This window comes from Halobacillus massiliensis (assembly GCF_900166625.1).
Taxonomy (GTDB): Bacteria; Bacillota; Bacilli; order Bacillales; family Halobacillaceae; genus Halobacillus_A; species Halobacillus_A massiliensis.
On record NZ_LT800499.1, the window covers coordinates 4,006,584 to 4,121,926 of the forward strand.

Annotated in this window: 108 protein-coding genes, 1 pseudogene and 1 riboswitch (2 of these 110 cut by a window edge); of the genes and pseudogenes, 55 read left to right on the forward strand and 54 right to left on the reverse strand. The window is 41.8% G+C overall.

All coding sequences use genetic code 11. The features are described from left to right. Nucleotides 1-634, forward strand: the final stretch of a protein-coding gene (locus B7E06_RS19875) for a ribonucleoside-diphosphate reductase subunit alpha (RefSeq protein WP_082235615.1). It extends 1,589 nt beyond the left edge of the window; only the last 634 of its 2,223 coding nucleotides appear in the window; its start codon lies beyond the left edge, outside the window; the stop codon is at nt 632-634. 13 nt (nt 635-647) lie between these two features. Then, nucleotides 648-1,688: a ribonucleotide-diphosphate reductase subunit beta gene (locus tag B7E06_RS19880; protein ID WP_082236079.1), complete on the forward strand. Its 1,041-nt coding sequence runs from the start codon at nt 648-650 to the stop codon at nt 1,686-1,688. A gap of 931 nt (nt 1,689-2,619) precedes the next feature. Here B7E06_RS19880 and nadA read toward each other — a convergent pair. Genes nadA through nadB form a run of 3 tightly spaced genes read right to left on the reverse strand, consistent with a single transcriptional unit; the run spans nt 2,620 to nt 6,150 of the window. After that, nucleotides 2,620-3,723, reverse strand: a complete 1,104-nt coding sequence (nadA, locus tag B7E06_RS19885; protein ID WP_082235616.1) for a quinolinate synthase NadA — start codon at nt 3,721-3,723, stop codon at nt 2,620-2,622. Then, the gene (gene nadC / locus B7E06_RS19890; protein ID WP_082235617.1) at nt 3,720-4,583 is read right to left on the reverse strand and encodes a carboxylating nicotinate-nucleotide diphosphorylase; all 864 of its coding nucleotides are present in this window, start codon (nt 4,581-4,583) and stop codon (nt 3,720-3,722) included. Before nadC ends, nadA begins: the two co-directional genes overlap by 4 nt. Beyond that, nucleotides 4,564-6,150, reverse strand: coding sequence for an L-aspartate oxidase (gene nadB, locus B7E06_RS19895; protein ID WP_179134103.1), 1,587 nt, complete (start codon nt 6,148-6,150; stop codon nt 4,564-4,566). Before nadB ends, nadC begins: the two co-directional genes overlap by 20 nt. Before the next feature lie 135 nt (nt 6,151-6,285). On the opposite strand from nadB, the gene B7E06_RS19900 reads away from it, so the two are divergent. The 3 genes from B7E06_RS19900 (at nt 6,286) to B7E06_RS19910 (ending at nt 8,749) form a co-directional block, all read left to right on the forward strand. Then, on the forward strand, nt 6,286-7,446 hold the full coding sequence (locus B7E06_RS19900) for an IscS subfamily cysteine desulfurase (protein ID WP_082236080.1): 1,161 nt from the start codon (nt 6,286-6,288) through the stop codon (nt 7,444-7,446). Between the two features lie 90 nt (nt 7,447-7,536). Next, nucleotides 7,537-8,112 carry a sigma-70 family RNA polymerase sigma factor gene (locus B7E06_RS19905; protein ID WP_179134104.1) on the forward strand — a complete coding sequence of 192 codons (576 nt, stop codon included), beginning with the start codon at nt 7,537-7,539 and terminating at the stop codon, nt 8,110-8,112. Then, nucleotides 8,105-8,749: a hypothetical protein gene (locus B7E06_RS19910; RefSeq protein ID WP_082235620.1), complete on the forward strand. Its 645-nt coding sequence runs from the start codon at nt 8,105-8,107 to the stop codon at nt 8,747-8,749. The genes B7E06_RS19905 and B7E06_RS19910 overlap by 8 nt, the downstream gene beginning before the upstream one ends. 41 nt (nt 8,750-8,790) lie before the next feature. On the opposite strand, the gene B7E06_RS19915 is transcribed toward B7E06_RS19910, so the two are convergent. The 8 genes from B7E06_RS19915 to B7E06_RS19950 all read right to left on the reverse strand — a co-directional run bounded on the left by B7E06_RS19915 (nt 8,791) and on the right by B7E06_RS19950 (nt 19,217). Next, on the reverse strand, nt 8,791-9,429 hold the full coding sequence (locus B7E06_RS19915) for a uracil-DNA glycosylase (RefSeq protein ID WP_082235621.1): 639 nt from the start codon (nt 9,427-9,429) through the stop codon (nt 8,791-8,793). Between the two features lie 54 nt (nt 9,430-9,483). After that, the gene (locus B7E06_RS19920; protein ID WP_082235622.1) at nt 9,484-10,473 is read right to left on the reverse strand and encodes a sodium:calcium antiporter; all 990 of its coding nucleotides are present in this window, start codon (nt 10,471-10,473) and stop codon (nt 9,484-9,486) included. Nucleotides 10,474-10,536: 63 nt separating this feature from the next. After that, a complete protein-coding gene (locus B7E06_RS19925; protein WP_082235623.1) occupies nt 10,537-12,042 on the reverse strand; it encodes a phytoene desaturase family protein in 1,506 nt (501 codons plus the stop codon). 366 nt (nt 12,043-12,408) lie between these two features. Continuing rightward, nucleotides 12,409-12,642: a hypothetical protein gene (locus B7E06_RS19930; protein ID WP_082236081.1), complete on the reverse strand. Its 234-nt coding sequence runs from the start codon at nt 12,640-12,642 to the stop codon at nt 12,409-12,411. A 763-nt stretch (nt 12,643-13,405) separates the two neighbouring features. Beyond that, nucleotides 13,406-15,097 carry an acetate--CoA ligase gene (gene acsA / locus B7E06_RS19935; protein ID WP_082235624.1) on the reverse strand — a complete coding sequence of 564 codons (1,692 nt, stop codon included), beginning with the start codon at nt 15,095-15,097 and terminating at the stop codon, nt 13,406-13,408. Nucleotides 15,098-15,347: 250 nt separating this feature from the next. Next, on the reverse strand, nt 15,348-17,135 hold the full coding sequence (locus B7E06_RS19940; RefSeq protein WP_082235625.1) for a PLP-dependent aspartate aminotransferase family protein: 1,788 nt from the start codon (nt 17,133-17,135) through the stop codon (nt 15,348-15,350). Nucleotides 17,136-17,232: 97 nt separating this feature from the next. Further along, nucleotides 17,233-17,341, reverse strand: a riboswitch (SAM riboswitch). A 79-nt stretch (nt 17,342-17,420) separates the two neighbouring features. Continuing rightward, nucleotides 17,421-18,560, reverse strand: coding sequence for a trans-sulfuration enzyme family protein (locus B7E06_RS19945; RefSeq protein ID WP_082235626.1), 1,140 nt, complete (start codon nt 18,558-18,560; stop codon nt 17,421-17,423). Nucleotides 18,561-18,623: 63 nt separating this feature from the next. Beyond that, nucleotides 18,624-19,217: an NUDIX hydrolase gene (locus B7E06_RS19950; RefSeq protein WP_082235627.1), complete on the reverse strand. Its 594-nt coding sequence runs from the start codon at nt 19,215-19,217 to the stop codon at nt 18,624-18,626. A gap of 118 nt (nt 19,218-19,335) precedes the next feature. On the opposite strand from B7E06_RS19950, the gene B7E06_RS19955 reads away from it, so the two are divergent. Beyond that, nucleotides 19,336-19,524, forward strand: a complete 189-nt coding sequence (locus B7E06_RS19955; protein WP_082235628.1) for a hypothetical protein — start codon at nt 19,336-19,338, stop codon at nt 19,522-19,524. 693 nt (nt 19,525-20,217) lie between these two features. Here the strand turns inward: B7E06_RS19955 and B7E06_RS19960 are convergent. Continuing rightward, nucleotides 20,218-20,982, reverse strand: coding sequence for an alpha/beta fold hydrolase (locus B7E06_RS19960; RefSeq protein ID WP_082235629.1), 765 nt, complete (start codon nt 20,980-20,982; stop codon nt 20,218-20,220). Between the two features lie 158 nt (nt 20,983-21,140). Here B7E06_RS19960 and B7E06_RS19965 point away from each other — a divergent pair, with 158 nt between their 5' ends. After that, nucleotides 21,141-21,728, forward strand: a complete 588-nt coding sequence (locus B7E06_RS19965) for an SCO family protein (protein WP_082235630.1) — start codon at nt 21,141-21,143, stop codon at nt 21,726-21,728. Nucleotides 21,729-21,761: 33 nt separating this feature from the next. Here B7E06_RS19965 and B7E06_RS19970 read toward each other — a convergent pair whose 3' ends face one another. Continuing rightward, nucleotides 21,762-22,286 (reverse strand): sigma-70 family RNA polymerase sigma factor, encoded by a 525-nt coding sequence (locus tag B7E06_RS19970; RefSeq protein WP_082235631.1) that lies wholly within the window; start codon nt 22,284-22,286, stop codon nt 21,762-21,764. 245 nt (nt 22,287-22,531) lie between these two features. Between B7E06_RS19970 and B7E06_RS19975 the strand changes: the two genes are divergently transcribed. Continuing rightward, on the forward strand, nt 22,532-23,803 hold the full coding sequence (locus B7E06_RS19975; protein ID WP_082235632.1) for a helix-turn-helix domain-containing protein: 1,272 nt from the start codon (nt 22,532-22,534) through the stop codon (nt 23,801-23,803). Nucleotides 23,804-23,922: 119 nt separating this feature from the next. Here the strand turns inward: B7E06_RS19975 and B7E06_RS19980 are convergent, their stop codons facing one another. Further along, the gene (locus tag B7E06_RS19980; protein ID WP_082235633.1) at nt 23,923-24,822 is read right to left on the reverse strand and encodes a DUF1002 domain-containing protein; all 900 of its coding nucleotides are present in this window, start codon (nt 24,820-24,822) and stop codon (nt 23,923-23,925) included. A 169-nt stretch (nt 24,823-24,991) separates the two neighbouring features. Here B7E06_RS19980 and B7E06_RS19985 point away from each other — a divergent pair, with 169 nt between their 5' ends. Together B7E06_RS19985 and B7E06_RS19990 are read left to right on the forward strand one after the other, a co-directional pair. Further along, nucleotides 24,992-25,363 (forward strand): DoxX family protein, encoded by a 372-nt coding sequence (locus tag B7E06_RS19985; RefSeq protein WP_082235634.1) that lies wholly within the window; start codon nt 24,992-24,994, stop codon nt 25,361-25,363. A 61-nt stretch (nt 25,364-25,424) separates the two neighbouring features. Next, nucleotides 25,425-25,949: a type 1 glutamine amidotransferase domain-containing protein gene (locus tag B7E06_RS19990; RefSeq protein ID WP_082235635.1), complete on the forward strand. Its 525-nt coding sequence runs from the start codon at nt 25,425-25,427 to the stop codon at nt 25,947-25,949. Nucleotides 25,950-25,991: 42 nt separating this feature from the next. Here the strand turns inward: B7E06_RS19990 and B7E06_RS19995 are convergent, their stop codons facing one another. Then, nucleotides 25,992-27,149 carry an acyl-CoA dehydrogenase family protein gene (locus B7E06_RS19995; RefSeq protein ID WP_082236082.1) on the reverse strand — a complete coding sequence of 386 codons (1,158 nt, stop codon included), beginning with the start codon at nt 27,147-27,149 and terminating at the stop codon, nt 25,992-25,994. Between the two features lie 171 nt (nt 27,150-27,320). Here B7E06_RS19995 and B7E06_RS20000 point away from each other — a divergent pair, with 171 nt between their 5' ends. Further along, nucleotides 27,321-27,698 (forward strand): VOC family protein, encoded by a 378-nt coding sequence (locus tag B7E06_RS20000; protein WP_179134105.1) that lies wholly within the window; start codon nt 27,321-27,323, stop codon nt 27,696-27,698. 920 nt (nt 27,699-28,618) lie between these two features. Here the strand turns inward: B7E06_RS20000 and ytvA are convergent. Both ytvA and B7E06_RS20015 read right to left on the reverse strand, forming a co-directional pair. Further along, a complete protein-coding gene (ytvA, locus tag B7E06_RS20010) occupies nt 28,619-29,413 on the reverse strand; it encodes a YtvA family blue-light photoreceptor (RefSeq protein ID WP_082235638.1) in 795 nt (264 codons plus the stop codon). 66 nt (nt 29,414-29,479) lie between these two features. After that, nucleotides 29,480-30,361: a LysR family transcriptional regulator gene (locus tag B7E06_RS20015; protein WP_082235639.1), complete on the reverse strand. Its 882-nt coding sequence runs from the start codon at nt 30,359-30,361 to the stop codon at nt 29,480-29,482. A gap of 114 nt (nt 30,362-30,475) precedes the next feature. Between B7E06_RS20015 and B7E06_RS20020 the strand changes: the two genes are divergently transcribed. After that, on the forward strand, nt 30,476-31,684 hold the full coding sequence (locus B7E06_RS20020) for an MFS transporter (protein ID WP_082235640.1): 1,209 nt from the start codon (nt 30,476-30,478) through the stop codon (nt 31,682-31,684). 298 nt (nt 31,685-31,982) lie between these two features. Here the strand turns inward: B7E06_RS20020 and B7E06_RS20025 are convergent, their stop codons facing one another. Further along, nucleotides 31,983-32,873 (reverse strand): LysR family transcriptional regulator, encoded by an 891-nt coding sequence (locus B7E06_RS20025; RefSeq protein ID WP_082235641.1) that lies wholly within the window; start codon nt 32,871-32,873, stop codon nt 31,983-31,985. A 113-nt stretch (nt 32,874-32,986) separates the two neighbouring features. Here B7E06_RS20025 and B7E06_RS20030 point away from each other — a divergent pair, with 113 nt between their 5' ends. Next, nucleotides 32,987-33,988, forward strand: coding sequence for a YeiH family protein (locus B7E06_RS20030; protein WP_082235642.1), 1,002 nt, complete (start codon nt 32,987-32,989; stop codon nt 33,986-33,988). Between the two features lie 88 nt (nt 33,989-34,076). On the opposite strand, the gene B7E06_RS20035 is transcribed toward B7E06_RS20030, so the two are convergent. The 4 genes from B7E06_RS20035 to B7E06_RS21960 form a co-directional block, all read right to left on the reverse strand. Next, complete coding sequence (locus B7E06_RS20035) at nt 34,077-35,231, reverse strand: AI-2E family transporter (protein ID WP_082235643.1); 1,155 nt, start codon at nt 35,229-35,231, stop codon at nt 34,077-34,079. Nucleotides 35,232-35,469: 238 nt separating this feature from the next. Beyond that, on the reverse strand, nt 35,470-36,486 hold the full coding sequence (locus tag B7E06_RS20040; RefSeq protein ID WP_082235644.1) for a thiazole biosynthesis adenylyltransferase ThiF: 1,017 nt from the start codon (nt 36,484-36,486) through the stop codon (nt 35,470-35,472). A gap of 42 nt (nt 36,487-36,528) precedes the next feature. Further along, nucleotides 36,529-37,320 (reverse strand): SDR family NAD(P)-dependent oxidoreductase, encoded by a 792-nt coding sequence (locus B7E06_RS20045; protein WP_082235645.1) that lies wholly within the window; start codon nt 37,318-37,320, stop codon nt 36,529-36,531. 196 nt (nt 37,321-37,516) lie between these two features. Beyond that, nucleotides 37,517-37,672 carry a hypothetical protein gene (locus B7E06_RS21960; RefSeq protein ID WP_179134106.1) on the reverse strand — a complete coding sequence of 52 codons (156 nt, stop codon included), beginning with the start codon at nt 37,670-37,672 and terminating at the stop codon, nt 37,517-37,519. A gap of 237 nt (nt 37,673-37,909) precedes the next feature. Here B7E06_RS21960 and B7E06_RS20050 point away from each other — a divergent pair, with 237 nt between their 5' ends. From B7E06_RS20050 to katA, 4 genes are all read left to right on the forward strand, one after another. Next, on the forward strand, nt 37,910-38,467 hold the full coding sequence (locus B7E06_RS20050; protein WP_082236083.1) for an NADPH-dependent FMN reductase: 558 nt from the start codon (nt 37,910-37,912) through the stop codon (nt 38,465-38,467). Between the two features lie 129 nt (nt 38,468-38,596). Beyond that, nucleotides 38,597-40,108, forward strand: coding sequence for a UDP-N-acetylmuramoyl-L-alanyl-D-glutamate--2,6-diaminopimelate ligase (locus B7E06_RS20055; RefSeq protein ID WP_082235646.1), 1,512 nt, complete (start codon nt 38,597-38,599; stop codon nt 40,106-40,108). Between the two features lie 239 nt (nt 40,109-40,347). Then, on the forward strand, nt 40,348-40,818 hold the full coding sequence (locus B7E06_RS20060; protein WP_082235647.1) for a DinB family protein: 471 nt from the start codon (nt 40,348-40,350) through the stop codon (nt 40,816-40,818). A 280-nt stretch (nt 40,819-41,098) separates the two neighbouring features. Continuing rightward, entirely contained in the window at nt 41,099-42,562 is a 1,464-nt protein-coding gene (gene katA / locus B7E06_RS20065) for a catalase KatA (RefSeq protein WP_082235648.1), read from the forward strand. A gap of 42 nt (nt 42,563-42,604) precedes the next feature. Here the strand turns inward: katA and B7E06_RS20070 are convergent, their stop codons facing one another. Continuing rightward, nucleotides 42,605-43,471 (reverse strand): formate/nitrite transporter family protein, encoded by an 867-nt coding sequence (locus B7E06_RS20070; protein WP_082235649.1) that lies wholly within the window; start codon nt 43,469-43,471, stop codon nt 42,605-42,607. Between the two features lie 128 nt (nt 43,472-43,599). Between B7E06_RS20070 and B7E06_RS21965 the strand changes: the two genes are divergently transcribed. After that, on the forward strand, nt 43,600-43,773 hold the full coding sequence (locus B7E06_RS21965; RefSeq protein ID WP_179134107.1) for a hypothetical protein: 174 nt from the start codon (nt 43,600-43,602) through the stop codon (nt 43,771-43,773). A 70-nt stretch (nt 43,774-43,843) separates the two neighbouring features. On the opposite strand, the gene B7E06_RS20075 is transcribed toward B7E06_RS21965, so the two are convergent. The 3 genes from B7E06_RS20075 to B7E06_RS20085 are packed head-to-tail and all read right to left on the reverse strand — an operon-like array spanning nt 43,844 to nt 46,175. After that, nucleotides 43,844-44,290 (reverse strand): DUF4064 domain-containing protein, encoded by a 447-nt coding sequence (locus tag B7E06_RS20075; protein WP_082235650.1) that lies wholly within the window; start codon nt 44,288-44,290, stop codon nt 43,844-43,846. 21 nt (nt 44,291-44,311) lie between these two features. Continuing rightward, nucleotides 44,312-45,265, reverse strand: a complete 954-nt coding sequence (locus tag B7E06_RS20080) for an ABC transporter permease (RefSeq protein ID WP_082235651.1) — start codon at nt 45,263-45,265, stop codon at nt 44,312-44,314. After that, on the reverse strand, nt 45,258-46,175 hold the full coding sequence (locus tag B7E06_RS20085) for an ABC transporter ATP-binding protein (protein ID WP_082235652.1): 918 nt from the start codon (nt 46,173-46,175) through the stop codon (nt 45,258-45,260). Before B7E06_RS20085 ends, B7E06_RS20080 begins: the two co-directional genes overlap by 8 nt. A 190-nt stretch (nt 46,176-46,365) precedes the next feature. Here B7E06_RS20085 and B7E06_RS20090 point away from each other — a divergent pair, with 190 nt between their 5' ends. From B7E06_RS20090 to B7E06_RS20115, 6 genes are all read left to right on the forward strand, one after another. Further along, on the forward strand, nt 46,366-47,496 hold the full coding sequence (locus tag B7E06_RS20090; protein ID WP_082235653.1) for a conserved virulence factor C family protein: 1,131 nt from the start codon (nt 46,366-46,368) through the stop codon (nt 47,494-47,496). A gap of 17 nt (nt 47,497-47,513) precedes the next feature. Further along, nucleotides 47,514-47,942, forward strand: a complete 429-nt coding sequence (locus B7E06_RS20095) for a BrxA/BrxB family bacilliredoxin (protein WP_082235654.1) — start codon at nt 47,514-47,516, stop codon at nt 47,940-47,942. Between the two features lie 202 nt (nt 47,943-48,144). Further along, entirely contained in the window at nt 48,145-49,494 is a 1,350-nt protein-coding gene (locus B7E06_RS20100) for a glucoamylase family protein (RefSeq protein ID WP_082235655.1), read from the forward strand. Between the two features lie 779 nt (nt 49,495-50,273). Continuing rightward, nucleotides 50,274-51,038 carry a class I SAM-dependent methyltransferase gene (locus tag B7E06_RS20105; protein WP_082235656.1) on the forward strand — a complete coding sequence of 255 codons (765 nt, stop codon included), beginning with the start codon at nt 50,274-50,276 and terminating at the stop codon, nt 51,036-51,038. 134 nt (nt 51,039-51,172) lie between these two features. Further along, the gene (locus tag B7E06_RS20110) at nt 51,173-52,504 is read left to right on the forward strand and encodes a cytochrome ubiquinol oxidase subunit I (RefSeq protein WP_082235657.1); all 1,332 of its coding nucleotides are present in this window, start codon (nt 51,173-51,175) and stop codon (nt 52,502-52,504) included. 29 nt (nt 52,505-52,533) lie between these two features. Continuing rightward, on the forward strand, nt 52,534-53,562 hold the full coding sequence (locus B7E06_RS20115; RefSeq protein WP_082235658.1) for a cytochrome d ubiquinol oxidase subunit II: 1,029 nt from the start codon (nt 52,534-52,536) through the stop codon (nt 53,560-53,562). Nucleotides 53,563-53,651: 89 nt separating this feature from the next. Here B7E06_RS20115 and rsgA read toward each other — a convergent pair whose 3' ends face one another. Further along, the gene (gene rsgA / locus B7E06_RS20120) at nt 53,652-54,662 is read right to left on the reverse strand and encodes a ribosome small subunit-dependent GTPase A (RefSeq protein ID WP_082235659.1); all 1,011 of its coding nucleotides are present in this window, start codon (nt 54,660-54,662) and stop codon (nt 53,652-53,654) included. 246 nt (nt 54,663-54,908) lie between these two features. On the opposite strand from rsgA, the pseudogene B7E06_RS20125 reads away from it, so the two are divergent. Next, nucleotides 54,909-55,682: pseudogene (locus tag B7E06_RS20125) on the forward strand (AraC family transcriptional regulator); the annotation flags it as partial. Between the two features lie 439 nt (nt 55,683-56,121). Beyond that, entirely contained in the window at nt 56,122-56,601 is a 480-nt protein-coding gene (locus B7E06_RS21985; protein ID WP_218672921.1) for a site-2 protease family protein, read from the forward strand. A 120-nt stretch (nt 56,602-56,721) separates the two neighbouring features. Here the strand turns inward: B7E06_RS21985 and B7E06_RS20135 are convergent, their stop codons facing one another. Then, nucleotides 56,722-57,162, reverse strand: coding sequence for a YybH family protein (locus B7E06_RS20135; protein ID WP_082235661.1), 441 nt, complete (start codon nt 57,160-57,162; stop codon nt 56,722-56,724). A 263-nt stretch (nt 57,163-57,425) separates the two neighbouring features. On the opposite strand from B7E06_RS20135, the gene B7E06_RS20140 reads away from it, so the two are divergent. The 3 genes from B7E06_RS20140 (at nt 57,426) to B7E06_RS20150 (ending at nt 59,558) form a co-directional block, all read left to right on the forward strand. Further along, nucleotides 57,426-58,028: a hypothetical protein gene (locus B7E06_RS20140; RefSeq protein WP_245807782.1), complete on the forward strand. Its 603-nt coding sequence runs from the start codon at nt 57,426-57,428 to the stop codon at nt 58,026-58,028. A gap of 129 nt (nt 58,029-58,157) precedes the next feature. Beyond that, nucleotides 58,158-59,111, forward strand: coding sequence for a glutaminase A (gene glsA, locus B7E06_RS20145; RefSeq protein WP_082235662.1), 954 nt, complete (start codon nt 58,158-58,160; stop codon nt 59,109-59,111). Further along, a complete protein-coding gene (locus tag B7E06_RS20150; protein ID WP_082235663.1) occupies nt 59,112-59,558 on the forward strand; it encodes a DUF4385 domain-containing protein in 447 nt (148 codons plus the stop codon). Between the two features lie 84 nt (nt 59,559-59,642). On the opposite strand, the gene B7E06_RS20155 is transcribed toward B7E06_RS20150, so the two are convergent. From B7E06_RS20155 to B7E06_RS20165, 3 genes are read right to left on the reverse strand one after another with little or no spacing between them, the layout of a single operon-like run. Next, on the reverse strand, nt 59,643-60,623 hold the full coding sequence (locus tag B7E06_RS20155; RefSeq protein ID WP_082235664.1) for an NAD(P)/FAD-dependent oxidoreductase: 981 nt from the start codon (nt 60,621-60,623) through the stop codon (nt 59,643-59,645). A gap of 13 nt (nt 60,624-60,636) precedes the next feature. Continuing rightward, nucleotides 60,637-61,644, reverse strand: a complete 1,008-nt coding sequence (locus tag B7E06_RS20160; protein WP_082235665.1) for a FecCD family ABC transporter permease — start codon at nt 61,642-61,644, stop codon at nt 60,637-60,639. Next, nucleotides 61,644-62,672, reverse strand: coding sequence for a FecCD family ABC transporter permease (locus tag B7E06_RS20165; RefSeq protein WP_179134108.1), 1,029 nt, complete (start codon nt 62,670-62,672; stop codon nt 61,644-61,646). The genes B7E06_RS20160 and B7E06_RS20165 overlap by 1 nt, the downstream gene beginning before the upstream one ends. A gap of 183 nt (nt 62,673-62,855) precedes the next feature. Between B7E06_RS20165 and B7E06_RS20170 the strand changes: the two genes are divergently transcribed. The 8 genes from B7E06_RS20170 to B7E06_RS20205 all read left to right on the forward strand — a co-directional run bounded on the left by B7E06_RS20170 (nt 62,856) and on the right by B7E06_RS20205 (nt 72,884). Beyond that, the gene (locus B7E06_RS20170) at nt 62,856-63,809 is read left to right on the forward strand and encodes an iron-hydroxamate ABC transporter substrate-binding protein (RefSeq protein ID WP_082235666.1); all 954 of its coding nucleotides are present in this window, start codon (nt 62,856-62,858) and stop codon (nt 63,807-63,809) included. A 109-nt stretch (nt 63,810-63,918) separates the two neighbouring features. Beyond that, nucleotides 63,919-64,239, forward strand: coding sequence for a PadR family transcriptional regulator (locus tag B7E06_RS20175; RefSeq protein WP_082235667.1), 321 nt, complete (start codon nt 63,919-63,921; stop codon nt 64,237-64,239). Beyond that, on the forward strand, nt 64,232-65,410 hold the full coding sequence (gene chrA, locus B7E06_RS20180) for a chromate efflux transporter (protein WP_082235668.1): 1,179 nt from the start codon (nt 64,232-64,234) through the stop codon (nt 65,408-65,410). Before B7E06_RS20175 ends, chrA begins: the two co-directional genes overlap by 8 nt. A 131-nt stretch (nt 65,411-65,541) precedes the next feature. Continuing rightward, on the forward strand, nt 65,542-68,343 hold the full coding sequence (locus tag B7E06_RS20185; protein ID WP_082235669.1) for a bifunctional diguanylate cyclase/phosphodiesterase: 2,802 nt from the start codon (nt 65,542-65,544) through the stop codon (nt 68,341-68,343). After that, on the forward strand, nt 68,340-69,974 hold the full coding sequence (locus tag B7E06_RS20190; protein WP_082235670.1) for a thiamine pyrophosphate-binding protein: 1,635 nt from the start codon (nt 68,340-68,342) through the stop codon (nt 69,972-69,974). Before B7E06_RS20185 ends, B7E06_RS20190 begins: the two co-directional genes overlap by 4 nt. A 92-nt stretch (nt 69,975-70,066) precedes the next feature. After that, on the forward strand, nt 70,067-70,570 hold the full coding sequence (locus B7E06_RS20195) for a PCYCGC motif-containing (lipo)protein (RefSeq protein ID WP_082235671.1): 504 nt from the start codon (nt 70,067-70,069) through the stop codon (nt 70,568-70,570). Between the two features lie 236 nt (nt 70,571-70,806). Next, a complete protein-coding gene (locus B7E06_RS20200) occupies nt 70,807-72,207 on the forward strand; it encodes an alanine/glycine:cation symporter family protein (protein ID WP_425432214.1) in 1,401 nt (466 codons plus the stop codon). 149 nt (nt 72,208-72,356) lie between these two features. Beyond that, nucleotides 72,357-72,884 carry a YceI family protein gene (locus B7E06_RS20205; RefSeq protein ID WP_082235673.1) on the forward strand — a complete coding sequence of 176 codons (528 nt, stop codon included), beginning with the start codon at nt 72,357-72,359 and terminating at the stop codon, nt 72,882-72,884. Between the two features lie 33 nt (nt 72,885-72,917). Here B7E06_RS20205 and uvsE read toward each other — a convergent pair whose 3' ends face one another. The 4 genes from uvsE to B7E06_RS21630 form a co-directional block, all read right to left on the reverse strand. Beyond that, nucleotides 72,918-73,874 carry a UV DNA damage repair endonuclease UvsE gene (gene uvsE, locus B7E06_RS20210; protein WP_082235674.1) on the reverse strand — a complete coding sequence of 319 codons (957 nt, stop codon included), beginning with the start codon at nt 73,872-73,874 and terminating at the stop codon, nt 72,918-72,920. A 73-nt stretch (nt 73,875-73,947) separates the two neighbouring features. After that, entirely contained in the window at nt 73,948-74,394 is a 447-nt protein-coding gene (locus tag B7E06_RS20215) for a transposase (RefSeq protein ID WP_143414530.1), read from the reverse strand. Between the two features lie 98 nt (nt 74,395-74,492). Then, complete coding sequence (locus B7E06_RS20220; protein ID WP_082235676.1) at nt 74,493-74,906, reverse strand: nuclease-related domain-containing protein; 414 nt, start codon at nt 74,904-74,906, stop codon at nt 74,493-74,495. 270 nt (nt 74,907-75,176) lie between these two features. Next, the gene (locus B7E06_RS21630) at nt 75,177-75,515 is read right to left on the reverse strand and encodes a hypothetical protein (protein WP_143414531.1); all 339 of its coding nucleotides are present in this window, start codon (nt 75,513-75,515) and stop codon (nt 75,177-75,179) included. Nucleotides 75,516-75,576: 61 nt separating this feature from the next. On the opposite strand from B7E06_RS21630, the gene B7E06_RS20230 reads away from it, so the two are divergent. Then, complete coding sequence (locus B7E06_RS20230) at nt 75,577-76,383, forward strand: DUF2935 domain-containing protein (RefSeq protein WP_082235678.1); 807 nt, start codon at nt 75,577-75,579, stop codon at nt 76,381-76,383. Nucleotides 76,384-76,417: 34 nt separating this feature from the next. Here the strand turns inward: B7E06_RS20230 and B7E06_RS20235 are convergent, their stop codons facing one another. From B7E06_RS20235 to B7E06_RS20245, 3 genes are all read right to left on the reverse strand, one after another. Next, complete coding sequence (locus B7E06_RS20235; protein WP_082235679.1) at nt 76,418-77,242, reverse strand: aldo/keto reductase; 825 nt, start codon at nt 77,240-77,242, stop codon at nt 76,418-76,420. 131 nt (nt 77,243-77,373) lie between these two features. Then, the gene (locus tag B7E06_RS20240) at nt 77,374-78,180 is read right to left on the reverse strand and encodes a DUF4362 domain-containing protein (protein WP_143414532.1); all 807 of its coding nucleotides are present in this window, start codon (nt 78,178-78,180) and stop codon (nt 77,374-77,376) included. A 22-nt stretch (nt 78,181-78,202) separates the two neighbouring features. Continuing rightward, a complete protein-coding gene (locus tag B7E06_RS20245) occupies nt 78,203-79,051 on the reverse strand; it encodes an SAM hydrolase/SAM-dependent halogenase family protein (protein ID WP_082235681.1) in 849 nt (282 codons plus the stop codon). A gap of 209 nt (nt 79,052-79,260) precedes the next feature. Between B7E06_RS20245 and B7E06_RS20250 the strand changes: the two genes are divergently transcribed. Next, on the forward strand, nt 79,261-79,692 hold the full coding sequence (locus B7E06_RS20250; RefSeq protein ID WP_179134109.1) for a MarR family winged helix-turn-helix transcriptional regulator: 432 nt from the start codon (nt 79,261-79,263) through the stop codon (nt 79,690-79,692). Nucleotides 79,693-79,709: 17 nt separating this feature from the next. Here the strand turns inward: B7E06_RS20250 and B7E06_RS20255 are convergent, their stop codons facing one another. Both B7E06_RS20255 and B7E06_RS20260 read right to left on the reverse strand, forming a co-directional pair. Further along, complete coding sequence (locus B7E06_RS20255; RefSeq protein WP_281249136.1) at nt 79,710-79,943, reverse strand: YuzB family protein; 234 nt, start codon at nt 79,941-79,943, stop codon at nt 79,710-79,712. 30 nt (nt 79,944-79,973) lie between these two features. Further along, the gene (locus B7E06_RS20260) at nt 79,974-80,921 is read right to left on the reverse strand and encodes a bifunctional riboflavin kinase/FAD synthetase (RefSeq protein WP_082235683.1); all 948 of its coding nucleotides are present in this window, start codon (nt 80,919-80,921) and stop codon (nt 79,974-79,976) included. A 96-nt stretch (nt 80,922-81,017) separates the two neighbouring features. On the opposite strand from B7E06_RS20260, the gene B7E06_RS20265 reads away from it, so the two are divergent. Then, nucleotides 81,018-81,569 (forward strand): HD domain-containing protein, encoded by a 552-nt coding sequence (locus B7E06_RS20265; protein ID WP_342743650.1) that lies wholly within the window; start codon nt 81,018-81,020, stop codon nt 81,567-81,569. A gap of 34 nt (nt 81,570-81,603) precedes the next feature. On the opposite strand, the gene B7E06_RS20270 is transcribed toward B7E06_RS20265, so the two are convergent. After that, nucleotides 81,604-83,085 carry a UDP-N-acetylmuramoyl-L-alanyl-D-glutamate--2,6-diaminopimelate ligase gene (locus B7E06_RS20270; RefSeq protein ID WP_082235684.1) on the reverse strand — a complete coding sequence of 494 codons (1,482 nt, stop codon included), beginning with the start codon at nt 83,083-83,085 and terminating at the stop codon, nt 81,604-81,606. Nucleotides 83,086-83,342: 257 nt separating this feature from the next. Between B7E06_RS20270 and B7E06_RS20275 the strand changes: the two genes are divergently transcribed. Next, nucleotides 83,343-84,809, forward strand: coding sequence for a UDP-N-acetylmuramoyl-L-alanyl-D-glutamate--2,6-diaminopimelate ligase (locus B7E06_RS20275; protein ID WP_082235685.1), 1,467 nt, complete (start codon nt 83,343-83,345; stop codon nt 84,807-84,809). 63 nt (nt 84,810-84,872) lie between these two features. Beyond that, nucleotides 84,873-85,535, forward strand: a complete 663-nt coding sequence (locus tag B7E06_RS20280; RefSeq protein ID WP_082235686.1) for a type 1 glutamine amidotransferase domain-containing protein — start codon at nt 84,873-84,875, stop codon at nt 85,533-85,535. 650 nt (nt 85,536-86,185) lie between these two features. Here the strand turns inward: B7E06_RS20280 and B7E06_RS20285 are convergent. The 3 genes from B7E06_RS20285 to trxB form a co-directional block, all read right to left on the reverse strand. Then, nucleotides 86,186-87,310, reverse strand: a complete 1,125-nt coding sequence (locus B7E06_RS20285; protein WP_082235687.1) for an NAD(P)/FAD-dependent oxidoreductase — start codon at nt 87,308-87,310, stop codon at nt 86,186-86,188. A 136-nt stretch (nt 87,311-87,446) separates the two neighbouring features. Beyond that, nucleotides 87,447-87,902 (reverse strand): LPXTG cell wall anchor domain-containing protein, encoded by a 456-nt coding sequence (locus tag B7E06_RS20290; protein ID WP_082235688.1) that lies wholly within the window; start codon nt 87,900-87,902, stop codon nt 87,447-87,449. 188 nt (nt 87,903-88,090) lie between these two features. Beyond that, complete coding sequence (gene trxB, locus B7E06_RS20295; protein ID WP_082235689.1) at nt 88,091-89,044, reverse strand: thioredoxin-disulfide reductase; 954 nt, start codon at nt 89,042-89,044, stop codon at nt 88,091-88,093. 362 nt (nt 89,045-89,406) lie between these two features. Here trxB and B7E06_RS20300 point away from each other — a divergent pair, with 362 nt between their 5' ends. Continuing rightward, nucleotides 89,407-90,618, forward strand: coding sequence for a threonine synthase (locus tag B7E06_RS20300; protein ID WP_082235690.1), 1,212 nt, complete (start codon nt 89,407-89,409; stop codon nt 90,616-90,618). A gap of 135 nt (nt 90,619-90,753) precedes the next feature. Then, nucleotides 90,754-90,924 (forward strand): hypothetical protein, encoded by a 171-nt coding sequence (locus tag B7E06_RS21970; RefSeq protein ID WP_179134110.1) that lies wholly within the window; start codon nt 90,754-90,756, stop codon nt 90,922-90,924. A 39-nt stretch (nt 90,925-90,963) separates the two neighbouring features. Here B7E06_RS21970 and B7E06_RS20305 read toward each other — a convergent pair whose 3' ends face one another. The 3 genes from B7E06_RS20305 to cydD form a co-directional block, all read right to left on the reverse strand. After that, entirely contained in the window at nt 90,964-91,593 is a 630-nt protein-coding gene (locus B7E06_RS20305; protein ID WP_082235691.1) for an SIMPL domain-containing protein, read from the reverse strand. 690 nt (nt 91,594-92,283) lie between these two features. Next, nucleotides 92,284-93,999 (reverse strand): thiol reductant ABC exporter subunit CydC, encoded by a 1,716-nt coding sequence (gene cydC / locus B7E06_RS20310; protein WP_082235692.1) that lies wholly within the window; start codon nt 93,997-93,999, stop codon nt 92,284-92,286. After that, nucleotides 93,996-95,723, reverse strand: coding sequence for a thiol reductant ABC exporter subunit CydD (cydD, locus tag B7E06_RS20315; protein ID WP_082235693.1), 1,728 nt, complete (start codon nt 95,721-95,723; stop codon nt 93,996-93,998). Before cydD ends, cydC begins: the two co-directional genes overlap by 4 nt. A 215-nt stretch (nt 95,724-95,938) precedes the next feature. Here cydD and B7E06_RS20320 point away from each other — a divergent pair, with 215 nt between their 5' ends. Further along, the gene (locus tag B7E06_RS20320; protein WP_082235694.1) at nt 95,939-97,717 is read left to right on the forward strand and encodes an LTA synthase family protein; all 1,779 of its coding nucleotides are present in this window, start codon (nt 95,939-95,941) and stop codon (nt 97,715-97,717) included. An 11-nt stretch (nt 97,718-97,728) separates the two neighbouring features. Here B7E06_RS20320 and B7E06_RS20325 read toward each other — a convergent pair whose 3' ends face one another. Beyond that, nucleotides 97,729-98,748: a Gfo/Idh/MocA family protein gene (locus tag B7E06_RS20325; protein WP_082235695.1), complete on the reverse strand. Its 1,020-nt coding sequence runs from the start codon at nt 98,746-98,748 to the stop codon at nt 97,729-97,731. A gap of 224 nt (nt 98,749-98,972) precedes the next feature. Continuing rightward, nucleotides 98,973-99,914: an MBL fold metallo-hydrolase gene (locus B7E06_RS20330; RefSeq protein ID WP_082235696.1), complete on the reverse strand. Its 942-nt coding sequence runs from the start codon at nt 99,912-99,914 to the stop codon at nt 98,973-98,975. A 119-nt stretch (nt 99,915-100,033) separates the two neighbouring features. Here B7E06_RS20330 and B7E06_RS20335 point away from each other — a divergent pair, with 119 nt between their 5' ends. The 5 genes from B7E06_RS20335 (at nt 100,034) to B7E06_RS20355 (ending at nt 104,331) form a co-directional block, all read left to right on the forward strand. After that, nucleotides 100,034-100,372, forward strand: a complete 339-nt coding sequence (locus B7E06_RS20335; protein ID WP_082235697.1) for a hypothetical protein — start codon at nt 100,034-100,036, stop codon at nt 100,370-100,372. A gap of 183 nt (nt 100,373-100,555) precedes the next feature. After that, nucleotides 100,556-101,929: an LVIVD repeat-containing protein gene (locus B7E06_RS20340; protein WP_082235698.1), complete on the forward strand. Its 1,374-nt coding sequence runs from the start codon at nt 100,556-100,558 to the stop codon at nt 101,927-101,929. 260 nt (nt 101,930-102,189) lie between these two features. Beyond that, the gene (locus B7E06_RS20345; protein WP_082235699.1) at nt 102,190-102,372 is read left to right on the forward strand and encodes a helix-turn-helix domain-containing protein; all 183 of its coding nucleotides are present in this window, start codon (nt 102,190-102,192) and stop codon (nt 102,370-102,372) included. A 55-nt stretch (nt 102,373-102,427) separates the two neighbouring features. After that, entirely contained in the window at nt 102,428-103,885 is a 1,458-nt protein-coding gene (locus B7E06_RS20350; protein ID WP_082235700.1) for a SulP family inorganic anion transporter, read from the forward strand. A 23-nt stretch (nt 103,886-103,908) separates the two neighbouring features. After that, nucleotides 103,909-104,331 carry a universal stress protein gene (locus B7E06_RS20355; RefSeq protein WP_082235701.1) on the forward strand — a complete coding sequence of 141 codons (423 nt, stop codon included), beginning with the start codon at nt 103,909-103,911 and terminating at the stop codon, nt 104,329-104,331. A gap of 209 nt (nt 104,332-104,540) precedes the next feature. On the opposite strand, the gene B7E06_RS20360 is transcribed toward B7E06_RS20355, so the two are convergent. After that, entirely contained in the window at nt 104,541-104,642 is a 102-nt protein-coding gene (locus B7E06_RS20360) for a putative holin-like toxin (protein ID WP_082235702.1), read from the reverse strand. Nucleotides 104,643-104,876: 234 nt separating this feature from the next. Between B7E06_RS20360 and B7E06_RS22355 the strand changes: the two genes are divergently transcribed. Genes B7E06_RS22355 through B7E06_RS20370 form a run of 3 tightly spaced genes read left to right on the forward strand, consistent with a single transcriptional unit; the run spans nt 104,877 to nt 106,988 of the window. Next, nucleotides 104,877-105,533: an aminotransferase class III-fold pyridoxal phosphate-dependent enzyme gene (locus B7E06_RS22355; RefSeq protein ID WP_342743651.1), complete on the forward strand. Its 657-nt coding sequence runs from the start codon at nt 104,877-104,879 to the stop codon at nt 105,531-105,533. Nucleotides 105,534-105,567: 34 nt separating this feature from the next. Further along, entirely contained in the window at nt 105,568-106,128 is a 561-nt protein-coding gene (locus B7E06_RS22360; RefSeq protein ID WP_342743657.1) for an aminotransferase class III-fold pyridoxal phosphate-dependent enzyme, read from the forward strand. An 11-nt stretch (nt 106,129-106,139) separates the two neighbouring features. After that, nucleotides 106,140-106,988, forward strand: coding sequence for a MurR/RpiR family transcriptional regulator (locus B7E06_RS20370; protein ID WP_082235703.1), 849 nt, complete (start codon nt 106,140-106,142; stop codon nt 106,986-106,988). A gap of 674 nt (nt 106,989-107,662) precedes the next feature. On the opposite strand, the gene B7E06_RS20380 is transcribed toward B7E06_RS20370, so the two are convergent. The 4 genes from B7E06_RS20380 to xylA form a co-directional block, all read right to left on the reverse strand. Next, complete coding sequence (locus tag B7E06_RS20380; protein WP_082235705.1) at nt 107,663-108,730, reverse strand: aldose epimerase family protein; 1,068 nt, start codon at nt 108,728-108,730, stop codon at nt 107,663-107,665. After that, nucleotides 108,705-109,688, reverse strand: coding sequence for an aldo/keto reductase (locus tag B7E06_RS20385; protein WP_082235706.1), 984 nt, complete (start codon nt 109,686-109,688; stop codon nt 108,705-108,707). The genes B7E06_RS20380 and B7E06_RS20385 overlap by 26 nt, the downstream gene beginning before the upstream one ends. Nucleotides 109,689-109,756: 68 nt before the next feature. Beyond that, nucleotides 109,757-111,241: a xylulokinase gene (gene xylB / locus B7E06_RS20390; protein WP_082235707.1), complete on the reverse strand. Its 1,485-nt coding sequence runs from the start codon at nt 111,239-111,241 to the stop codon at nt 109,757-109,759. Between the two features lie 4 nt (nt 111,242-111,245). Continuing rightward, on the reverse strand, nt 111,246-112,571 hold the full coding sequence (gene xylA / locus B7E06_RS20395) for a xylose isomerase (RefSeq protein ID WP_082235708.1): 1,326 nt from the start codon (nt 112,569-112,571) through the stop codon (nt 111,246-111,248). Between the two features lie 236 nt (nt 112,572-112,807). On the opposite strand from xylA, the gene B7E06_RS20400 reads away from it, so the two are divergent. Then, a complete protein-coding gene (locus B7E06_RS20400; protein WP_082235709.1) occupies nt 112,808-113,998 on the forward strand; it encodes an ROK family transcriptional regulator in 1,191 nt (396 codons plus the stop codon). 22 nt (nt 113,999-114,020) lie between these two features. Further along, on the forward strand, nt 114,021-115,343 hold the 5' portion of the coding sequence (locus tag B7E06_RS20405; RefSeq protein ID WP_082235710.1) for a glycoside hydrolase family 43 protein. Its footprint extends 282 nt past the window's final position; only the first 1,323 of its 1,605 coding nucleotides appear in the window; its start codon is at nt 114,021-114,023; its stop codon lies beyond the right edge, outside the window.

Below are 115,343 nucleotides of genomic sequence, written 5' to 3' on the forward strand. Positions count from 1 at the left end.
GAAAAAAATCGCCTGGGAAAGTGATGAAGCGGTTGATTATACTCACGAAGTATATGAAGAAATTGCCTTCCATACTATTCTTTCCAGCAGTGAGCTGGCTGCAGAAAAAGGCAGTTACCCATTATTTGAAGGTTCTGATTGGCAGACAGGGGAATTTTTTGTTAAACGGTCGTTTGATCAAGATAGCAAATTCGAATGGACCACGCTAAAGGAAAAGGTTCATAAACAAGGGATTAGAAATGGTTATCTTATGGCCGTTGCTCCGAATTCCAGTACCTCTCTGATCGCAGGAAGTACGGCGAGCATTGATCCAATCTTTAAGAAATTTTATTCCGAGGAAAAGAAAGACTTTAAAATTCCTGTGACTGCCCCAGATTTGAGCCCTGAGACGTACTGGTATTATAAATCAGCCTATGACATTGATCAGCATACGAGTATTAGGCAGAATGCAGCACGGCAAAGATATATCGATCAATCCATTTCCTTTAATTTGTATGTCAAAAACACGATAAAAGCGAAGGAGCTGCTGAATCTTCACGTAGACGCCTGGAAATCGGGGCTGAAAACAACCTATTACACCCGCTCTACTTCAAGCCAGGGTGAATTCGATGAATGTGAAAGCTGCTCATCTTAAGGAGGAAGAAATTATGGACCAAATATTAGAAAAACGAAAGCTTGTAGACCATCAAGCTCCCAATGCCTCCACCGGAATCGTAAACGGCAGAAGCTCAAACGTACTCAATTGGGACCACACGCGCTATTCCTGGGCGTATCCTATGTACAAAACGATGCTCGCTAACTTCTGGATTCCGAGTGAAATCAATATGAGCAATGACTTAAAGCAGTGGCCGGCACTTTCAGAGAAGGAACAGGATTCTTTTAAAAAAATTATCGGTCTGCTCGCGTTTCTGGATTCGATACAAACCGATTACTCTGGTAAAATCGCTGATTATTTAACAGATTCCAGTCTTTCTGCATTAATGCAGGTGCTCGCGTTTCAAGAGGTCGTCCATAATCAGTCCTACTCTTATGTATTATCAACGTTAGTCGATCAAAGCGAACAGGAGCGCATTTTTGAATATTGGAAGCACGATGAAATCCTTATCGAACGCAATAATTTTATTACAGATGGCTATGAATCGTTTGCAGAGAAACCAACATTGGATTCTTTCTTAAAATCTATCGTCTATGATGTTGTATTAGAAGGGCTTTTCTTCTATGCCGGGTTTGCGTTCTTCTACAACCTTGCACGTAATCAGAAAATGGTTTCCACGAGTACGATGATTAACTATATTAATAGAGATGAACAAGTTCATGTCAATCTATTCGCCCATATATTTAAGGAAACTCTTAATGAAAATCCTGAACTCGACCGTGGACACTATGAACAATTTGCCACACAAACCTTCAAAGAAGCTGTAGACTTGGAGATCAAATGGGCTCATCACATTATTGGCGATGATTTTCCCGGGATTCCGATAGATGAGCTTGAAGATTACATTAAGTTCATTGCCAACAAGCGATGCAAACTTCTTGGAGCTGAGAAGCCGTACCCGGGATATAACGAAAACCCTTTGAAATGGATTCGTGCCTATCAGGAAGTTGATGAAGGAAAATCTGATTTCTTTGAACAGAAATCAAGGCAGTATACTAAAGTTTCTGAAGATAACGGGTTTGATGATCTGTAATATTTATATAAGGAGGTTGTTTCTAGAGTCTATGAAAGACTTGAAGAGACAGCCTTTTTTGTTACTTTTGAGTTGCAAGATGAAAGATATACAGTTCCTGTTTATCTTGTTTGGAAAAGAGGAAAATGGCTGTTTCGTTTATTGAAAAAAGAGAAAAGAATCTGGTAAAAGACTCACTTTCCACGGGGAGCCGGTGAGCTAGCTCGTTGCACTCGCGGATCTCACCCTGGCTCTATCTCCCTGCAGGAGTCTCGCCATTCTGAAGAGAATGAGCTGTTCCGTTTACTGTATAAGAGGAACGAGGCTAGGAAATAGCTCGCTTTCCGCGGGGAGCCGGTGAGCTAGCTCGTTACACTCGCGGATCTCACCCTGGCTCTATCTCCCTGCAGGAGTCTCGCCATTTCCCAGCCTCTTTAAATTAGTTGGTGGAAATGGAACGCTGTAAGCTCAGTAACCTCTCTAATGGGATTGATCCTCTCTTCTTAAATGTTCCGTTACTGAAAAAAACGTAAAGGGCCAGGGGAAACGGCGAGACTCCTATGGGAGGATAGAACAGGGTGAGATCCCGGAGGGCTAAAAGCCCGAGGAAGCTCACCGTTCGCCCATGGAAAGCGAGTTGTTTCCCCAGGCCCGATTCCCTTTATCAATGTAAATGGAACAAGGGAATTCCCTTCAAACTTCTATCGTATTTGTCCTCACTATTTCACTGTTTCGTTACACCAAAAAACATAAAGGGCCGGGGGAAATGGCGAGACTCCTATGGGAGGATAGAACAGGGTGAGATCCCGGAGGGCTAAAAGCCCGAGGAACCTCACCGTTCGCCCATGGAAAGGGAGTTGTTTCCCCAGGTCCGATTCTCTTTATCAAGGGAAACGGAACTCTCTTCTCCTTTAAGTGATAATCAAAGAAGCCTCTTAAGACAGAACCCGACTTATATTTTCCGAGAAAACATTCGGTTCAGCGCAATCTCTGCCTTTTCCTTAGTCTTGTCATCAACCGTAATTATATGATGAGGATTCCCTTCAAGAATACTCTCAAGTGACCATAGAAGGTGGGGCAGATCAATCCGGTTCATCGTCAGGCATGCACACATATTAGGATTTAATGAAACAACCATTTTATCGTCTTCCTGTTTAGCGATGCGGTTAACGAGATTCATTTCCGTACCTACAGCCCACTTCGTCCCTGCGGGCGCTTTGTTGATTACGTCTATTATTTTTCTAGTCGATCCTGACTCATCGGCTGATTGAACGACGTCAAATGAACATTCAGGGTGGACGATAATATTCCCATCCGGATACTCTTGTCTGAACTTGCTGACATTGTCTGTTGTAAACTTTTCATGAACTGAGCAGTGTCCTTTCCAGAGAATGATTTGAATATCGTTCAGATTCCCATCATACTCCAGGTAGTCCTGGATCGGGTCCCATACAGCCATATGTTTTAAAGGAATCCCGAGATTATAAGCTGTATTTCGTCCGAGGTGCTGGTCAGGGAGAAAAAGCACAATCTCTTTTTGAGCAAATGCCCAGCTGAGCATCCTAGCAGCATTTGATGAAGTGACGGTAGCTCCTCCGTTTTCTCCGCAGAAAGCTTTTATGGCTGCCGTACTATTTACATACGTTATAGGAAGTATACGATCGCCGAGCTTGTCCTGAAGATGAGTCCACCCTCGCTCAACTTGACGGATTGTAGCCATATCAGCCATTGAACATCCTGCTCTTAAATCAGGGAGCAGGACTTTTTGGTGGCTGGCGGATAAAATATCGGCGGTTTCCGCCATGAAGTGAACACCGCAAAAAACGATATATTCAGCTTCCTTATTTTTGGCTGCTGTCTCTGCCAGCTGCAAGGAATCTCCAGTTGAATCAGCAAACTGAATGACTTCATCTTTTTGATAATAATGGCCTGGCATATAAAGCCGGCTTCCCAGCTCCTTTTTAATTGACCGCACACGGGCTTTCATTTCTCCCCGGCTCATTAACCGAATAGTCTCTGGAAGAGCGTGACCGTGGAAACTTTCCATCAGCTTCATTTTAAAACTTCCTTTCTCAGTGGGACCTTCGTTTCAATCAATAAGCTAATATCCGCTGCTTTAACAGAATGAGTAAGACTTCCTAAAGAAATATAGTCAACTCCGCTTTGTCTGTATAAAGATATATTGCTTAAAGTAATATTTCCTGACGCCTCTGTTAAAATATGAGCAGGGACAAGGGCCTTATGGGACTTAATTTCTTCAGGGGTGGAATTATCAAACATAATTACATCTGCCCCAGCCATTACAGCCTCTTCTACTTCCGCTTTATCTTTCGTCTCCACCTCAATTTTCATCATATGAGAGGCGGAATGTTTAACTTTTTGAACAGCTTTTTTTATGCTGCCGGCCGCCGCAATATGGTTATCCTTTATCATCACGGCATCATATAATCCGTATCGATGACTGCTTCCTCCACCACAGCGTACAGCATACTTATCAAATATTCTTAATCCGGGCACTGTTTTTCGTGTGTCACATATCTTTATGGAAGGGTCATCAAGATTGAATACGGCCTCGGCTGTTAAGGACGCTATGCCGCTCATACGCTGGATAAGGTTTAATACCACTCTCTCCCCATTTAAAATCGCTGATGTTCTGCCTTCAACTTCTGCAATCACTTCCCCTTTGTTCATTTTTTCTCCATCTGTTATATACATATTTACATCAGCCTCAGGATCTAAGAGTCTAAACGCTGTATGTAAAACTTCTTCACCACAGAAGATTCCGTTACTTTTAGCGACAAGACTAGCCTTTGATCTGTCGGCACTTGTGAATATAGCTTCTGTTGTCACATCACCTGATCCAATATCCTCCATAAAAAAACTATTCAATTTTTCTTTAAGTAAAAACGTATTCATTTGGTTCTCCCCTTTTCGTTGTGCGGCTTTCTTCTATCCTCATGCTGCCTTCCCAGCAAACGGTAGAATCCGACCAATATTGGGATTCTTCTGGATAATCCGTTCTGATATGTGCTCCTCTGGACTCCTCCCTCACTAATGCAGCATTTACAATCATCCATGCTGTATCCAGGCAATTTCTAGCGGCGAGTGCCTCCTTCGTTAACGATAAAGACAAAGGTCCCCTACATTCACTATGGAAGCGGGTAAGCCAGCTTCTCATTTTTAATAAATCTTTTTTAGTTTTAATAATTCCTGCCCACTGACTCATCTTCACCTTCAGTTCTGCCAGATCAGGAAGATCCTTTTCTTCTTGAAAGATCATAGGTGCTTCTGGGAGCTTCCAATTATTATGAATGGCTTTAGCTTTTATACATTGACTGAGCATTAATGCTGAAGCTGAAGCTTCAAGCAGAGAATTACTAGCCAGTCGGTTAGCACCATGAAGGCCGGTACAAGCCACTTCTCCAATAGCATAAAGATTTTCAATGTTTGTTTCTCCCCATTTGTTGACAGAGATGCCTCCCATCAGGAAATGAGCGCCTGGATGTACGGGAATCCTATCGTTCATTAAGATGCCTCTTTCTCCCTGAACATGTGCAGCGATCGTCGGAAATCTTTTATGAAAATTGTCTACATGTTTAATGGACAGAAAGACTTTTCTTCCACTTTTTATGTACTCCCAGACAACACGTGCTGTAATCGATCGAGGAGCTAAATCTCCAAGAGGATGACGTCTTTCCATAATGGGTTGATCCTTTTCATCTACCAGTCTGCCTCCTTCTCCACGTATAGCTTCTGATAACAGGCAAGCTTGTTTATCGTTAGATACAAGCATCGTTGGATGGAACTGCATAAACTCCATGTCCATTAACTTAGCTCCCGCACGATAAGCCATGGCTAATCCGTCACCTGTAGATTCTTCTGCATTAGAGGTAATATCATAAACCTGGCCGCAGCCTCCCGATGCCACAATCGTACTTTGGGCTGTAATCATGCTTGTCTGTCCCTTTTTATCTTTCCCTATGATTCCTTTACATTGGCCTTCATCCATTACGAGATCGTATACGGTAAAGGCTTCAACTACTTCCACTCTGTCTGCTATATGCTCCTTTAGCTTTTCAATAATATGGGCGCCTGTCGAGTCCCCGCCTGCGTGATATATTCTTCTTTCGCTGTGAGCCCCTTCCTGTGCCAAGTCATATTCACCTTTCCTGTTTTTATCAAAGGGAATTCCAAGAGCAAAAAGCTTATGCATCACCTCTGGTGCCTTTTCCAGGATAGACACAGCAGCTTCTTTGTCATTAAAATAGTGGCCCGCCTGCAGTGTATCTTTCAGATGCTGGTCTATACTGTCAGCTCTTGTAAGAGCAGCTGCAATTCCTCCTTGGGCTTTAATGGAGTTACCAGCACCAAGGAGAGACTTAGTAACCAAAGTAACCTTCCTCACAGAGGATAATTCTAAGGCCGCTAATAACCCTGCGAGCCCGCTGCCAATGATAATAACCTCTGTGTGCCATGTCCGCATGTTAATCCCTCCCTTAGTGTATATACACAAGTATTGACATATATATTTACATAACTTTAAACTAGTTTCAAGTAGAATTTTTTGTAATTGTGAATAATTGAACAAAAAATAATTGAAGATATAAGGAGAAATTAGATGACCATGATTTATCTGGACCATTGTGCAACTACTCCCATGAGTGAGTCGGCCATTCAAGCTTATACTGCTGCAGCACGCACTTATTTCGGTAATGAACAGAGCCTTCATGAGCAAGGGTATGGTGCCCGCCAATTAATGTGGCACTGCCAGAAAAACCTTGCCGACATACTACACGGAGACCCAGAAGGCATATTTTTTACAAGTGGAGGAACTGAGAGTAATTTATATTCCATATTAAGTCTGGTTTACGGAAATACACAGCGAGGAAGACACATTATAACCTCGCCATTTGAACATCCGTCCGTATATTACGCCCTGCAAAAGCTTGCTGATGAAGGGTACGAGATAGAAGAAATTGAAGCAGAGCCTAATGGACAGATCTCTCTTTCCTCCCTTCATAATTGCATTCGCTCTGATACCATTCTTGTCACGATTTGTCACGCAAGCAGCGAGACAGGAGTCATACAGCCGCTTGCTGAAATTGGACGAATATTAAATCGAAAAGGTATTCTTTTTCATAGTGATGCAGTCCAAACCTTTGCCAAGCTGCCGATTGACGTCAATGAATTACATTTAGCTTCACTTTCCTTTTCCGCTCATAAAATTAACGGACCTAAGAATATGGGGGGATGCTATATTAACCCTGAAGTTCTTCGAAAAAGCGTCTACAATGGAACGGTTCATCAGAATGGATTTCGCCCAGGCACAGTAGATGTACCTGGAGCAGCAGCTTTTGTAACAGCGGCTATGGAAATGCACGAGGATTCTTCCTTATTAAATTTAGAATGGAAGGAAATGCAGGATTGGGTCCTTTCACAATTAAATATGGCTTCCCTGACTTTTATTGGGGATCGCAAACATCGCATGGCCCATCATTTGGCTTTTCATTTAAAAGGCATAGAGGGGCAATGGATGATGCTGGAGTGTAACAAGAGAGGGATAGCTATTTCGGCAGGCAGTGCCTGTAAGTCTGGTCATTCTTTTCCACCAAAAGGACTGTTGGCTATGGGGTTAACCCAAGATGAAGCTCACGGTTTATTCCGTGTAAGCTTCGGCCGTACAACTTCTTATTCGGAACTTGAGCAGCTGGTAACTGTCCTGCACGATATTATATCCGAAAAAGGGTTAATTACCGTTCCTTTTCCACCTTCTTACTAATTGTTACAACACCTTAATATCATAAGAATTTTCATGTGTTATCCTAGAATTGGCGTAAAAACCTCGCCGGGAGGAGTGTCGTCTAATTCTATGAGGTGGGACAAATTATCTGGAAAGCAGCAGCCTACTAAAGACAAGGATCAGCCCCTTGAAATAAAAGTGGAGCACTGGATCAAAACCTACAGTCATGATTTAAAATGGCTGGCATTTTCTTATGTAAAAGATCACGCACTTGCAGAAGACATTACACAGGATGCTTTCATTAAAGCTTACGAAAAATATGATACTTTCAAAAAACAGTCCAGTGAGAAAACCTGGCTTTATAAAATAACGATCAATCTATGTAAGGATCATCTTAAAAGTTCTTATATACGCAGAGTTTTTAAAAAGGGCCTGGAAGCTTTTCAGCAACTTCCCTCTCAAAATGAAACACCGGAACAATATGCTATCCATAAAAGTGAAGATGAAGAACTTCTTGAGTATATTTTGATGCTTGAAGATAAATATCGGGAAGTTGTTATTCTTTTTTATTTTGAAGAGTTTGAAGTAAAAGATATGGCTCAATTATTAAGTGTGAGTCCGAATACCGTTAAGACTAGACTGCGCAGGGCCAGACAGATGCTGCAAGACCAGCTAGTTTCCGAAGGGGGGTCTACTGGTGAATGAACTGATGGATCATCGTTTAAAAAAGATGAATCACGACGTGAAATATAAGAAGGTTCCCATGGGAGAACATGAAACGCATAAAATAATTCATCATGTGAAAAATCGTCCTGTCAGGAATTATCGAACGACCCATTGGAAGAAAACTCTTCCTCTTTCAACTGTGGCAGCAGCTGCAGTCATTGCCTTTCAATTTTACAGTTATCCATCTAATACGGAGACCCAGGAGGCTACACTCGCCTCCCAGCGATCAGCAAACATTGAGTTAAAAGAACAGCAGATGGTAACCGCAGAAGAACAAGAAAGCATCGAGCTGTTAAGCGGAAATAAAGATGAGGCTTCTCCAATTGTCCGTAAAACTTATGTGATTCATAAAGATTCCCTGTACGTTCAAACCGAAAGGCAGGTCCAGCCCCAGCTGCTGGATAAGTCAATCGGGACAGCCGTCCCTCAAGAGTCGAGCAATCAACGACAAAGCTCCCTGCCCCAGCAGGAAAAAATCTATGCCGTTAAAGGGGAAGAGGAGCAGGAAGCTGTCGCCATAAAAAGCTGGCGTTATGTTGGAACGGGCGCAAGCCGTATAAACCAAAAAGGGTACTTTATTTTTGAAAGAGAAGAATCGCTTCCTCTCGCTCAATAAAAAAGCTGTAATAACTCGGCACCCGGTTATTACAGCTTTCTTTATATATTTTTCTTATTTAGATAATCCTTCAGGCGATCGAGCGAAGTATAAATATCATCCCTAATGGACGGATTGTAGAATATGGCCGCAGGGTGGTACAGCGGGAAAACGGCATATTCTTTTTTTGTCGGCTTAAATTCATCATTTTCCAGAGTCAAAACAGGTGTTTTAATCACTTCTCCAAGCCTCTGACTAATTTTATACTCCTTGCCTGCCAGCCTTTCTAAGGCCACTCCTCCTAAAGCAATAATAACTTTAGGATCCACTTTTTTAATTTGATAATCAAGGATAGGAGCATGGGCTTTTATTTCCTTTTGGTTAGGCTTTCGGTTTGCTTTTCGCCGGCCGTTTTTATGCTTCTTTGCCTTCGTATCCACCCACTTATATGGACGGCTCCTAACCGCACTTGTTATATAAATATCTTCTCTTTTCAACCCTAAATAATCGAGCTGTTTATCAAGCTCATCTCCAGCTCGTCCTATAAAAGGTGTTCCTTCAACGGCTTCTTTTTCTCCCGGTGCTTCCCCAACAAGCATGATATCTGCCTCAGGATTCCCTTCCCCAAGGACGAAACCTTCTACATCCAGGCCTTTCATATTTTCTTCTGCCTTTTCCAATAAACCTGCCGGCAATTCCATATTCCCGCCTCCTTTTTCGTTGTTTATGCCCTTATCTATTATTGTTCACACAGCTTATCTCATCGCAAAGACGAAATAAGTTGTGACAAAGTATAAACCAACAATTAGCAGAGAGGGCAGCATATAACTCCACGAAGGCTGTAATCGGCGCTTGCTCAAACTGTAAATCACTATTAATACAAACAGAATCGAAACTGACGATGTAATTAAGTTCGAGGGAGCCGCCTGCTCAAGAAGTCTTCCGTTAATAAAAAATATATCTGTGATCGCTAAAATAATTAGATTAAACGCATTACTGCCCAACAAAGAGCTGATAGCCAGATTATAATTTCTCATTTTCAAAGCTGTTCCCACGCTGACCGCATCAGGCAGGGAAGTACTTATGGCCACTAAGAAAGCACCGACAAACGAGGATCCTAATCCTGTAGTAGTCGCAATATCCTCAGCAGCTATCGTTAAAATACTGCCCATAATCATAATTAAGACAGCGGCCGTAATAAAATACCCAATCGCCTGCTTATAGGTATATTCCTTAAATCTCTTAGGCTTTCTCTTAATCTTCCTTCCTTTATATTCCGTATGTTCATTTATCCATTTCGCTGCAACGGCATAAACGAGAATAACGCCTATGGATGTATAACCAATATTGAATAAATGGGCAGGTATTGAAAAAATAAGTCCCACCATGATAATAAGGGTCAGCAGAATAACTAACCATCCGTAGAGCTTACTTTCAACGGTGGCGTGAGTCATTATCTGATGCTTCCGGTAAACGAAGTCAAATATTGCCAGAGCTAGTATATTAAACAGGTTACTCCCTAGTAAATTACCTACCGCTAAGTCTGGCGCGCCGATAACAATAGAAGTAGCACTTGATGTCAATTCAGGCAGTGAAATAGCTATACCTATCAGCATTCCAATAAATGCTGACGTAGCTTTTGTTTTTTCTTTTACGGCATCTCCAAAATAAGCAAGACGAGAAGCTGCAAAAAAGGCTCCCACCCCTGAAAGAATAAATAAAGACGCTGCTAACCATAGGTTCATTCAAAAACTCCTTAATCCTTTAGCCTTAAAGACAGGAAAGAAGGCCAGCTTGAGAGCCGGCCCTTATACTTTCACTTCCTTGTTCGAATGTTCTTTAATCAGATCTGCTGTTAACTGGCCGGAGAGGGTGACCATTGGAACACCGCCTCCAGGATGAGTGGAACCGCCTGCAAAATATAAATTTTCATAGACCTGACTCTTAGCCGGGACCTTGAAGCCGCCGTTCGCTTTCTTATCAGAAGCAATGCCATAAATAGATCCGCCATTTGGTCCGTAAAGCTGCTCCAGGTCTTCGGGAGTAAAGCGATATTCGAATTCAATAGAATCCCTCAAGCCTTCCATTCCCATTCTTTCAAGCTTATCAATAACTACTTCCCGATAATGATCCCAATTAAAGGACTTGCGGCGTTTTCCATTCTTTAATGGAGGAACATGTGTTAAGACAAATAAGTTATCTTTCCCTGCCGGAGCCTGTGAACTGTCGGAGCGCGATGAAATGCCGATATATACCGTGGGATCATCCGCCGGAACTCCTTTTTCAAAAATCTCTTTAAATTCTTTTTCCGGATCATTTGAGAAAAAGAAATTATGATGCTTCAGGTTCTTAAACTGTTTATTGACACCGAGCAGAAGTACGAGTCCGGATACAGTCGGTGTAAATTCCTTCTCAAGCGATTTTCTTTCTTTTTTAACCTTTGAATCTTGTGGAGCTAACTGTCGATAAGCAGGAATAGCTTCAAGGTTGGAGACGACAACATCGGCTGTGTGGACATTTCCGTCTTCCGTTTGTACTCCAACTACCTTTTCACCTTCTACCACTAACTGTTCCACTGGGGTATTTAAGTGGATATCCACTCTTAGCTCCTCCATCAGCTTTTTCATACCTTCCGCAATCTGGTACATGCCGCCTTTTACATAATGAATTCCAAGTCCAAGCTGGACATAAACAAGCTGATTTAAAATTGCAGGCGCTGAATAGGGATTTGATCCTACATACATAACGAAATAGTTAAACAGCTGTTCCAAATACTTATTGTCAAACTGCTTATGTGTAGCTTTAGCGACCGTGCTCATAGGATCCATCTTCAACAATTCGCTTAGGGAATGATGCTTCTTCAAATCCTTAAGATCTGCAATACTGTATTTATAAAAACTCTTCATACAAAGTTCATACATATCCTGGGAGTATGAAAGGAAATCCGTTAAGCTGCGATTCGGACGGTCTGTAACCTTGGCCATCTCTTCCAGCATCGTCGGCAGATCACTCGTGACATCGAGCTGGGTCCCATCTTCATAAAAGGTACGCCACTGAGGTTCAACCCTCTCAACTTGTATGTAGTCATCCAAACGGCGATGGACACTCTCAAACAGCTGTTCTAAAACCCAAGGCATCGTTAAAATAGAAGGACCTGTATCAAACGTAAATCCTTTTCCTTCTCTACGATTCAGTTTACCGCCTAAGTTACTGTTCTTCTCCAGAAGCTTTACATCATAGCCATCTCCGCTTAAACGGATAGCTGTAGACATTCCGCCTAATCCTCCGCCAATTACTATAGCTTTTTTATTCATCGAAACACCTCCACTTTTATCAAAACAGTTCCTTGAGAATAGAGAAAAGAGCCTGAGAGCACCGCTCGTCTCTTGCTCTTTTCTCTTCTAAGCTGCTTAACAACATATACCCTTCTAATCGCCATCGATAACCAGACCTTGCACATTATAAAACTTGTAAAACCTGAGGCCTGTCTTTAAGATAAAAATAGGAAAGGAGCTGCCTTTTGTATATGGAATTAATCTATTGGTTTTTTATCCCGAGTGTAATCATCGCAACTTTTTTTGTGATTTTCAGAAGGCTGTCTCCCTTAAGTTATTTCACGATGGCTTTCATTATATTTCTGTATATCCTTGTGTTAATTGTTTCATACGTGCTGCGATAAACTATCTAAACCTTTTTTGTTCCTGCCGCTGTTTGTTAATGGCCTCACGAATATGGTAAAGCTCTGCATACATAGCGGATGCAAATACGACTATAATACTGAGAAACACAGAGACTAGAAATGCTGTTCCATCAAGGCCAAAGCCTAGAACAGAGCTAAAGCCGATAACCGCTCCGATTGTGAGTCCTATCCCTAGAAAGATTAATATTTTTTGCAGTGTTACAGAGTATTCCACGTTGCTCACCTCTTTACAATTTACATCTAATAAAGGTATACCCAAAACTGACATTTGCCACACATAGGAAAACAAACGAATGAATTCCCTCTGAAGAAATTCTCTTTTCTTCAAATCTTAGGAGGAAATGCCCAAATTTCAAAGATCATCTCCTGTTCAATGGGCTCCAGGAGGTTTATTTGATTCTCACTTAAACGGGAAGAGAGTTCCGTTTACTTTGTATTAGAAAACCGGGTCTGGGGAAAGACTCGCTTTCCATAGGCGAACGGTGAGCTTCCTCGGGCTTTTAGCCCTCCGGGATCTCACCTTGTTCTTTTCTCCCATAGGGTCTCGCCGTTTCCCCCGCCCTTTGCGCTTATTAGAAGTAACGGAACACTGAGGTTAGAAAAGATTATTTCCTCAAGAGAGATTACTGAAACTACAGCGTTCCGTTTATACTACCAACAGTATAGAGGCTGGGAAATGGCGAGACTCCTACAGGAGATAGAGCCATGGTGAAATCCGCGAGTGTAACGAGCTAGCTCACCGGCTCCCCGCGGAAAGCGAGCTATTTCCCAGCCTCGTTCCTCCTTATAAAGTAAACGGAACCGTCTTTCCCCTCCTCAAATATGTGAATAAGATAGGGAAAATTGCTAGAATCCTACAGGAGATAGAGCCAGGGTGAGATCAGCGAGTGCAACGAGCTAGCTCACCGGCTCTCGCGTGTCATTGAAAACTTCGTATGAAAAAGCTTTCTTTAAAATAAAAAAAAACAGGCTGGTGATCAGCCTGCTTTTTCAATATCTCTTTTCTTCAATTCTCTTCTAAGCACTTTTCCGCTGATCTCCGTTTTTGGGAGTTCATCGATAACTTCAATTTCTTTTGGCGCCTCACGAGCTGCAAGTCCTTGTCTTACGAAAAGCCGAATGTCTTCAAGTAACTCTTCACTTTTTTCAAACCCGGAATTTAGTGTGATAAACGCCTTAACGATTTCACCGTGTACCCGATCAGGCTTGCCGATAACTCCTGCTTCTTTTACTGCTTTATGTTCGATTAATTTGCTTTCAGCTTCAAACGGGCCAATGCGCTCACCGGAAGAATTGATCATATCATCACTGCGGCACTGAAAAAACACATAGCCATCATCATCCATATAAGCCAAGTCTCCAGCTATATACCAATCCTTCCCGTAAGTAAAGTACGTGTTATAGTACTTTTTATTTTTCCATATTTCTTTCATAATAGAAGGCCAGGAAGGTTTAATCGCAAGGTAGCCAGTTTCATAAGGAGAGAGTTCTTCCCCTTCATCGTCCAGAACAGCAACTTCAATACCAGGAATAGGACGCCCCATCGAACCAGGCTTAATCATCCTTGTCGGAATGTTTGCAATTAGTTGTGCCCCTGTTTCCGTCATCCACCATGTGTCGTGAATGCGCAGGTTGAGAACACTCTCTCCCCAGTAAATCACTTCCGGATTAAGTGGTTCACCAACACTTGATATATGCCTTAATGAAGTGAAATCATACTTCTTAACCGTGCGGTTTCCTTGAGCCATCAACATCCGAAAACCTGCAGGCGCACTATACCATACATTAACTTTTGCCTTATGAAGAATCTGATACCAGGCATCGGCCGAAAATCTACATCCATGAATAACGGTTGTGACACCATTAAGCAAAGGAGCAAATACTCCATAAACTGTACCTGCCGCCCCACCCGGATGGGCAGTGCACCAATACACATCATCCTCTTTTAAATCGAGTACCCAGCGTCCGGTCTGGTATTGTTGGATCATATTGCGATGAGCATGAATAATTCCTTTCGGTTTCCCTGTAAATCCACTCTTATAATGAATGCTTAAACCATCTTCGAGATCGACCCATTCTGTCTCCGCATGACGAGGAGCTTCTTGTGCTTCTGCCGTCATAGAAATGTCTGCGCCTTTACTCTCTTTATCCGTCGTAAAGATGGTCTGCAAACTTGGAATTTCATCGCGTTTCACGCGGTTGAGGAATTGTGCATTAGTTATTAGATATTTGGCGTCGCAGTCATTGATTCGATCTTTTATTGCTTCTTCCTTAAAGGGTTCAAATAACGGACCGACTACGGCACCGATTTTAATAGCTGCCAGCATGGCAATATGGCAGTAAGGATGCTTTGGCAGAAAAACAAATACAAAGTCGCCTTTTACCACTCCATGACTGCGCAGGACGCTGCTCCAGCGGTTGACTTCTTCCTGAAGCTCGCTATAAGTATAAGTGATTTCTTCTTCCTCTGAAAAATAATGGAGCGCTATTTTATTTCCTTTTCCATCTTCAACATGCCGGTCCACACATTCATGGGCCATGTTCACCTTTCCAGTTTCAAACCAGGTAAACATTGGATAGACGCGTTCCCAGCTGAATGGTTCGCCTTCCATCCATTCAATCCCGACATTATAAGTTCCACTTCTTGGCGGCAAAACTTTTTGTACCATGTTTCACGATCCTCCTCACCCTTTCTTAATGTCTAGCTGTTACAAACAGCTAAATAAGAGCAGCCGCATTCACGCGGATATGGAATATCCGCGGTGATTGCGACTCATTCGGCCAGGCTACAGAACTTCCGGCCGGATCAGCAAGGAACATGCAATGGCAGCGCGCTGCATCATATCTCCAGATAAATAGTGATTTTCAAAGCCATTAAACCTTACTGTCCTCATTTATTTTTTCAGTACCTGCCTCATTTTATATCTCACATGCGTAAGTTTCTATCGTACCTCTTAAACGCTGAGCTTCTTTATACGTACAGCGATTGTGAATCACCTGCAGGCCGGCATCACTTGCGATTTTTGCTGCTTCTGGTGCAATAACACCTTCTTGCAGCCAGAAGACATCGGGTTTTACTTCTGCCGCTTCCCGGGCAATTTCTACAGCAGCTTCCGGACTTCGGAAGATTTGGGCTACTTCAATTTTAAAAGGAATGGAGCTTAAGTCCGGATAAGCTTTTTCACCAAGAACCTCATCTTCCCGAGGATTGACTGGTACAATATGGTAACCCATACGCTGCATTTTTCGTGCTAGACGATGACTTGGACGGGAAGGCTTACCGCTCAGCCCCACAACAGCGAGCCTCTTCGGTCTGGTAACCTCTTCTCCATCTACCGTTTCTTTTACATTCGGAGAGTTAAGCGCCCATTTGATGACACCTTCATCATTTTCAGTAATCGTTTCACCTGCTTCGTGTCCTGTTGCTTTTCCAATCGCACGATTTAAGTCATTGATTAAGTCTTTAGCTGATTCTAAACCTACAGATAAGCGGATTAACTCTTCCGTTACACCGCTTGCCGACAAGTCCTCTACAGAAAGCTGCTGGTGAGTCGTAGAGGCCGGGTGAATAATAAGAGACTTAGCGTCACCGACATTGGCCACGTGGGACCATAAAGCGATATTGTTGATCACCTGGCGGCCGGCTTCGCGTCCCCCTTTAATTCCGAAGTTCACAATTGATCCGTAACCCACCTCTAAGTATTTTTTCGCGAGGTCGTGAGCGGGATGTTCTTTCAATCCTGGGTAGGATACCCATTCTACATCGGGATGTGCTTTTAAATATTCAGCGATTTCCAACGCATTATCTGTATGTCGTTCCACTCTCAGCGGTAGAGTTTCTAATCCTTGCAGCAGCTGAAATGCATTCTGTGGACTTAAGCAGGCTCCAAGGTCTCTAAGCAGCTGGACACGAAGCTTCGTAATAAAAGCTAATGTGCCAAAGTCTGCCGCGTAGCGGATACCGTTATAGCTTTCATCTGGTTCCGTAAAAACAGGGAATTTGCCGTTACTCCAGTCAAAACGTCCTCCATCAACGACTACGCCGCCGATTGTTGTGCCATGGCCGCCAATCCATTTCGTTGCTGAATGAACGACAATGTCCGCGCCCCACTCAATGGGTTTGCAGGAGTATGGAGTAGCAAATGTGTTATCAACGATCAAAGGAATGTCATTATCATGAGCAACGGCCGCTACCTTTTCAAAATCAAGCACATGCAGGCTTGGATTTCCAATCGTCTCTGCAAAAACAGCTTTTGTTTTATCGTTGATGGCTTTACGGAAGTTTTCAGGATCTTCCGGATCTACAAAAACAACTTTAATGCCATATCGAGGCAAAGTATTGGCAAATAAATTATAAGTGCCGCCATACAGATTAGCTGCCGCCACAATCTCATCTCCGGCACCTGCCAGGTTTAAGATGGATAATGAAATAGCTGACATACCTGAAGCAGTCGCCACAGAAGCTACACCATTCTCAAGCAGTGCCATTCTTTTTTCAAATACATCTACAGTGGGATTACCAATACGGGAATAGATATTTCCCGGTTCACCAAGAGCAAACAAGCTTTGTGCATGGTCCGTATCATGAAAAACGTAGGATGTTGTCTGATAAATAGGTACTGCTCTTGATCCTGTTGTCGGATCAGGTGATTGGCCACCGTGTAGTGAAATCGTATCTAAATCATAGCTTTCAAAAGAATTGGTCATAGTAAAATCCTCCTTAGTTATAGTCGCATTTCAAATATAAAAGACGCAAAAAACCCCTCTTCGATAAGAAGAGGGGTTGTCATTAACAAAGTTCCTCCTCTTATCTCTCAGATCAATGATCTGTAGGATTTGGCACCTTTTCAAACCGAAGTTTGAAGGTTGCCGGGCTTCACAGGGCCTAGTCCCTCTGCCGCTCTTGATAAGAGTAATTAAATATTTAATTTGGCTATGTTAATGAATTATAAGGATTTCTTGTTTTAAAGTCAATAATTTTTTGAATTTTTATTAAATAGAGTGCTGAATAGCTTCCCTGAACTGAGCGATAATATCCTCTGCTTCCTCTATTCCGATGGAAAGGCGGATTACATAATCATTAATCCCGATGTTTTTACGCTCCTCCTCGGTAAGTGACCGGTGGGAGGTTCGGATTGGATATGAAACAGTGGTTTCGACACCAGCCAATGTAGGAGCCAATTTGATCCAGCCGAGTGATTTGAAAAATGCTTCCACATCAGCATTATGATTAAGCTCAATCGTTACGATGGCACCTTTCCCGCGTTCAGACACCTTTTCTGGATAAAAAACTCGTTCAATACCGCTGTCTTCACTCAGCGCACGAGCGACTAGCTCAGCATTTTCTGACTGCTGCTTCATTCTTAATGCCAATGTTTTTGACCCTCGCTGTGTCAGCCACGCTTCAAATGGACTTAAATTAGTGCCAAGTCCAATAACTTTTCTTTTAGCTTTAGCGATAAGATCTTCATGACCCACGACTACCCCCGAAGTCACATCACTATGGCCGCCTATATATTTAGTGGCACTATGGACGACGAGGTCAACACCCTGTTTGTAGGGTTGTAATAGATAAGGGGTGGCAAATGTATTATCAATCATCGTTCGAATTCCATGCTCCCGGCCCATCTCCACGAGCACTTCAATATTTTCCACACGCAGAAAAGGATTGGAGACTGATTCGGAGTATAAAAGCTTTGTATTCGGCTGAATGGCATCCTTGACTGCCTGTTCATCTGCAAAAGAAACCATTGTATACTCAATTCCAAAGCTGGCAAGCTCTTTAGTAATCAGCTGGTGGGTGCCTCCATACAAGTCTTCAGCTGTTACAATATGATCACCTGATTCTGCAACAGAGAGAATTCCAGCCATAATCGCTGAAATTCCAGAAGAAGATGCCACTCCTGCCGGCGCCCCTTCCAGTGCAGCGACCGAACGGCCCAGTTCATCTGTATTCGGGTTATTTTCTCTCGAATAAGAATAAGGTGTTTGACCAGCATAGTAGCTTTCCAGATGGTCTAAATCACGAAAGGCAAACGCCGATGTTTGGTAGATAGGTGTCGATTTACTATTTAAAGCTTTTTCCTGATCAATATGATTATGTACGACTTCGGTGTGAAAAGATTTAGTCATTGCTGTCTCCCCTTATATGTTTTCAAGAAAATATAATACGACAAAACTCTACTGTCAAATAATTTACCGCGTACTCATTACAGCCTGGACGATATGCTGGTAATAATTAAAATCATGAGGACAGAATTCTTCCGCATCTATAAAAAGAGAATTATCACTAAATAACGACTCAGCCATGACTGACCTTCCATTTTTAGAAATCATGCTTAAGAACTCTTCCAGGTTTATTCTTACGACATCCGTAACTTCTTCGTTCATTGTTAAAAGACTCGCTTCATCATATGCATAGAGATAGATATGGCAGATTTCCCTGTCATTTAAAGCTTTTAACTTGAGCTCTTCTTTATAAAATCCGTGGTAGGCAATATCTTCCTCCATAAGATTCAGTCCCAATTCTTCCTTGATCTCACGAAGCCCGCCTTGTATCCGGCTTTCTGTGTACTCAATGTGACCAGCCGCTGTTATATCATACAGACATGGAAAATCCTTCTTCGATTCCGATCGTTTTTGAAAATAGATGAAGGTTTTATCTGCATCATGCCTGTAAAACCAGCAGTGAAAGCTTTCATGCCAGTCACCGTCCCGGTGGACTTCATCTCGATCCTTTTCACCCGCAGGAGTCATCCAGTCACTAAAAATCTTTAATTTTTCTCCCATAAGTCCACCCTTTCTTTTTACAGTAAAAGCTTATTAGTAACATTCTATCATTTTTTCTTTGTTTAAAAAGATACTAAGGAGGAAAACTATAAAAAAAGAAGATCTTAGGAGGATTAGTATGAAGAAAGATAAAAAACATCAAAAAGAACAAACTTCAAATGAGGCTGCCGATCTATTTTCACATCCTTCCAAATTTAATAAAGCCTTCACTACAGAGCATGAAGAGCATGAGGAGGACAGTTCCTTACCTAAAGAAGGAGAAGCCCTTATCGATCACTACTCTGATAAAGACGAAGATGAAAAATAAAAGCAATAAAGCAAACGGAACCTGTAGTTTTAAAGAAACAGGTTCCGTTTGCCTTTTAATAAAGAGAATCTTGAAAGAGACTAGCAGTTTTCACTATCTTATATACACATTTGAGGAAGGCAAAGACGGTTCCGTTTACTTTATAGAGAGGAACGAGGCTGGGAAATAGCTCGCTTTCCGCGGGGAGCCGATGAGCTAGCTCGTTGCACTCGAAGATCTCACCATGGCTCTATCTCCTGTAGGATTCTAGCAATTTTCACTATCTTTCTTATTCACATTTTTGAGGAGGGGAAAGTCGGTTCCATTTACTTTATAAGGAGGAACGAGGCTGGGAAATGACTCGCTTTCCACGGGGAGCTGGTGAGCTAGCTCGTTGCACTCGCGGATCTCACCTTAGCTCTATCTCCCTTCAAGAGTCTCGCCATTTCCCAGCCTCTTTAACTTTAGCAGTGGAAACGGAATACTGTTGGTTAGTATTCTAATGAAATTAGTCTTCTCAAACTCAATGTTCCGTTATTTCTAAAAACCATAGAGGGCCGGGGGAAACGGCGAGACTCCTATGGGAGGATAGAACAGGGTGAGATTCCGGAGGGCAAAGCCCGAGGAATCTCACCGTTCGCCATGGAAAGCGAGTCCTTCCCCCGGCCCGGTTCTCTAAGTAAAAGGAGCCTTTTCGAAAGTCCTGCTCACTTTTTAAAAGGTTCTTTGGTAAAAATCCCTGACCGCCTGATTAACTACTGGCCCATGACTCGCCGGGATCTGATGATATGCACCGTCGATCATTACAAGCGAGGGAGCCCCGCACACCTGATAATACTTTAAGTGATGATTGATCCATTTCGACCGGTTCCCATATAAAAGAAGCTGCGGCACTTCAAGTGAAGGCAGACGATCTGTGCAATCATAGTGTAGAGATGCTTTATAAAATTGGTACCATATTAAAGGATCTGTCTTCGCCATATGGTCCTCCAGTTCACGTCTGATCTCAGCACTTTTAAAATGAGAAAAACTTAATAATTTCGCCAGTGTATCGGGAGAGTTTTTCACCCACCACATACCTGCTTTAAATTCTATTTCCAACATTTTAACAGCAACTTTAGGAAAAGCTCCTGATAGTATAAGTGCTTTGACTTTATCCTGAAAGGACAAAGCAAATTCCTGAGCAATCGAACCGCCAGCTGAATATCCAAACAATATAACTTCGTTGATTTTAAGTTCTTCCAGCAGTTCTCGGATCTCCTCAGCATAATCTCTAATAGATGGTGCATCCTTATCCGTATCTGAATCACCATGCCCGCAGAGATCAGGTATAATTAACCGAAATTCAGAGGATAACTGGTGTTGATTTAGGAAAACCTTTCGTCCCATTCCAGGCGGATGAACGAACAGCAGGATCTCTCCCGCACCAATGTCTTCATAAAATATCCGCTGCCCGTTCTTTTTTGTATAAAATGGCATTATATATCCCTACTTTCTCTTCAGGTATATAGTGTCCCCTCAATTAATTCTGACATGCGGAAAAAAGCCAAGGAATCCGCTTTCTAAAATTGACACTTTGAATCCCTCAATCGTAAACTATAAAGGAATTCACCTAATATTTTTGGAAGGAGCAGCTTATGTCTTTACATAATGCCTTAAAGCTTATACTTGTTATTACTTCATTCCTTTTTCTTGCTTCGTGCGGGCAAAAAGAGTTAGAAGAACCACTTGAATGGGAAATCGGAAATATAGAAGGAACGACACAGTCCAATGAGGATTTTGCTGTAGAAGACATGGAAGGTAAAGTTTGGATAGCAGACTTTATTTTTACCTCCTGCAATACCGTGTGTCCCCCAATGACACGAAACATGTCTCAGCTGCAGAAAGAATTTAAAGAGCAGGATATAGATGTAGAATTTGTTTCTTTTTCTGTCGATCCCGAAGTAGATACTCCTGAAAAACTTAACGAATTTGCAGAAGCCCATGGAGCTGATTTAGATAACTGGACGTTCGTCACAGGCTATGAGCAAAATGAGATTGAACAGTATGGACAGGAAAGCTTTCGTTCCGTTACTAGTAAGCCTGAAGGAGCCGATCAGGTTACACATGGCTCTTCCTTTTTCCTCGTCAGCCAGGATCAGCAAATTATGAAGTATTATAATGGGGATAAAGATGTCCCTTATGAGCAGATCGTTGAAGATGCTGAAATTCTCTTAAATCAATAAAGAAAAAAACAGGCCTTCCGGGGCCTGTTTTCTTTATTTAGCAGCAACAGAGAGACTTAGTTCTCCTCCTAATTGATCTCTCGCTCTCTTCATTCTTGTTTTCAAGGTGTTTTCATTCGTGTGAAGAACTCTGGAGATTTGCTTAACTGACAAATTATTGAAATAATAGAGATGGACACACACATGATAGTCTGGACGCAAATGGCCTACAGCTCGATGAATGTGGGAGTACTCTTCTTTTTCAAGCATAATTTCTAGAGGGTCTAAAGTATTGGCTTCAGTATTTTGCAGCCACTGCCCTTCCCAAGGTGTGACTTTGCGGCTTTCATATCTCCGCAAGTAATCTTTACAGTGGTTAACCATAATCGTAAAGACCCAGGCTTTTAAGTTCTGTCCTTCTTGAAACATGTGAAATTTATCATAGGCTTTCAGCAGAGCATCCTGTACCATATCTTCAGCTGTAGTCTTATTATTCACATATTGAAAAGCTGTACGCAGCAAGGAAGCGTAATACTTTTCCATGATTTCACACAATCCTTCATCCCGCTTACTGTCCATCACATCGCCCACTCCATATCATTTTTCTCCATTATTTTACGTTTTCTTACATCGTACAATATCCCCACAAAATTCAAATCTTGTATTCGACCTATTCTTCATCAGAAATTTAGCAAGTTTTATGAAAAGTGAAGGTTTTTAGCAGAATTTCCTAGATAATTTTACTATATCCTGCCTATTTTGTTACTTTAGACCTAACATTAATCCGACAAATTTTGTATGATGGAAATATGGGGTGATGATCGTTGGATATCGGACGCAGAATTAACATTTACCGAAAGAAAAATAACTTAAAGTTAAACGATATAGCAGGGGCATCTGTTTCGCCTGCCCACTTAAGCAAGATTGAGAATGGCTACCGCAGACCGGGATCTGCAACACTTTCAGCTATATCTAGTGCTCTTAAGCTTCCTATGGATTTCTTTGAAGACTATGAAACGGAAGATATCGAAGTCCAGCATGTGCTCACACAGCTGGAACAGTTTATCATCACAGATTTAAGCAAAGCAGGTCCACTAATTGAAACTTTAGAGGATAATTATTTTAATTACTTATCAAACGTAAGCCAGGAAATATACTACCTCCTCTTAAAATGCGCTTATTACTGTAAAAGCAAACAGTACCCAAAAGCCCACTACACCTATGATTCATTTGTCAAACCTTATGTAGAGGGGCAACATTTAACAGATGCTCCTGTCTACGTACATAACGCTTTTCATTACTGCCAGGGAATCCGCTTCTATCAAAGCTCAAATTTTGAAGAGAGTCTCAGCCATTATAGTCAATTTTGCTTAGAGGGGTATTCTCTGTCAGTAAAGGCTGCCATTACCTACAATATTGCTGTGCTTTCCAGTGCAGTAAAAGACTACATACAGGCGGAAAAATCCAGCCAGAAAGCAATCAATTATTATCAAACATTAAATCAGGAAAGTGAAGTTTCCATGGTTTATAACCTGATCGGGGTTCTCTATTTAAATCAGGAAAAGTTCAAGCAGGCGCTCGAAGCTTTATCCGAAGCAGAATGCCGGTTGGCTAAGTTAGGTAACAAAAGAATGCTCACACAGGTTTATCATAATAAAGGACTCATTATGCGAAAGACAGGTAATCAGGCTGCGGCGCGCGATTACTTGGAAAAGGCTTTGGAGCTTAAAGTACAGGAAGGGCTTGTGGCCCAAAAGCAGATTACTTACCATTCTCTCTGCAAAACTTACTTAGAGCTTGAGCTTCTTGATGAAGCCAATAAACTGTACAGCACTGCAAAGGAAGAAGTAACCCAGGCTCTTGACGATCATTATTTACTGGAAGCTTTTCTGGAATTCTATAATAAAACAAACGACCATAAAGCCTATCGAAAAAGTATAGAGACATGCATAGACTTCTTTGAACAAAACGCTGACAAAGAGCCTCTCGAAACGCTCTACTTAAAACTCGGAGACCATTTATATAAAACAGGAAGGTACAAAAAAGCCGCCGATGCTTACATATCTCATATAAGTCAATTAGAAAACAAATCGTAGGGTTGTGATTGGCGGCACCCTAAGCTGGGTCACTCTGGTGGTTAATAGAACGATTGACAAGGAAAACACTGAAAAACTCAAAAAAACATCCCTCGCCAAACACGAGGGATGTAAAAAAATTAATTAATTATAGAACGGAAGAAATCTGCTAATGCTTCAAAGAAGGACTTGATGGCATTTGATACTTTATTCCAAAATCCTTCATCATTAATGATATCGGTTATTTGACCCGTAATATCATCCAGTTGATTACGGACTTGATCAAAGTTAATATTTAAATCGCGCATCTTATTGAAGAGATCGGTTAACCGCTGGCGGTCTTCTTCACTTAGTTCAATATTTAGCTGATTGAGCTTTTCATCGACAATCTGCTCTACTTCTTCCCTTGTTACAGGGTTCTGTTCGGCAATTTCCTTCTTGATTTCAGTCAGCAGCTGGCTAACTTCATCCTCACTGGCTTCGCTGTCCTTTGCAATGGAAGTGGCAACATCAAGCTCTTCATTGGCCACCTTCATTCGTTCTTCATCAAGCTTCACGCCTTTGGAATCATAGGCTTTATAAATTCCCGTAAGAGCAGAGTGCCCGCTTACTTTAACGGAAGAGGCAACGAGAACATCAGCATTCTCTACTCCTGCGGTAAGTAAAGCATTTGCATACATTTCTTTTGTCACTTCTGTAATATTATCAGGTGTTACAATTTCAATATTAAGATTTTCTTCGTCTTTGTGAATGATTTTCACAGAAGAGTACATATTGGAATTCGGGTTACCGCCAATATAATTTGCAATATCCTGGCCTGTGACGGTAAACTCATCAACTTGGTCATGCTGATCTACTTCAAGCAGTTCAGCCACTTCGGCTTTTTGAGTTTCAGACAGAGCATCTCCATAAACAACGATTGGAAGGCCAAGTTTCTCATTAATGCCTTGATCTCCTGTAGAAGCCATAACCGCCTGCGGAACTAATGCAGCAAGCATTACTAATACAACAGCTGTCATAATAAGAAAACGATTTTTCATTGTATTCTACCCCTTACAATTGTTTCAATTTTAGTCAAAAAATGTGCTACACTTGTTTATTATACATATTAGTTAGTGCTGGCATCATCTCTCTTTGTGAAATTTTTCTAACAGCCTATATACGGCTTACTCTATTAAAAGTTTCAATTTTTTTAAAGGAGTTCTCTCTATGAGTTATATTAAAACATTAGCTTTATATGTATTCGCAGTGACACTTTTCTTAGCGGGGGTCACTCATTTCATCTACGATGACGGGTTCGCAGCTATGATCCCGCCGTTTATTCCAATGCGTCTTGAAATAGTATATATGTCAGCGATTACAGAATGGATGCTGTCACTGCTTCTTGTTTTCCCCCAGACGAGAAGGGTGGCAGGCATAGCTACCGCTGTCTTCTTAATCGGTGTACTGCCTGCAAATATTTACGCTGCTATTATGGGAATACCGGCCCCTTGGGATACAGATACAAGCCTGGTCGTTCTCTGGATCCGTCCCCTGCTACAGCCTTTGCTGATCTGGTGGGTGCTTGTTGTTTCAAAATAGTATCGTGAAGGCCGTCGCTTTGTTAGACTAATCTTAGATAACAATAAAGGAGGCTTTTTCGATGCGATTACAAAACAAGAAAGTCATTGCTCTTGTAAGTAAAGACTTCGAGGATCTGGAGCTATGGTATCCTCTTCTACGTCTGCAGGAGGAAGGGGCGACAATTCACCTCGTCGGTGAAAAAGCAGGCACGGAGTATCCGGGAAAATACGGCGTTCCAGCGACATCGGACTACGGATTTGATGATATTAGACCCGAAAACTATGATGGAATTCTTGTCCCTGGCGGCTGGTCTCCAGATAAGCTTCGCCGCTATGAAAGTGTACTAAATATGGTTCGCCATATGGATGAGCATAAGAAGCCGATCGGCCAAATCTGCCATGCGGGCTGGGTTCTTATCTCTGCAGGAATTTTAGAAGGCCGCCAAGTAACAAGCACTCCCGGCATTAAAGACGATATGATAAATGCAGGAGCTGAATGGCTGGATAAGCCTGTCGTGCAGGACGGTCATCTTATCTCTGCCCGCCGTCCACCAGACCTGCCTCCCTATGCAAAAGCTTTTGCAGATTTATTAGCCGAATCATAATAAAAGAGCCGGATCCCTGGTGGATTCGGCTCTTTTTATGGTCTAAAAGTTTTCATCAAGGGCGTTCCCGGCAAGCATTCTTAGTACAGCATCATCCATTGGAGGATTATGGAGGCCAGCTCTTACATCGCGATACAGCTTTTCAAATGGATATTTTCGGGACAGCCCCCGGCCGCCCGCGATCCGCATGGCTAAATCGACGACATCATTTGCTGTATTTGTAACCGCCAATTTAACTGATGCTAATTCTGCTCCCATTTTCCCTCTCATTTCCGGCTCTTCGTCCCACTTACGAGCCGTTGTATATAGAAAACTGTGAGCCTGGAGAAGCTTCCACTCCATTTCACCAATTTTGTCCTGAATATGACCAACTTCAGAAATCGGAGTATCCAAACTATTCGGTTGAAATTCCTTCGCAAACTGAATAGCCAGATTTCGGGCTGCTGTGGCAATTCCTAAGTAGCATGCTGGAATATGAAGGAGCCATCCCTTAGGTATAGGCTTACCTTTCCCTTTCACTTCCACTAAATCTTCCTCATTCACTTCTACGTCTTCCAAAACTAAATCATCACTAGCCGTGCCGCGCATCCCGAGTGTGTCCCATGTTTTTTCCACTTTTACTCCCGGCTGATGACGGTCGATGAGAAACCAGCCGACCTCATTAATATCTTCGACAAAAGCAGAAACGATATAGTAATCTAGAGACTCTGCCATGGATGTAAAAGTTTTTCGGCCTGAAACAATATATCCATCATCTTTTTTCACAGCCTTCGTTTCCGGGATGCCTCCTCTTGTTGGACTTCCCGTTGCCGCCTCTGAAGCTGCCCTGTTGACCACCGCCTGATTTTCAGCGACTTCTTTTGCCAGCTTCAAGAAGTTATCTTTACTCCACAAACGCTCCTGACTCAGCTCCATCATAATTCCTAAGTGCCAGCCAATGGATAAAGCGGCAGCCCCGTCTCCTTCCGCAATCTTCTCTTGAAGCAATAAAAATTCATATAACGATAAGCTCTCTCCCCCGTGCTGAACAGGCAAGGATAGCGATGGATATTTCTCCTCTTTCATTACTTGTAAGGTTTTATATGAAAATTCAGCATTACGATCACTTTCAACAGCATGAGAACGAGCTTCCTCTGCAATGACCGAGGCTTTCCGGTACAAACGTTCCTGCCTCTCGTTTCTTACCCATGCTTGAATCATGTCACTCACGCCAGCTCACTTCCTTAATCTTTATTTAGACTTATATTATACCCAGTCCATTCCCTATTCCCTTAAAAAATAACAAATGTAAGAAGGAATTCAAAAAGGTTTCACGAACACTTTAAATAAAATCAGCCACGGCTGAGAAAAACTAAAAAGGTTGTGGAATCTTTGAAGTCAATTGCTGTGAAACAGATAAACACTGTGTTTGTGCATGTACGTGATTTAAAAATTTCCGTTAGGTGGTATTCCGACTTGTTAGGTCAATCTGTAAAAGAAGAAGACATCATGAAGCCTGTGTATACTTTTCCTCTAAGCGAAACAACGAGTCTTACAATTGATGCAGGACCTGATGATGCACCTCGAAAAGAGTTCCATCCGCTGCCCTATCCTTTGTTTAACCTACATACTCATGATATCGATAAATCCTGGAAAGCTGCAATAGAAAAGGGCTTATCATTTGCTTCTGATCTTACTGAGTTTGACGACTTTGCCTTTTTCACTCTATATGATCCTGATGAAAATCAAGTTATGATCTGTTCGGGGTAATTCTGGACTGGGTTCAAGAAAAGAAGAATCCTGTTCCGTTTGCTTAATGTAGAGAACCGGCCGCGGGAAATGACTCGCTTTCCATGGGCGAACGGTGAGTTTGTTCAGGTAAAATCCTACTGGGGACTCACCCTTATTCGGTGTTCCTTCAGTTTATTTTCACTTAAAGGGGGAAGAGAGTTTCGTTTACTTTAATAGAAAACTGGGCCTGGGGAAAGACTCGCTTTCCATGGGCGAACGGTGAGCTTCCTCAGGCAAAGCCTTCCGGGATCTCACCCTGTTCTTTTCTCCCATAGGAGTCTCGCCGTTTCCCCTGGCCCTTTGCGTTTATTAAGAGTAACGGAACATTGGGTAAGAAGAGACTATTTCCTTAAGAGAGCTTACTGAAACTGTAGTGTTCTGTTTATCCCAACAAAGGTAAGGAGGCTGGGAAATGGCGAGACTCCTGCAGGGAGAAGAGCCAGGGTGAGATCCGCGAGTGGAGCGAGCTAGCTCACCGGCTCCCCGCGGAAAGCGAGCTATTTCCCAGCCTCGTTACTCTTCTACAGCAAACGGAACCGTCTTTTTCCTTTCTCCGAAAAAGAAGAAAGAAAGAGAAATGGCGAGACTCCTGCAGGGAGATAGAGCCAGGGTGAGATCCGCGAGTGCAACGAGCTAGCTCACCGGCTCCCCGCGGAAAGCGAGTGATTTCCCAGCCGCTTTTCTACACACATGATAAACGGAACAGCTCTTTCTCTATTCATAAAGAGCCACGGAGATTGCAGGACTCCTGCAGGGAGATAGAGCCAGGATGAGATCTGCGAGTGTAACAAGCTAGGTCACCGGCTCCCCGTGAAAACGAGTTATTTCCCAGCCGTTTTTCTCCAAACGAAATCTAAAAAAAAGAAGACCGCCCTTTTCTTGGCAGTCTGTTTCTTCTTTTACCGAATATCCTTTAATGCCTGGTTAACTGTGGTATAGGCTTTTAAATCAAGTTCATTGAAATTAACATACGGTGTACTTTGCATGGCGAAATTGGGCTTCACCCCTGTAACCAGAAGCTTTGTCCCCATTAAAGTGAGCAATTGCCCCAGACGATAAATCCCTACGTGAATATCTTCATTAAATGTATGTACAGCTGATAAATCTAAAATGATATAATCCTCTTTTGATTCCTGCACATGATGGCCGACGAAATCAAGCATCTGTTGAACACGTTCTTCATCAACAGTGCCGATTAAAGGAAGCACGGAAACATTATCTTCAACAGGAACAATCGGCGTAGAAAGCCGTTTTACTTCTGTAGTGTAGTGGCCTACCAGAAACTCAGCGTCTTTTCTCTTCGAAATATCTTTTTGGACTCCTACGAAATATGTTTGTTCCATCGGCTCTATATATACAGGGAAAATTTGCAGGTCATTCCAAAAAGGAGTACCATCTTTCTTATAATTCAATAGTTCCAGCTCAACCGGTTCCAGGTTGTTTAAATGCTCACGAATCGTCTGCACATCTTTTTCATCCGTATTTTTTCCTTGCAAAAACCGACAGTTCAAGCCAATCACTTCATCTGCTTCGTATCCCGTTAACTCCTCAAATCCTTTATTAATATAGATAATTGGATTATCAGGCTGCTCGGGATCAGAAATAACTACTCCTGCACCTACACGGTCAATTGCTGCCTTAATAAATTCATTTTGCTGAATTTCATTTAAATACTCCACCGTCTTATATTCCATAGAAAATATCCCTTCTAAAAAAATTATTGTTTTTATAATAAAATGAATGAGAAAAAACTTCCAGTCCTATTCTATTACCTTCATATCTTGGGTGGCAGAATTTTCTTTTAATATCTGGAAGAAGGCTTCTACCTGAGATAAAATCTTTTGCTCTGGCTTCACACATGCCCAGGCCACTCTCTGAACAGAGGAGCCATCTACACATACCGGAGCATAAAAGAGGTTTTTGAGATTTTTATCCTTACACATGAGACTCCAAGGAAGAACCGTCATGCCCAGGCCCTCTGCCATTAGTTTCTTCGCCACTTCAAAATGGTCTACCTTCATTGTACGGCGTATGTTTAGTTTTGAAGAATGAAACAGCCAGTTTTCTATTAACTGCTGGTATTCATTGTCTGCTTTAAATTCGATAAACGGCCGTTCTTTAGTGCCGTTTATCTCTTCGGTATCAAAAATATATAAGGGATCCTTAAATAAAGACAGACATTCCATTCCTTTTAAAGGCTCTCCCCGAACGATTATCACATGAAAATCAGCAGCCCTGTTCTTAATTTCAGCACTTACAGCAGAAACAAGATCAACTTTTACATCAGGGAACCTCTCGGCATAAGTCCTTAATATTGAAGGAAGGATATGCTGGCTTACAAGTGAAGATACACCAAGAGAAAGGGTTCCAGCAACTTTATCTTTGAGTTCAGCCAGCTTCTGTGTAAGCTGTTCTTCTTTAGAAATCAGCTCCAGAGCATGCTCTAGCACCGCTTCTCCTTCAGGTGTTAGCACAAGCTGCTTAGGTGTTCTTATAAAGATGGCCGTATTCAGGTGCTCTTCTATATATTTAAGACGTTGTGTGATCGCAGGCTGAGAGATTAGAGCTTTCTTTGCAGCTGCCCGTATGGTCTTGCAGCGGTAGAGCAAAATGATTAACTCATAGTCTTCTACCCTCAACATTTATCCCTCCCTGATAACTTTTTCTTATCACTTAATATTATAATTTAATATTATTTTTATCTCACTTCTTAACGTATGATGAATCTAGAAGAACAAGTAAGTGAGGTGCAGCAAATGAACCGTATAAATACGTTTAAGCTTATGAGCGGTTATTTCTTATACGAGTGCGGGAGAGCGATGTATTTTGTGCTCGTTACCTGGTTTTTATATCAGTGGACAGAGGATGCTATATACACCGGGTTGTTTGTAAGCTTTGGATTCGTACCAGGACTTTTTTCTAATTTGATCTTCGGTGTACTTGTCGACCGCTACAATCGAAAACGACTGGCCAGTATCTCTGGAGCAGTAAGTACAGCCATATTAGCACTGCTGCTGCTTTCATTTAAATTCAGCTGGGTTACTGCCTGGTGGGTGATTTTGACTCACATGCTCCTACAGACGTGCGGCTCATTATTCCGCCCATCTCTGCAGGCATTAGTGGCTGAAGTGTTTGATGAAAAAGAGCTGCCGAAAATCTTTTCACTTTCCGGCTCAGCCACAATTTCGGGAAGTCTCGCAGGGGCGATGCTCGGAGGGTTATTTTCTACCTTTGCTGCCATGCCACTGTCTTTAACTCTTGTCATTTTATTATATTCAGTGGCTTTCCTATCTGTCGTACTGTTGGATTATTCACCGATAAGCCGGCAGAAAAAGCAGTCAGGCTCATTCTTTAAAGAAATGGGGGAGGGCTTTTCATTTTTGAGTACAAATCGAATGCTTTACGGTCTATTTGTCATGCTTATGATCGGTCAGCTTACATTCCATACTACTTTAGGTTTTTTATCCGTCTATACGAGCGAGTTCTTACAGCGGTCCTCCGTGATTTATGGGGCATTAGATATGACTTTTTCAATCGGCGGAATTGCTGCAGGGCTGCTTGGCGCATGGTGGTGGAAACGGATGGAAAATCATCTAGCGGTATACTCTCTCGCGGCAATGGCTGCAGGGCTGCTTATTATGAGTCTCACAAAAAGTTTAACCGCTGCTTTTGCAGGGATTCTTCTTGTAGGTTTAGGAACTTCATTTGTTAGAGCCCTTCTCCAATCTGTCCAGCAAATAGCTACACCTAAAGAGCTTCAAGGACGTATGGCAAGTCTCCGCATGCTATGTAATCAAAGTTCTGTTGTTATTACAGGCCCTGTCTTTGGACTTATTGCTAGAAACTACGGGGCAGACCGTGTCTTTCTCACTCTTCTCATTCCTGTATTACTCGGCTTTGTCTGGTCACTATTGCAATCAAGACATCCCCAGTTTATTAAAATTACATCCCATAAATCTGCGTAAGGAGAAGGTATGCTGCCGGCAGCATACCTTCTCCTAAATTGTATGATAAGTAGGGCTATCTTGTTTCTTCTTTTGGTGTTTTATAAACTTTCTCGACCTCAATGCCCAGTGTCTTTAAGTAATCGACGATCTGGTCCAGGCTTTTCATAGTTTCACCTCATGTATTTTAGAATTGATTAGAAATCAAGATCTAACTTTTATACGGCTGGCTGTTTAAAAGGTTTCACTTTTTTCTCTACCTAACCTTACCCCAAATTCTTTACCTATATTCAATTAATAGCACATTTCCATAGTTTTTCTACAATTCCTTTGTAAAATTTTCAAGCAGCTGTATAAAAACTGAAACATTTTTGGAAATTTCTCTTTCATTCACTGGGAAAACGCATGAAAAAAAGCGCGATGCCGTTTTAATAAAAGGAATGGGCAGGATAAGAGATTCCACGTGGGACTGCTCTACCACCGTACGAGAGATAACCGAAAGGCCTAAGCCTTGTTTGACCCCTTCAATCACCCCATGATTGCTTCCGATCGTTATGATTTTCCCTGGGCTGATGTTGTAATTTGCAAGTATTGACTCCATTACCGCTCTCGTGCCAGATCCCTCCTCCCTGCTGACCCATGTGTGGCTCTGCAAGTCATCAAAGGTGATCTCTCCTTTATCCCGTAGCGGGTGAAATTCTGGCACCACAATTACCATTTCATCTTCTTTAAAAGGAAACGAGGATAACTCTTTTTTATCCACTTTGCCTTCTACTAATCCTATATCTAACTCATGGTGTAAAATCCCACGGTTGATCTGTTCCGTATTTTTGATCGTAACATTTAAGTCTACAGATGGGTAAGTTTCATCAAAAGCTTTTAGTAAGTAAGGAAGGATATATTCTCCTACCGTATAACTGGCGCCAATTCTAATCGTTCCTCTTATCTGATTATGGTACTCCTGGACTTCTACTCTCGCTTTCTGAAGAATACCCAGCATCTGTCTTGCCCGTTCATATACAATCTCCCCTGTCTGTGTCGGCTGAAACCGCTTAGGCGACCGGTCGATTAACGTTGTTTGGAAGTATTCTTCTAAATTTCTAATGTGAAAGCTTACGGACGGCTGGGACATGTTTAAGTGCCTGGAAGCTTTTGTAAAGCTTTTCAGCTCAATGACTTTTATATAGGTCTGCAAAGATTCAATATCCATTGTCGCACCCCATTATTAAAATTATTAATCGTTGTCATTATAAAGTTCTATTTTACTAATACAAAAGGCGTTCGTATAGTGAGAATAGATCATAAATCAAAGTGGGTTAAAGTATGAACTTATTAATATTTAGACAGAATTCCTTCCTCCCAGGTGTGTTACTTACTTTTGTGCTTGCAGGGGTCGGCTTTCTGCTCGCCAAACTTCCTATCCTCCAGCAGGTAGGTCCGCTGGCCGTTACGATAGCTATTGCAGTCTTATTTCGTCATTTTTTCGGTATTCCGGAGATTTTTAATAAAGGCGCGAAATTCTCGGCAAAACGTTTACTCCGGGCAGCTATTATACTATTTGGACTGCAGTTAAATGTTCAGCTTATTATGGCTGAAGGCTTTCCTCTCCTTCTTCGTGACTTACTCGTTATTTTATTCAGTATTGGAACGATGATGGTGTTAGCTAAATGGCTGAAAGCTGATCGAGGGCTGTCCTTGTTACTTGGAATCGGAACCGGGATCTGCGGAGCGTCTGCCATTGCAGCTGTTTCTCCTATTTTAGGGGCCAAAGAGAAAGATACGGCTCTTAGTGCAGGGATCATCTCTATAATAGGCACCTTCTTCGCAATCGCTTATACACTCCTCCGCCCCTTTCTTCCTGTAGAGGCAGAAGCCTATGGAATGTGGGCAGGCTTAAGTTTACATGAAGTCGCCCATGCGGTGCTGGCAGGTGAATCCGGCGGAGAAGAAAGTCTTTCCATGGCGTTATTAGCCAAGCTTGGACGTGTTTTCTTGTTGGTACCTTTTAGTTTACTCTTAATTGCTCTGATGAAACGCCACCAGGATAAAAACACTTCCACTCAGATTCCCTTTCCCTGGTTTTTAATTGGATTTATTTTAATGAGTATAGCTGGAAGCTTTATCGTCACACCTTATATGCCGAACGCTTCCTCCTTTTTAAATCTCTCATCATCTGTTACTTCCTTTGTGTTAACTATGGCTATGGCAGGCCTTGGTTTAAATGTGAGTCTTAAGGACCTTACCGAGCGCGCCTGGAAACCTATTCTCGCCGTTTCAGCTACTTCTATTCTCTTATCTATCATAACTGCACTGATTGTCTTTTAAGAAAATATTCTAAAAGGACTCTCTTTAAGTTTCTACCAATTCTCCAATCATAAAAATCAAAAAGAAGAACCATTCCTGGTTCTTCTTTTTAATCTGTTTCGTTGTATTGATTATCCGGCGCGGCGAATTTATTAAACCTGCGTTTAAACCATATAAACATATAAACAACGACCACTTTAATAATCGCATAGCCTGGTATAGCTACAATGATTCCCAGAATACCAAAAACGTGGCCGGCTGTAAGAAGGACAAAGATGATCGTAACCGGATGAATGTGAAGTCTTTTCCCCATAATTTGAGGAGAAATAAACTTACCCTCAAGCAGCTGGACAACCGTCCAAACTATCGCTAATTTCACTAGCATGAAAGGAGAGGTCACAATAGCGATGATCAAGGCAGGTGTTATAGCAATCACCGGCCCCAAATAAGGAACAACACTCGTAACGCTGGCAATTGCAGCAAGCAAAAGGGCATAGTCCAGTCCTATAATTAAGAAACCGATATACATCATTATTCCAATACAGAAACTTACGATGATCTGCCCTTGAATATAAGCACTCAGCTGATGATCGATACCTTTAAAAACATTGGAAAGCTCTGGACGAAGTTTTGGAGGGAAGACTTTTAAAATCATATTTGGAAACTTCTCTCCATCTTTTAATAAGTAGAAAAGAATAAAAGGAAGCGTCAACAGAGCAATAATTACATTAGTGAGAGTGGTTATAAAAGTTGTGAGACCTTCTACAGTATTTCCTACATAGGTCGAAAGGTTATTGGAAATCTGATCGAGCGTCCCTCCAAGATCTTCAAATAAGTTATAGTAATAATCAGCAAAGATAGAGTTCCTCAGCCATTGATCGATAGAGTATGCAAGTTCCATCAAATAATCCGGAAGCTCTTCAACAAGACTTATAAGCTGTCTTTCCAAAAAGGGAATAATTAAGAAAATAATTAAGGTAATCAGCCCGGCTACTATAGCCAGTGTAATTAAAATCCCCCATACTCTCTTTATTCTAACCTTTTCTAATAACCCGATAATTGGCCGCAGCAAATAATAAACCACAACAGTAAAAATAACCGATAATGCGATCGTTTCAAAAAAAGCGACGATCGGTAGGAAAATAAACGAAACTTGAGAATAAATGAACAAATTCAGCCCGATAAACAGAAGCACTCCTAATATGTACAAAAGATTCTTTCCTCCAAAGAACCTAATGAGCGGAGTGGATTCCCATTTTTCCATAATGCTTCCCTCTTTCTTTCCAAACCTTATGTCCCTATGTAAAAACGCGCCTGATAATAAGACGCGTTTTTCTTTATTTCGTGCGGCGATTTCTCATAAATTTTCTAATATACGGATAGACGATGGGACCATATTTCATTAACCGCTTAATCAGCCTTCCCATTTTTAAAACCTCCTGCTTTAAAATAAACTATAATAAGAGTTTTCCCTTAAGGTCTATTTCTAAAACTTATTTACCTTATCCTACAATTTTATAATAAAGACGACGTGCTGCCGTTATGTCCTTTGTCCCATGAATAAGGACTCGGCCATCTCTAAAAAAGACAAACCTGTAACCTTCACGTTTAAAAGAAAGTAAAAAAGGATTTTCTTCTATTTCCGTTTCCGGCAAGCTCTCCTTCAACTTATTAAAATCTCGCTCCATTTTTCTTGGCGGACGGATTTGTACAGTGTCTCTGCCGCAAAGGACTGCGGATTTCGTCTGGTTTGCCTGCTGCATAAAAGGATAGTCAGCCTTTGAACCACAGGAAGGACAATCTTCCCTCTTAGCATGCTGGACTGCTATCCCTGTATAGGAGTGTTTCCACATATCGAATATAATCAGTTTTTTATAAAGCGCCTTTACATCATCAACAAGCAGCTTTAAGGCTTCAGCCACCTGATGGGCTGCCGTCATCTGGACAGCCGGGCTGATTACTCCGACAGTATCGCAAGTCGCTCCCCCGAGTGGAACCTGGCCCATTAAACAGTGTAAACAAGGTGTTTTACCTGGAACAATAGTATAACTCATTCCGTGGCTGCCTGCGCAGCCGCCGTATATCCAGGGCACTTGATGCTTCTGGCACACATCATTAATCAGCATCCTTGTATCAAAGTTATCCGTTGCATCTATCAGAACATCAACCTCTTGTATTAGTTCCTCAAGTTCCTCACGCTGGACATCCATAATGCAGGAATGATAAAAAACATCTGTATTTACCTCTTTCAATCTTTTCTCAGCAGCTACAGCTTTAGGCATCCTTTTTTCAGCATCTGTTTCGGTAAAAAGCTGCTGACGCTGTAGATTGCTCCACTCCACGTAGTCGCGGTCAACTATAGTAAGTCTGCCGATGCCAGCGCGGGCCAGCTGCTCGGCATTACTCGTCCCGAGTGCTCCTGCTCCTATAATAAGTACATGCTTGTCCCGAATTTTTCGCTGTCCTTCTAAACCAATTGGCGAAAAAAGCTCTTGACGTGAATAACGGTCATTGGCCATGCGAATCCCCCATCAAACCTTTACTTATATTGTAGCATGTAGTTACCTCATCACGCTTCCCCCAGAGATTTTCAACGATTCGCCGACAATATTTGAGGCCGCATCAGAAAGCAGAAATACGATAGATCTGGCCACTTCTTCAGGTGTACTTAACTTGCCTGATGGAATTCCGTTTTTCGCCTTCTCCAGCTGTTCTTCATAGCTCCGTCCTTCTCTTTCACCTTTCTTCTTAATTGCCTGCCTTCCCATTTCCGTATCTACAAAACCTGGACATACGGAATTAACCCTAATATTATTTTCGACAGCTTCAACAGCCAGTGATTGAGTAAAGCCGGTAAGTGCAAATTTGGATGCACTGTAAGCAATATTGCTGTGAGTCCCTCTTAGTCCTGATAATGAGGAGATATTTACAATCGATCCTCTGCCTTTTTCTTTCATATGCTTGTAAATCTCTTGTGTTAATAATACCGCAGAAAAGTAATTAAGCTCCATGACATTACGCAGATCCTCTTCCGATAAAGTCTCTATCGATCCGCCGCCGGAAATCCCTGCAGAATTGACAAGACCAGTGATAGGGCCATATTCTTTCTGTGCCTGACTTATGAGCCGGTTACGGTCCTCCCTATCATTTAAATCAGCAGGACAAACGAAGACCTCTCCATTCTTTTCACACTCTTCTTTGAGGTTTTCCAGTTTTTCTTCATTTCTTCCCGTTACGGTTACCTTTGCTCCTGCTTTAACGGCTTCAATGGCTGTATGATAGCCAATCCCTCCTGTCGCCCCTGTAATAAGAATATGGTTATCCGCCAGTGCTTCTTTTGAAAATAAAGTCATAAAAACATTCCTCCTTTTTGTTTTATCCATTCACTCATTAAGCGGAGATGAAACTATCCAATAAAACATTTGGCTAAAAATAAAATAAACGCCTTAACTCTACAATGAGGTTAAGACGTTTACCCAAGGAACAGCCAGAGGCTTGTTCTCAAATATTTTAATTATTCTCATAGCTACCGTCACCACTTCTTAAGTCTTATTTTCGCTTGTTTTTGCGAAAAGGCGTGAGAAGTTTGCCGCTTTTCGTGCGCTTCATTTGTTTTGAAGCCACTTGTTCAGATTCCTTAGCTTCCGGGCTGTTTTTGTAATCCTGGTCAAACAGCTCTCGAGCCTTGGAATAAAGCATAGTCATCGTTAACCCTCCTTAGTGATGGTATATAGTACAATTCCCGCTGTGTGCTTCACTAAAACTAAAGAATTTAAGGAAATTTTACGACCTATAGAGGGGGTAACGCAATAGTTTTTATAACTTTTTTTTTGACAAAATTCGCCACCTTCTTCTAAGCGGGTGAGGCAGATGATTAGAAGTAAAAACGGAGTGTCATTATAATAGTAATAATGAGAAATGTATAGGAGGCTAAGATTTATGATCAAAGTCGCAGCTCTAGTCGGCAGCTTTCGGAAAGAATCGTACAATATGAAATTGGCGAAATTCATTCAAGAGCGATATAAAGATCGTTTAGATATCCAAATCATCCCCATCCATGATTTAGCGTTTTACGATCAGGATGTTGAAAACGAGGCTCCAGCTTCCGTGCAGCGCTTTAAAGCAGCTGTGGGAGAAGCCGATGCTTTCTTAATTGTAACTCCTGAATTCAACCATTCTATTCCGGGTGTATTGAAAAATGCGCTGGATTGGATGTCCCGGGGGGAACGTGAAATGGCGAATAAGGCTGTTTTCATCGCAGGAGCAACCATGGGAGCTCTTGGTACCGTGCGTGCCCAGATGCAATTGCGTCAAATATTAAACGCACCCGGCATGGGGGCTAACGTACTTCCGGGCAATGAAATTCTCATTGGCGGTGTTCAGAACAAAATGGATGAAAACGGCCAATTGACCGATAACCAAACGGCTGAATTTATTGATAAAGTTGTCGATCAATTTATTCCTTTTGCAGAAAGACAGTTAGAAAAAACATATTCGTGAAGTGAAAAGTACAGAAAATTCTATCGTTTTCTGTACTTTTTTATATGTAAAACACTTCCTATTTTGTTTATTATTATGGAAATCAGGGTACCCGCCTAAGTATATTCGGTATAAAAAAGGAATGATGAAATGAAAAAGATGGTATACAATTTTTCAGACTTATGGGAGGCTTCAGTCTATGGCCCCGAATCGCAGACCATCAGTTCAATTGTTTATGATTCAAGAGATGTGATGACCCATTCCGCCTTTGTATGTATAAAAGGAGAGCATCAAAATGGACACCGCTTTATAGATAATGCAGTAGAGCGAGGGGCCTCAGTAATTATAGGAACAGAAAATGAACTTTTACATACAAAATCCCACCTTCACTCACATATCACCTTTATTGCAGTCACTGACAGCAAGCTAGCTATGGCAGAGCTTTCCTCACTTCTTTACGATTCCCCTAGTAGAGAACTGTTTACTGTAGGGGTAACAGGAACGAATGGAAAGACCACTGTTACTTCTTTTATCTACTCCTTATTGAACGCCTTGTCTTATAAAACGGGTTCCATTGGCACTGCCGGGATATGGGACGATAAAGAAAAGAAAGATTTTAAGCAGACAGTCCCCACCACACCCGAGAGCCCTGATCTGCAGCATGCGCTTCAATATTATCGCGACAATGACCTTCAGGCAGCCATAATAGAATCCACTTCAATAGCAATTGCACAGCAGCGCCTGGCGACTATCGATTTTGACATCGCAGTACATACCAACCTTACACCTGAACATTTAGACTTTCATGGCACGATAGAAAATTACAAAAAGGCCAAGTTGCAACTATTTTCAGCCGCAAAACAAGCGGTAGTAAATCTTGATGATACCGGAATGGCCCGAGATATTCTAAAATTGAATAACGGCCCGATTATCACTTACGGCTTCCACCCGGAGGCAGACATACGGGCTGAAAAGATAGGCCATGCAGCAAACGGAACTTCACTTGCCCTCATTTTCAATAATAAGAAATATTATGTCCAAGCCCCTTTGTTTGGAGAATACAATGTCTCTAATTTATTGGCTGCAATTGCCACATGTCACCTGATTGGTTTTACCATCGATGATATCCTTTCCGTCATTTATAAAATCAAAAGTCCAGAAGGGCGTTATCAAATCATTCAAAATCACACGTCTTTTACTATTATTATGGACTATGCCCATACACCGGACGCGTTAACCCAGGTCCTTCAGTCAGTAAGAGAGAGACCTTACAATAAACTGATCGTTATGATAACGGGGATTGGACTGCGCGATCCTAATAAGCGTCCTATAATGGCCCAGTGTGTAGAAGGATTAGCGGATGAAATCATTGTCAGTGTCGACCAGCCCGGCTTTGCTGACAGGCATACAGTTGTTACAGATGTCCTAAAGGGATTCAAAAAACCAGAAGCTTCTAATATCCATACTGCTCTTTATCGTGAAGAAGGTATCCATTTAGCCTTAAGCCTTGCTTCAAAGGGAGACACTGTCTTATTAACTGGAATCGGATTCGGCGGGTACCAGATTATTGAAGACCAAAAGGTTCCATACTCTGAAGAGAAAGTCATTCAGGATTTTTTCGACATTCCTTGCTCTGATTTACCAGTTTTAAATGCAAAATGAATGAGGCAGCAAAGAATGCTGCCATACTTCTCCCCTTTCTGGAGAAATTTAATTATTAAGCTAGCAACTTTTAAAAAACCTCCTTTATAGGGGGGTTTCTGTTGGAATAAAGTAAATAAATTCATATTTCCCGGGGAATATTGACGAATTTTAAGAAATTTTATCCCGGGAAAGGGGATTAAATACTGAATGAAGAATATAGGTAATAACACAAAAAATTTCTATATGAGGTTATAACTATGAATAACTACTGTCAAATGGCATTTCATCAATTGGAAATTGTCATCGCATCAATCTCAGAAATATTAGGCCAGCTGAATGAAGAAGATCTAAAGTTTCGTCCAACAGATGGGAAATTCTCAATTGGAGAACTTCTCGAACATATTGCCATCATTCCTTCTGCTGATGGAAAAGTTGCAGAGGGATTATCGGAAAGGGAAATGAAAAGGTATTATGACTCTATTTCCTTAAAGACGACCGAAGAGATCTCTGCTGCACTGTATGAGCATTTTGCGCAGTTAAAGTTTCAATATGAGAGCTATACGGAAGAACATTTATTTACAGAAATCACTTCATGGTGGGGGGTTACGTATACGAGATATGAATGGCTTCTTGAGATGCTGGCTCATATGTATCACCATCGCGGCCAGCTCCATGCCATACTCGTTCATACATACAATAAAGATTTAGAAATTTTATTATTTGAATAATCTTCTGCCTGAGAACTCCATTTAAAATGGGGTTCTTTTTTATATCCAATTGATAAAATCCTTACACAATTGATATTAACCCATTTAATTATAATGCCCTCCTTCTTCTACCCCATTATTCATTCGTCCAACCCAGTACATCAAACAAAAAACACAGTAAAACATTCATCCATTAATTTAAAACATTAATTAATTTATAATTAATATAAATTAATATTGATTTTTACTAAACTTATATTATAATCATTATTGAAACTATTTCTACGGAGAGGTGACGATTATGTCAGAAACACAGAACAGAGAGCAGTTAACAACCAGCGGCGGTGCCCCTGTTGGAGACAATCAGAACTCCATTACCGCAGGATCCCGTGGACCAACACTGATTCAAGATGTCCATCTGTTGGAGAAGCTTGCTCACTTTAATAGAGAACGTATCCCAGAGCGCGTAGTTCACGCAAAAGGAGCAGGGGCTCACGGCTACTTTGAAGTCACAAATGATGTTTCACCATATACAAAGGCAAAATTTTTAAATAAAGTTGGAAAACGCACGCCTGTTTTTACTCGCTTCTCTACGGTTGCGGGAGAAAGAGGATCAGCGGATACTGTGCGCGACCCGCGCGGTTTTGCTGTAAAGTTTTATACAGAGGACGGAAATTATGACCTCGTCGGAAATAATACACCAGTCTTCTTTCTAAGAGATGCGATTAAGTTCCCTGACTTTATCCATACACAAAAAAGAAACCCTGCGACTAATATGAAGGACCCAAATGCTGTGTGGGATTTCTTCTCCCTCTCACCAGAGTCACTTCATCAAGTAACAATTCTACACACTGACCGCGGCATCCCTGCAACTTACCGCCACATGCACGGTTTTGGAAGCCATACCTTTAAATGGACAAATGAAGAGGGGAACTCTGTATGGGTGAAATATCACTTTAAATCCGAGCAGGGAATAAAGAACATCGATGAGGAAACTGGAAACAAAATAGCTGGAGAAAACCCTGATTACAAGACAGGAGATCTGTATGAGGCTATTGAAAAAGGATCCTACCCTTCCTGGAAAGTGTATGTGCAGATTATGCCATTGGAGGAGGCACAAACATATCGCTTCGATCCGTTTGATGTGACAAAAGTATGGTCGCAAAAAGACTATCCGTTAATTGAAGTCGGCCGTATGGTGCTGGATCAAAATCCCGAAAATTATTTTGCAGAAGTGGAACAGGCAGCTTTCTCACCCGGACGATTTGTGCCAGGTATTGAAGCATCACCTGATAAGATGCTGCAAGGTCGTCTGTTTGCTTACTCAGATGCCCACCGCTATCGACTGGGAGCAAATCATGAAGCGCTGCCGGTTAACCGCCCGCGTGTTCAAGTAAATAACTATCAGCGGGATGGCTTGATGAGATTTGATGGAAACGGCGGCGGAAAGCCTAACTATGAGCCAAACAGCTATGGCGGCCCAGCAGAGGATCCAAACAGCAAAGGGGCACCTTTAGAAGTATCCGGTTACGCTGACAGTGTCCGCTATGACGAAAGCGACTATTACACTCAGGCCGGTGACTTGTACCGTTTACTAGACAACGAGGAAAAAGCACGCTTAGTAAAAAATATTGTCGAGTCCATGAAAACTGTAGAAAAAGACGAAATTAAGCTTCGACAAATCGAGCATTTTTCCAAAGCTGACCCAGAATACGGGCAGCTTGTAGCTGAAGGACTGGGCCTTAAAGTTCCTGAGATCGTTTAATAATAAAAGCCTCCGCCTTATTAAAAAGGCGGAGGCTTTTTCCTAGTCTGTAAGATGCTCCTTATAAGCATAAGAGAATAATAACGACACGAGAATTCCCCCGCCGATCAAGTTTCCAATACTTGCAGGAATAAGATTAAAAAATAGATATTCGTACCATGTGTATTTGTCAGAGGTGAGTAATCCCATACTAAAATATCCCATATTTGCTGCACTGTGCTGGAAATTTCCTGCCACAAATAAAATAACAGGAAGTGTAGTTCCTAAGATTTTACCCGTAATATCACGAGCAGCAGTAGTTAGAAAAGCAGCCATTCCGATCAGCCAGTTTGCCAGCACACCAGAAACAACAACTTCAAACCACCCCTTTACTCCCTGGTCCATAAATTTCATCTTTTTTTCGAGGTAAGAAGAAAGCTCCGTGTAAAACTGGGGATCAAGAGATGCCGACCACTGGATAAGACCTGCAACAGCCAATGCTCCAATAATATTCCCTATATATGCACTAGCCCAGAATTTGTAAATATTCACCTTCATTAAATTGGCTTTATTAAACAAATAGGATGGCAGCAGCACATTTATTTCCGTAAACAGAACACCGCCTGAGATGAATACAAGAGCATATCCTGTGGCAAATCCAAGCCCGGATAATAAATAATACAACCCCTGTATTTCTACCCCTTCAGCCAGCAAGATGGAGAAAACAGCTCCAAACGTCATAAACGCTCCGGCAGAAAGCGCCAGCAGGAACTGGCCTCTAAAAGGCTGAGCTAGATGATCTCTTCCTTTCTCGCCAAATTCATTAACTATTTGAGAAGGTAAATAAAACTGTCTATCCGGCTGACTTGTATCTTTATCTTGATTTTCATTACTTTGAATACTCTCTTGGTTCTCCTGTTCCTTTTTCATTTACTTCCCTCCAATACCTCTTCTTTTCCCGTTTCTTTCTAAAAGTAACCTGAAACCGAAAGGAAGCATGAATATTTAGGAAGAATAAGGTCAACTTACTACTACAGAACCATCAAGGAGGAGTAAACATGCCGAGGGACGAAATTTGTTTAGCATGCGACGGAAAAGGACTTCTAATGGATGACGAAGAGTGGCAGTATACTTGTAAAGTATGTAACGGTGACGGCCTTATGCCCCAGCATTCAAATGTAGCAAACAGGGAAATTGCAGATGTTGATGAAATGAACCGTATTTTAGATTAAAGTCTTTTATTTAAGACAGGATATCTGACATATCAAAAAAGCACTGGACTCTGGTCCAGTGCTTTTCTATTTATAAAGATTCAGTTGTCGTTTCAGCCACCGAGTGCTTTGGCTTACGAACAAGTGCTATAATTCCTGCTACTACAAACGCAATTGATGCAAAGAGAGCCATACCGATCGATGAAAATGCGGTAATAACCCCCGTTACGATTAGAATAATCCCTGCGGCTTTCGGCTTTTTATTCCCCTTCAGAAATACAATACTTACGATACCTAATACAATTCCAGCTATCGCTGAAATAAGAACCAGCCAGGATCCAAGATCAATAAAGGACAGGACTTCATCAATAGGAACTTCTTCAGGATTCAAGTTAGGATCTGAATATAAAACACTTTCAAATTCTGCCCTCAGGCTGGGATCACCGCTAACGTTCACTAATAAACCTGCCAGGAAAGCAAGCAGTCCATAAAGGACGGTTCCGATAACCGTGAATACTATTTCTACTGTACGCTTCATAAAGATAACACTCCTCTGTCATTATGCGTTTGTTACATCTCGTTTTGTAAAGAAAAGCCATGCTAGACCCATAAACACTATAAAATAAGCAATGAGCATGGTAATCGAAAACTCAAGGGTTAAACCCTCAAGCATTGGTGTGCCTGTGAAAAATTGATTTAAATTAGTATTGGCAAAGAGAATGTACTTTGCCCAATCTTTTCCTGCAAAAAAACCTACAATCGCATTCCCTGACATCATTAGAAAAATCGCTATACCAATGGCTAGAGCACTGCTTCTGAATATAGCCGAGATCATAAAAGCAAAAGTGGCCATCATCACCAGATTTACAGAACTTAATAAGTATTCAATCACAGTATGCTGGAACAGCGGAGTCTCCTGCACCTCTCCTGCCTTCATGTAAATGTGAGGTTCCCCGGCACCTGAAAAACCAAACAGAAGTCCACCTGCAATGAAAGCCATGATATATAAAAAGAATAACATGCTGAGGGCATTCAAAAGTACAGAAACATATTTAGCCCCTAAAATTTTCGTTCGTGAAATGGGTCGAATCAGCAGCAGTTTAATTGTACCCCATCTGAACTCGTTTGCAATTATACTAGCCGCAATAACTATTGTAAAAAGGCTGATCAGGGATACATTTGTCCTGTTTTCCTGTACAAAATCCCATACATTATATTCAGCAGGCGGGATATCATTCTCCAGGCGATATTCATTAAGTGCAATCTGCTCCTCATGATAATCTGCCATAAATTCCTCTTCTTGAGCTTCCTTTTGCATCTGTTCATTCTCCTGCTGAAGCTGCTGTTTCCAGTCTTCCGCCACTTGAGATTCTTCTGAAACTCCTCCTTCAACCTTAAATAAGACTCCAAGGCCGATTACAATGGCGGCTATTAGAATGACCATTATCCATGTCGAAATTTGGGAATATGTTTTCATTTGTTCGTTTCGTACAAGCTGGAAAAAATTACTCAATGGCTCCATCTCCTATCAAATCCAGGAATTTATCCTCCAGGGTCGCCCGCCTTGCAGCAACGCTGTATATTTTAATGTTGTGTTTGGTGAGTTCCTGAATGATTAAAGGAATTTCTTCCTTTTGCGCGGTAAATATTAATTCCTTTTTTTCCCTCTTTACTTGACTATCCCTTTTTTTAAGAATAGCCTCTGCCTCTTCTATAGGCACAGCTTCTAAATTAACCTCTTTCTGGTCAGCTTCATCTACAGCTTCTTGAACAGACTGAATGGAAACGAGTTCCCCATTTTTAATAATGCCGATCCGATCACACATCATCTCCATTTCAGATAAAATGTGACTTGATACAATAACAGCTACTCCTGATTCCTCAGCGAGTCTTCGAATATAGGAACGTATCTCCCGGATACCGGATGGGTCTAGTCCGTTGGTCGGCTCATCGAGAACGAGAACCGAGGGATTATGTAACAGAGCCTGAGCAATTCCCAGCCGCTGCCTCATCCCAAGAGAATATTTTGATACTTTTTCTTTCATTCTTTTTTCCAGCCCTACCAGCTTAACGACTTCGATGATCCGTTCTTTGCTGATGCCTGGAATCATCCGGCTGTAATGGACTAAGTTTTTATAACCGCTCATAAATGGATACATTTCAGGATTTTCAACAATTCCTCCGACATGACGAATGGCTTTTTTAAAATCTTTTCTTACACTGAATCCTTTAATAAACACGTCTCCATCCGTCATACTTATCAGACCTGCCATCATACGAATCGTTGTCGTTTTACCTGCTCCGTTAGGACCAAGAAACCCGAATACTTCTCCCTCATATATTTCAAAATCCAGCCCTTTAATAATCTGTTTTCCTTTTATTGTCTTCTTAAGACCTTTTAACTGGACTACAGGTTCTGCCATTCTATCCTCTCCTTCTATCACCTTGTGACAGTTATTTCTACGAATTATATTTACTTCCGTTTCACATTTATCGAAATTTCACTATCTCTCATAAAGTTCCTTAAAGAGAGAATACTGTTCCTATCAATGGATATACAGGGTTTTCTTTGATAAAATTTAACTAAATCCTTTCAGGAAGGAGGAACAAAAAATGAAAATTGTTTCAATTGAACCAACCCCGAGCCCGCATTCAATGAAAATCAATCTAAACGAAGAACTGTCGGCCGGTGAAACATACAACTATAAAATAGGCGAAATTGAGGATAGTGCTCCTCGTTTTGTTCATGAACTTTTTCAAATAGACGGAGTCAAAGGCTTATACCATGTTGCCGACTTTATAGCCCTGGAGCGCAGTCCGAAAACCGCCTGGGAAGAAATTCTTCCCCAAGTACGTAAAGTGTTCGGCTCTGAAGAAGCTGACACACCTGCTGAAAAACAACAGACACCTGATGATTCTTTTGGCGAGGTAAAAGTGTTCGTTCAAATGTTTAGAGGAATTCCTATGCAGGTAAAGCTCGAAGAAGACGGCGAGGAAAAACGAGTGGGTCTTCCAGAAAGATTTATGAACGCGGCAATGGAAGCATCCCCGGCTTCTCCTAATATGATCATGGAAAGAAAATGGGTAGAACAGAGCCCCCGTTACGGTGATGCAGAGGAAATCGGCGAACAGTTGAAAGAGGAGCTCTCCGCAAGCTATGATGAGGAACGACTGAAAGAACTGGTTAAACAAGCGTTTGATCAAGATTCTAATGAGCCTTTAAAGCCTGAGAAAGCAAGAGTTTCCCTTGAGACGATGAACAATCCAGATTGGAAAGTAAGATATGCAGCCCTTGATCGAATGGATCCAGAGATCGAAGACCTTCCTGTATTAGATAAAGCACTCGATGATCAAAAGGCCTCGATCCGCCGCTTAGCTACGGCTTATTTAGGGATGATAGAAGAACCGGAAGTGCTCCCTTATTTATATAAGGCACTCGATGATAAAACTGTTACCGTAAGAAGAACAGCTGGTGACTGTTTATCTGATCTCGGTTTTAAAGAAGCGATGCCTAAAGTGATCGAAACACTAAAAGATTCAAACCGCTTAGTCAGATGGCGTGCCGCTATGTTTCTTTATGAATTAGGGGATAAATTAGCACTGCCTGCCCTTAAAGAAGCGAGCAATGACCCTGAATTTGAAGTCCGCCTGCAGGTAAACATGGCCATTGAAAGAATTGAGGGCGGAGAAGAAGCTAAAGGATCCGTCTGGCATCAAATGACACAAGCTACTAAACAAAAATAAACAGGAGGTATGCTTTTATGAACCCATATGAAGCTTATATGAAAGAAATCTCGCAGCCTATGCGTGATGAATTGACAACGGCCGGCTTTACAGAGTTGACCACACCGGAAGAAGTGGACGAATTTATAGGCAGCACAGAAGGAACCGCGCTTGTTTTCGTTAATTCAGTATGCGGATGTGCCGCCGGTCTTGCCCGCCCTTCTGCTCGTGAATCCTTGAATTCAGAAAAGAAACCTGATCAGCTTGTAACCGTATTCGCAGGTCAGGACCGCGATGCTACAAGCCGTATGCGTGAATATTTCGAAGGGTACGAGCCTTCCTCTCCTTCTATAGCACTTTTGAAAAATGGCCAGGTCGTTCATTTCATTCCACGAGAAGAAATTGAAGACCATGAAGTTGAGGAAATAACGGAAAACCTTACAAAAGCATACGAACAATACTGCTGAAACTCCGCTTATAGCGGAGTTTTTTTTCACTGACTATTGAATCGTTTCTATTATCTCCCCTACACTTGTTGACATTTTAAAAATCCTGCTACTTTCCTATCATTTTTGCAAAATTCTGCACATTAATGTTTACGCTTACATTAATGTTTTGTATACTGAAATCGAAACGTTTCACTAAAAATTCAATTAAAGGAGTGTTCTCTTGAAAAAGACGTTAATAATTTTTGCTGCTCTGCTTATAATAGTGGGAGTACTGGGTACGCCTTCCTTCGCCTCACCCTCTGATAAAGGGAAGGAAAAAGCACTGTCCAAACAGCTTGAAGCCATTTCCAAGCAAACATATCGCTACTTTGAAGAATTCACTGATGAAAATACCGGCCTTACATACGATGCTGTAAGGACAGACGACGGTGAGCTCGACCCCGCTAAGCATACTTCTCCTACTAATATTGGCATGTACTTTATGAGCACCATTGCTGCTGAAGAATCTGGCAATATATCCGAAAAAGAAGCCATAGACAAAATTAAGACGACATTACGTACATTAGAAGGTATGGAAAAGTGGAATGGACTTTTCTATAACTGGTATTTCACAGATGACGGCTCCCTAATGACAGATTGGGGACAATTTATTTCTACTGTCGATAATGGCTGGCTATCGGCGGGATTGATTGTCGCCGGACAAGCTTATCCTGAATTGTATAACCAAACGAATAGCATCGTTGAAGCCATGGACTATTCCACCCTCTACGATCCTGAAGTCGGCCAAATGCGCGGCGGATATGATGTCGTTACTGAAAGCCTGACCGAACACCACTACGGCGCCTTTTACACAGAGCCTCGTGTCGCCAGCTATTTAGCTATCGGTAAAGGAGATGTACCGAAATCACACTGGTGGCAGTTGTATCGTACCATGCCTGCTGAGTGGGACTGGCAGTCTCAAAAACCAGAAGGCTATACTGAAGTGTACGATGGAATTGAGGTTTTCGAAGGTCATTACAGCTATAAAGGCACAAAATATGTTCCAAGCTGGGGCGGCAGTATGTTTGAAGCCCTTATGCCGGCACTCGTCCTTAAAGAAAAAGAGCTTGGTAAAAACGCACTTGGTTTAAACAACCAGCGTCATGTTGATATTCAAATCGAATATGCAAAAGAACAGGGATATGAAGCATGGGGAATGTCTCCTACTGCAACTCCCGATAACTACAAAGAATTCGGAGTACCTGCACTTGGCATGGATGGGTATGAAGGGGATGGAACGGTAACGCCACATGCTACCTTTTTAGCTCTTGAATATGCACCGATTGAAGCATTTGAAAATATTAAAACACTAAAATCTTATGATATGTATGGAAAGTATGGTTTTAAAGATTCCGTAAATGTAGAAACTGGCGAAGTAACAAACGCCTACCTCGCCCTCGATCAGGGAATGAGTATCGTCGCGATTGCCAACTATCTTCATGATGGTGTCATCCGAGACTATTTCCACGAGGATAAGATTGGTGAAAAACCAGAAGACCTGCTTGAGAAAGAAACATTCTCTATCCAATAAATATTTTTAAAAAGCGGTTCCTTTTTTCCTGTGTGAGTAAAAGCGGCTGTGGAGTCACTTTCTTTCCGCGAGGAGCCGGTAATCAAGCTCGCTGTACTCGCGCGATCTCATCTTGGCTCTATTTCCCTGTAGTAGTTTCGCCATTTTTCTTGATCTCTCTTTAAAGAAGGCTGTTCCGTTTATTATAAAAAGAGAAAAGCGGCTGGGAAATCGCTCGCTTTCCGCGGGGAGCCGGTGAGCTAGCTCGTTACACTCGCGGATCTCACCTTGGCTCTTTAAATTTAATGGTGAAAACGGAACGCTGTCATCTCAGTAAGCTCTCTCATGGAAACGATCCTATCTTCTTAAATGTTCCGTTACTCTAAAAACATAAAGGGTCTGGGGAAACGGCGAGACTCCTATGGGAGGATAGAACAGGGTGAGATCCCGCAGGGCTAAAAGCCCGAGGAAGCTCAGCGTTCGCCCACGGAAAGCGAGTGGTTTCCCCAGGCCCGCCTCTCTTTATCACGGGAAACGGAATAAGGGAATTCTCTTCAACTTTCTATCGGATTTGTCCTCACTATTCCACCTATTCTCCCGGCCCTTTATGTTTTTTAGAGTAACGGAACAGTGAGACTTTCCAACAAGCAGCAGGGCTGCCGAGTAATGCTCGGCGGCTTTTTTGATTTTACCTTTATGATTTGATTTACTTATCACACATGATCAAAAACTAGTATTTCTTTTATCTCTCCTTCTTTCTTATAATGAAAGTATCCTGGTTGAAGAAAGGAGACTGCCATATGGATCCTGTTAAAAAACAGGCACAAAACACTTTTTCCAAAAACAAAGAAGCTTATGTTAACAGCACCACCCATGGAAATAAGAGCGATCTGGAAGCAATTACAGACTGGCTGAACCCTGAAAGCTCGTGGACGGTTTTAGATATCGCGACAGGAGGAGGTCATGTCGCTAAACAATTAAGTCCATTTGTGAGGACGGTGATCGCTTCTGACCTAACGAAAGAGATGCTCAGTAATACCGCCAGGCATCTCAAGGAACTTGAAAACCTCCTCTATGTGATTGCAGACGCTGAACAGCTTCCCTTTATTGAAAATTCGTTTGATGCAGTGACCTGTCGGATTGCCCCTCACCACTTCCCTAACCCTGATCATTTTCTTCAAGAAACAGAGCGCGTGCTTAAACCGGGAGGGGCATTCGTTATGGTTGATAACATCAGTTCTGAAGATGATAATTTTGATGATTTTTACAATACGTTTGAAAAAATGCGCGACCCCAGTCATTATCGCGCCCTAAAGGTTTCTGAGTGGAAAGAATTGATGAACAACAGTGGCCTTACCATTAAACAGGAAATAGTCCGCAGGAAAACACTTCCTTTTAAAGACTGGGCGGAACGAACACTTTCTGGTAATGAAATTATTAATATGGAAAACTTCTTCCTTAACTCTCCAGCAGCTGCGAAGAATTACTTTCAGATTAATGAAGATAAAGGAAGAATTGTCGATTTTTCTATTGACGAGTGGATGGTTCATTGTATAAAGGAATAGACTGCCACCGTTCAGCTGAAACCTCATAAGTGATAAAACCTGCCTCCTTTTATAAAAGGAGGTCTTTTTGTGTTTAATAGGCTGCTTTTAAGGACAGGCTGAATGCTAGATAAGAGTGAGTATGAGGTGACGTTATGGATATAGTTACAATGTCTAGAGTCTTGTTCGGTTCTTCTATGGCCTTTCATATTATTTACGCAACGATCGGTGTAGGCATCCCGGTGATGATTATTTTAGCTGAGATTATGTATTGGATTAAAAAGGATAACGATTATGCGCTAATGGCACGCCGTTGGACAAAAGGCTTTGCCATTTTATTAGCAGTATCAATTGCTTCAGGTACAATTGTGGCTGTTTTGATGTCTCTGCTATTTCCTAATTTTATGCAGATCGTCGGCCAGGTCATTTCCCTGCCATTCCAAATTGAGATCTTCGCTTTTCTAATTGAAGCCGTGTTTATGTCGATTTATTTATACGCAGCCGACCGACTTCCCCGGGGGTTAAGGTTTCTTAGTATTTTGCTTGTAGCCATAGGGGCCACCGCTTCAGCGATATTGATTACCGATGTCCATGCATGGATGAATACACCCGCCGGATTCGATATTTCGGAAAATGGAATAGTTACTAATGTCCATGTGTGGGAAGCTATATTTAACCCAAGCTTTATCGTAACGGCTATCCATGTCACACTGTCCGCCTACATGACAGTCGCATTTTTAATTGCTTCCATTGCAGCCAATCGTCTGCTTAAGAAAAATATTTCCCAAAAAGAAAGACACTATCATAAAAAAGCTCTGATGATCGCTCTTTATTTCGGAGCAGCAATCTCTTTAGCTACTGCCCTGAACGGTCATGATGCCGCTCAGATGCTCCACGAAGAAAACCCAAGAAAACTGGCGGCTGCAGAAGGCTTATTTGAAACGACGAGCTATGCGCCTCTCGCGATCGGCGGATATGCATCGGCAGAAGAGCAAAGAGTCAAATATGCGATAGAAATCCCATATGCGCTAAGCTTTTTAGCCGGTGACCGTTTTGATACAGAAGTAATCGGACTAAATGAATACCCGGAAGAACTCTGGCCGCCGCTTTATGTCCATATTCTCTTTAATATCATGGTCGGGATTGGCAGTCTTCTCATCGTTGTCTCCTTTTTAGCTATTTTTTGGAAACATGTATTAAAAAGAGAGTTTCCCGGCTTTATTCTCGCGCTTATCGTGGCCAGCGGGCCTTTGGCCATGATTGCTATTGAAGCCGGATGGTGCTTTAGCTGTATCGGCCGTCAGCCTTGGACGATAACAGATGTATTAAGGACCGATGAAGCCTCAACTACTTCCAATAGTGTCGGCATCCTGTTCGTCACCTTTTTAAGTATGTACGTTACACTGCTGTTTGTTACAGGGTTCGTTCTTCGATATTACTTTAAGAGAAATCCAGTTGAAAAAGATTTAAACACTACCCAGTCATAGAAAAAACTATAGAAAAGAGTGACCTTTAAATGGAAGCCTCTACTTTAGCCATTACGCTCTTATGGAGCTTATTATTCGTTTATTCCATGCTCGGTTCTATGGACTTTGGAGCCGGTTTCTGGGGAATGGTCTATACCCATAACAGTCGAACAAGTGCGGCCAATATCGCCAACCGCTTCCTATCACCAACTTGGGAAGTAACTAACGTATTCCTCGTTCTTTTTGTCGTGTCTCTTGTTACATTTTTCCCATTTGCCACCAATACGCTCAGCAGTCTTCTGTTAATTCCGGTTGGATTAGGCTTAGTGCTGTTAACCATTCGTACAACCTTTATGGTATTTGCCAGCCATACAAGCCGTTATCGGGAGATTTTGCGAATCACATCAGGAGTTACGGGACTCGTTATCCCTGCCCTGCTCGTAAGTGTTCTCCCTATTACTCTCGGAGGATTTTCAGAAATGAGGAATGACGGAACTGAGCAGCTGTTATACGGAAAACTGCTTACTCATCCCACCCTGTACACACATATTGCATTCGGCTTAACGACAGAGCTGTTTATCTCAGCAGTCTTTCTTATGGATTATGCAAAAGAAGCAAAAGACTGGTCAGCCTATCACACGTATCGCAAGCATTCACTTTGGCTTGGACCCGTCTCCATAATCATTGCTGTCTTAACGATAGGGTCGATGCCTGCCGAAGCTTCCTGGCTGATTGATAACATTAAAGCCACCCCTATCTGGTTCGGCCTTTCCATTGCCTTCTTTCTTTTAGGATATGGTTCACTTTTCATTAAGAAAAACGGTGTGCGAGGATTTTCCAGGGCGGCAATGGTCTTTATCATTATCCAATATGGTATCGCTATTTACGCCTACGGCTCAGCACATCTCCCTTATTTAATTTATCCAGAGCTTACAATTGAGAGTTCATTTACGAATACAACCGTCTTTTACAAGATGCTGATTGTTTATGGTGTGGGTTTTTCCATATTAATTCCGGCATTCTACTTGTTTTGGAGGCTTTTCCTTAAAGATCAGCGTTATTTAAAGCAGCAGGAATAAAGCAATGAAACGAAGGCTTTACAGATTTCCGCTGAAAAAACCAAAAAAGCCGAGTAAGAAATTTTCCTAACTCGGCTTTTACTTATATATTATTTATGAGAATTTGGGCCATGGAGGATTCGATTGGCTCGATGTGTGCCATACTTTTCTTTTAAATCAAGCCGTTCCAGCTCTCTGGATAATTTATGATAGCTTTTTACCCTGTCTGTACGGAGGTCACCTTTATCAATTGCCTTTAAAACGGCACAGCCTGGTTCACTTTCATGCTTGCAGTCACGGAATTTACACCTGGCGGCCAGCTGTTCAATATCTGAAAAAGCTGCTTCTACTCCTTCAGCATTTCCCCAAAGCTGCACTTCTCTCATTCCCGGTGTATCAATCAGGATCGCTCCGTTTTCAAGTGCAAACATTTCTCTATGAGTCGTCGTATGACGTCCTTTATCATCTTGTAAACGCACTTGTTTCGTTTGCTGCACTGACTGGCCAAGCAAATTATTAATCAGTGTGGATTTCCCCACGCCGGAAGAACCGATCAATACGTAGGTTTGAAGGGGGGATAACTCCTTTATAAACACTTCCATTCCCTCGAGAGATAAACTGCTTAATCCGTAAACAGGTACAGCCGGGATTCTTTGTTCAATCTGGGCAACTAAAGCTTCGGGTTCATCATATAAATCCCTTTTTGTACAAACGATCAGCGGCCTTGCTCCGCTTTCATATACTTGATACACATAACGTTCCAACCTCTGCATATTAAATTCAGCGGTCATCGCCGTCATGATAACAACAGCATCCATATTAGCAGCAATAATCTGTTCCCTATGCTCAGTTCCGGGTTCTCTTCTTGATAACACCGTTTCTCTTGTTAAAACTCGATGTATCATCGCTTTTTCTTGATCAAAAGGTTCAAAAACCACCCAATCCCCTGTGACTGGTCGTACACTTGATTCATAGCGCAATTTTCCAGACAAATGACCTTGAAGGACTCCACGGTCACTCCACAGCGTAAAGATACTTGAAGACGAACGCGCAATTCGACCTGCCTGCTCTCCACCTTTTAATTGATGAACAACTTCCTTCGGTAATTTTGTTAGCTTCACTAAATTCCTCCTAAATTTGGAGGACGATCACGTTTAGCTGATGTGTCCTCCCGATTCTGATAAGTAGTGTATGGGTTGTACGAAATTGAGTTTTTTCATAACACATCAGCTCCTTTACTTAATCTTCCTCTATTATATACAACGGCTAATAAAAAAACACGGTTTCTTTATAGAAACCGTGTGTAATCATGTTTAACTATACTAAGATGTTAAAATATAGTTATTGACTCCTGCTCATAAGTTTAAAAAATTCCAATCCAGCAAAATGCCGGCTTGTTTACTTTAAATCCGCAAAAAAGAGGAGTGGAAGAAATGGATTTTTCACAAAAAATGAGAGCTCATCACATTCAAAACGAAACGAGTGATTTTTCTAATGAACAAGTCCTAAATATATTAAATGGCCAGGTTATGTACGATGAGTTTAAGAATCAAAAGATTATGGGGAATTCAGAGTACGCTCCGTTTAATGAAGCGATGTGTATAAACACCGCTACCAGTAATATATTTAGTAAGGAATTCATAGAGACAAGAGCAGCAGGGCACAATGAGCTAGTTGATGATTATATTGATAAGGTCATTAGCCCTTTAAATCCTCTCTTTAATAACCAATATCCATGTACCGTATTATGGTTCGGTGAAGATATGTTCTGCCAAATGAACCTCCTTACAATTCTCGCTTACCTTGAACAATCCGAATACAGTGGCAGAGTTTTCTTGAATAGCTTTAAAGAAGATGAATTTAAGGTAAGACAAACTGAACTGGTATTAGGTAATTATTTCATTGTTTATGAAGACGTCCTCTTAAATCAGAAAAACACTTCCGTTAAAGTAATTCCAATAATGGCCGAGGCAATAGACCTATACTCAGAGATGCAAAAAGATGATAATCCAGTAATGAAGTATATTGAAAAGAATATAAACTTATCGACATCTGAATTACTTGAAAGGTTATTTGCACTTTTCCCAAAAATAGGATATGGAGATTTACAATATAAACAACTTATCAATAAAATTAAGTAAACACACTCTTTTCTCATAATCTCAGGCAATGGCCAGAAGTGTAAAAATAAAATTACACGCAACAACACTACACAAGAGAATTTTAAATCGTTGAATATAATTCTACTATACTAATTTGCAACATACCGATTAATGTGTCAAAGCTTAGACTTTGACATTTTTTAATTTTAATTGTCCTTCAGTAAAACTTCTAAGAAGTTGAATCTTAAGTTCCGGACCACTTTTGGCACTACTTTCTTAATAAGTTACCTTATAGATTTTATTCCCTCCTTATATCCCCTAACTGATCTATCCATCACTATATTAGGATTTTATTTCTCACTATGTTACGTTATTCTATGTCTCCAAAAATTGAAAGGCTATTTTTGTGGCAGTTATTTAAGGGGCAATTCTCGTTAAACCCTGGTGATTTATAAGTAATGAGAGGAAGGAGGATTGAATGTTTACCCTTAGTGATATACCTATGTTTTTTGTGAATTTTTTCATAATTTTACCAATGGTCACCCTAATCCATGAGGCTGGGCATGTGTTGACTGCACGAATGTTCGGAGGGAAAATCAAATTTTGCATAGGAACCGGTGAGACACTCTTTAATGTTGGTCCACTAGAAGTGAAAAAGAAATACTTTATGGAGGGGTGGTGCCAGTATGAATCCTTAACATACAACAAAACGTGGACTCATGTTTGCATCTATTTAGCAGGTAGTGGTTTTAATTTAATCGTTATCCTCATGTTGAATTACCTAATATCCTCTAAATTCTTGCCTCCTACATTGTTTTTTTACCAATTCGCCTATTTCTCCATATACTTTATATTCTTTTCTTTGTTTCCTTATAGAAATGACGATGGAAAGCCAAGTGACGGAATGGCTGTCTATGATGTGCTTCGATATGGAAAGGCAAAAGATCCTATTGACTAGAAAGGCACCTGAGAGTGGAATATTTTGCTCTCAGGTACAACATCTTACAAAAAAGTAAACACATTAAAGAAAGGATTGCTAAGCAACCCTTTCCTTATTATGCTGTATCATGTCACTCTCTTACCTTAGGTTAAACATACCCTTCCCATTTTCCAAATCAATTGGCAATGAGGAATGTTCATGTTTAATCAACCAGGTGTTGTCTACTTTTTTCAAGCCAAATGTAAAACGATTTGTCGTTTGACGAAGTTTCTCTTCCGATTCTTCAGGGTAAGCCGTGTAAGTAACCGCACAATGAACGAAAGCGATGTTCGCAAGTTCTTCAATAACTACATCATTAAAATCTACTTTAAGAATATTTCCTTCTTCTTTTAAACCATTAAACCATTCCACTACATTTACCTGCCATGATTCCTTACCATTACATTCCCAGTTTTCCCAACAATCATAAATATGAATGTCAGACGTATAGGCAGACAAAAGTTTTTCTACATTTCGCTCGTTCACCGCATTTTTGTACGTATCAAGTAATTCTTGAACAGAACCCCTTCCATTAGCCATACCATTCTCTCCTCTACAATGAGAAATTAATAAAAAGAAGACTGCTTCATTTACTCAAAAATTCTTCCATAAGAACCAGCTGAAGCTGAAAATTTGGTTTGTCATTTTTGTATTCTCCGTATATTGCTTTATTCCTTCAAAAAAATGCAAAGAAGACCCAACCGTGAAAAGTTGTAATTTTATGGTAATATGACCATAAGGTTTTTACGGACCGTGTTAGTTTTAATGAATTACTCATCGGTTTTTTATGAGGGGGGAAATATGTGATAAGAAGATTATTTAATCTCAATACGTTATATATCCTCATTGCCATAATCGCAATAGGTCTCCTGCTGATACCGAGAATAATCGAAAGCAGCCATCTACAATCTAAAGGTATCAGCTACATATCTAGTAACATAGAGGATTATTATCATACGGTTTTTCCTCAGGAAGGAAAAGTAACTATAGAAATTGATTTAAGTGATTTAGAGAGTAACGAAGGAAAAGTGCTTTTTGAGGATAGTGAAACCAAAATTTATATAACGAAAGTAACGCATGACGATTCAGAGTATAATGTAACTTTCAGATCGAGTGGAAGTTATGACGCGGGCGGGGCGACATTAGTTTCTGGATTGGAACACGAACGTAATAATAATGGTTTAACTAGTCATTTCAAAGCGAAGGCCGAAGCAGTGTATAAAGGCGAAAACTATGAATTATCTCCTTCTGGCTCTTCTGGGTTACATTACCGCGATGGGGACCGATTTGGGTTTTATTTATTGCCTCCAAACCAAATGAAAAATATTGATTTAATAGAAGAATCTATCATAGAGGTTACTATTACTAATTTACAAGTGAATTTATGGGTGAAGAAGCCAAAATAAAATAATGAACAGAACTTTTCATTTCTTTAAATGACCTTCAAAATCATGAAACCTATCCCTGTCTTATGCTACGTTTACTCTCCTCCATGGAAAGGGTACATTTTAATATTAAATTCAGGAGGATCTGCTATGAAAAAACTCAGCCACGAATACTTGGAAGAAGCAATAGAAGACAGCAAACCTTATGCTGCAAATGGGGAAATAAAGCCAGGTATACCCGGACTGGATGAAACGATGAGAGATATGCTGGGTGTTACGATTATTACGACAGACTCTGAAATATATAAATCTGGTGAATGGGATACTCCGATTCCAATGCAAAGTACCTCAAAAATAATAGGACTCATGCTTGCATTAAGGGACTTTGGGAAAGAGAGGGTCTTCCAAACGGTAGGAATGGAGCCGATGGGAGATTTCTTTAACTCAATTTCATCACTGGAATCACCAGCAAACCAAAAACCGTTTAACCCTATGGTAAACGCTGGAGCAATTTCTGTCGCCTCTCTTATTAAGGGACAGACGGTCGAAAATCGATTTAATCGTTATCTTAGCTTTTTAAGAGACATTACAGAAAACAATGAACTCGAAATGGATCAAGAGGTTTATGAAGCGGAAAAGAAAAACGGGGCTCGTAACCGGTCACTGGCTTATTTTCTGCAGAGTACCGGCACCCTTGTAACAAATGTAGAAGAAGCTCTGGATCTTTATTTTAGAATGAATTCGATATCTATGAACAGTATGGATTTTGCGAGGGTGGGACTATTTTTAGCACGAGGTGGATATGATCCGGATGGAAATAAGCTTATCCCAGACCATCATCTGCGCACTGTAAAAGCCATCATGATGACGTCCGGCATGTACAATGCGTCAGGTCACTATGCTGTAGAAGTCGGTTTTCCTTGTAAAAGCGGGGTTTCAGGAAGTATTATCTGCTCTGTTCCCGGAGTGATGGGGATGGGCGTAGTATCACCACCCATCGACAGTAAAGGCAACAGTACGGCCGGCGGGGCACTAATTAAAAAACTTTCTCAAGATTTACAATTAAACATGTTTGGCATTGAAAATATTAAGGATGTCGATTAAATGGGATTTGACTACTCTATTGATTTTGAGAAGATTGATTTCAGGAAGCAGCCCGAGCTCTATCGTGTCGGCCGCGGAGAGCAGGGAGTTCTTCTAGTAGAACCTTATAAAAGCGAAATTCTTCCCCATTGGAGATTTAAAACTCCTGCGATTGCAAAAGAATCTGCGGAAAAAATTTATCAGATATACCTCACTTACAAGGAAGATGGAGACTTTATCGGCATGGATATGGCAAGAAAGTTTTTACAAATGGGATATACACGTTCCCGCCGTTATGCAAATTATAAAGGCGGAAAGAAGTATGATAACGATGGAGAAATCAACGAGCGCGAAATTGATGAAGAAAAAGCGAGGTCGGCAGAAATTTTTGAAAAGAAATGGATTGTCGTTCGTGAAGATGAAGATTATTTAGCATTAAAAAAGGCACATCAAAAAAACTACGGGTAGTTCGAGAAGACTAAGCTTCTCCTCTGTCATTCTCCTCCCGTCTAAAATTAATTTAAGCTTGCAGATATTTTCTGCAAGCTTACATCATTTGGAGTGCTTATAAATAACTGTACTGTAAACCTGAGATTTCGCTTTCGGGTCTACATACATTTTCGCTGAATTAACAGCAGTCATAGCTTCCGTAAATCCTGAAGCGATCAACATCGTTTTATGAGGGTAAATCGCTGCATCCCCTGCAGCAAATACTCCTTCAATGTTTGTCCCCATGTTCATATCTACAGGAATTCGTCCTTTTTCGGTATCTAGTCCCCATTCCTGATAATAGCTTTTTTCTATTTTCAACCCTTCGTACACTAAGACATGTTCTGCCGGCAAACGATTTCCGTTTTCCAAAGTTACTCCAGTTAAATCTGATGCCGTCCCTTCAAGGTCGGTTATTTTTGCATTTCTATGGATATGAACCGATGATGCTTCTAGTTTCTCAACATCCTGATCATAGACAGCTTTAAAATCTTCAGTATGGTTGATGATATGAACTTCACTTGCTGTTTTTTCTAATGCTAATGCCCAGTCAATGCCTACTCGGCTGTCTGACACTACTACTGCTTTCTTTCCTTTATATTGGCTTATATTCTGTATGGTGTAATGAATAAACGGATCAAACTTCTTACGCTGTGTTATATCAAGTGGTTTCATATCATATGTTCCCATCCCGGACGCTACGATTACGGTCTTTGAAAGATGCTGATTCCCGCCACTTGAATGAAGGATAAACGAGCCATCCTCCAGCTTTTCTATCGACTCAATTTTTTCCCCTGTGATTAACTCCGGCTCTATGCTTTCGGCCTGTTCCTCCACCCGATGGACGAGTTCTTCACCCGTAACACCAAAGAATCCTCCAACATCATAAATCTTTTTTTCCGGGTAGAAAAAGGAGACTTTTCCGCCTACATCCGGCTGATACTCTATCACCTTTGTTTTCATCTCGCGCATTCCTGCATAAAAAGCAGCATACAGACCTGTGATCCCCCCTCCAATAATTGTGAGGTCGAATTGTTCGCTCATATCTTTTCTCTCCTTATTTCGTTTTCATAAGTAAATAGATAAAGTAAGGCGTGCTTATAATCGTAACGACAATACCCACTGGAATTTCAGCTGGAGCAAATAGGTTTCTTCCTGCAGTATCCGCAGATAAGAGTATGGCAGCACCAAACAGTGCGGAAAGAGGAAGCGCATATTGATGTTTAGGACCGACAATCCTTCTAGCGATATGGGGAGCGACAAGCCCTAGAAAAGCAATTCCTCCTGCGGCCGCGACGGATAAGCCGGCGAGGCCGACAGCGATCAACAGTAATATCCGTCTTTCTTTTTCAACACCGGCCCCCAGCCCCATGGCCACCTCATCCCCTAAGTTTAAAATATTTAATGTAGAGAATTTAGCGGCCCCATATAGGATTAACAGAAGAATTCCCGGTGCAATTGCTGTTACAAAGCTCCAGCTGGGACTCCAAATATCACCTGAGAGCCAGACAATCGCCTGCATAAAGTCCTGTGGGTTCATTTTTACCTGAAAAAGAATAAGAGCAGCTCCAAATCCTGAGTTGACTCCGATCCCTACCAGCACAAGTCTTATAGGTTCAACTCCCTGTTTCCATGCCAGTGAGTAGACGATAATGGCAGCTGCAAATGCGCCTGCAAGTCCAAATAGCGGCAGCATATATATGCTCCAGCCGGTCAGCGTGTTCATGGATGATTGAAAAAAGAAAATATAAAGAATGACAGCAAATCCGGCTCCTGAATTAATCCCTAAAATTCCGGGCTCTGCTAGTTCATTCCGGGTTACCGCCTGCAATATTGCACCCGAAACACCAAGGGCCAATCCTGCTAATAGCGCAATCGTAATGGCTGGCAAACGAAACGTAAAAAGAACGAGTTCCTGCCGGCTGTTTCCCTGTCCGAACAATGTTTGAAAAACTTCTCCAGGGCTTATTTGAACGGCCCCTAAGTTTAAACTGATAAGGATGATCGCTACGATATACAGGCTTAGCCCTACAGACCAGGCTGTCATTTTTTTATAGTTTGCCATTATATACCGCTCCTTTCTCCGCTGCGGGCTAAATAGAGAAAGAACGGAACACCGATAAATGCAGTTATTGCTCCTACCGGCGTTTCGTAGGGAGCGTTCACTAAGCGTGAAGCCATATCGGCAACGACTAAAAGAACCCCGCCAAGAACGGCTGAAACCGGAATGATCAGACGGTAGTCTGCTCCGACGAGAAACCGGGTAATATGAGGGATAACCAGCCCTACAAACCCTACAGTTCCGGCTACAGAGACTGCTGCCCCTGATAAGGTAAATACGACAATAATGCCGGATAACTTTATCAGCCACGTATTCTGTCCAAGACCTTTGGAGGTATCCTCTCCTAAACTCAGAACAGTCATAGACTTAGAAATAGCGATAGCTAATACTAATCCGACAGCACCGGCTGCGAGCAGAATTTTTATAGACGTCCACCCGGTTCCGGCCAGCCCTCCGGCATACCAGAAGCTCATCTGTTTTGCGATTTGAAAATGAATAGAAAGAGCTGTAGCTGCCGAACTGAGCATTCCGCCAATCGCAACCCCTGCTAATGCCAGTTTTACGGGAGTAAGTCCTCCTGTTGATAAAGACCCTACCGCAAATACCAGGACAACAGCCAGTCCTGCGCCAATAAAGGAAGCAAACGTCATTCCTGTTAAAGAAAGAGCGGGGAAAAAAACTAAGGCAACAATTAAAGCAAATGCAGCTCCATGCGTCACTCCCATAATTGACGGGGAAGCTAAAGGGTTCCGTGTAAGACCCTGCATGACCGCCCCTGATACAGCTAAGAAGCTTCCAACTAAAGCAGCTCCCAGCGCTCTAGGAAGCCTCAGCTCCTGGATCACCTGATGACTCGTATCATTGGGATTAAAATTCACAACCGCCTGCCAGACGGTTTCAAGTTTTATATCAGCAGCTCCTAATGCAACCGACCACCCCAAAGAAAAAGCAAGTCCAATCGATGCAATTATGAATATGAGCGACGCTTTCCCTATCCGCCCTTCGGCCTTTGTTTCTTCCTCTGTCTTCACTTTGTTTCAGTCCTCTCTATGTACAAAGACAGTACGATGTACTCATCAAATTGAGAATGATTATCACTACCTAAGTATATGGTACAAGAAATAATTGTTCAAGCACGGCTTAATAAAGATTGACTAATCCAATGAAAATGATTATCATTTTCGTTAGAATAGTTTTACGGGAGGAAAGTCTTAATGAAAAACAAAATATGGATGTTTGTCAGTCTTTTTCTCATGATAACCCTGATCGCCTGCAGCAATAGCGAAGATTCCGAGGATACTTCTAGTGATGATAACACTGAAGAAAGCTCTTCTGAGGAGCGCACCCTTGAACACGCTTCAGGAGAGGTCACCATTCCAGCAAACCCGGAACGCGTCATTGCCCCATACTTAGAGGATTCTTTAACAGCCCTTGGAGTCACACCAGCGGCCCAATGGTCCATTGGCGAGAGTGTATTGGATTATCTTCAGCCTGAGCTGGAAGATGTCCCGACTATCAGCTGGGACCTTCCGCTGGAGCAGACGCTTGAGGCAGATCCTGGATTAATCATTTTCAGTTCCCCATCTTCTCTTCAAAACGGATCTTATGAAGATTACGAGCAGATCGCTCCTACTTACGTTATGGATGCAGAAACAAATGCTGACTGGCGTGAACAGCTTACACAAATGGGAGAAATCTTAAATAAACAGGAAGAGGCAGAACAGGCTTTAACAGATTTTGATGATCTGACTGCAAATATGAAAGAAAGCCTTCAGGAAGCCATTGGAGATGAGTCAGTAGCTTTTATCTGGACGATGGGCGAAGAATTCTATGTGTTTGAGCCGACCCGTTATGGTGCTGAAGTTTTATATGAAGAAGTCGGATTGACACAGCCTGAATTTATTAAAAACCTCGAGCAGGAGGAACAGTGGAACCCAATGTCTCTTGAAAAACTGAGTGAGCTTGACGCTGACCATGTGTTTTTAATCGGAGAAGAAAACGAACCTGGTTTTGAAGTGCTGGATAACAGCTCGGTTTGGCAAAATGTTCCTGCTGTTGAGAATGACCACGTATATGTTATGAACGACCCAAGCCATTGGACGATTGACGGCGTAATTGCCCATGAAATGACTTTAAAAAAGGTAAATGAAGCTTTAACAAATGAATAGTTTTGTTAAGAATACGTAAATTTTGTTGAAATTTACGTATTTTTTATTGCTAAAAAATCATTAATATCGTATGTTGATATCGGTATTCGATAAAAGGAGAGTCTGTATTATGTTACGAGATTTTTTTCTTGGATCTATTAAGATCCACATACTCTATCACGCAGAGGTCGAGCCTATTTATGGTGCATATCTTATGGAGGAGCTGGCTTCACACGGCTATGACATCAGTCCCGGCACCCTGTATCCTACCCTTAAATCTCTGCACGATAATGGACTTCTCAATAAATATGAAGAAACCGTCAAGGGCAAGGTAAGAAAGTATTATACGATTACCGAAGAAGGAAAGCGGGTGCTTGAAGAAGGAAAACAACAGGTCCGCGAACTTGCCCTGGAGGTTTTAGAAGACGACTGGAGGAATAAAGATGAGTAAACCTAAAGGTTCCCTTAAAGAAGTGTTACTGACTTCTACGAAGCTTGGCTTCACTTCTTTCGGTGGGCCGATTGCCCACCTGGCTTACTTTAAAGATGAATATGTCGACAGAAAGAAGTGGCTGGATGATAAAACATATGCCGATATTATTGCTCTCTGCCAATTCCTGCCCGGACCTGCGAGCAGTCAGGTGGGAATCGCAATCGGAATGCTGCGTGCCGGATTATTAGGAGGAATTGTATCATGGCTTGGCTTTACCCTTCCTTCGATTCTAGTGCTGGTGATTTTCGCCTTAATGTACCAGTCATTTGATTTAACGGATGCCGGCTTTATTCAAAGCTTAAAGATTGTGGCTGCAGCCGTTGTCCTGCATGCCCTTATTGGACTGGGTAAAAAGCTGACACCAGATTCTCCGCGGATCATCATTGCACTGGCTGCTGCTTTTATAATGCTGATTTACCCTTCTGCATGGGTACAAATTTTAATTATTTTAGCTGCCGGCCTCGTCGGTGCCAAGTTATTTCATAAAGCAGCAAATACTAAAGCTGAACCTTTCCCTGTTACTTTTTCTAAAAAAGCTGGAGCTGCTGCTTTAGCAGTCTTAGCTGGGTTACTGGCCTTCCTACCTTTACTAGCACGTTCAACGGAAAATGCACTGATTCAAATGTTTGATACATTTTTCCGTGTCGGTTCCCTCGTGTTTGGCGGAGGGCACGTCGTTCTCCCAATGCTGGAACGTGAAGTAGTCCCGACAGGCTGGCTTGATGCCAGCGAATTTCTGGCAGGCTATGGAATGGCACAAGCAGTACCCGGCCCTCTCTTCACGTTTGCCAGTTATATAGGAACGATGATTCATGGAGTCTCTGGGGCAGTGGTTGCTACGATAGGTATCTTTTTACCTTCTTTCTTATTCCTGATTGCCGCTCTTCCCTTCCTGAACGAATTACGCAAAAAGGCTAAATTCCAAGGGGTGCTGATGGGAGTAAATGCCAGCGTTGTAGGTATTTTGCTTGCTGCCTTTTACGACCCTGTGATTACTAGCTCTATTCAGTCCAATGCCGATTTTGCCCTCGCAGTTATCTTATTTTCATGCCTGTACTTCTTTAAGGTGCCGGCCTGGGCAATTGTTTTAATAGGTGTTGGTGCCGGATTTCTTATTAATTTGATATGATAGTAAAAAGAGTGAGTATAAATGTAAATTTTACTCACTCTTTGGTTTAAATTGTCGATATAATAGATAAGAGGACTTAGAGAAAGAAGCTTGGTACGCTTTATTCAATCTTGCATTACGGAGGAATCTTCATGGCGAATGAACAAACAAGGTATTCCCGGCTTGCTCATATTACTAAGCTTATAAATACAAATCTCGACTTAAAAGAAGTGCTGGAGCATGTCGTTACAGCGATCTCAGAAGAAATTGTCAGCTGTGATTCAGTAGGCATCTACCTTCCACAGGAGGATGGAACATTTCGTGGATATGTCGGTAAACCTGAAATTATTAATGGAATGACACTCGATATGCACATAGTAGACACAGAGCATGACCATTTAGCTAAAGAAGTCATTGAAACAAAAGAAGCTATTTACATACCAGATACATTCACTGACTTAAGACCCGATCCGAGGGCGGTCGAAGCATTTGGAATAAAATCTCTTTTAGGCCTCCCTATGGCATATGAAGATGAGCTGTACGGGCTAGTTTTTTTATTTGACTATGGAATCCCCATGAATCTTACCGCATCTGAAATCGAATCTATCAAAGCCTACGTCAACATGGCGGCTGTAGCCGTTAGAAACTCCAACAATTTGACAAGAAAAGAATCTCTCATTGCTGATAAACAGCTCCTGCTAAATATAACCCGGGAACTTTCTTTATGTTCCACCCTAGAAGATGTAATGGATAAATGTTTTGAATACATTGGCCAAGTCCTCAATAACTCTAATATCGGCGCCCACTTGTTAGACCCTGTAGCCAACAGCCATATTAACCCTGCTAGCTTAAGCAAAGACAGCGACTGGAGTCAGGAAGAGTGGATGAAAACCCACGAGCATCTTTCCATAGATTTCAAACAAGACCTTGTATTTAGAGAAGTGCTGGCAAGTAAACAATCCATATTTATAGCCGATACGATGAACGATCCTCGTCCTAACCATGAAGCCTGCCGGAAATTTGGAATTAAAGGCCTCTATATGATCCCTCTGATTGCAACAGGAAAAGTATTAGGTACCATAGCGATTGTCAACTTAAATGAAAAAGGTCGTCATTACCCAAAGTCAGCGATGCAGCTGGCTGAATCCATTGCGGATGCTACCGCTCCAGTACTTTCCTACTTATTGTACATCGAAGAGCAGGAACAGATTATTTCTGAAAGAACTTCAGAGCTTACTGAGAAGAATAAGGAACTGCAGCAAGCTTTAAAGGAAGTAAAACAGATCAGCAGAGAAAAAGAATTGATTCTCAATTCTGCTGGAGAAGGAATATTCGGCCTGGACCTTAAAGGTGGTATTACTTTCTGCAACCCTTCCGCTACGGATCTTTTAGGCTATGAAAACCGCGAAGAGCTTATCGGAAGACATTGCAATATCATCTTTAAAGAAAATATGTCGAATGCCTCAGGTTTGTTTTCACCCGATCATAAGAGTAAAGAGAGCGATGAAGATTACTTCCTCAGAAAAGACAGCAGTCAGTTCCCCATAGAATTCGTTATTACTTCTCAAATTGAAAACGGGGAAACAGTGGGTTATGTTGTAACCTTTAAAGACATTACAAGCCGAAGACAAATGGAAGAAAAAATAAAATATCATGCCTTTTATGATAGTGTAACCAACCTTCCGAACAGGGTTTTATTTCAGGACCGCCTGCACCAGGCATTAAATTTTGCTGAATCCTATGAATGCTCTCTGGCTGTTCTCTTTTTAGATCTTGATCGTTTTAAAAAAATCAACGATACGTTCGGTCACACCTTCGGCGATCGTGTTTTAAACAAAATAGCCGAAAGACTGACGAGCAGCCTGCCTAAAGAACTGACCATTTCCAGACAGGGCGGCGATGAATTTATCATTTTAATTCCGAGAATTCATACTAGAGACGACATTACTGATTGTGCCCAATCCGTACTCTCTGTCTTTTCTGATCCTTTTTATATTAATGGACAGGAAATCTCAGTGAAAACAAGTATCGGGATCAGCGTGTTTCCTGAGAATGGAACGACTTCTGAGCAGCTGATCAAGCATGCCGATGTGGCTATGTATACAGCAAAGAAAATGGCAGGAAACCAGTTTCAGCTGTACGAACCTAATTTAGAGGATCGCAGTATTGAAAGTATTGAGCTTGAAAACGATCTTTATAAAGCATTAAAAAACAACCAGCTAACCGTCGTCTATCAGCCAAAGTACGATTACCTCAATCAGCAGTTAATCGGTGTAGAAGCCTTGCTGCGCTGGAATCATCCGGAACGGGGAAAAATGAAGCCTAAAGACTTCATTCCACTGGCTGAAGAAACAGGACTGATCGTACCTATTGGGGAATGGATTCTTCGCGAGGCTATCCGTCAGATGAAGCGCTGGCACGACCAGGGATACGAAGATTTGGCTGTCTCTGTCAACCTCTCTCCCCAGCAGTTTAATCAAGAGGACATCGTTAAAAAAATAAAAGAGATTTTAGAAGAGACCAAATTGGATCCTCAGTTTCTCGAACTTGAGCTTACGGAAAACCTGATCATTCATAATACCGAGAAAACATTAAACGTTATTCACTGTTTGAAGGAAATCGGTATCCGAATATCGATTGATGACTTTGGTACAGGGTATTCTTCTTTAGGTTATTTAAAAGACTTCCCTGTCGACACGCTCAAAATTGATAAGACTTTTATCGATGACCTGCCGAGTAACCGTAACAACGCTGCGATTACAAATACCATTATTACGCTGGCCAACAGCCTCAGCCTTAACGTTATTGCAGAAGGAGTTGAAACCCGTAAACAGCTGGATTATTTAACAAACCATGGGTGTCATTTGATCCAGGGATATTATTACTCTAAACCTTTAAGTGCGGAGAAAGTTTTCAATAAATTTATCAATAAAGCGAAAGAGGGGAAATTATGAAGTCTGTAAAGGCAGTAGTGGAATATTTGAAAAGTGGGGATGTTTCGTATATTTTTGGTATCCCTGCAGGATCGGTCAACGCTTTTTTTGATGAACTTTACGACAGCCCTGAAATTACCCCGATAATTACAAAACACGAAGGGGCAGCATCTTATATGGCAGCCGCATACGCTAAGTATTCAAATCAGCTGGCTGTTTGCATCGGAAGCAGCGGTCCAGGGGGCACAAACCTTGTCACGGGGGCAGCCAATGCAATGCGTGAGCATCTTCCTATACTATTTTTAACAGGCGCCGTTCCTGTAAGTACAATGGGGCATAATGCCTCACAGGAATTAAATGCCCACCCACTGTATGAGTCTGTCACAAAATATAGTAAAAGAGTGGATAAGGCAGAAAATCTTTTACCCGAAATTCATAAAGCAGTTGAAACAGCTCTGTCGGGAGTACCGGGACCTGTTCATATTGCGATGCCGATTGATGTTCAATTAAGTGAAGTGGAGGAACAGATCATCCCTCCTTATCCATCACGCTCTCCTCTTCTACCTGAAGAGAAAAGGCTGAATGAAGCAGTCATACGATTGACCGACAGCCCTAGAGGTTTTATTTTCGCCGGCCAGGGAATTCGTGGCTCTATCCATCAGGTTATTGAATTGGCTGAACTTCTTAATTGGCCGATTATCTCTTCGCCTCAGGCCAAAGGAATGATTCCCGCCAGCCATCCGCTGTACCACGGTGTTTTCGGGTTTGCCGGGCACGAGTCAGCATCCTCCATTATTAATGAAGGAAATTATGATACCATACTTGTCGCCGGGTCAAGTTTGGGAGAGACAGCCACCAATAATTACAATTCAAATATTTCTAAGAACCGGACATTGATTCAAATCGATTTTGACTCTTCTGTTTTTAACCGCCGCTACAATTGTGATATTCCTCTGTATGGAGACATGGACATCACGCTCTCTTCTCTTATCAGCGGTATAAAAACCGTAAGCTTTACAAGAAATTCTCTTGTAGAAGAAGTTCGTTTTACTGAAGAAATAACGGAAGAGTATAGTACAAAGAATGCTCTGTTAAAACTGCAGCACCTCCTTCCTAAAAAGACCCGCTACACCGTAGATATAGGAGAGTTTATGGCCTATGTTATTCATCATATGGACGTAGTAGATACGGAAAGCTTTGATATAAACGTGCATTTCGGCGCCATGGGAAGCGGAATCGGCAGCGCGATCGGCTCTAAACTGGCGGACACAGACCGTCCGACCGTCTGTATTACGGGGGATGGCTGTTTCTTTATGCACGGCATGGAGCTGCTGACGGCAAAAGAATACGAAATTCCCGTTTTATTCGTAGTGATGAACAATGCGCGTTTAGGAATGGTGCACCATGGACATGCACTTCAGTATAAAAGAGCACATGAAAGGTTTTCACAGGAGCCGATAAACATTTCGGCGATGGCAGAAACGATGGGGATCCCAAGCCTTCGTGTCGACCAAATGGAAGACCTAAACCAGAATACGGTTCTTAAGCTTCTCAACCAGCCCGGCCCGTCTATCCTGGAAATTGCCCTTGTCGATAACCGTGTACCTCCGATGGGAGATCGTGTGAAGTTTCTCTCCTCCTTCGGCAAATAAAATTTGTATATTCTTTGAACAGTCCCAAACGCTCTTGAGCTTCCTTCTCTTTCCCACTATGATAGTAAAAGAGAGTGCAGGAGGCGATATTTTTGAAAAGGTATATATTTATCATATTAAGTCTGGTCTTATCGACCTTTTTAATTGGATGCTCACAGAATAACGAGGAATCTTCTTCCAACAGTTCAGAAGATGAGCATGAGGACCACGCCCATCAGTCTGCAGCTGATATCCGCGAGGAAACCTCTGGATATGACGTTTTGCCTGCTTTTCTGGAGGAAAAATCGGAAGATATGCAAAACATCTATACGGCTGCTGCTGCTCATAAAGACTTACTGGAGCAGATCCCTTGTTACTGCGGCTGTGGAGAATCTGTAGGCCACAGGGATAATTACGATTGCTTTATCCATGAAAATAAGGAAGACGGGTCGCTAGTCTGGGATGATCATGGTACAAAATGCGGAGTTTGTCTTGAAATTGCCGCACAGTCTATCGTTGATTTCCAGGACGGAAAATCTGTTAAAGACATTAGAGAAGATATAGACAGTAAATATAAAGAGGGTTATGCAGAGCCTACTCCAACCCCTGAAGTATAAAAATATTAAGCATCCGGACATAAACCGGATGCTTTTTTATTAGAAGAATTAGGGAGATTTGATGGCTTAAGCCATTCCAAAAGTGGAAAGCCCTGTTTCCTGATGTTTACATTTATACTCACTAATAACTTACCTTTTTTCTAAGCCACACCCTTCACTTTTTGACATAATTGTTTATTTTCTGAAAAAAAGGGAATATGATGGTACGATATTCAGAAAGAGAGGAGATTAAACTTTTGGAAGCTTTTGAACAGATTATCGCGAACATATCCAATTTTTTATGGACTTATCCATTAGCTATCATTCTTATTGCAGGTGGTGTCTTTCTTACCATCCGTCTTAAATTCTTTCAATTCCGTTTTTTTGGCCACGTACTTAAGAACACGGTCGGCCAAATTTTTAAGAAAGACAAGCAGACTGGAACAATTACTCCTTTCCAGGCCTTCACCTCAGCTTTAGCCTCGACAGCGGGTGCCACAAACATAGTCGGCGTGCCAGTTGCCATCTCACTTGGTGGTCCAGGTGCATTATTTTGGATGTGGGTTGTAGCCTTAATTGGAATGGCTACAAAATACTCCGAAATTCTTCTCAGTTTAAAATACAGGGAAAAAAATAAAAATAACGAATGGGTCGGGGGCCCGCAATATTACATAAAAAAAGCTCTCGGCTGGAAATGGGTTTCTGCGGCATTTGCCTTTTTCCTTATGATTGAGTTAGTTCCAAGTACAATGGTACAATCCAACTCCATTGCTACTCAGACGGCTACTGCTTTCGACTGGCCTGTTGAAATTACAGGAATCGCTATGTGTATCGTGATCGCTGTAGTTGTCTTCGGCGGTATTAAACGAATTGGTAAAGTGACCGATAAATTTGTCCCATTTATGGTGCTGACTTATTTAGCTATATGTCTTTATGTAATCGGGGTAAACTTCGACCAGCTGCCAGCAGTATTTGAAATGATTTTTGTTCATGCCTTCACTCCGGTTTCAGCAGCCGGCGGCTTTGCTGGAGCAGGAATTGCCCAGGCACTGCGCTGGGGGATTGCACGCGGGCTTTATTCAAATGAAGCCGGTCTAGGTACGGCTCCTATTGCCCACGCTGCTGCAAAAACAGACCACCCTTCCCGCCAGGCTATGTGGGGAATTTTCAGTGTTTTTGTTGATACTATTATTATCTGTACAGCCTCAGGGTTAGTTGTCCTTGTTACAGGAGCATGGACTGATATTGAACCCGGCCAGGCGTCTAATATGATTAATGTCGCTTTTTCTACGGTGCTTGGCGACGCGTTTGGAAGTATATTCGTTACGATATTCCTCATATTCTTTGTCATCACAACAATTGGTGTACTGATTTATTATGGGGAGAAACAAGCCGAGTATTTATTTAATTTAAAAGCAGCTTATGCGATGAGAATCGTGTACATTGCCGCTGTCTTTGTCGGTGCCATTGGAGGCTTACAGTTTGTGTGGCAGTTCCTTGACCTGCTGCTCGCTTTTGTACTTCTGTCCAATATCATTCCACTGCTCTTCCTTCATAAAGAAATTGCAGCTTTAACTGATGATTATGTAAATCGTGTAGTGAAAAAGAAAACAGATAAGCGTGATATCGAACTTTTCGCAGAAGAAGACAGTGCTTAGAAAAAGTCCCGCAGCTATATTTAGCTGCGGGGCTTTTCTCATATCCATTTATGAAACTGAAAAAATTATCTTGACTTCAAGTTAAATGTCCGTTATATTAGTTACATAAAGTAAGTTAGTTTCATTTTATTACTAAAGGAGAGATAAAAATGACTACAATTGTTTTAGACAAAGTGCACAGTACGTTGGATTTTCAGATTAAACACATGATGGTTTCTAAAGCCAAAGGCGAATTTGAGGATTTTGATATAGAAGTTAATGGAGACTTTTCCGATCTAGAATCAGCAAGCGTAAAAGCAACAATCCCCATTTCTTCTATCAATACAGGGAATGAGGATCGTGACGGTCACCTGAAATCCGGAGATTTCTTTGAAGCAGAAAAGCATCCAAACATGATTTTCGAAAGTAAATCTATTAAAAAAGTGTCTGATGACGAATATGAAGTCACTGGAGACTTCACGATAAAAGGAACAACAAATGAAGAAACATTTACTGTCGAATATAACGGCACCTCCCAAAGTCCAATGGATGGAAGTACCGTTGCCGGTTTTGAAGTGACAGGTAAAGTAAACCGTGAAGCTTACGGAATGACTTACAATGCTGCCATGGAAACTGGCGGCGTCCTGCTTGGCAAAGATGTAAAATTTGAAGGAAACTTTGAATTCATCGTGAAATAATCATTTGAGCCGTCGTGAAATTCACGGCGGCTTTTATATATTTACACTTCCCCCGCTTACACGCTTTACTCCACGAATCCCAGCGATTTCTTCCACTATTTTTAATAAAGACCGATCCTTCTGTTTAGCTTCAATCATCACATCCACATCCTGACCTAACTCTTTTAACTGTTTCAAGAAGCCTTTAATAAACTCCAAATCTATAAATTCGGCATGACTCCTCATCTCTTTTTCCGACTTAGGTGAAGAAATATGGAGTTTAGGAGGATGCTCCCGCCCTTCCCAAGTTTGAAAGATTCTTGGCATTAATTCCGATAAGTCTTCTTCCTCCGTATGGTTCGCAAAATAATGATGATAATCAAACATCATAGGGATATTTTCTTTTTCACAAACTTCGAGTGTTTCAGTCGTTGTATAAGTTTTATCGTCATTCTCAAGTGTCATTTGCTGTTTGATGGTTTTGGGAAGCCGTTTGAGATTTTCGTGAAAACGAGCCAGCGTTTTTTTCTTATCCCCATAAGCACCCCCGATATGAATATTAATATACCCCTGTTTATGAAGACCCATCGCTTCAAACAGACGGTAATGATATTCCATATCCTTCACAGCATTTTCTGTTACGTGCGGACGATCACTCGTAAAAAGCGTAAATTGATTCGGGTGAAAGCTGACTCTTAAACCGTGCTCGTTAACGAGCTGGCCGATACTCTCATATTCTTTGGAAAAAGGAGAAATATAGTCAAAATCCACCTCATCATGCGTTGCCAGCGGAACAATGGAAGATGATAGACGATAAAGCGGAATTTGGTGAGCAATATTATAATGCAGAGCTCGAATCGTATTCTCCAAATTTGTACGTGTAATTCGCTCAAGCTGATCCTGTCTTTCCTGTTCAGGAAGCTTTTGATAGCGCGAAAATGTCATCGTTTTTGAAGGGGAAGAATCATATAGATTTAAAGCATTTGCCACATAACCGAATCGGATCAACATAAGGGAAACTCCTTTTATAAAGCATTCTATCTGTATGTTTCCCTTGATAGCTGGTGTTTAAAAGCAGTGTAGCCTATTGGAAAGGAGACAGGGGGATATAATAGGATCTGAACTTCCTGCCGCCTGTTTTCAGAGATTTTAAGTTGGTGAGAATTCTTTTAACAGAGCTTGCTGAATCAACCATTAAGAAGTCCCGTGCGGTATGGTTATTAATCAAGGGAGAAAATAATAATGCATAATCTTCCAGAGTCCTTAAATGTGCTCTTTGATTTCTTTCGCCACAGTCCTTGCACTCCCAGCTTCTTCGATGCCATTTCATATAATTCTCACAATGGGGACACTGAACACCTTTTATAATATCTCGTTTATGAATTCCCATCGTCGCTAATATATCTACTTCCTTTTCCTGATGCGCTTCCTTAAGCTGAAAAGCCAGCTGGGAGATTTCACTTTTTTCGCAGACAACTGGTGTTGTTTCTAATTTATTTATGTAGTTTAAAACTCCCTCACTCATAATCATTGGGCTTTCCTTCTCGTCCCCATTAATCTTTAAAAAAGTCTTATTATTTGTAAGCAACACCAGCCCTTCAACAGGGATGTCCATATTAGAATGCGATCTTATCCAATCTTTGAGCTGCCGCTTATGGCTTTCCATTTGCAAAATAGATCTGGAAAAGCCTCTTCGACTCCATTGTAAGTTCTAATCATCTGGTAGGTACTACGATTTAAACTCAGGCTTCCCGCCAGATTCTTTACTTCAAGAATTAAAATATACTTTCTCGTAAGGATGACCGTATCCATTTGAAAGAAATACTTACTTCCCTTCATTCGGAGATCTTTTATAATGAGATAATCTTCCTCAGGTAAAAAGTCCAAGTAATAATCAATAGACTTTTCCCCTTCATAACCTGCTAAATTTCGTGAATATGCAGCCTGAATCATCGGGTATCTAGTATGAGATTTGGGGAGTCTTCGAAGAAGTGATTGAAGCTTTCTTAATTGGATAGGATAGGTGCGGGGCTTTATGATCAATAGATAACCTCCTTTTTATTTATGATAATAGATTTTTAGGCTGTATTGGAAAAGAGGACGGATTTGCTCTATTACTATATTTCTGTCTGTGCTTTTAGCATTTCTTCCATCACTATTTGACGTTTTCACTTATTCTTTCGGCATTTCTTCTAACTTTAGACATTTTTTTGCAGCTTCTCCTCCCGCTTTCAGCACTTCCTCCTCTCCTTTCGACGCTTCTCTCCCCGTTTTCGGCGCTTCTCCTCTCTTTCGACGTTTCTTTCCCAGCTTTCAGCGCTTCCTCCTCTTCTTTCGACGCTTCTCTCCCCGCTTTCGCCGTTTCTCCGCTCTTTCGACGTTTCTTTCCCAGCTTTCAGTGCTTCCTCTTCTTCTTTCGACGCTTCTCTCCCCGCTTTCGACATTTCTCCCCTCGCTTTCGGCGCTTCTCCTACTTCTTTCGACACTTCTCTCCCGGCTTTCGGCATTTCTCCGCTTTTTGAAGTTTCTTACCCATCTTTCAGCACTTCCTTCTCTTCTTTCGACGTTTCTCTCACTGCTTTCGGCGCTTCCTCCGCTCTTTCGACGCTTCTCCCCTCGCTTTATTCCGATCTCCCCCAGCACCCTCACCAAAACATAACTTTTCCTCATCCTTAATAAAATAGAAAAGGCAAACGAACGAAGGAGGAATATTATGCGTTCATCATATGAAAATGCTGCTTTTTTTGAACATAAATTCTGGCTGCAGATTTTAGGTGACCATGCCCGGTTCATTAGAGATTCCCTTTATCCTTCAGAAAAAGCAACGATCATTACTGCTGAGCAGTATGTTGCTGAGTGGGATAACTTTCTGCAAAAGCTGAAGGACAGGTCGTATCAGGATCTGGCTGTTTTTTCTAAAGAGATTAAAGAGGCGGCCGAGCCGTTTAGAGAATTTAAATTGAACTTGATTGAGCGTCATTTACTGGGAAGAATTAAAATTCACTTGTCACCTACATTTATTAATCATATGGTAAATGAGCTGGAAGAATATTTAAGAGTGCTTGAGTATTTAGAGAAGGGGGAAGTCCCTCCTGTTTTTCATGAACTTCACCATCACTCTCTCTGGCTGCTTGATGCTTCCGGCCATGCGACAGCTATTAATGATGAAATGGACGGGGTTGAGCAGAGGCTGAAGAATAAAAGCCACTTATTTGCTGAGCATTTTAATCAATTCTATCTGAAGGCTGTGGAGCTCACGGGGTATTTGAGAACGAACCTTGAATCCTTTCCGGCGTTAACCCGGTTCAACAAAGAAGTGGAAATGGAGATGGAGATTTTCAAGGCTTTCTTGCGTGAGCTTGAGGAAATGGAACTTTCTGCTGAGGTTTTAAGTACTTTTTCTGCGCTGATGGCAGATCATATGGCCCGTGAGGAATGCTATTACCTTCATAAACTAGCTGAGTCTACCGGCGGATCACCTCCTGGCTGTGATCCAGGAAAACCGAGAACGGGATCATAAAAAAGAGAACGCCTAAGCGCTCTCTTTTCCTTTTTTATCTTACATTCATTTCATTTGGATGAGGACCTTTTCTTTCCCCTTTATCCAGTTGATTCAGCTGGGCCATATCTTCTTCTGGCAGCTCAAAATCAAAGACATCAAAGTTTTCTTCAATCCGGGATGGTGTCACAGATTTTGGAATGACAACTGTGTCATTCTGGATATGCCAGCGGATGACAACTTGTGCTGCCGTTTTTCCGTGTTTATCGGCAATCACTTGGACAGCGTTATTTTTAAGCACTTCGCCTCCCTGCATAAGCGGGCTCCAGGCTTCTACATGAATGTCATTTTCACGGCAGAATTGCTTAAGTTCATTTTGAGCCAGGAATGGATGGCATTCAACCTGGTTGATGGCAGGCTTCACATCACACTCTTCCAGCAGACGCTGAAGGTGTTCTATTTCAAAGTTACATACGCCAATGGCTCTTGTTTTGCCGTCTTTCTGCAGCTGTTCAAGAGCTTTATACGTTTCTACATATTGATCGAATTCAGGAGTCGGCCAGTGAATTAAGTATAAATCTACGTATTCCAGCCCTAGCTTCTCCAGACTTTCGTCCATCGCTTTGATCGTCGCGTCGTATCCCTGGTCTGCATTCCATACTTTTGTTGTAATGAATAACTCTTCCCGAGGAACATTGCTTTTAGCGATCGCTTCACCGACCTGGCGTTCATTTTTATAAACTGCAGCGGTATCAATGGAACGATAGCCTGTTTCAATCGCTTTAGTTACAGCAGGTACAGCGTCTTTTTCTTCGACCTGCCATACGCCAAAACCAAGCTGAGGCATTTCTACTTTGTCGTGTAATTTAAACGTTTTCATTTTCTTAGACCTCTTCCTTTCTTTTGAAGGTTACAGTGGTAGTGTAGCACAGGAGTCTTTCAATCCCCTCTTATTTTGCTCACCTAAAATTATCCCAACAAAAAAACCCGCGCCTTTTTCGGCGGGAGGGTTTAATGGAAAAACTGCTTATATTGTTTTGTTTCTTTAATAATTTCGGCTATGCTTTCAGCCATTTCGGTCATTGCTTCCACATCTTGTCCTTCATCACAGGAAGACCATTGATAGTGCTTTTCATTGCCGTTAATCACTACCCGCAATGAATATTCAGGGGATTCCCTGCATTCATTCGTTACTTCTTTATCTCCAAAATAATTTTCCATAATTAATAATTTATAAAGACGATTTCGTTCTCCATTTGTTAAGTAAAAATTATTTTTCTTTAAGCTTACTAAATCAGCCTGTACAGAGAGAGATTTTTCTTTCGTATCAAGAGACATTCTGTTCTCCATATCATATACAAACTGGATGTCAAAGCTGTCCTGTAGGCCTGCATTATAAGAAATATTCAATATATCAACTTCTTCAGAGCCACACTTTACAATATATACTGTCTTGTCGGCCCTGTCTAAACGGGAAATTGAATCACAAGATTTTTCAATTACTTTTTGATCTCCATACTTATCCTGTGTCGTATCGTGTCTATACTTAACTTCGCCTTTTTCATAGTGAAGCTGCGTAGTGACAGGATCTCCTTCTTGTGTGTACTGGGTCACTTTCACTTTAGCCTCTTCTTGCTGGTCTACACTTCTCATAAAATCATCCAGGTACTGTAAATTCTTTACTTTCCCCTGGTTATCAACAACCTCATTCTCATTTTGTCCAGTCGAATCAAGCGACATGCCGGAGATCTGATTAGAGCATCCGGCCATCAACAATAGCAGAATCACTCCTGCCCATCGAAGATGCCTATAGTTCACATTTCCTACCCCTATTCCTCTTCTATTTCTCTTTGATTTTTCTAAAGATTACCGTCCAATTGGATCCTGTCCTGATATTATAAGCTTTAGCAAAGGATCCTTGATTAATAGCGATCGCCATATTGTCTAATGAATTGACGTAAACAAGTGGTTCTCCTTTGAAAGTATCAGCGAAAGACCGTCCGAAGGTCATATTGTTTTGATAAATGGTATTGCTTCCATGCATTATCTCCACTTCAACTCCTGCGCCGTAAGGAATATCCATTTGTTTAAACAACTCACGGCTGATGTTCGTCCAAAGGTTGCCAAACTGCACATCAAGAACGTCAATCATTCCTTCAGTTTCTTTGTTATTTAACTGCGGTTCTTTTACAGGAAGTGTAATGACACTATTTGCATCGATTACCGGACCTACTTCTTCAAAAGTAATAATGCCCGCAGCTAGACGTGCTCCCGTAAAGGCATAAATATCCCGTCCGTGAAAGGTGTACGATTCTCCTGATCTTGGCAGCCTGTTTACAGATTCATCAATTATTCTTGCCTCTTCTATCCCCTCCGTCCGATTAATGTGGGTGAGCGTACCGTTATCGGGGGTCACTACAAAATGGCCTTCCCCTGTCTTTACGACTATACTTCTCCTCTCAGAGCCTACCCCTGGATCTACTACAGAAACGAAAACAGTTCCTTCAGCCCAGTAGGAAATCGTTTGCCAAAGCCGGTAAGAGGCTTCCCATATGTCAAAAGGAGGAATATCGTGGGTCAAATCATAGATCTTAAGCCCGTGATCAACAGAATGAGCGACTCCATACATCGCGTTCACAGCTCCATCACTGAGTCCGAAATCAGATTGTAAAATTAAGGTCTTGTTCATCTGGTTACCTCCAGTACAATCGCCAATTTATCCTAAATATTTAAAGTAATCATACATAAAGTCGACGAAAAAAACAACGACATTCGTTCGACGTTTTTGGCAATCATCCACGAAAAAGCTTGAAATAGAATAAAAAAGTTTATAAGTCCGCATTGTGGAAGAAATTCGACTATTTTACTATAATAAAAATGATAGAAAGGAGCCGCTTTATGACTAATGATAGTAAATTAACTTTAATTTCAGAGCTTGAAGGAATCTTTCGTAAATTTATCAGAGGATATAGAAGGGATTTAAACGAAAGATTAGGGGAAGGGTTTACAAATAGTGAACTCGCTTTTCTTACAGCTATTAAAGAAAACAATGAGCAGAATGTTTCTAATTTAGCATCTGGACTTAATGTATCCAACAGCCATGCAACTTCCATCATGAACCGACTAGTCGAAAAAGACTTAATAACTAGAACAAGAAGCCAAAAAGACAGACGAGTGGTTGTTTTTGAACTGACCGACGAGGGAAATGACGTTTACTCTCATCTTAATAATAAAAGAGTCGAATATATGCAGGAAAGATTCGAAACACTTTCCACCAGTGATATAAAAGAGTTGATCCGAATATTTTATAAGCTTGAACAAAAAAAATAGACCGGCTGAGCGGTCTTTTATTCTGCATAAAAAGCAAGTTCTTCTTCAATTTTTTGACGTATTTTGTCCAGCGCCTCTTCCGGGGTGCTTCCAAAGACCCTTGTGCCATTTACCATAGCGTATGGTTTTAAGGCACATAGGCCGCAGAAGGATAAACATTCATTCATCAACACAGCTACATCTGGATATTCAGATTCAATAATAGATTCGACATCCATCTCATTGATTAAGTTGCTGTCACATATTTCCACTACAACTACCCCATGGTGAAACTTCTCCTTTTATACCGTGTGATCCAGTCCTAAAATGGCCCTGGCATCCTTTTCATCCTGTTTCATCTGATCGATAAGGGCATCGAGCCCGTCGAAATTCTCTTCTCCTCGCATAAACCGCAGATATTTTACTGTCACTGTCTTTCCATATAAATCACCTGAAAAATCAAGCAGATAGGCTTCCACTTTAAATGATTTCCCACTTACTGTCGGACGGTAGCCTGCACTGATTAATGAATAGTAATGCGCATTGGCTCGGTCGTGATGAACTTCTACAACGCCGAGATAAACTCCCGGCGATGGCTGGACATATTCATCAATCTCCCCTAAGTTTAAAGTAGGAAACCCCAGCTGGCGGCCAAGGGCTTCTCCTTTTTCAACGATACCTGTTATTTCAAAGGGACGACCGAGCAGTCCCTGAGCTGCTTCCATTTGACCGCCGGCCACTAAGGAGCGTATCTTTGTACTGCTTACTTTTTCACTGTTAAATGTAACATGCGGGAGAACGGTTACTTGAATTCCGTGCCTGCCTGCAAGCTCAATTAAACCATCCGTACCTGCATTTCGGCCTTTTCCAAACTTAAAGCCTTCTCCTACAATAATATGGCTGATCGTAAGCTGACCTAAATGTTCAAGAACGAATTGTTCGGGAGTAATTTGAGCGTATTCTTTTGTAAAGTAAACATGGTAGTAACGATCTACACCGGCCTGTTCGAGGAGATCACGCCTGTCCTGAAAAGACGACAATGTCTTTTGATAGTCCTTATCGCCTTTTAATATCCAAAGCGGATGCTCAGAAAAACCGAAGACCGAAATCTCTTCATCTTTCCCGCAGACGGCTCGTGCCTCTTGCAGGAGCTGTTGATGACCTAAATGCAAACCATCGAATTTTCCGATGACTAATACTGTGGACCGGTCATTGACTGGAGGCAAATCCGTTACTTCAATTGTTTTCATTTTTCTGTACTCCCCTTTTTCGCGTTCCTGTGTACTCTATGTTCCATATTATAATCTCCCAAACGTTGATACAACTAATTTGCCCGATGAAAGGAAGTGGCTGATATTCTGGATAAAGCGCAAAAATTTGCTGACTGTGCTCACAAAGGTCAAAAACGCAAAGCCTCTAAGGAAGATTACATTAACCATCCGATTCGTGTAGCTGAAATATTGAAGAAAGCAGGTTCGTCTGAAGAACTGATTTGTGCCGGTTACCTTCACGATGTCGTAGAAGACACCTCATATGAACTGGATGATATAGAAAAAAAATTCGGCCTTAAAGTTCGACGTCTCGTTGCTGCCCATACGGAGGATAAAACGAAAACCTGGCGTGAAAGAAAAGCCCATACGATCACTACCGTAAGAATGGCAGACAAAGAGGTAAAATCTTTAATTGTGGCTGATAAGCTCGATAACCTTTCCTCTATTGAAAATGACCAAAGAAATTTCGGCAATGAGGTGTGGGACTTTTTTAAAGCGGGTTATGATTTGCAGCAATGGTATTATCAATCGATAGATGAACATATGCTTGACGGACTCCCTGAGCAGAAAACACCCGAATTCTTTATGGATTACCGTCGTCTCGTTCAACGAGTATTTTCATCCTAAAAAAGAGGAGCAGCCCCCCTCTTTTTTAGGAGGACTACAGATAGTGTGCTTGAATTATCTCCTCATCAGAATGGGGAATCTCTTTACCCTTAACAATTTGCGCATTGTTAATACAGCCGCTGGTCAAGAGAATAAGGTCTCCTTCCCCGGCCAGCTGCAATGCTTTTAAGACTCCCTCTTTCCTTGTAAGAGCCGTATGGATATTAGGGGCATTCGGCTCTGCAAATCCTTTTACAACTTGATTGACGATCTCCTGGGGATCATGGTAACCCGGGTGGTCTACAGTAACTACTACCTCATCAGCCTGTCCATCAATGGCTGCCGCCATTTTCGGCATCTTATTAAAATCTCTGATTCCAATACCTGCGATCATAAGAATCAGCCGATTATACTTTATCTTTTTAACTTCTTCTACCAAACGGGTGATCGCTACAGGCGTGTGAGCATAATCCAGAATAATTTTTGCTGCATCAGGCGCTTCAATGACCTGGAATCGGCCTTCAGGACTCTCGAGCCTCGGAAGAACATTTATAATCTGCTTCATGGTATACCCAAGTAAAACCGCCGCCCCTGCAGCTGAAAGGATATTAGCAATATTATAGTTGCCAAAGATAGGCACATAAACGGGATAGCACTCACCGAGGTAATTTAAATAAAAGGTTGTTCCATTGTCAGATACATTTATTTCAGAGGCTTTTAGGTCCGCCTCACTTTCCTCTCTCAAACTATACGTAAGAAAAGGACCATCAAACCTTTGGAGAATGTCTGCTCCCATCCCTGCATCATCTAAATTGATAACAGCACATTTTGTCTGTTTAAATAATTGCAGTTTACATTTCTTATAATGATCTATTGTTTTATGGTATTCTAAATGTTCTTCTGAAAAATTTGTGTGGATGGCTACATCATAAAGAATCCCTTCCACTCTCATCTGATCAAGAGCGATAGAAGAGACTTCCATTGAAACGGCCTTGTCGCCGTGCTGTTCAAGCATATGAAAAATTTGATGAAGGTCGATGGATTCAGGGGTAGTGGGAGTGCTTTTTCTATAGGCTATCTTTTCTTTTGAGGTCCAGATGCCTGTCGTTCCAATCAAGCCAGTCGGCATGTTAAGAAGGTTGAGAAGAGAGCGGACATAAGAAGACACTGTCGTCTTGCCGTTTGTCCCCGTAACTCCAATAGTTTTCAGCGTTTCATCTGCTCGATGATTGAAATGCTTCGCTATATAAGCCATTGCTTTCCTGACATCTTTCACTAGCAAAAAACTGCAGCATGGATATTTACGGCTCCACTTTTGCAAGTCTTCCTCCTTGTCGCTTACCACTGAATTCGCACCGCTCTCAATTGCTTCTTCAACATAGCAGTTACCATCTGTATTCTCTCCTCTTATGCAGAAGAACATGGAATCTTTACAAACATTTTTAGAATGAAACATTAATGCGGTCACAGTTTGTATTTGTGGGCCGAAACATTTTACTATACCCAAAGATTTTAGTTGATTAAAATTCATATTCATCTTATCATTCCCTCACGTGTTTCTTTTTTGATGAATGGAGTGTTATGTTTTTGCAGACTCTGTTAATAAGAAAAAACAGAGTGATATGTAAAAACAGCCTTGCTCTCTTTTAGTATGAGCTTTATCTTTTTATTTTATAAAGGCGCTTTTCACTAAAACCAGTCTCTCATATCATATCAAAATAAGCCCGGGGCTATTTCTATTGATAGTATTTAGAATAGCACAATCCTAACCTGTAAAGGCGTGAAAAAATATCCATGAAGTTAATCGACCTCTTAGAAAACATAACCGTAGAAAATAAAGTAGCTCCTGACTTTTTAAATCTTAAGATTAAAGGGCTGACCGACGACTCCACTCTAGTTGAAAAAGGCAGTGCTTTTATTGCAATTAAAGGCTATCAATCCGACGGGCATCTCTTCATTGATGATGCTATAGAAAGAGGAGCTGCCGTCATCTTTGGAGAGAAGCCCATCTCAAATAAACTTTCGGTACCTTATGTTCAAGTTCCCAACAGCCGCCAGGCGCTTGGCCGATTATCCGCCGTCTATTATGATCATCCTTCAAGAAAGAAGCTGATGATAGGGATCACAGGTACTAATGGGAAAACAACGACGAGTTATATGGTCAGACACATTCTTGAAAAATTTGGAAATACCTGTGCGCTTATCGGCACTATCCAAAACATTATTAATGGAGAAAGACATAAAACGATTAACACAACACCAAACCCGCTTATCATCAATCAGGTTTTAACTGAGAGTACAGATGATTATGTTGTTATGGAAGCTTCCTCCCAGGGGCTATCGGAATTTCGATTAGAAGGAATAGAATTCGATGCCTGTCTCTTTACCAACCTCTCCCCGGAACATTTGGATTATCACGGTTCTTTGGAAAAATATTTTGAAGCGAAAAAACAGCTTTTCCATAAATTAAAGAAAAATGGGACTGCACTTATTAATTATGATGATGAATTTGGCAAGAGGCTGGCTGAAGAATTGGCTTCAGATGGAATAAAGGTAAAAACGTTCGGCCAATCCGAAGGAGCAGATTATCAAATAAAAGACCTGTCATCTTCACCTCCCGCTCATTTGTTTATTGAAGACCAAAGTCAATGGTTAAAGCTGCCTTCTCCAATCGCCGGTTACCATAACTTATACAACTCTGCTTTAAGTTATATTACAGGCAGAAGCTTTTCCATCCCTTCTGCTGCTATTATTCAAACAATGGAAACCTTCCCCGGAGTGGAAGGACGCTTTAATATCTATAAGCTGGAGAACGAAGTCTGTGTAGTCATTGACTATGCCCATACAGCGGAAGCCATCTTAAATTGCCTGCAGACCGCGCTGGATTCCACCGAAAATCGCCTCATTCATATTTTTGGATTCCGAGGCAATAAAGATAAGGAAAAACGCAGTGAAATGGTAAAAATAAGTGCAGAAATCAGTGATATGTTCATTCTGACTTTAGACGATCTTAATGGCGTCTCATCCAGCGGTATGGTGGAAACCCTGGAAATACTTCAAGAAACGTACGGGAACGAAAAAGGCTCTATCATTCCTGACCGGACTTCTGCGATCGAAAAAGCTCTAACTATGAGTAAGCCGGGAGATTGGATTGTCATTACAGGAAAAGGACATGAAGAATACAAGGAGACCTATCGACATCCTGTAACCTCTGATAAAGAAGCCATTCAATACCTTTCAAAACAGAAATTCGAGGTTTGATCTTTTGAAACCGAGGGAATGAGATTTTCGTGAAGATAAACAGTGCTTAGGAGGTATGACAAAATGACCAAAAAAGTTCTTATGGTAGTAACAAACCATGAAAAAATAAACGAAGAGACACCCACAGGCATCTGGCTTTCTGAATTCGGTGAAGCCTATAATGAATTTAAGCAGCACGGATACGAAGTAACAGTAGCCAGTCCGAGCGGCGGACAATCACCCGTTGACCCAAACAGCGTCAGTGAAGATGAGCCTCAGGAAATTCTTGATACGAAAATCCATTTAGAGGACACGCTTCCAATTGCATCTGTTTCCGCTGAAGACTTTGATGCAATATTCCTTCCCGGCGGGCACGGAACCATGTTCGATTTTCCAAAGAACGAAAAACTACAGGAACTGCTTCGTAGCTTCTTTGAATCCGATAAAGTAATCGGAGCGGTCTGCCATGGTCCTTCCGCATTTGCAGAGGCTAAGCTTTCTAATGGAGAGCCGCTCGTTAAAGGAAAACGATTGAACGCATTTACGGATACGGAAGAGGCTGATACAACGCTTGATAAGCACATGCCATTCCTTCTTGAAAGCCGTCTGCGTGAGCTTGGAGCTGTATTCACTTCTTCAGCCAACTGGTCAGAGCATGTGGAAGTTGACGGTAAACTGATAACTGGTCAGAATCCGCAGTCTACAGTTGCTGTATCAAAAGAATTTGTAAAACAGCTGCAGCATTAAGAGCTGTGTTTTTTAAAAGCCGCGGGGAATTATTCTCCCGCGGCTTTTTTGTTGTCTATTATTAGAAAGTGATCAATGGGGAGAAAGGCTGGACCGTTTACTTCAGTTGGAGAAAAGCGGCTGGGAAATAACTCGCTTTCCGCGGGGAGCCGGTGAGCTAGCTCTTTTCACTCGCGGATGGAGTCTCACCATTTCCCATGGGGAGAACGGAACACTGTAATCTGCTCTCTAATGGGATTGATCCTCTCTTTTTAAATGTTCCGTTCCTCAAAAAAACGTAAAGGGCCGGGGGGAACGGCGAGACTCCTATGGGAGGATAGAACAGGGTGAGATCCCGGAGGGCTAAAAGCCCGAGGAAGCTCACCGTTCACCCATGGAAAGCGAGTTGTTTCCCCAGGTCCGGTTCTTTTCATTAAGGTAAACGGAACCGATCAGCCTAGAACATAGGCAAGATCCCGGAGGGCTAAAAGCCCGAGGAAGCTCACCGTTCGCCCATGGAAAGCGAGTCGTTTCCCCAGGCCCGGCTCTTTTCATTAAGGTAAACGGAACAAGAGGCTACTTTTTTGAGAATCAAAGGATCCTTCTGTGAAATAAGAACAGGGAAAACCCCTTAAAGAATTAACTTCTCTAAGGGGTTTTACTCATTATCTTTATTTCTTCTTAGCTAACGCCAGATCAATTTTATAGTTTTCCGAATCAAGCTCCGTTTTCTCTCCCAAAGCAAGCCTGGCAAGTTCAGCACCGATATATGGCCCTGAAGTTAATCCTGAAGCGCCTAAGCCATTTGCCAGAAACAGACCGTCATAGCCGCGCAGACGTCCAAACACAGGCAGGGAGTTGGGGGTAAACGGCCTAAAACCCATTCGAGTTTCTAAAAAAGTACCTTTCTCAAGGCCTGGAGCCACAGCTAACACCTTATGGAAGATTTCATGAAGGCCTCCGGCTGTTATTCGTGTATCAAATTTTTCTTTCGTTTCATGTGTCGCCCCCACAACGACCCGTCCGTCATCAAAGGTTAATAAATACTTATTCGTCGGAGGCATTACAACTGGCCAGCTGCACGTATCTGTTTCCGGCAACTCTAAATGCACAATCTGGGCTTTTTGCGGATGGACAAGAAATTCTTCACCTAATGGAAGCACCAGCTTTTTAGCCCATGCACCAGCCGTTACGATCACTTCATCAGCCTCAATCGTTCCAGTCTCTGTATACACACCAGTGATTTTGTGATCCTCTACTTTTAAAGATGCGTCTGCCTTAATAAATTGGACGCCTTTTATTTTAGCGGCGCGAATCAGCGCATTACGCATCGCGCGCCCATCAACTCTTGCCACTCCACTGATAAAAACGGATCCATATTCTTTATCGAGCACAGGGAACATTTCATTCGTCTGTTCAGGGGACAGCCGCGTAATTTCCCCCATTTCTGGAGCGGCGTTTCGGCGTTCGAGAGCTAGCTGATACATTTCTTCCAATTTTTCTTCTTCTTTATGAAGACGCAGTGCTCCTACGCGCTTGTAACCTGTCTCCGTTTCGCCCATCGCTTCCAATTTCTCTATCAGCTCTGGATAATAACGGGCTCCGCCTTTCGCGAGCTCATACCATGCTTTATTTTTACGCTGGGACAGCCAAGGACAAATGATTCCAGCCGCGGCGTCTGTAGCCTGGCCGACATCCTTTCGATCAACCACCTTCACTTCTGCACCTTGCGCTGCTAAGTGGTAAGCCGTTGAAGCACCGAGGATTCCAGCACCTATAACAATATATGACTTCACATGTAACACCTTTTCTATAGTAAATTTCATCTATTTTTCATTTTACAGGATGAAAAGGCATTTGACGAATGAGGAAAAACAACAAAGACAGGCTGACGGAGCAGCCTGTCTTTGTTCAGGGGTGGTTTCGTATTATTTAATTCAGTTTTCTTTTACGAATAAATAATAATCCGCCTGTCCCTAGAAGCAGAACACCCATCAGCATCATCAGCGGATTGCTGGTCGCTGTATTTGGAAGCTCTCCTCCTTCATCTGCAGAGGTTCCGTCTCCATCATCAGAGGAACCTGCGGCTGATTCGTTGTCTTCTGAATCCTCTGAGTCAGAATCTGATGTATCTTTACTTGCATTATAATCATCCCAATCTCCCTGAGTTGTTTCACATGGGAGGTTATCACTATCACGATCTAAGTCTGAAGGGTCATTGTTTTCATCATATCCATGAGAATCCCAGAATTCCATTACTTCCTGCTTATTTGCAAAATCATCACAGTTCTTATCTTCATCTCCATGGTTTGCCAGTGCTGTACCCGATCCCAGAAAAATACCTGCTAAAAAAGCCAAGCTGCAAAAAGTCATCCATAACTTTCTCAAAATCAATCAGCTCCCTTTTAAGTATATTCCACCCCTCTTGTGCGCCATTGTACAGCAGCAAAAGGCAAAAGTATACAGAAAAGAGTGAATTATCCAATTATTTTTGTCGATTTTTACAGAATTCAGAAACAGAATTCCTGAAAATTAAAAACCCCAAATACCTTCAAACAGGTTTTTGGGGTCCATAATTAAGATAAGCTTTGGCTCCAGTCAATGGCTGCTTCACCTTCAAGGAAACGTTCAGCATCCATAGCTGCCATACAGCCTGTTCCTGCGGCTGTAATCGCCTGTCGGTAGTTCTGATCCTGCACGTCTCCACATGCAAAAACACCGGGTATATTCGTGTTAGTAGTTCCTGGTTCTACTATCAGATAGCCTTTTTCGTCCATATCCAGCTGTCCATTGAGGAACTCCGTATTTGGGTTATGACCGATGGCTACAAATATTCCATCTGTCTCGATAACCTCTTCTACTCCGCTGTCGGAATCCTTCACCTTCACTCCGGTGATTTTCATTCCGTCAGAAATCATTTCAACAGGAGTTTTGTTTAAAGCCCACGTAATCTTCTCGTTGACTTTTGCACGGTCCTGCATAATTTTTGAAGCCCGCAGTTCTGTACGGCGATGGACAATTTGAACTTCATTCGCGAATTTGGTCAGGAAATTAGCTTCTTCCATGGCTGAATCTCCGCCGCCAATGATGACAACTTTTTTATTTCGGAAAAAGAAACCATCACATGTAGCACATGTACTCACACCTTTTCCTATATTCTCTTTTTCTCCAGGAATCTCAAGCAGCTTGGCAGATGCCCCTGTAGAAATAATGAGCGTCTGTGTCTCCAACTCTCCCAAACCATCTACAGACAATTTGAACGGTCTTTGATCCACTTTCACATCTGTTACCCAGCCGCGTTTAAATTCAGCTCCAAAGCGCTCTGCCTGCTTTTTCATATTATCCATTAACTCAGGACCCATAATTCCATCAGGAAACCCCGGGAAGTTCTCTACCTCAGTAGTTAAAGTTAATTGGCCGCCCGGCTCCGGGCCTTCAATTACAAGCGGGTTCATATTCGCCCGCGCTAAGTAAACCGCTGCCGTTAAACCAGCGGGACCTGTACCTAAAATAATAGATTGATGTGTCATCTTTAACTCCTCCTTTGTAAAATGCAGCATTCAGTTAAATTAAAAAATTTTAGTCATCTTGTTTTATAGAGGCATTCTTTTTCCTTTACCTTCAATTATTCTAAGTATGCCCCGTTCAATTCATATCATTTAAGATAGAATCGATTCAGGCTGATTAAAAGGATTTCTCGCCTTTTTTATCCCATACCCTTTTTTATTTATACTACACGTTCTAATATAGAATGCTGTCATTTCCTTTACGAAGCTACACTATTAAAAGACTCCCCCGTGCCTTTATTATCAAGACATTGATCAAACGTTTAACCAATATCTTCCCGGCTATGATACGCTAAAGCCATAATTACATAAAGGAGGATCTTTAAATGAGTTATAGTTATATGTCCCATCTTTATTGTCCAAAGTGTTCAAAAACGTATTCTGCAGATGAAGAGAACCACTTATGTACATGCGGTTCTCCCCTCCTGGTCGACTATAAGCTTGAAGAACTCTCTAAGGTTTTTTCACCTGATAATCTCGTCAAAAGACAGCCGGATTTATGGCGCTATCACGAATTGCTGCCAGTTAAAGAGGAAGAAAACAAAGTGAGTTTAGGCGAAGGCATGACTCCTCTTATAAAATGTCCATCACTCGGTACAAACATGGACATTCCGAACCTGCTTATGAAAGATGAAGGTGTAATTCCAACAGGTGCTTTTAAAGCGAGAGGAGCCGCCGTCGGGGTATCAAAAGCTAAAGAGCTTGGCGTGAAAGAGCTGGCAATGCCTACAAACGGAAATGCCGGAGCAGCATGGTCGCTTTATGCAGCTAGAGCCGGTATGAGCTCTACTATTGTTATGCCAATTGATGCTCCGAGCATTACACGAAATGAATGTGCTTTATCGGGAGCAAATTTGTATCTCGTTAATGGATTAATCAGCGATGCGGGGAAAATTGTAGGAAAAGCTTCTGCTGAAAAAGGGTTGTACGATGTTTCCACTTTAAAAGAGCCTTACCGCATTGAAGGAAAGAAAACGATGGGCCTGGAAATTGCTGAACAGCTCAATTGGGAGTTTCCTGATGTCATCCTTTATCCTACGGGTGGGGGTGTCGGCTTAATCGGTATTTATAAAGCACTCAAGGAGCTGCAGCAGTTAGGCTGGGTATCGCCAGAACAGAAGCTCCCTCGTCTTGTTGCTGTTCAATCAGAAGGGTGTGCGCCTATAGTTGAAGCATGGAAAGAAGGTAAGCATGAATCTGCCTTCTGGGAAAACTCTGAAACCATTGCCTTTGGCATAAATGTCCCAAAAGCAATAGGTGATTTTTTAGTTCTTGATGCATTGTATGAAACAGACGGCTGTGCTGTAGCCGTAAATGATGACGATCTTTTAAAAGAACAAAAGTGGATTGCGGAGCTGGAAGGTTCCTTTGTCTGTCCTGAAGGAGCTGCCGCTTTTCTGGCTGCACGCCAATTAAGACAGGAAGGCTGGATTCAAGCGAACGAACAAGTGGTTGTTTTAAATACAGGAGCCGGCATTAAATACCCTGATACTGTGGATATTGAAGTTCCGACACTTGAGCCTGGTGATTCGTTATAATACTATTTTTCCAGGAAGCCGCTCGTCTAACTTATTGAACTTGAAAAAGCACTTCTGAAAAAAGGGCCTTATAGGCTCTTTTTTTACTTGGTTTTCTTTAATTTCACTGGGGAAATATCATGGTGGAGGGATAATATGACAGCTGTTTTAAAGATTATTGGAATACCTATTTATATTTACTTAATCTCTTTATTAATATCTCCACTTTTCGATATGGATAAATCAGCACAGATCAGCATTGGCATTGTGGTAACCCTATTTTCCTACTGGGAAGTTTTTTTCTCCCGGGTGAGAAATAAAGAATAATCTTTCAAACGGATTTTTGTGATCTTTCACCACCCCAGCTTATGCATAAGCTCTATATTGAACTTCCACAAATGCTTTTACTTCCAGTTGCCCAGGCTGGACAGGCGCCGCTGTGCTGTAAGCAGCTGTCTGTAATGGTCTTACCCCTTCCTGCTTTGTTTCAACGACTTTAACAGGAGCTGCATCCAGCTGCAGTCTCATTGTCCGGGTAATGGTTTGAGCTTTACTATAAGCGTTCTTTAATGCTTTAGAGAGGGCTTCCTGATATAAAGCTTCCGGATTTTGCACGGAAAACTCAATATTTAAGACTTGATTCGCCCCATTTTGTACAGCTGTATCAATAATGAGTCCTGTTTTGTTTATATTTTCTAAAGTAACAGAAACGATATTTCTCACTTCGTATCCCCGGAATATCTGCTGCCCTTCTACATAGTCATACTGGGGCTGTATTGAATAATCAACCGTCATGATATTTTTTCGCGGCACACCTGCTCGTTCCAACGACTGGATCACCTGGGTCATTATCTGGGCATTTTCCTGCTGGGTAATAGATAAATTCTTTCCTGTCGTTACTACGCCTAGTTGAACATCTGCCACATCTGGCTGAGCGGATACATCTCCCGTTCCGCTTACGATGACCAGCCGCTTCTCTATAGATTGAGGATACATATCATTTCCTCCTTCCGTTATTACTAATCTTTATTCAATACACAAAAAAGCAGAACGAAGGATTCGTTCTGCTTAAAGAGAAGGGGTGCTGTTCTATTTACTGTAAAAAGAAGATAGCGACTGGGATATCGCTTACTCTTCCTTATTGTTGAGTAGAGAAAGAGCTATTCCGTTTATCTCAGTTGGAGAAAAGCGGCCGGGAAATAACTCGCTTTCCGCGGGGAGCCGGTGAGCTAGCTCACTGCACTCGCAGATCTGATCCTGGCTCTTCCTTTTAGTTGAATAGAGAAAGAACTATTCCGATTATCATGTGTGGAATAAAGCGGCTGGGAAATAACTCGCTTTCCGCGGGGAGCCGTTGAGCTAGCTCGTTACACTCGCGGATCTCACCTTGGCTCTTCTCCCTGCAGGAGTCTCGCCATTTCCCAGCCTCTTTATCATTAGTAATATAAACGGAATGCTGTAGTTTCAGTAACTGCTATTAAAGAAAATAATCTTTTCTTACTCTGTGTTCCGTTACTCCTAATAAACGCAAAGGGCCGGGGGAAACGGCGAGACTCCTATGGGAGAGAAGAACAAGGTGAGATCCCGGAAGGCTTTAGCCTGAGGAAGCTCACCGTTCGCCCATGGAAAGCGAGTCTTTCCCCAGGCCCGTTACTCTAATAAAAGCAAACGGAACAGTGTTCACTTTTATAAAAATACACTTTTCTCGATTTCTTTCATCTGATAAAAATAGCCTCGTGCACCCATCAGTTCTGCAAAAGTTCCGTGTTCAACGATCTCGCCTTTGTCTACAACAATAATCTGGTCCATGTTCTCCAGACCAGCCAGCCGGTGGCTGACAAGCAAGACTGTATCTTCAGCTGCCTGATTGAAGATCTCCTCATAAAGTCCGCTTTCTGTTAAAGCATCAACAGATGAAGTCGGCTCATCTAAAATCCATAGACGTTCTCCCTTTAAGAGGGCACGTGCAATAGCTAACCGCTGCTTTTCTCCTCCTGAAAGGTTTTCTCCGCGCTCAAGAACTTCATCATCCAGTGAGAAGTGCTCCAACCTTACTTTCGTTAAGGCTTCCCTTAAATCAGAATCTGTCAGCCCTTCCGCGGCGATCTCTAAATTATCTTTGATGCTGCCGTAGAAAAAGTGATTTTCCTGAAGAACGACATTTGCTCGGCTCCAAAGATCTTCCCTATCCACAGCCTGAAGCGAAGTATCATTTATAAAAATTTCTCCATTTTCGATAGACTGAACTTTTAGTAAGGCTTGCAGGAGGGTGGATTTACCTGAACCACTCGCCCCGACAATCGCCGTTTTTGCACCTTTGGGAATGTATAAATGAACGTTTTTAAGGGCGCTTCTCGTCTCACCGGGAAATAACAGGGAGACATTTTTAAAAGTGATAGCTGGTGCTTTTCCCGCTTCCAGTCGAACGGGAGCTGCTGCTTCTGGTTCAGGCTGCTCTTTAACTACTGAGAACAAACGGCTGGACGCCCGGCGGCTGTCCTCATAATGGATAGGAAAAACAGCCATGGGCGTTGCATTTTCAAATACTGTTAAAGAAACCATAACTAGCATCGCCAAAAATATTCCGTTTAGATTTCCTTCTGCAACAAGCCATGCACCCAAACCGAGCACTACCCAGGAGACAGTGAGTGATACCATCGTATTCGCCGAGTGGCTTAGGACGGAATGGAGACCCTCACGCTCTTGTTCATCGACATATTCTTTCGCCGTCCTGATCAAATTTTCTTCTTTCTGTTCAAGCTTTTGATAGATTTTCAAATCACGATAACCATACAAAAGCTCGGCTGCCTCGGTTGAAAGATTTCCCCTGCTTTCCCTAACCCGGGAGTTAAGGCGCTTCTGCCTTAAAGCAAAGAGTGCCGGAACTACAAAGCCGGTGAGCAGCAAACCCGCCAACAGCACAATTGCAATCGCCACTGAATAAAAGACAGTAAAAAAGATGGTGCTTAAGAAAACAGCAGCAAGAACAATGGGAGGATAGAAAACTCTTAAGAAAAAGTTTTGCAGGCTTTCTACGTCCCCGACAATACGTGAAAGCAGATCACCGCTTCGGTACTTTTGCAGTATTCCAGGAGCCAAAGGCTCTAGTTTTTCATAAAAAGACACGCGCAGATTACTTAAGATTGTAAAGGTAGCCCGATGAGAAAAATATCGTTCAGCGTAACGGCTGGCCGCCCGGATAAATCCAAACATCTTCAATGTAGCGATCACGACGGTCAATGCATAAAGCGGCGGTGCAAAAGCTGCACGGGAAATTAAATAACCGCTCGATGCAAATAACCCGACAGCCGAAATTCCTGCTAAAAATCCAAATAGGATGGAAAGAAAGATATCTTTTTTCTCTAAGACGACGAGCCTAACTACTTCTCTTAATTCCTTCATCTCGCCTCCCCTCCCTGTTGAACAGAAACCATCTGCCGGTATTCGGGTACTTGGACGATCAATTCATCATGTGTACCACTGCCAGCTAGTGTTCCATTTCGTAAAAACAAAATTTGATCAGCCTGCTGAATCGTATGCAGACGGTGGGCAACGGTAATGACTGTCGATGATTGACCGAGCTCTTTCATAGACTGCTGCAGAATTTTTTCCGTATATAAGTCGAGCCCTGTCGTCGGTTCATCAAATAAGATGACAGAAGGACGTTTTAAGAAAGCACGCGCCAGCGCCACCCGCTGTTTTTCCCCGCCGGAAAGCCCTCTTCCTGCTTCGCCAATTGGTGTGTCATACCCCTTTTCCAGTGACTCGATCATAGAAGAAATCCCTGCTTTCTCTGCCGCTTCCTCCACTTGCTCCCTTGTCACGCCACTTGAGCCGATCGCTATATTATCTGCGATGGTCCCGGAAAATAAATAAGGGTGCTGGGAAATATAGCTGAGCTGGCCAAACCAGTCCTGTTCCCTGTAGGAAGAGAGCGGCTGGCCATTCACTCGGATCTCTCCGCATTTAAGCGGAGACAGTCCAGCCAGCAGATGGAGCAACGTTGTTTTCCCTGAACCTGTACGCCCGACGACAGCAACTTGGCTGTATGACGGTATCTGAGCATGTAATGACTGTAAAGCAAACCCTTCCTTCTTATAGGAAAAGCTTACGTCTTCCAACTCAATAGAAGGAGGCTGGTCATTTCGAAGCGGATGACTGCCCCACTCCACGGTCTGAGCCTCATTTTCCAGCTCTTCATTTATCTTCTGTGCTGCTACCATACTCCCCCGTCCTGTATGAAAAGCTGTTCCAGCATCTTTTAATACTTGATAAAATTCAGGAGCTAAAATCAAAATAAAGAAGGCGGAGAAGAACGAAATATTTTCATAGACGACAAGCCGGATGGCAATTTCCATAGCAATTAAGCCGATACTCAGCATCGAAATGAACTCAAGCATTAAGGAAGACACAAAGGCGACCTTTAGCACTTCCATCGTAGCGTCCCGAAACCCGAGACTGCTCTCTTCAATGAGCTGTCTCTGCTTACGAGCCCGGTTAAACAGCTTAAGAGTGGTCAATCCCTGAAGCGTATCAAGAAACCTTCCGGAAAAGGCAGCCATTTTCTCAAGCTGTTCCTCAGATTTTTTCTTCGTCATTATCCCGATCAGCGCCATAAAAAAAGGAATTAAGGGTGCCGTGATAAGCATGAGCAGACCTGAAGTTAGATTCTGGGTAAATACTGCAATTAAGATGATCAGAGGAACGATTGACGTCTGGATCATTTGCGGGATATAGCTGCTGAAATAGCTGTCGACATCATCTGCAGCATCCATCAGCACACTGATTTTACGACCAGACTGTCCCTTCATCGAAGCTTGCACTGTATTTTTGGCATATTTATTTAACAGGGATTTTCTGAACATGTTTTTAGCCTTGGATGCAAGCTTCACACCTGTCCGCCCTGAGCTATACATAAGGACAGCACGTAAAGCAAGAACAGCTGACAAGCCGCCCAAAAACGGTAGTACATTTGAAAATGATTGATTATCTAAAAAAACACCCTCGATTACTGCAACAAAGTAATAAGCCTGTGCGATGATTGCAGCGCCCATAAGAATGGCTGCAACGGTGAGTACAGTCACAGCAGAGCGCTGTGAGAAGGCTATTTTCCTAAGGTGCTTCATATAGTGCAGCTCCTCACTTTAATATCATTAGTGAATTATTTCACATACTAATTATAGTTTATTTTTTCACGTGTGAGAATCATTTTGATCCGTCTCTATCCATTTTATCAAACCTTTGGGCTTGTATTCTTTTTAATAAGGAAATAGGCACAAATTAATGAATGTTTTTCCATAACTTTCCCCATACTAGAACCACTTAGAAAGGACGTGTATCGATGAAAAGACTCATTTGGTTTGCTATTTTTTCAGCTGCAGCTTTTATAAAGCTTGCCTTTGTCAGCCATCATCTGCTCTCTGAAATTTCAAAAGGAGCACTTCTAATTTCACTTAGCTTTTCGCTGATTGCCTTCAGTCTAATGTTCCTGTTTCAAAAATACTATTTCTGGTATGGTGCCGTTATTTCGCTGATCATCAGCTTTTATTGCTGGTCGTCTTATTTATATATGGATTATTTTCAGGCTCCGTTTTCTTCCTATGTTGCTTTACAAAGTTCTAATCTTTCCGGTATGTCAGAGAGTATTTTCGGGCAGATGACGTGGTGGCATGTTCTGTTTTTTCTCGATGTCATTGTTTTAGCTTTAATTCTGCTGTACGATAGGTCAGCCGAACCGATGAAGCGCAGTTATAAACCTTTTACCGCCGTAATTGTCATGGCCCTTTTGTTGTTTTCATTAAAACCAATTTCCATGCAGATAAGCGGGAATGGCCACCTGCTCTTAAAAAAGTACACAGCTGACTCCTATTTAGCGAATTATGGCTTAATCGGCCACCAGGCGATCGACTGGGTTGAATTTTTCACCTCTCAGCAGATTTTAGAGCTCTCGGCCGCCGAAAAAGATAATATTAATGAAATGTTATCAAGTGAAGATTATGCAGTACCCCGGGAAGATCCGCTGCTTATGCCGGGGATTTTTGAAGGAAAGAACCTGTTGCTGATCCAGTTTGAATCCCTGCAGCAGTTCGTTATAGGCGAAAAGGTGAATGGAAAAGAGATTACCCCGAATTTAAATAAGCTCGTTTCAGCCGGCCTGTCTTTTTCGAATTATTACCCGCAGACAGCCGAAGGGAACAGTTCGGATGCTGAGCTGCTCGTTTTGAACAGCCTCTATCCTTTAAAAGAAGGCAGTACATTCTTTCGCTACCCAGCTGCTGAATATCCATCTCTTGCTAAACTTTTCAAAGAAAAAAACTATACAGCTGCCGCTTTTCACGGGGATGAAGGGTCATTTTGGAATCGGAATTCGGTTTATCCTTCGATGGGATTCGATCGGTATTATGATATTACCGATTACACGAGCATAGAGGAAAATTCAATTGGAATGGGGCTTAGCGATCAAGCATTTTTTGAACAGACTGCTGATCACTTACTTAAAATGAAGAAACCCTTTGCGGCCAGCCTGATTACACTGACATCGCATACTCCATTTGTGCTTCCTAAAGAAGAAAAGTTACTGGATGTTGGGGAAATTAGTGATACCCATCTCGGCCGTTATTTCGAAAGCATCCATTACACAGATCATTATTTAGGGGAGTTTATGAAAAAAATTGAAGAAAATGGTTTGCTGAAGGACACAGTAGTCGCTATTTATGGAGATCATAATGGTGTATTTAGAGAATCGAAGCAGGAAGTGGAGACATGGAAAGGCACGTCGATCTCAGATGATGAGTGGCGGACAGATTATGTTCCTGTTCCATTAATTGTTTCCAGCCGCGACCTCCCAAATCCGCTGGTTATAAAGGACGTAATGGGCCAGATCGATACAGCCCCTACTCTTCTTGACTGGTTCGGTTTTCCAGAGGGTGCGATGGCTGACAGCGCACTTGGTCATAATATGAACCGCTATATGAACGAAGATGTTTTTCTTTTGCGAGGAGACTATGGAGAGAAGATTGTGATAACACAGGACAAAGAAGTTACAGATTATGCGCCTTATCATTCGGAAGCCCTAAATGTTTCAGAACAGCTCATTAAGTCTAATTTTGCTCATAAATAAAACAGCCCGCCTTATTTGGCCGGGCTGTTTTTGAATGGCTGAAGATCCACTCTTCTTCTTTCATTCTCGGAAATAATGGCTCCTTCGTTTACTAATGTAAGATTTAAGGCATCTTCCACTGTTATTGTCGGCTCTTCCTCTTTTGAAATGGCGTATGCCCATTGTACCAGCGGCATTTGAAGGGGTTCAGGCATATCCTCAGGCTTGAACCATTCATTATTATTCAAATGAATACTTTTCACACGGACTTCTTTTTGCTCAACGAGCAGGCTTCCTTCTGTACCATAAAGCTCCAGCTGAAAAGGACTGCCTGCTGAAACAAAACTCGTTTCAAGAATCCCAAGAGGCCCTGACTCATAATCTACAATTACGACCGCCTGGTCATCAATTCCCTCATGAAAAACCGGCTGCATTCTAGCTGTCACCGCTTGTGGTGTGCCGGCTAATCGGTTGGCTAGATAAATAGGATGAGCTCCCAGGTCAATAAAAGCTCCGCCGCCTGTCTGTTCTTTTTCAAAGAAATGCGGAGGCAGCCAACCGTCCGGGTGCTGCTCGGAAGAAACCGCACCATTATGGGCTGTGCGGCAGCGAATCATTGTAAGCTGCCCAAGCCATCCTTTGTCCAGCGCCTGCTGGGCATATAAATAATAGTCCTCCGTAAGCCTTGGAAGAGAAACCATCAGTTGAACACCCGCTTCTTCAACTTCCGCTAAAATTTCATTACATTCTTCTACCGTTAAAGCTAATACTTTTTCTGTGAAAATATGCTTCTTATTCCTGGCAGCAGCTACCATGACGTCTTTGTGGCTGCTCGTTGGCGTGTTGACGATGACTGCATCGATTTCCGGATCACCTAATACGTTTTCTAAATCAGGGTCGAAAGAAACACCGAGCTCCTGTGCCCACTTTCTTCCCCGCTCTTCATCTTCGTCCCATATTACATGTATTGAAAGATTTTCCTGATTCTGCGCTTGTTCAGCATAATCCACAGCATGCACATGCCACTTACTGAGAAGTGCTGTTTTTATCATAGTTAATCACCCTGTCGCTGCAAATTTTTATAGAGAGGTTCTCTTCAACGTTTCTTTAAAGTCTTGGAAATCCTCCTTCTCCATCCACTCTTTATAGATCTCCTTCTCGTGCCCACCGGAAAAATAAACGAGTAGCCCATCGTTCACTTGCTTTACATTTTCTATATCTTCATACAGATTTTTTTAAATATAAATGGATAAGATTTGTAAAACAGCATCATCACTCAGCCTCTTTGCTTCTGAAAATAATCAGCAAGTCCCATAGAACATACTTCGATGTCCAGATCAATCACTTCATACACCGGATGATCCTCTTGAATGGAGAAGCCTTTTAAGTAAGTATAAATCTTCTGCCTTAATCGTTCTTTTATCCCCTTAACTCCTTCATCCCTTTCTACAGCTTCCTCTGCTGCAGCCAGAAACTCAGGAATCCATGAAACTACTTGGTCAAAAGCAGATTCTGGCTCTTCAGACATTCCAAAATGCCCGAAGTACACTCGCTCCAGATCCAGCTCTCTAAATCGGTTAATCGACTGCTTCATAGCTTCAGGATCAAATTGATTTGGAGAAGTAGAAGGCAGATAGAAAGTTATACCTTCAATTTGGTGGTAACGAATGCCTGCTGTGTCTCCTGTAAAGACTCCCTTGCTTACAGGGTCATATATACCGATATGGTGTTTGGCATGGCCGGGTGTATCCAGGAAAGAAAGCGTGCACTCTGGTCCGGTTTGAAGCGTACTGCCATCTTCTTTAACGATTAACTTCTCTTCGGGAATTGGCAAAATTGGATCAAATAACTTATCGAAGTTATCACCATATACAGCCCGGGCTCCTTGAATTAGTCGTGACGGATCGGCCAGATGCCTTTTACCGCGAGGATGAACAATCACTTCTGCCTCTGGACATTCCTTAAGCAGTAAACCGGCTCCGCCTGCATGGTCCAGATGAATATGAGTCAAAATAATATAGCGGACATCTTTTGGATCTAATTTTAAATCATTCAATCCTTCAATAATTCGAGGAACAGACATGCTTGGTCCTGTTTCTACCAGTGTAAGCTGCTGTTCATCAATAACGTATGTACCTGTTCTCCCCGGAACTCCAAGGTCAAAACCGTCAATTAAGTGAATGCGCTTACTTAAATCGATAGGATCTCTTTTTTCCATACCTTCACCTCATCTTCTTTTCTTTCAAGTGTACTAGAAGATGGTGGATATTGTAAGTCATCTGCTAATTCTCACCCTTTATTTCCAGGTGAATATCCTGGTTATGAGGAGTGATATGTATGGCAAACATAGCCAAAAAACCAACTCACAAAGATATTAATAAATATAAATCTTTTCACGTGACGGCAACTATGGAAGACGGGACTTCCTTTGATGGTATTATTACCGACATAAATGGTGATGAAATTACATTTCTGAGAGGTGAGGATGTCACGGTAGATAAGCAGGGAAATGAAGCTGGCGGAGAAGAAAGAAAATATTATCCTTATGGCAATGGAAGCTGGCGATCCCGAAGATTTACAAAGGTGGTTGTACCATTAGCTGCATTGACGACTGTGAGCCACTATCCATACTCGACTCCATATTACCCGTATTTCCCTTACTATCCTTATTACTAAATTCATTCTTTTTTTAAGGTTCATTTAGGTCTATCGACATATTCACTTAAAGCTTACAGGACGTGTGACATAATTATTTTTACAGAAATATTACGAATATAGGTTCATTTTTCTGAAAATTAGCGAAACTTCGATTTGTGTATGGTATCTTTATATGGAAACAAATTGAACAGGAGGAAAAAAATGAATAAAAAACTTCTCTTACGTACAACTCTTACCGGTGCCCTCGCCTTCTCGCTCTTCACGCCAACTGCTTTTGCCCACGATATGCTTGATGGGACAGGCATTGACAAGGGGGCCAATGAAGCTGACAGCTTAAATGACATTCCGAAGATTTCAGGCTCTAAAAACCTTTCCACTTGGAGAGAAGCTGCCGCTGTACAACTAAAACAATATAACGGTGTTCAAAATAACACGGCAGATGTTTATACATATAAAGGATTTGCTTATGTGGGCACACATACAGCTTCCGGTGGAGAAGGCGGAGTCCGCATCTTTGATATGAAAGACCCTGCCAATCCCGTGGAAGTTGCTAAATTTGCGGATGATATTCCTGGTACATGGCAGGAGAAAGTCATAGTTAAAACCGTTAATACTCCCGAATTTAAAGGTGAGTTAGCAGTCGTCAGTGTCCAGCAGCTTAATAGAAATAACCCTGACTCAAGAGGAGGCTTTCTCCTCTATGACGTAAGTGATCCACAAAACCCTGAAAAGCTTGGATTCTGGGAAATGGATAAGCGCGTCCCCGGTACTCATGAATTATACTTAACGATTCAAAACGGCAAGCCGCTAGTTTTATCTGCAAACCCTTACGCTGACTACTACACTCACGGAAAAGAGAAAGACTTTGCATTAGTAGACGTTTCTGATCCGACTCAACCGGAAACTATATACGAGTTTGATCCACGAATGCTCCCTGAGGTTTCCGAAGACTTTGATGGCTACAACTGGAAGTCTCCAGATGGAAAAACACGCCCTGTTTTTAATCACAGCGCCATGGCTGACACTAACGGAGATATAGCTTTGCTTTCCTTCTGGGACCTGGGAACGATCATCCTCGATATTTCTGATCCTAATAATGTGAAATATCAAGGTCGTACAGATTATGCCCCTAATGTCCAAGGCTCTGCCCACTCAGCTGCTTTAGCTCAGGGAGGCAATGTGCTGGTTGAAACAAGAGAAGTATACAACCCAACAAAACAGGGTTATGAACAATCTTATGGGTACACAAGAATCTTTGATATTAAAGATCCATCAAACCTGAAAGAATTAAGTGTTTTCAAAACAGACTTAGTAGATAATGTGGAAGACGGCGTTACGTTTGCCAATACAGTGCACGATCCTAAAGTTCTCGGGAATACTCTGTATTTGTCCCACTATGCCGGTGGACTATTCGCTGTAGATATTACAAATCCATCAAATCCCGTTCAAATTGGACAGTATCAGCCAAAAGACGCCTACTTCTGGGGAGTAGATATAAATAGAAATTACATCGTTGCTTCTGATATGGGAAATGGATTAAAAGTATTGCTTAAAAACAACGGTCAGGCAAAATAAAAAGACATTGTAAAATCCCTCGAGGAATCCTTTTCCTTGAGGGATTTTGTGTTTTTACCCTTATTTATAAACCTACCCAAAAAATTATTTTTTGTAAGCGCTGCCTCGTTTGTCGCCTATAGGTTTATCTTTAAACACGCTTATCAGGGATTCAAAAAAAAACATTGCAATCTCTCCAATTCTCTTATAACCTATTATAGTCTATTATATTTGGTTATAAAGAAACCACCTTTTTTATAAGGTTTTATGGAGGATTATAAATGGTTCGAGAAATTATGACCGTCTCACAGGTTGCCGATTATTTGCAGCTGAGTGAAATGACGACTTACAAATTAGTACAAAAGGGTACAATTCCAGCATTTAAGATCGGAAGCCACTGGCGTGTTAAAAGAGATGATTTACATGATTGCATTGAACGATTAAAAAAAGGTGAACGCTTATAAAGCGGCTGCTGTGAGAGTCAGCAGTCGAAAAAACAAAGTAAGAAAGAGGTTGAATATGTACGCATCAAGCTTAAAAGAACAATGGTTTGGTAATGTGAGGGGAGATATTCTTGCCGGAATAGTAGTGGCTCTGGCGCTTATTCCTGAAGCCATTGCTTTCTCTATCATTGCGGGTGTGGACCCTATGGTAGGATTGTATGCTTCCTTCTGTATTGCTGTAGTAATTGCTTTTGTCGGCGGACGTCCCGGCATGATTTCTGCTGCCACTGGAGCCATGGCTCTGGTTATGATCACACTTGTAGCTGAACACGGAATAGAATATATGCTGGCGGCTACCATTTTGACGGGTGTCCTGCAAATTATTTTCGGTGTGTTCAAGCTGGCCCGGTTTATGAAATTCATTCCAAGGTCTGTTATGGTCGGCTTCGTAAATGCCCTGGCGATATTAATTTTCACTTCCCAGCTGCAGCACTTTGTAGATGAAACGTGGATTATTTATGTGTTAGTAGGAATTACGTTAGCTATCATTTATCTATTTCCATTGATCAATAAGACAATACCCTCGCCATTAGTAGCGATTATTGCCGTTTCATTTATAGCCATTTATATGAACGCGGGCGTTCGAAATGTTGGAGATATGGGGGAACTTACTCAATCACTTCCTCTATTTGCTCTTCCTAATATCCCGTTAAACTTAGAAACACTTATGATCATCTTGCCCTACTCTCTGGCACTTACGATAGTAGGTCTACTTGAATCACTGTTAACAGCATCTATCGTTGATGATATGACAGATACAGAAAGTAATAAAAATCAGGAAAGCCGCGGACAGGGAATGGCGAATATCGTTGCAGGATTTTTCGGCGGTATGGCCGGCTGTGCCATGATAGGACAATCGGTGATTAACGTAAAATCTGGAGGACGCGGGCGCTTATCTGCTCTCGTTGCCGGTGTGTTTCTTATGTTCTTAATTATTGCTTTAGGTAATGTCGTTGTTCAAATTCCAATGGCAGCATTGGCTGGTGTTATGATTATGGTATCGATCGGAACCTTTGACTGGAGTTCAATAAGAAACATTCACCGTGTGCCTAAATCAGATGCTGCCGTTATGATTGTTACGGTTGCGACAGTTGTTTATACACATAACCTGGCCTATGGGGTACTGGCAGGCGTTGTGCTGAGCATGATTTTCTTTGCAGTGAAAATATCTAAAGTACGTGTCCTTCCACTGTATGTAAATGAAGGAAAAAAGAAAATTTATTATGTACAAGGTCAATTATTTTTTGCCTCTGTTACAGACTTTCTGGATTCTATCAACTTCAAAGATCAAGTCCAAGAAGTTGAAATTGACCTTACACAGTCCCATTTGTGGGATGACTCGGCCATTGGAGCATTAGATAGTCTGGAAGCCAAATTCGAGCAGCAAGGAATTCTAGTAAGGTTTAAGGGATTAAATGGTGAAAGCTCCCGCCTCTTAAACAAACTCGGTGGAGTTTCTAAAGCAGGCCACTAATCTTTTTAAAAAGGAGAACTTGCATGTTTACAAATATATTACTGGCCACTGACGGCTCAGATCATTCAAAGCGAGCTATTGAACAAACGATCAAAATGGTGGCTCCTTACAAAGATCAAGTGAAAATTGAATGTGTATATTCTGTGGATGGAGATACGTCTAAAAGCGATATATTAAAATATGGGAATTCGGATACTGCAACAATCAAGAGAAAAGAAAAGTTTTTATCGATCCTCGAGGAAATTAAATCTGAAGGCATCCAGGCAGATATCACTATATTGCACGGAGACCCTGCCGAAACGATCATATCTTACGCCAATGAGAGAAACTATGATTGTGTCGTTGCAGGGAGCCGGGGCCGCAATAAAATTCAAACGCTTATGCTCGGCAGTGTAAGCCACAAACTGGTGAAATATATTAAGGCCCCTGTAATGGTCGTTAAGTAAGGAAATATCTTCTTCAAACGAAAAAGAGTTTACCCCGGAGCGATTGTGGTAAAAAAGTAATAAGCATGGTATTATACTATGTAGAAGGACATAAAATATAAAGAAGACCGCAGCTGCAACTGCGGTCTCTAGATAATGATTCCCCCAGGGGATCAGCTATTCATCAAAAATAGGCCTCTCCCGATCAATTGTCAGGTTAATAGGGAGGTCTATTTTTTATTGATCATTTCTATGATCAACGCGAGCAATGCAATCAAAAAGGTTCCAAACGTCAACATGACTGTTAGAACTTCATACATGCTAATAGGCATCACCCCCTTCTATCATGGGGTTAGCCGACCACCCTAAAAGGAACATTATCTGATTATTATTGTACCATATTGTTTTGTATAATCCTACTCAATTTAAGAACATATGTTCCCATATGCGTTATTTATTTTCCCTAAATAGTCGGGCTTTTTCTCAAAGATAGTTTAATGACAGCCACATGGTGAAATATATATTTCATAAATGAAATAATCATTCCTTTTGGGGGGGTTGTATTCATGTATCGTCAAAAAACAAGAAAATCTGCCAAGCTATATGATGTAGATCATAATGAATATATTGATTACTTGCTGTGCTATGGTTCTTTAATTACCGGCCATGGCCACCCGGACATCCTGGAAGCTGTGCAAAACCAGCTCCACGAAGCAGGTACTACCATTTTCGGTACACCTCATAAGCTGGAAATTGACATGGCACGTAAACTGATTGATCTATATCCCGGGATTGAGATGGTAAGGTATACAAACTCGGGTCTGGAAGCCACCTTGCTGGCGATTCGAACAGCAAATGCCTATACGGGGAAAAATAAAATCGCCAAGTTTGAAGGGCACTATCACGGCGGGTATGATCAAGTCCTAGTAAGCGTGAACCCGCCGCTTGAACGAGCTGGGCGCCCGGAGGCCCCGACACCCGTAAATGAATCAAAGGGAATGCCCGATGAGATTAAAGAAAACACGGTTATCCTTCCCTTCAATGATCTATCAGCCACAAAGTCTCTGCTTCGAAAACATGCAGCCGAACTCTCAGCTGTTGTTATGGAACCAGTACAGGGAGGGTTTATTCCTGCTGAGCAAGACTTTATGGATGGACTTAGAAAAATCACTGAAGAACTTGGAATTGTTCTGATTTTTGATGAAGTAAAAAGCGGGATTTAGACTGGGACTTGGGGGAGCTCAAGAAGTTTATAGCATTAAACCCGATCTCACAGCTTTAGGAAAAGTCCTCGGAGGCGGTTTCCCCGTTGGAGCTGTTGGAGGAAAAGAGGAAATCATGATGGTCAGCGCCCCAGCCCAGGGAAGGGACATTTTAACTGCTGGCAAGTCAGAGAACTCTAAACAGGACGCTCTGTTTCACAGCGGAACTTATAATGGACATCCTACTATACTTGCTGCTGGCCTTGCAGCGATTAAACTTCTCGAAAAAGAAGAAACTATGAAAGATTTATTTCATCAAACAGAAAACCTTCGCGAAGAGCTTGAAAAATTATACGAAAGTTTCGATGTTCCTATGAAAACGCTCGGAATGGGAAGTATCTTTAATATTGTTTTAACCCGCCAGCCTATTAAAAACTATCGAGATATGCAAAAATCGGATGGCAGCCTGCGGAAAAAAATTGACTATGAACTGCTGAATCAAGGAATTTATATTAAGCCGATGAATCGCTATTCTATGTCTATTATGCACAGTGACGAAGATTTAGAGAAAACCGTTGCCGCTCATAGGGAAGCATTAAAAAAGACCGTCAGTTAAGGAGCTATGACATGAAAGATATTTATCAATCGATTGCCGAAAAAAGATCAGCGATGAGCAAGTCCCACTTAAAGGTCGCAAATTATATTTTAGAAAACCGTTCAACCTCCCCCTTTTTCACGGTAGGAAAAATGGCTGAGCAAAGTGGTGTCAGTGATGCGACGGTCTTTCGATTCGCCACAGCTCTCGGCCTCTCCGGCTATAATGAACTCCAGCAGCATATGCAGAACTCCATGCAAAACCAATTAACCGCACAGGAAAGAATGAAAATGTCCAATGAAATTTATCATATGGAAGACCGTAAAGGAGTTTATGAGATCTTTCAGGATGATATTGCTAACATTCAATCCTCTTTTGAAAAACTGGATATGGCCTCATTTGAAAAATCTGTGCAAATGATACTGGAAGCCAGAAAAATTTACATTGTAGCCAATCGAAGCGCCCGGTCTCTCGCCATATTTTTTCACTATTATCTTCATCTTATTTTGGAAGATGTAGAATTAATAAGCACAACAGATGAAGCCGCTGAAAAATTTTTAAACACGACAGCTCAAGATGTAGTGATCGGCTTAAGTTTTTCCCGTTATTCGAAAAAAACAATTGATATATTTTCACTGGCAAAGGAAAAGAATATCCAGACGATAGCGATTACAGATAATTCCTTTTCTCCATTACTGCCTTATGCCGATACGGGGCTGACGGTTTCTACACAGATGCCGTCGTTTATCGATTCATTTACAGCTCCCCTGAGTTTAATTAATGCTTTGATTAATTATGTGGGCCGGGCGAAGAAGGATGAGTTAACTGAGAGGCTGGAACAGCTGGAGGAAACATGGGAGAAGTTTGATACTTTTTATTAGAAGAGAGATTCTTACCTTAACCTCATGTTAGCAAGAGAAATGAAGCTTGGAAAGGACGCTCGTTACACTCACGGTTCTCACCATGGCACTATCTACTTGTAGAAGTCTTGTCATTTTCCTTGATCTCATTTTAAAAGAAAAAGGCGGTTCCGTTTATCATGTGTGGAGAAACGCGGCTGGGAAATCGCTCGCTTTCCGCGGGGAGCCGGTGAGATCCCGGAGGGCCAAAGCCCGAGGAAGCTCAGCGTTCACCCATGGAAAGCGAGTTGTTTCCCCAGGCCCGATCCTCTTTACCACGGTAAACGGAACAAGGCAATTTCCTTCAAATTTCTTTTGGATTTATCCTCACTATTCCAATATTTCTTTACTTCAATAAACATAAAGGGACAGGGGAAGCTCAGCGTTCGCCCATGGAAAGAGAGTCTTTCCCCAGGCCCGGTTCTCCATATTCAGGCAAACGGAACAGGATGCACCTTTTGAGAATAAAAGAAGCCTTATAGGAGCACAGAACAAGGGTGAGATCCCGGAAAGCTAAAAGCCCAAGGAAGCTCACCGCACCCCATAGAATGAGAGTTTTTCCCCGTTCCGGTTCTCTGTAATCTGGCAGACTGAACCTGCTTTTCTTATCGCAAAAATTCCTTAAGAGAGAAATACAGAATTGCATGTGTTAAAAGTTAAACCGTATCAAATTTAAAGGCTGTCTTCTTCTTATAAAGCTCGCCTGCTTTTAACAGGACAGAAGGAAAACCGTCGTGGTGCAGAGAGGCAGGAGATGCTTGTGTTTCAAAGCAGACACCCAGGTGATTTTGTGACGTTCCTTCGGTCAATTCTAAGTTATCGCTTAACTGATTGCTTGTATACATAACAACGCCGGGCTGGTCTGTATTAATTGTAAGCCGGCGTCCACTTCCTTCATCAGCTGCAACGATAGCTTCCTTCCCATCATTCTGAAATATAAAGTAGTGGTCATATCCTCCACCGGCCATAAGGTTTTGAGAGCTTTTAGAGCTGAACCCTTCCTTCAGCCTCCGGCCCTTTCGAAAATCAAATACTGAATTTTCTACATCTAATATTTTTCCTGTGGGAATTAACTGCTGATCTAATTCAACAAATTGACGGCTTCTCATCGTAACAGAGTGATCGCCTACTGGACGCTTTAACCCCCCGCTTAAATTAAAATAAGAATGATTAGTTATAGTTAGAGGGGTCGTTTCATCACTCTTCGCTTCATACTCTTTAATAAATTGATTTTCATTTGTCAGTGAATACGAAACCTTTACTGATAAATTCCCCGGATAACCATCCTGCTCCGAGTCAAACGTCTGGCTGAGCACTAGTCCAACACGGTCTGAATCTTGAAAGGGGTCTACCTTCCACAATTTCTGATGAAATCCGTTCCTTCCACCATGAAGGTGATTTTCACCGTCGTTTGCTTCAAGCTGATAAATTTTTCCATCCAGGCTAAAAGAAGCATTATCAATTCGCCCTGCCACTCTACCGACGAGGGCGCCAAAATAGTTAGAATCTGAACTGTAATCACTTAAGTTTCTATAACCAAGTACTACATTTTCGAGGTTCCCTTCCCGGTCAGGAACGAGAAGACGAGTAATTATCCCTCCATAATTTAAGACGGAAACCTCCATTCCCTGGTCATTTTTCAAGTGGTACTGTTTCCATTCACCTTCATAATTCGCAACTTCGACGCCAGTCTGCTGATTAGTAAACCCCTCGGATATTTTCATGTACTTCACCCTCATAAAAATTTCTTAATTTTTCTAACTCACTGTCTGTAAATTCAGGAACATGTAACGCTTCTAAGTTATCTTTCACCTGATTGATATTCTTGAAACCAGGAATAACACTAGTCACTGCCTGCTGCTGCAGAATCCATTTTAAAGCAGCCCGTGTCATATTTTCTCGGTTATCCGAAATCCACTCTAATTTACGGCTTAGCTCTACACCTTTTTCAAATTCAAGCCCGCCGAACGTCTCTCCTACATTAAAGGCTTCTCCGTTGCGATTAAAATGGCGGTGATCGTCTTCTTCAAACTGATGGGTTTTGTTAAACTTACCAGTCAGCAGGCCGCTTGCCAGCGGGACGCGTGCCAGGATTCCGGCTTGTTTTTCAATTGCTCTTGGAAACAGCTGTTCGAGAGGCTTCTGACGGAAAATATTAAAAATAACCTGCAGGGCACTGGCCTCAGTATTTTCCAGCACATATAATCCTTCTTCAACGGTCTCCACACTTACGCCATAATGTTTAATTTTCCCTTCAGTTTTCAATTCCTCGAGCACCTCAAATACAGATCCTTCTTTCATAATTTCAAGAGGCGGACAATGAATCTGATATAAATCAATTTGTTCCCTGTTTAATCGTTTAAGACTGTTCTCTACATAGCTTGTTACCGTTTGCTTTGAATAGTTTTCTGGGTCGTTAATATCTCCCTGTCGACAGAATTTAGTCGCAATGTAGATGTCATTTTCTTTGCCTTTCGTCGCCTCTGCAAGGAGTTCCTCACTATGTCCCATTCCATAAACATCCGCTGTATCAAAGAAATTCACACCTTGGTCCATCGCATAACGCAAAGCTTCGAGAGCCTGCTCATCTTTTGTTTTTCCCCAGCTCCCGCCGATCGCCCATGTACCAAAGCTGAGTTCACTTATTTCCATATTCGTTTTACCCAATTGATTATATTTCAATTTTTCTCCACCTTTCTAATGTAGAAAGAAGGCTGCCTGTTAGAAGGTCAGCCTTTTTCTTTAAAATTTTAACGATATGCTGAGAGTTGCCGGTTTAGAGATTTGGTTTGATGGTAAATTTCCTGGTAAATACTGAATAACTCGCGATATTTCTTCACATTATCTTCAATGGGTTTAACTGTTTCCCCTATTTTAAGGAACTGATCTGCACAATCCTCTAATGAATGGAACCATCCGCTTCCATAGGCAGCCAGCATAGCAGCGCCCATTCCAGGTCCCTGCTCACTTGAGAGCTTAACAACTTCCACTCCGAAAACATCTGCCTGCATCTGCAGCCAATCCTTGTTTTTCGTGCCGCCGCCCGTTGAAACAATCGTATCGATAGATTTTCCGCTTTCCCTTAAAATATTGATAGATTCATAGAGAGAAAATGTGATTCCTTCCATAACCGCTCTTACAAAATGTTTTCGTTCATGTGAACTGTCCATACCAATAAAACTTGCACGTATAGCTGCATCTGCATAAGGTGTGCGTTCTCCAACGATATAAGGTGTAAACAGCAAGCCGTTGGAACCGGCAGGAACAGAAGCAATATCATGTACGAGCTCATCAAACGACTCATTTTCCGCAAAAACTTCTTTAAACCAATTTAAGCTGTATCCTGCAGCAAGCGTAACTCCCATCGCATAAAAGGCGTCTGGGGCGGCATGGTTGAAATAGTGGACTTTCCCATTAAAGTCTTTATCGCTGTCCTGTTCATAAGCGAGCACTACACCTGAGGTACCAATGCTGCACAATGTTTTTCCTTCTTCTAATATACCCGATCCGATCGCTCCGCAAGCATTATCAGCTCCGCCGGCAAAAACACCGGGCGCCTGCGAAAGTCCGAACGTTTCAGCCTCAATCAGGCTTCCCACCTTTTCATAGGAAGGAACGAGAGGCGGGCAGATCGACACGGGGAGATGAAAGGCTTCGCAAATTTCTTTGCTCCACTCTTTTTTACCAACATCGAGCAGTAAAGTCCCAGCCGCATCTGAATAGTCCATATGAAGCTCTCCGGTCAGCCTGTAACGCAAATAATCTTTAGGCAGGAGAAAGGTCTTTGCTTGTTTTAAAATTTCAGGCTCATTTTCCTGAACCCAAAGCAGCTTCGGCAGCGTAAAGCCCTCCAATGCTGGGTTTTTTGTAATTTCAAGCAGCTTATCTTCACCTAGCGTTTCATAAATACGACGGCATTGACTGGTAGTTCTCGTATCATTCCAAAGGATTGCTGGCCTTAAGACATCATTGCTTTCGTCAAGAAGGACTAGTCCATGCATCTGTCCGGAAAAGCTGATCCCTTCAATCGCTTCATCACGAAAGTCCCGCACTAACTCTTTCAATCCGTCAGCAGTCTGTGCTACCCACTCTTCTGGATTCTGTTCACTATATCCATTTCGTTCTTGAATGAGCGGATAGGATTTTGAAACTTCGTGTTTAATTTCTCCATTCTGGTTAACAAGCAACAGCTTTACAGCACTCGTTCCAAGATCAATACCAATGACATATTTCATAGAGTTACTCTCCTGCATATGCTTTTAAAAGATATTGGTTGATGTTTGCTTTAATAAGTTCCAGTCTTCCCGATTCGTGTTTGATTTCATCCAGCTGCAATGCATGCTGCTCCAGCTTTTGAAAATCGGATGTTCCATCTACAATTTCCTTGCCAATCCCTTCGTAAAAACTGCTGTAACGATCTTTTACGATACCTTCCAACACGTTATCATCCAACAGCTTCTGAGCGACACGCAGTCCTACAGCAAAAGCGTCCATACCGGCAATATGCGCTAAGAAAAGATCTTCCGGTGTAAATGACCCACGGCGCACTTTCGCATCAAAGTTTAGGCCGCCGCGTCCTAAGCCGCCGTTTTTAATAATTTCATACATGGCTAATGTGGTAGCGTATAAATCTGTCGGGAATTCATCCGTATCCCAGCCTAAGAGCGGGTGACCCTGGTTAGCATCTACAGAACCGAGAAGGCCGTTGACTCGGGCATAATGAAGCTCATGTTCGAACGTATGACCAGCCAGCGTCGCGTGGTTAGCTTCAATATTAAACTTGAACTTGTCTGCTAAGTCATATTTCTGAAGGAAAGCATAGCCGGAAGCTACGTCAAAATCATACTGGTGAGAAGTAGGCTCTTTCGGCTTTGGTTCAATTAAGAATTGGGCATCGAAGCCAATTTCTTCCGCATAATTCACCGCCATATTGAAAAAGCGTCCTAAATTATCTAATTCAAGCTTCATATCTGTATTTAGAAGAGTTTCATACCCTTCGCGGCCGCCCCAGAATACATAATTTTCAGCACCCAGTTCTTTTCCTACTTCCAGTCCTTTTTTCACTTTAGCCGCAGCAAAGGCGAAGACATCGGCATTGTTAGCGGAAGCGGCACCATGGACAAAGCGGGGATGTGTGAAGTTATTAACAGTATTCCAAAGGAGTTTCGTCTTGCTGTCTTTCATGTAATCTTTAATCATAGCCACAATACTATCCAGGTTCTGGTTGGATTCTCTTAAGCTGCTTCCCTCTGGAGCGATGTCAACATCGTGAAAGCAGAAGTATGGAACATTTAACTTTTCGAAAAATTCGAAGGCAGCTTCCACTCTCGCTTTAGCTAGATCCATACCGTCAAACTTATCCCAGGAGCGCTGTGCTGTTCCTACTCCAAATGGATCGGATAAGTCTTCTGTGAATGTATGCCAATAAGCCACACCAAACCTTAAATATTCCTCCATTGTTTTTCCACCGACTACTTCTTCTGGATTGTAAAACTTAAAAGAGTATGGATTAGTTGAATTAGAACCTTCATATTTAATTTTATCGATATTTTCAAAGTATGCCATTTGGAATGTCCTCCTCTTAATTTTAAAGTGTTCTCTTTGTTTAATAAGTTTCAACTGGTAACCTGCTTTCCTCTACTGCTCCCTTCTTTAATTTTTAAAATTGATTAAACCAGCCACTTATGTAATCGCTTTCTAAATATGTTAATTCAAATAGTATCAAAGTAAACTTAGTTTGTCTAGTGGATAAACTAAGTCAATTCTGTTATACTTTTAAAAAACCGAAAGTGATGAAGTAGATGATCAGTAATAGGACATGGAATCAATTTAAAATTAAAAATGGCAACAAAACACTAGTCTTAGACACGATTCGCAACCACTCCCCCATTTCACGGGCTGATGTTGCGAAGAAAACCGGGTTAAATAAAGGGACGGTTTCTTCGCAAGTCAGTGAATTACTTGATGAGGAACTTATTTATGAGAAAGGACCAGGTAAATCAAGCGGCGGCCGACGGCCTGTGATGCTTCTCTTTAATCAGAAAGCAGGTTATTCAATTGGAATTGATATTGGAGTAAATTACATTCTCGGATTGCTCACAGACCTAGAAGGCAACATAGTGGGCGAAACCTTTACAGGCTTTAAAAATCTCTCTTACCAATCGATTACGAAAAAAATCTTCCACGTAGTCGATGAGTTAATGGCTGCGTGCCCTTTAAGTAAGTACCACATTGTCGGTATTGGCATTGGCGTACCGGGCGCTGTAAATAAACACGGACAAGTTTTATATGCACCAAACCTTGGATGGCAAAATATCGATCTGAAACCATTGATGGAGAAAAGGTATGATTGTCCGGTTGTGATTGAAAATGAAGCCAATGCTGGTGCTTATGGAGAAAAAAGGTTTGGCCCCAATGTAAATGAAAACGACCTCGTCTATGTCAGTGTAGGTGTCGGTATTGGAGTAGGATTCATTTTAAATGGTGAATTGTATCGGGGAACAGGTGGATTCTCTGGGGAAATGGGCCACACTTCGATTGAAGTCAATGGACAGAAGTGCCGTTGTGGTAATAGAGGGTGCTGGGAATTATATGCATCTGAACAAGCTTTAATCAAAAAAGCGGATGAAAATGCAGATCCCGAGACCCTGGAAATAATGCTGAAGAAAGCAGAATCCGGAGATAAGGAAGCCATAGAAACCTTCCATAATATCGGTAAGTACTTAGGAGCCGGGGTTGCTAACATTATTAATTCGTTTAATCCTAAGCAAGTAATTATAGGAAATCGGCTGGCTGCTGCAAAAAGATGGCTGGAAAACCCAATGCTTGAGCAAACGAAAAATAGCGCCCTCTGGTTTCAGCAGGAGGAATTAGAGATCAGCTTTTCCGCTCTAAACACTCATTCTGCTGCACTGGGAATGGCAGCTTTCAGCTTTGAAAACTTCTTAAAAACGAGCCTTCAGCAAGAAACACCCTATATAGAACACCAATAACTTATATAGAGGAGATGAAGAAATGACGACAATCCAAAATCCAATTTTAACCGGATTTAATCCTGACCCAAGTATCTGCCGGGCAGGTGATGATTACTACATTGCTGTCTCAACCTTTGAGTGGTTTCCAGGGGTAGGGATCTATCATTCCAAAGATTTAAAGAACTGGCGCTTAATTTCCCGGCCGCTGAATCGTGTTAGTCAATTAAATATGAAAGGCAATCCGGATTCAGGCGGTGTATGGGCTCCTGCTTTATCCTACTCAGATGATCAGTTCTGGCTGATTTACACAGACGTTAAAGTTGTCGGCGGGAATTGGAAAGATTGTCATAATTATTTAGTTACCTGTGATACGATTGACGGCGAATGGTCAGAACCCACCCATTTAAACAGCTCGGGTTTCGATCCTTCGCTGTTCCATGATGATGACGGCAGAAAATACTTGGTAAATATGGTATGGGATCAGCGGGTTCGCAATCACAGCTTTTACGGAATAGTGCTTCAGGAATACGATCATAAGGAAAAGAACCTTACCGGCATACCGGAAATTATTTTTAAAGGCACAGATATTAAATTGACCGAAGCTCCTCATATTTATAAGATGGACGGCTATTATTATTTATTAACAGCCGAGGGCGGCACCCGGTTTGAACACCAGGCCACCATTGCAAGGTCTGAAAGCTTAAGAGGACCGTATGAGGTACATCCTGATAATCCACTCATTACATCGTGGCCCTATCCTCGTAATCCTTTACAAAAGGCTGGACACGCCTCAATTGTGAAAACGCATACAAACGAATGGTTCCTCGTGCATTTAACAGGCCGGCCGCTTCCGAATGAAGAACAAGCGCTTCTCGACCCGAGAGGTTACTGTCCATTAGGGAGAGAAACAGCTATCCAGCGAGTGGAATGGGAAAATGGATGGCCGTATGTTGTCGGAGGTAACGAGCCATCACGAATTATAGAAGGACCAGAAATAGAAGAAACAAAATGGGAGAATGATTACAAAGAAAGAGATGATTTTGATGATGTGGTGCTGAATCAACACTTTCAAACATTAAGAATCCCTCTTGGAGCAGATACCTTGTCTCTTTCAGACCGTCCCGGTCACGTGCGGATCTACGGAAAGGAATCGCTGACTTCTCCGTTTACCCAAGGCTTTGTGGCAAGACGCTGGCAGCACTTTAACTTTACAGCTGAAACGAAAGTAAGTTTTTCTCCAGAAAGTTTCCAACAGGCAGCCGGATTGGTCAACTACTATAACACAAAAAACTGGACAGCCTTGCAAATCACGTGGGATGAGGAAGATGGTAGAATTTTAGACCTCTTTACGTGTGACAATTTC

Excerpts from the sequence above, each read along its gene's own strand:
- B7E06_RS19880 (WP_082236079.1), top strand. The coding sequence starts at position 648 with ATGGACCAAATATTAGAAAAACGAAAGCTTGTAGACCATCAAGCTCCC.
- nadA (WP_082235616.1), bottom strand. The coding sequence starts at position 3,723 with ATGAAGCTGATGGAAAGTTTCCACGGTCACGCTCTTCCAGAGACTATT.
- nadC (WP_082235617.1), bottom strand. The coding sequence starts at position 4,583 with ATGAATACGTTTTTACTTAAAGAAAAATTGAATAGTTTTTTTATGGAG.
- nadB (WP_179134103.1), bottom strand. The coding sequence starts at position 6,150 with ATGCGGACATGGCACACAGAGGTTATTATCATTGGCAGCGGGCTCGCA.
- B7E06_RS19900 (WP_082236080.1), top strand. The coding sequence starts at position 6,286 with ATGACCATGATTTATCTGGACCATTGTGCAACTACTCCCATGAGTGAG.
- B7E06_RS19905 (WP_179134104.1), top strand. The coding sequence starts at position 7,537 with ATGAGGTGGGACAAATTATCTGGAAAGCAGCAGCCTACTAAAGACAAG.
- B7E06_RS19915 (WP_082235621.1), bottom strand. The coding sequence starts at position 9,429 with ATGGAATTGCCGGCAGGTTTATTGGAAAAGGCAGAAGAAAATATGAAA.
- B7E06_RS19920 (WP_082235622.1), bottom strand. The coding sequence starts at position 10,473 with ATGAACCTATGGTTAGCAGCGTCTTTATTTATTCTTTCAGGGGTGGGA.
- B7E06_RS19925 (WP_082235623.1), bottom strand. The coding sequence starts at position 12,042 with ATGAATAAAAAAGCTATAGTAATTGGCGGAGGATTAGGCGGAATGTCT.
- acsA (WP_082235624.1), bottom strand. The coding sequence starts at position 15,097 with ATGGTACAAAAAGTTTTGCCGCCAAGAAGTGGAACTTATAATGTCGGG.
- B7E06_RS19940 (WP_082235625.1), bottom strand. The coding sequence starts at position 17,135 with ATGACCAATTCTTTTGAAAGCTATGATTTAGATACGATTTCACTACAC.
- B7E06_RS19945 (WP_082235626.1), bottom strand. The coding sequence starts at position 18,560 with ATGACTAAATCTTTTCACACCGAAGTCGTACATAATCATATTGATCAG.
- B7E06_RS19950 (WP_082235627.1), bottom strand. The coding sequence starts at position 19,217 with ATGGGAGAAAAATTAAAGATTTTTAGTGACTGGATGACTCCTGCGGGT.
- B7E06_RS19955 (WP_082235628.1), top strand. The coding sequence starts at position 19,336 with ATGAAGAAAGATAAAAAACATCAAAAAGAACAAACTTCAAATGAGGCT.
- B7E06_RS19960 (WP_082235629.1), bottom strand. The coding sequence starts at position 20,982 with ATGCCATTTTATACAAAAAAGAACGGGCAGCGGATATTTTATGAAGAC.
- B7E06_RS19965 (WP_082235630.1), top strand. The coding sequence starts at position 21,141 with ATGTCTTTACATAATGCCTTAAAGCTTATACTTGTTATTACTTCATTC.
- B7E06_RS19970 (WP_082235631.1), bottom strand. The coding sequence starts at position 22,286 with ATGGACAGTAAGCGGGATGAAGGATTGTGTGAAATCATGGAAAAGTAT.
- B7E06_RS19980 (WP_082235633.1), bottom strand. The coding sequence starts at position 24,822 with ATGAAAAATCGTTTTCTTATTATGACAGCTGTTGTATTAGTAATGCTT.
- B7E06_RS19985 (WP_082235634.1), top strand. The coding sequence starts at position 24,992 with ATGAGTTATATTAAAACATTAGCTTTATATGTATTCGCAGTGACACTT.
- B7E06_RS19990 (WP_082235635.1), top strand. The coding sequence starts at position 25,425 with ATGCGATTACAAAACAAGAAAGTCATTGCTCTTGTAAGTAAAGACTTC.
- B7E06_RS19995 (WP_082236082.1), bottom strand. The coding sequence starts at position 27,149 with ATGATTCAAGCATGGGTAAGAAACGAGAGGCAGGAACGTTTGTACCGG.
- ytvA (WP_082235638.1), bottom strand. The coding sequence starts at position 29,413 with ATGGAATATAAGACGGTGGAGTATTTAAATGAAATTCAGCAAAATGAA.
- B7E06_RS20015 (WP_082235639.1), bottom strand. The coding sequence starts at position 30,361 with ATGTTGAGGGTAGAAGACTATGAGTTAATCATTTTGCTCTACCGCTGC.
- B7E06_RS20020 (WP_082235640.1), top strand. The coding sequence starts at position 30,476 with ATGAACCGTATAAATACGTTTAAGCTTATGAGCGGTTATTTCTTATAC.
- B7E06_RS20025 (WP_082235641.1), bottom strand. The coding sequence starts at position 32,873 with ATGGATATTGAATCTTTGCAGACCTATATAAAAGTCATTGAGCTGAAA.
- B7E06_RS20030 (WP_082235642.1), top strand. The coding sequence starts at position 32,987 with ATGAACTTATTAATATTTAGACAGAATTCCTTCCTCCCAGGTGTGTTA.
- B7E06_RS20035 (WP_082235643.1), bottom strand. The coding sequence starts at position 35,231 with ATGGAAAAATGGGAATCCACTCCGCTCATTAGGTTCTTTGGAGGAAAG.
- B7E06_RS20040 (WP_082235644.1), bottom strand. The coding sequence starts at position 36,486 with ATGGCCAATGACCGTTATTCACGTCAAGAGCTTTTTTCGCCAATTGGT.
- B7E06_RS20045 (WP_082235645.1), bottom strand. The coding sequence starts at position 37,320 with ATGACTTTATTTTCAAAAGAAGCACTGGCGGATAACCATATTCTTATT.
- B7E06_RS21960 (WP_179134106.1), bottom strand. The coding sequence starts at position 37,672 with ATGACTATGCTTTATTCCAAGGCTCGAGAGCTGTTTGACCAGGATTAC.
- B7E06_RS20055 (WP_082235646.1), top strand. The coding sequence starts at position 38,597 with ATGAAAAAGATGGTATACAATTTTTCAGACTTATGGGAGGCTTCAGTC.
- B7E06_RS20060 (WP_082235647.1), top strand. The coding sequence starts at position 40,348 with ATGAATAACTACTGTCAAATGGCATTTCATCAATTGGAAATTGTCATC.
- katA (WP_082235648.1), top strand. The coding sequence starts at position 41,099 with ATGTCAGAAACACAGAACAGAGAGCAGTTAACAACCAGCGGCGGTGCC.
- B7E06_RS20070 (WP_082235649.1), bottom strand. The coding sequence starts at position 43,471 with ATGAAAAAGGAACAGGAGAACCAAGAGAGTATTCAAAGTAATGAAAAT.
- B7E06_RS21965 (WP_179134107.1), top strand. The coding sequence starts at position 43,600 with ATGCCGAGGGACGAAATTTGTTTAGCATGCGACGGAAAAGGACTTCTA.
- B7E06_RS20075 (WP_082235650.1), bottom strand. The coding sequence starts at position 44,290 with ATGAAGCGTACAGTAGAAATAGTATTCACGGTTATCGGAACCGTCCTT.
- B7E06_RS20085 (WP_082235652.1), bottom strand. The coding sequence starts at position 46,175 with ATGGCAGAACCTGTAGTCCAGTTAAAAGGTCTTAAGAAGACAATAAAA.
- B7E06_RS20090 (WP_082235653.1), top strand. The coding sequence starts at position 46,366 with ATGAAAATTGTTTCAATTGAACCAACCCCGAGCCCGCATTCAATGAAA.
- B7E06_RS20095 (WP_082235654.1), top strand. The coding sequence starts at position 47,514 with ATGAACCCATATGAAGCTTATATGAAAGAAATCTCGCAGCCTATGCGT.
- B7E06_RS20105 (WP_082235656.1), top strand. The coding sequence starts at position 50,274 with ATGGATCCTGTTAAAAAACAGGCACAAAACACTTTTTCCAAAAACAAA.
- B7E06_RS20110 (WP_082235657.1), top strand. The coding sequence starts at position 51,173 with ATGGATATAGTTACAATGTCTAGAGTCTTGTTCGGTTCTTCTATGGCC.
- B7E06_RS20115 (WP_082235658.1), top strand. The coding sequence starts at position 52,534 with ATGGAAGCCTCTACTTTAGCCATTACGCTCTTATGGAGCTTATTATTC.
- B7E06_RS21985 (WP_218672921.1), top strand. The coding sequence starts at position 56,122 with ATGTTTACCCTTAGTGATATACCTATGTTTTTTGTGAATTTTTTCATA.
- B7E06_RS20135 (WP_082235661.1), bottom strand. The coding sequence starts at position 57,162 with ATGGCTAATGGAAGGGGTTCTGTTCAAGAATTACTTGATACGTACAAA.
- glsA (WP_082235662.1), top strand. The coding sequence starts at position 58,158 with ATGAAAAAACTCAGCCACGAATACTTGGAAGAAGCAATAGAAGACAGC.
- B7E06_RS20150 (WP_082235663.1), top strand. The coding sequence starts at position 59,112 with ATGGGATTTGACTACTCTATTGATTTTGAGAAGATTGATTTCAGGAAG.
- B7E06_RS20155 (WP_082235664.1), bottom strand. The coding sequence starts at position 60,623 with ATGAGCGAACAATTCGACCTCACAATTATTGGAGGGGGGATCACAGGT.
- B7E06_RS20160 (WP_082235665.1), bottom strand. The coding sequence starts at position 61,644 with ATGGCAAACTATAAAAAAATGACAGCCTGGTCTGTAGGGCTAAGCCTG.
- B7E06_RS20170 (WP_082235666.1), top strand. The coding sequence starts at position 62,856 with ATGAAAAACAAAATATGGATGTTTGTCAGTCTTTTTCTCATGATAACC.
- B7E06_RS20175 (WP_082235667.1), top strand. The coding sequence starts at position 63,919 with ATGTTACGAGATTTTTTTCTTGGATCTATTAAGATCCACATACTCTAT.
- chrA (WP_082235668.1), top strand. The coding sequence starts at position 64,232 with ATGAGTAAACCTAAAGGTTCCCTTAAAGAAGTGTTACTGACTTCTACG.
- B7E06_RS20185 (WP_082235669.1), top strand. The coding sequence starts at position 65,542 with ATGGCGAATGAACAAACAAGGTATTCCCGGCTTGCTCATATTACTAAG.
- B7E06_RS20190 (WP_082235670.1), top strand. The coding sequence starts at position 68,340 with ATGAAGTCTGTAAAGGCAGTAGTGGAATATTTGAAAAGTGGGGATGTT.
- B7E06_RS20205 (WP_082235673.1), top strand. The coding sequence starts at position 72,357 with ATGACTACAATTGTTTTAGACAAAGTGCACAGTACGTTGGATTTTCAG.
- uvsE (WP_082235674.1), bottom strand. The coding sequence starts at position 73,874 with ATGTTGATCCGATTCGGTTATGTGGCAAATGCTTTAAATCTATATGAT.
- B7E06_RS20215 (WP_143414530.1), bottom strand. The coding sequence starts at position 74,394 with ATGATTATGAGTGAGGGAGTTTTAAACTACATAAATAAATTAGAAACA.
- B7E06_RS20230 (WP_082235678.1), top strand. The coding sequence starts at position 75,577 with ATGCGTTCATCATATGAAAATGCTGCTTTTTTTGAACATAAATTCTGG.
- B7E06_RS20235 (WP_082235679.1), bottom strand. The coding sequence starts at position 77,242 with ATGAAAACGTTTAAATTACACGACAAAGTAGAAATGCCTCAGCTTGGT.
- B7E06_RS20245 (WP_082235681.1), bottom strand. The coding sequence starts at position 79,051 with ATGAACAAGACCTTAATTTTACAATCTGATTTCGGACTCAGTGATGGA.
- B7E06_RS20250 (WP_179134109.1), top strand. The coding sequence starts at position 79,261 with ATGACTAATGATAGTAAATTAACTTTAATTTCAGAGCTTGAAGGAATC.
- B7E06_RS20260 (WP_082235683.1), bottom strand. The coding sequence starts at position 80,921 with ATGAAAACAATTGAAGTAACGGATTTGCCTCCAGTCAATGACCGGTCC.
- B7E06_RS20270 (WP_082235684.1), bottom strand. The coding sequence starts at position 83,085 with ATGAATATGAATTTTAATCAACTAAAATCTTTGGGTATAGTAAAATGT.
- B7E06_RS20275 (WP_082235685.1), top strand. The coding sequence starts at position 83,343 with ATGAAGTTAATCGACCTCTTAGAAAACATAACCGTAGAAAATAAAGTA.
- B7E06_RS20280 (WP_082235686.1), top strand. The coding sequence starts at position 84,873 with ATGACCAAAAAAGTTCTTATGGTAGTAACAAACCATGAAAAAATAAAC.
- trxB (WP_082235689.1), bottom strand. The coding sequence starts at position 89,044 with ATGACACATCAATCTATTATTTTAGGTACAGGTCCCGCTGGTTTAACG.
- B7E06_RS20300 (WP_082235690.1), top strand. The coding sequence starts at position 89,407 with ATGAGTTATAGTTATATGTCCCATCTTTATTGTCCAAAGTGTTCAAAA.
- B7E06_RS21970 (WP_179134110.1), top strand. The coding sequence starts at position 90,754 with ATGACAGCTGTTTTAAAGATTATTGGAATACCTATTTATATTTACTTA.
- B7E06_RS20305 (WP_082235691.1), bottom strand. The coding sequence starts at position 91,593 with ATGTATCCTCAATCTATAGAGAAGCGGCTGGTCATCGTAAGCGGAACG.
- cydC (WP_082235692.1), bottom strand. The coding sequence starts at position 93,999 with ATGAAGGAATTAAGAGAAGTAGTTAGGCTCGTCGTCTTAGAGAAAAAA.
- cydD (WP_082235693.1), bottom strand. The coding sequence starts at position 95,723 with ATGAAGCACCTTAGGAAAATAGCCTTCTCACAGCGCTCTGCTGTGACT.
- B7E06_RS20320 (WP_082235694.1), top strand. The coding sequence starts at position 95,939 with ATGAAAAGACTCATTTGGTTTGCTATTTTTTCAGCTGCAGCTTTTATA.
- B7E06_RS20325 (WP_082235695.1), bottom strand. The coding sequence starts at position 98,748 with ATGATAAAAACAGCACTTCTCAGTAAGTGGCATGTGCATGCTGTGGAT.
- B7E06_RS20330 (WP_082235696.1), bottom strand. The coding sequence starts at position 99,914 with ATGGAAAAAAGAGATCCTATCGATTTAAGTAAGCGCATTCACTTAATT.
- B7E06_RS20335 (WP_082235697.1), top strand. The coding sequence starts at position 100,034 with ATGGCAAACATAGCCAAAAAACCAACTCACAAAGATATTAATAAATAT.
- B7E06_RS20340 (WP_082235698.1), top strand. The coding sequence starts at position 100,556 with ATGAATAAAAAACTTCTCTTACGTACAACTCTTACCGGTGCCCTCGCC.
- B7E06_RS20345 (WP_082235699.1), top strand. The coding sequence starts at position 102,190 with ATGGTTCGAGAAATTATGACCGTCTCACAGGTTGCCGATTATTTGCAG.
- B7E06_RS20350 (WP_082235700.1), top strand. The coding sequence starts at position 102,428 with ATGTACGCATCAAGCTTAAAAGAACAATGGTTTGGTAATGTGAGGGGA.
- B7E06_RS20355 (WP_082235701.1), top strand. The coding sequence starts at position 103,909 with ATGTTTACAAATATATTACTGGCCACTGACGGCTCAGATCATTCAAAG.
- B7E06_RS20360 (WP_082235702.1), bottom strand. The coding sequence starts at position 104,642 with ATGCCTATTAGCATGTATGAAGTTCTAACAGTCATGTTGACGTTTGGA.
- B7E06_RS22355 (WP_342743651.1), top strand. The coding sequence starts at position 104,877 with ATGTATCGTCAAAAAACAAGAAAATCTGCCAAGCTATATGATGTAGAT.
- B7E06_RS20370 (WP_082235703.1), top strand. The coding sequence starts at position 106,140 with ATGAAAGATATTTATCAATCGATTGCCGAAAAAAGATCAGCGATGAGC.
- B7E06_RS20380 (WP_082235705.1), bottom strand. The coding sequence starts at position 108,730 with ATGAAAATATCCGAGGGGTTTACTAATCAGCAGACTGGCGTCGAAGTT.
- xylB (WP_082235707.1), bottom strand. The coding sequence starts at position 111,241 with ATGAAATATGTCATTGGTATTGATCTTGGAACGAGTGCTGTAAAGCTG.
- xylA (WP_082235708.1), bottom strand. The coding sequence starts at position 112,571 with ATGGCATACTTTGAAAATATCGATAAAATTAAATATGAAGGTTCTAAT.
- B7E06_RS20400 (WP_082235709.1), top strand. The coding sequence starts at position 112,808 with ATGATCAGTAATAGGACATGGAATCAATTTAAAATTAAAAATGGCAAC.